We start from the raw sequence: 114,452 nt of genomic DNA, 5'->3' as shown, positions 1-114,452 counted from the left end.
GCCCGTGCACGACCTGATCGACGCGGCCATCGACGGAGACCTGGACGCTCTGGCGTTCACGAGTGCACCGGCGGCGGCGAACTTCTTGACGCTGGCCCGGGACTACGGCCGGTACGACTCGGTGATCGCGGCGCTGCGCGGGCCGCTGGTGGTCGCGTGTGTCGGCCCGGTGACGGCGGCGCCGCTGGAAGAAGCGGGCGTCGAGACGCTGCAGCCGGAGCGGCAGCGCCTCGGCGCCCTGGTGAAACTGCTGGTCACGACCCTCAGTGGCACCGGTGGGTCGCCGGGGAGCCGGTCGTAGCGCCGAGGTCGTCGTCGCGGCCGGCGGCCAGCCGGGGCCACTGGGCGATCGGACGCCCGCCCTCGCCGGCCAGCGGAGTCCAGTCGGGTGCCCCCGCGTCGGTCCGGACGTTGGTGCACTCCTGCGGCCAACCGTCCGGTGAGTCCTCCCAAGCCTCCTGGCGGCCGAACACCGTCAGGTCCATCAGCGCGTAGCTGTAGTCCATCGCCTCCACGCCACGGCGTTTCGTCCAGTACGTCTCGAAGACGCGGTCGCCGTCCCGCAGGTAGCAGATCAGGTGGAACAGCCCGATCTCGCGCCCGGCCAGGAGCGTCTCGAGCGACGGCTGGGCCGAGTACCAGGGCATCCGCCAGTCCATGAAAGCCCGGTAGCGCAGGCTTTCCGCGTACGACGTCCGCGCGTCGGCCGGCTCGGTCGCGACGTTGCGGCCCTGCGAGAACACCGCGTACGTGATGTCCCGGGAGTGCAGGTTGGCGAGCTCCGCGACCTGGTTGGTGTAGAACGTGCAGCCCTCGCACTGCTCGGCCGCGGGGCGCCCCGGGTTCCACATGAAGTAGTACGCGATGAGCTGGCGGCGGCCTTCGAACGCGTCGAGTAGCGTGACCGGCCCGTCCGGGCCGAGCAGCTCGAGCGTCGCGTCCACCTCGACCGCAGGCAGGCGCCGCCGGGCCGCGGCGATCGCGTCGCCTTCGCGCGTGTGGGCCTTTTCCCTGGTGCGCAAGCGATCCAGCTCGTTCTGGAAGGTGCTTCGGTCGACGATCTCCGGTGTGGTCATCAGGACTCCTCGGCGATGCGCTTGATCTTCGCCAGCCGGCGGTCCCAGTCGGCGGCGAGCGCGGCCATCCAGCGGGCCGTCTCGTCGAGCGCCTCGGGACGGACGCCGTAGCGGACTTCGCGGCCGATCTTCACGCTGCTCACCAGTCCGGCCGCGTCGAGGACGGTGAGGTGCTTGACGATCGCCTGGCGCGACACGGGCAGCCCGCCCGCCAGCGTCGTCGCGGTGGCCTGGCCGTGGGCGGCGAGCAGGTCCAGCAGCTGCCGACGCGTCGGATCGGCCAGGGCGGCCAGGACGCCGTCGACGACGTCGCTCATCCGACGCGGCCGGCCAGCGCGGGGAGGCACTGTTCCCAGCCCACGGTGTGGTCCTTGACGACGTTGGCGCGGTTCGCCTCCGACGTCGGCAGGGCGGCGAACCCGCTCTCGACCACGCGCAGCCGGGTGCCGTCGCCGTCGGGGGTCAGGGTGAACTCGACCAGCGTCGAGTTGTCCTCACGCAGCTCCTCGCCCGGGAACGCGCTCACCCAGCGGTACGCCAGGTAGTGCGGCGGGTCGACCTTCACCACGCGCAGCGGGAACTCGCCGTGTTCCGAGTGCCGGACGACCAGGGTCTGCCCCTCTTCGGCCAGCGTGCCGCGGACGGTTTCGTCGTCGGTCGCCCAGAACCCGGGCTCGGCCACCAGCGGCCAGACCTTCTCCGGTGCGGCGGCGATCAGGATCTCGCGTTCGATCATGAGACTCTCCTCTCGCGTGCAACTCCAGGGTTGCGCAAGAGAGGCAGTGGTGCAACCTCAGGGTTGCACTTCAGTCATCCTCGGCCGGGACCTCGCCCGCGTCGGCCGCGCGGACCGCTTCGCGGCTCGCGGCTTCCTCGCTGACTCCCGTGCGCCAGTAGCCGGTGAAGCAGATCCGCCGCTTGTCGACTTCGCGCTCCCGCACCAGGTGCCGCCGGACCAGCTTCACGACGCCCGCTTCGCCCGACACCCACGCGTACGGCGCTCCGCCGGGGAAAGTCGCCGTGCGCACCGCGTCCAGCAATGCCTCGCCCAGCGGACGTGACCCGCGAAGCAGCCAGTGGACTTCGACCGCTCCGCGCGTCTCGAACGTCTGACGCTCTTCGCGCTCCGAGACCTCGATGTACGCCGAAACGCGCGTGCCCGCCGGAAGCTGCTCGATGATCGAACCGATCGCGGGCAACGCCGTTTCGTCGCCCACCAGCAGCTGCCAGTCGGCCTCGGCGGGCAGGTCGTACAAGCCGTACGGGCCGGTGAACGCGACGCGGTCGCCCGGCGTCACGCGGGACGCCCACGCCGAGGCCGGGCCGCTGTCGCCGTGCAGCACGAAGTCGACGTCGATCTCCGCCGACGCCGGCCGGTGCGCCCGGACCGTGTACGTGCGCATCGGCGGGCGGACGTCGTCGGGCATCGCCAGGTACGTGCGGTACCACGACATGACGTCGGAGGCGGCCTCCGGCAGCTCGGGCTCGTCCTGGCCCGGCTGGGGGAAGAAGACCTTGACGTACTGGTCGGGCGACCCGGCCGGGACTTCGCGGAAGGTGGCCGCTTCGAACGTCACGCGCACCATGTGCGGCGTCAGCGGCCGGACCACAGTCACCTGGGCCCGGTGGTACGTCAGAGCCGGTCGCTCCACCTGCGTCGTCATTAGGCGAGGCTAACCTAAGAATCAGGGGTCAGAACAGTCCCTCCTCGCCGGGATCTTCGTCACCATCAGGCCTCCAGCGGTACTTCCGCAGGTCGACGCGCTGGCCGTCGGCCAGCACGCCCTCCGCGCGCAGCCGTTCGAGCTGGTCGTGGACCAGGTGCGGCGCCGGTGTCCCGTTCGCGCGCAGGATCCGGTGCCACGGCAGGTCGTGCCCGTCCTCGGCCAGGATGGCGCCGACCATCCGCGGCGAGGGCGCGCCGGAGAGCGCCGCGATGTCGCCGTACGTCGCGACCGTGCCGGCCGGCACCGACTCGATGATTTCCCGCACGCGCTCGTGCAGAACGTCGTCCATGCCCCCACTCTGCCGGAGGGGTACGACACTTTCGGTGGCCACCCGGCGCACGCTCCGGCACCTTCATCGCACGCAGCCCCGTTAAGGCGTGCCGGTGCCGCACCCACTACTCCGGTCGTGGTTCCATCGCTGGGTGAACGCGAGGCGAACGGCGCAGGCGGACGCGCGGCTGGTGCGCACGCCGATCACCGCCACACCCTCGTTCACCTGGGACGAAGGCGCCCGGCGGATGCTCTCCGCACCCAGGGGTTTCCGGCGCGTGCTCGGCGGTCCCGGCACCGGCAAGACGGCGCTGCTTGCGTCGGCCGCCACCCGCCGCATCGCCGAGGGCGCCGACCCCGAGAGCGTGCTGGTGCTCACGACGTCGCGCAAGTCCGCCGACGCGCTGCGCGCCGACATCACCCGCCGGCTCACCGCCGACCCCGACCAGGCCCGGCCGCTGCCCCGGACCGTCCGCGAGCCCCTCGTCCGCACGGTCCACTCGTACGCCTACTCGCTGCTGCGGCTCGAAGCGATGGCCGAGGAGCTCCCGCCGCCGCGCCTGCTCGCCGGGGCCGAGCAGGACGTCGTCGTCCGCGAACTGCTCGCCGGTGACCTCGACGAAGAAGCCGGGTACTGGCCCGAGCAGCTGCGGCCGGCGCTGATGGTCCCCGGCTTCGCCGAAGAGCTGCGCGACCTGCTGATGCGGGCCGCGGAACGCGGGCTCGGCCCGGAGGACCTCGCCGAGCTGGGGCGCCGCCGCGGCCGCGACGAGTGGATCGCCGCCGGGCAGTTCTGGGCGCAGTACGAAGAAGTCACGCAGCTGCAGGGCGCGGGCGGCAACGCCCTCGGCGTGGCGAGCGCGCCCGCGCTGGACGCCGCCGAGCTGGTCACCTCCGCGCTGCTCGCCCTGGAGGACGACGACGAGCTGCGCGAACGCGAGCGGACCCGGGTGCGGCACCTCTTCGTCGACGACGCCCACCACCTCGACCCGCTGCAGACCAGCCTGGTCCGGATGATCGGGCACACCGCGACCGAGTTCGTCGTCGCCGGCGACCCCGACCAGAACGTGTTCTCCTTCCGCGGCGCCGACGCGAGCCTGTTCGCCGACGCCGACCCGGACGGCAGCCGGACCGTCACGCTCACGACGTCGCACCGGCTGGCCCCGGCCGTCCGCCTGGCGGTGGCGAAGATCGGCGCGACGCTGCCCGGGCTGTCCCAGCACCGCAAGATCCTCCCGCCCGCCGGGGCGACCGGCGGGAACGTCCGTGTGCGCGTAATGCCGACGCCGGCCGCCGAGGCGAGCTGGATCGCCGACCAGCTGCGGCGCGCGCACCTCGTCGACGGCGTGCCGTGGTCGGAGATCGCGGTGCTCGTCCGGTCGCCGGCCCGGACTTTCCTGGTGCTGCAACGCGCTTTGCGCGCGGCCGGCGTCCCGATCGGCTCGGCGACCGAGGAGCTGCCGCTCGCCCGCCAGCCCGCGGTACGGCCGTTGCTGGCCGTGCTGAAGCTCGCGCCCGCGCCCGAGCTGCTCGACATCGACCTCGCCGAGATGCTGCTGTCGTCGTCGCTCGGCGGCGCGGATCCCTTGGCGCTGCGGCGGTTGCGCCGCGGTCTGCGCCGGCTCGAACTGGCCGGCGGCGGGCAGCGCTCGAGTGACGAGCTGCTCGTGGAAGCGTTGCGCGGCGGGGACATCCTCGTCGGGCTGGCCGACGCCGAGGCCGAACCGGTGCGGCGCGTCGGCGGGCTGCTGCGCGTCACGCACCAGGCCGTGGCCCGCGGTGACGGCGTCGAGCAGGTCGTGTGGCAGCTGTGGAAGGAAAGCGGCTTGCAGGAGAAGCTGCTGAAGCAGGTCGAGCGCGGCGGGTCGCTGGGCGCGCAGGCCGACCGCGACCTCGACGCCGTCGTGGCGCTCTTCGACGCGGCCGGCCGGTACGTCGACCGGCTGCCCCGCGCGAGCGTCGCGTCCTTCGCGGATTACCTGGGGGCGCAACAGATCGCGGGGGACACCCTCGCTCCGGCGGCGGTCCCGTCCGACGGTGTCTCGCTGCTCACCGCGCACGCCGCCGCCGGTCGCGAATGGACGGTCGTCGCCGTCGCCGGCGTCCAGGAGGGCGCGTGGCCGGACCTGCGGCTGCGCGGATCCGTGCTGGGCGTGGAACGGCTGAAGGACCTGATGTCCGGTGTGGACGATGACGCCGTCTCCGCGACCGCGCCGATCCTCGCCGAGGAGCGGCGCCTGTTCTACCTCGCGATGAGCCGGGCGAAGCAGACGCTGCTGGTCACCGCGGTGTCCGGAGAGGACGAACAGCCGTCGCGGTTCCTCGACGACCTCGAGGAGAACGGCGCCGACGACGGCGGCCTCGACTCGCGGATGAAGCCCCCGGGCCGGTCGCTGGTGCTGGCCGAGCTGGTGGGGGAGCTGCGCGAGGTCGTCTGCGACGACAAGGCCGATCCCGCGCGCCGGCGCCGTGCCGCGAAGCAGCTCGCCCGGCTCGCCGACGCGAAGGTGCCCGGCGCGCACCCGTCGACCTGGTACGGCCTGCTCCCGGCGTCGACCGACGAGCCGGTGCACCGGGCCGGCGACCTGATCCGGATCTCACCGTCCACAGTGGAAATCCTGACGAAGTGCCCGCTGCGCTGGATGATCGAGCGCCACGGCGGTAGCGACCCGGCGCAGCTGGCCGCGGTGACCGGGACGCTCGTGCACGGGCTGGCGGAGTCCGTCGCGTCCGGCAAGACCGACGCGGAGCTGCAGGCCGCGCTGGACGACGCGTGGGTGCGCGTCGACGCGGGTGCGCCGTGGTTCTCCCGGCGGGAGCGGCGGCGGGTCGAGCAGATGCTGCAGAACTTCGTCACGTGGCTGGAGCGCAGCCGCGCCGAGCTCAAGGCGGCGGGCGTCGAGCAGGACATCGAGGTCGAGCTGCCGGCCGGGGGCGAGGACGAGGTCCGGGTGCTGCTGCGCGGCCGCGTCGACCGCGTCGAGCTGGACGCCGAGGGGCGCCCGGTGATCGTCGACATCAAGACCGGCAAGGTCCCGGTGTCCGGAAAGGACGCTGAAGAACACCCGCAGCTGGCGGCGTACCAGCTGGCGGTGCTGCTGGGCGCGATCAAGGGCAGCAACGAGCCCGGCGGCGCGCGGCTGGTGTACGTGGCGAAGGCCAACAACAAGACGGGCGCGACCGAGCGGTCCCAGCCCCCGCTCGACGAGGTGGGCGGCAAGCAGTGGCTGGAGCTGGTCCGCGACGCGGCGGCGTCGGCGGCGGGGCCGGACTACCAGGCCCAGGAGAACCCGGACTGCGACCGCTGCCCGGCCCGCGGGTGCTGCCCGCTGCGGCCCGAAGGCAGGCAGGTGCCGGGCCCGTGACCCGTCGCGAAGACGTCGTGAGTGGGAAACAGTGTTCTAACCCTGTTTCCCACTCACGACCGGCCGGGAGGCGTGCGTGAGCCCGGTCGTCATCGCCAACCCCGTCGAGCCCGCCGAACTCGCCGACGCGCTCGGCCTGCACCGGCCGACTCCCGAGCAGGCCACCGTCATCGCCGCGCCGGTCGAGCCGTCGCTCGTGGTGGCGGGCGCGGGCGCCGGCAAGACCGAAACCATGGCCGCGCGGGTCGTCTGGCTGGTCGCCAACGGGATCGTCAGCCCCGACCGCGTCCTGGGCCTCACCTTCACCCGCAAGGCCGCGCGCCAGCTCGGCGAACGCGTGCGCGCGCGGTTGCGGCGGCTCGCCGGGTCCGGGCTGCTCGACCGGCTCGATCCCTCCGGCGGCCTGCGGTCCACTGTGGTCGCCGGCGAGCCGACCGTCCTCACCTACCACGCCTACGCCGGGCGCCTGCTGTCCGAACACGGCCTGCGGCTGCCGGTCCAGCCCGGCGTCCGGCTGCTGTCCGAGACGTCGTCGTGGCAGATCGCGCACCGCGTCGTGTCCACTTGGGACAACGAGCTCGACACCGACCGCGTCCCGCCGACCGTCACCGCGGACGTCCTGCAGCTGGCCGGTGAGCTCGGTGAACACCTCATCTCGGTCGACCAGCTCGCCGAGTACACGACGTGGATGTGCCGCGTCATCGAGAACGCGCCGCGCGCCAAGGGACAGCGGGCCGCGCTGCCGCAGAAGCTCACGGAAATCATGGCGGCGCAACACTTCCGGCTCGCGCTGCTGCCGCTGGTCGAGGAGTACCACCGCCGCAAGCGCAACGAAGGCGCGCTCGACTTCGCCGACCAGATGTCGCTGGCCGCGCAGCTGGCGAGCGACTACCCGTCGGTCGTGCGCGGCGAGCGTGAACGCTTCGGCGCGGTGCTGCTCGACGAGTACCAGGACACCGGGCACGCTCAGCGCGTCCTGCTGCGGGCGCTGTTCGGTGGCGTCGAGAACCAGCCGATGCCGGTCACCGCGGTCGGCGACCCGGCCCAGGCGATCTACGGCTGGCGCGGGGCGAGCGCGGCCAACCTGCCCCGCTTCACGACGGACTTCCCGCGTCACGACGGGGAAAACCTGGTCCCCGCGAGCGATTTCGGCCTGCTGACGAGCTTCCGCAACCCGCCGGAGATCCTCGACCTCGCCAACGCCATCGCCGAACCGCTGCGGGCGCGCGGACTCGGCGTCGAACGGCTGCGGGCGCGCGAAGGCGCCGGGCCCGCGGACATCGCGTGCGCGCTGCTGCCGGACATCCGCGCCGAACGCGACTGGGTGGCCGACGCCCTCGCCCGGCGCTGGCACGCCGTCCAGGAGCGGACCGGCAAGCCGCCGACCGCCGCAGTGCTCGTGCGGCGCCGCGCCGACATGGCCCCGATCGCCGCCGAACTGCGGGCGCGCGGCCTGCCGGTCGAGGTCGTCGGGCTCGGCGGGCTGCTGGACGAACCCGAGGTCGCGGACCTCGTCTCGACGCTCAAGGTGCTCGCCGATCCGCTGTCGGGCAGCGCCGCGGCCCGGATGCTGACCGGCGCGCGCTGGCGGCTCGCGGCCGCCGACGTCGCCGCGTTGTGGCGGCGCGCGGGTGAGCTTTCCAGCCCGGAGAAGCCGGACGGGCCGGAGCTGGTCGTGGAGCGCGTCGAGCAGGCCGGGCTGATCGACGCCATCGATGAGCCGGGCGCGCCGGACCGGTATTCCGAGGAGGGTTACAAGCGCATCCGCCGGGTCGGCTGGGAGCTGTCGGCGTTGCGGCGGCGGCTCGACCAGTCGCTGCCGGAGCTCGTCGCCGACGTCGAACGCACGATGCTCCTCGACGTGGAGTCGTTGGCGCGTCCCGGATCCGCCGGGCGCGCGCACCTGGACGCGTTCGCCGAAGTCGTCACCGACTATGCCGAGACCGCGCCGACGGCGACTCTACTGTCCTTTGTGGACTATCTGAACACTGCCGCGCACGCGGAAGACGGGCTCACCCCCGGCGAGGTCGAGGTCGTGCCGGACCGCGTGCAGGTGCTCACCGTGCACTCGGCGAAGGGTCTCGAATGGGAGGTCGTCGCCGTCCCGCACCTCGTGCAGGACGTCTTCCCCGGCCGCCGCCGGTCGTCGTCGTGGCTGCGGACCGCGACGGCGCTGCCCGCGGCGTTGCGCGGTGACGCGCAGGACCTGCCGGAGCTGCGGATCGCCGAGGGCTACGACCGCAAGGAAGTCCAAGAAGGACTGGAGCTGCACGAAGCCGGGTTCGTCGAGCGGGAGCAGTCGGAGGAACGGCGGCTCTGCTACGTCGCGCTGACGCGGTCCGAGCACGCGCTGATCGTGTCCGGGCACTGGTGGAACGAGAGCAGCAGCCGGTCCAAGGGGCCGTCGGAGTTTCTGACGGAGATCGGCGACGTCCTGCGCGAGACCGGCGTCGGGCAGCTCGCCGAGTGGGCGCCGGAGCCGTCTGTCGACGACGAGAACCCGCTGGTGTCGGACTCGCGGACGGCGCGCTGGCCCGTCGATCCGCTGGCCGACCGCCGCACCGGCGTGCAGACCGGGGTGGAGCTGGTGTCCGAGGCACTGTCCGCTGTGGACTTGCCGGAGGAGTCCGAAGAGGACGATCCCGACGGCTGGCTGACCGACACCGACGTCCTGCTCGAGGAGTGGGCGCGCAAGGACGACCAGGTCAAGCGCGTCCCGCTGCCGTCGCGGCTTTCGGTGAGCCAGCTGGTCGCGCTGGCCGACGACGCCGGCAAGCTGGCGGCGGACCTGCGCCGTCCGCTCCCGGTGGAGCCCAACAGCTTCGCCCGTCGCGGCACGGAGTTCCACGGCTGGCTGGAGCGCCGCTTCGGAGGCGACCAGCTCATCGAGATCGACGACCTCCCGGGCGCGGCCGACTTCGACGAAGCGCCCGACGCGGACTTCGAAGAGCTGCAGACGGAGTTCGAGAAGAGCGAATGGGCCTCCCGCGTGCCCCACGCGGTGGAGATCTCGTTCTCGGCCGACGTCGAGGGCATCACCCTGCGCGGCCGCATGGACGCGGTCTTCCGCCACCCCGACGGGTACTGGGAGGTCGTGGACTGGAAGACGGGCGCGGTCCCGCCGGAGTCCCGGCTGCCGGCGCTGGCGGTCCAGCTGGCGGCGTACCGGATGGCCTGGGCGGCGCTGAAGAACGTCCCGGTGGAGGAGGTCCGCGCGGCATTCCACTACGTCCGCGCGAACCGCACGATCCGCCCGGCCGACCTCCTGGACCCCGAAGGCCTCCGTCAAATCCTCCGCGACATCCCCGAAGCGTGATCCGAGAGGCATCACGCGTACTCAGCTGGACGACACGCGTACGCGGATGGACGACACGGCGATGGCGACCCGGCTTCCGACGTGTCGTCCAGCCAGGTACGCGTGTCGTCCGCGTGGGTACGCGTGTCGTCCGGTTAGGCGTGGTCGCGGACTCGAAGGGCCCATGCGATCAGGGGCCACTGCAGGGGGAGGCGGGCCCAGGCCATCGCGCGTTGCGGGGCCGGCGCGGCGGACGCGTCGACGGCCATCTTCACGTTGCCCGGGAAGACGCCCAGGAACAGCAGTGCCGCCGCCAGGCCGCCCAGGCGGCGGGTGCGGGGGACCGCCACCGCGGCACCGATCGCCAGCTCCGCGACGCCCGAACCGTACGTCCACGCCCGCCGGGAGCCCGGGAGGGAAGCGGGGATCAGGCCGTCGAACGGCTTCGGCACGGCGAAGTGCAGGACGCCCATCGTGCCCAGCACGCCGGCCAGGAAATGCGCGGGCCGTTGTGAAGTTGCCATGAGCTGATCGTTCCACGCGGCGGCCGGGTACTCCGTTCGGCTATCCTCCGGGCGTGAGTGACGCTCGACACCTGCCGCGGGGAGCCGGTGCATGAAGGCACTGAGGCGGTTGCCGCTGGGCAGTCTCACCGATCGGCCGGACCACGAGCTCGTCGGCGTCCTGCGGATGCCCGAGCTGACGGTCAGCCCGCTGCGTTCGATCATGAAGCGGGTCATCGGCGCGACGCTCGCGCTGCTGCTGACGGTGATCATCGTCTACGTCGACCGCGACGGCTACCGCGACGCCAACGGTGACGGCCTGTCCCTGCTCGACAGCCTGTACTACGCCACCGTTTCCCTCTCGACGACCGGCTACGGCGACATCGCCCCGGCCACCTCGTCCGCCCGCCTGGTGAACGTTCTGGTGATCACCCCGCTGCGGGTGCTCTTCCTGATCGTCCTGGTCGGGACCACGCTGGAGGTGCTCACCGAGCGCTCCCGGCAGGCGTTCAAGATCCAGAAGTGGAGGACGAAGGTGCGCGACCACACGGTCGTCGTCGGGTTCGGCACCAAGGGCCGGTCCGCCGTCAACGCGCTGCTCGGTGACGAGAACATCGCCCCGGGGCAGATCGTCGTCGTCGACACCGACCAGCAGGCCCTCGACGCGGCGAGCGCGCTCGGCCTCGTCGCCGTGCACGGCTCGGCCACCCGCTCCGACGTCCTGCGCGTCGCCGCCGTGCAGCACGCGCGCGCGGTCGTCGTCGCCCCGAACCGCGACGACACGGCGGTGCTCGTCACGCTCACCGCCCGCGAGCTGGCGCCCAAGGCGCACATCGTCGCGTCGGTGCGGGAGGCGGAGAACGTCCACCTGCTGAAGCAGTCCGGCGCCGACCAGGTCGTCGTCTCCAGCGAGACGGCCGGGCGGCTGCTCGGCATGGCGACGTCGACGCCGCTGGTCGTGGACATCATGGAGGACCTGCTCACGCCCGAGTCCGGGCTGGCCATCGCCGAACGCGCGGTGGAGCCGGCCGAGGAGGGCGGGTCGCCGCGGCACCTGTCCGACCTCGTCCTCGGCCTGGTCCGCGACGGCGTCCTGTACCGCGTGGACTCCCCGCAGGCCGACGCCATCGAGCCGGGCGACAAGCTGCTCTACGTCAAGAAGGTGACGCAGACGGAGAAGATCGAGCGGTAGGTCCGGTTCGCCCGGCGAGACCCGGCGAGACCCGGCGGGGACCTGGTGGCCGGGACCGGGGCGCCTGGGTTTTGCCCGCGGGATCTGGAACCATGGCGAAGTGCCCCCGCGATCACTCGATCTCAAGTGGCCCACGGTGGCGATTCCCGCCGCGGCGGGCTTGCTCGTCGTGCTGCTGTGCTGGCTCGCCGGGCCGGGGCTGCTGGGCATCACCAACGACGACCTGGGCGCACCGGTGACGGCCGAGGTCACCAAGCCCGCGCCGTGCGACCGGCCGGACGCGGTCGAGACCGTGAAGTTCACCGTCGCGGGCAAGACCCACGAGGGCACTCTCAACGGCTGCGGCCACGGCCAGGGTGAGCGCGTCGACGTCGGCGTCCCGGAGGTGCTGCCGGACCAGGGCACGGTCACGGTCCGCGTCGCCGACACGTCCGCCGGCGCTTCGGACGCGCGCCGTCCGATCGGCCTGTTCCTGCTGGTGTTCGCGTGCTTCTCGGGCGGGATGTTCGTCTACCTGTGGCTGAGCATCCCGCTGCGGCCGAAGCCGGCCCCGAAGGTCAGCTGACCTCGGACGACGGCGCCGCGAAGGTGTTGCAGTCGGAGATCCGGTTGCTCGTCGCGCCCGCCCGCCACCAGGACGCGTAGTGCGCGTTCGTCCCGTGGTCGTGGCTGCGGGACGTGTTGTCGCCGCGGGTTTCCTGGTCGTTCCAGGCCTTGTTGTACATGTCGCGGCTGATCGTGCCGCCCTGGTCGACGTGCGCGCCGAGGAACATGCCCGAGAAGCACTGGGCCTGCAGTTCCTTGCGCCGCGACATCTCCAGCCCGGCGGGGCTGTTCTGGCCGGCTTCGTAGATCTTCTGCCAGGCCGCGTCCATCAGGCCGGCGACCTCCTGCACGTGGTGGCCGTACTCGTGGGCGAAGAGGGCCAGGTAGACGCCGGGGTTGTTGCCGTACTGGTCGGTCTGCAGCCCGCGGAACGGGACGTACAGGTTGTTTTCGCAGTAGTACGCGGCGGTCGCGATGCCGACCTGGATGGTGCCGCACTCGGTCTCGAAGCTCGCGCCCGTCGGGAAGTGCAGCGCCGGCGAGGTGAACGGCAGGCCGTAGGCGCTGAGGAACGGGCCCCACGCGGCGTCCAGGCACTTGCTGGCCGCGGTGAAGAACGCTTCCGCGCCCGCCTGCGTGCTCTGCCAGGCCGGCAGCGTGCAGACGCGGTTCTGGAGGCCGGCGTTCGGGTCCTGCAGGATCGGGTGGTCGGCGAGCTTGAGGATCTTCTGCGGACCGGTCGCGCTGGGTGCGGAGGTCTCGGACGGCGGGCTCGACGCCGAGGCCGGGGCGCCCGCGCCGCCGGGCAGCTGCGAGGGGACGTCCTGCGACGACGGGGTGTCACGGAAGTTCGCGTTGGCGAGCGGCGTCTCGCTGCGGTTGAGCGCGACGATCGCGACCAGCCCGAGCACCAGCACGGCCACCGCCCCGAGGCACACCCCGATCACTGCGGCCGGAGACCGGCGGCGCGGCGCGGACACGGTGTGCGGGCGGCCCAGCCAGGGAAGATCCGGTTGCGCATCCGGCACCGGCGGCGGCTGGACGGTTCCGCGAGGCGGTACCTGGCCGTGGGGCGGTTGCGTCACTAGGCAGTCCCGAAAGGTCTCGGTACGGACCGGGGGTACCCGATCCCGCCATTCAGCATATCGGGGGAATGGGGGCTCTCGCACCCGTCCGTGCGCATGCGGTCACCACGGACCGACGTCACCCCAGGTCTGGCCGGGTGCGACCGGCTCTGAAAGAGTGTTGCCAACCAGGTACCGCAGGCGAGGGGCTTCGATGACAGACACCGGTGGCGCGCCCGGCGACAAGGGCGACGACACGCCGACACCCAGCCAGGGCGTCCCGCGGATTCCCGCCCCCGGATCGGGTGATTCGAAGCCGGCCGAAGACCACTCCGCGTCACCGGCGACGCCGCCGCGCGGGTGGCAGCCGCCGGACGCCCAGGCGACCCCGGGACCGGCGACCCCGCCGGGCTGGGAGCGGCCGCCGACACCGCCGACACCACTGCCGCCGTACGGCGGGCAGCAGCAGTACCAGCAGCAGTACCAGCAGCAGCGGCCCTGGAGCCCGCACGGGCTCGGCAAGCCCGGCGTGATCGCGCTGCGGCCGCTCAACATCGGCGACATCCTCGACGGCTCGATCACGGCGATCCGCCGGCACCCGGCGCTGATCCTCGGCATCGGCGCGGTGATGGCGGTGCTCACCTCCGGGATCACGTTCCTCGTGCAGAAGTACGTGCTCGCCGACTTCGAGAACCTCGCCACGACGGCGACCCTCGGCCCGGGCGCGACCGACGAAGAAGTGCGCAACCTCGTCTTCGGCACCTTCGGCGACCTCTTCCTCGTGCTGATCCCGACGCTGCTGATCTCGACCCTGCTGCTGGCGGTCACCACCGGCCTGATGGCCACGGTGATGGGCCGGGCCGCGCTGGGCCGCGAGGTCACCTTCGGCATCGCGTGGCGCGAGCTGCAGCCGCGGCTGCTGCCGCTGCTCGGCGTGGCGTTCGTGTACGGCCTGGTCACGACGGTCGGCCTGATGCTCTGCATCATCCCGGGCGTGCTGGCCTGGGTGTTCTGGGCGCTGGCCGTACCGGCGCTCGTGCTCGAGCGCGGCACGTTCCGGGAGGCGTTCGCCCGGTCGATCAAGCTGGTCAGCGGCGCGTTCTGGCGGGTGCTGGGCATCCTGCTGCTGGCGCGGGTCATCCAGTCGCTCTTCGAGAACATCATCCAGCTGCCGTTCGCCCTCGGCACCGGCGTCTTCGACCAGGTGCTCAACCCGGGCAAGGTGTCGCTGCCCAGCACCGGTGACCTGCTGCTGCAGTCGGCCGGGCAGATCATCTCCGGCACGATCGCGATCCCGTTCGTCACGCTGGTCACCGTGATCGTCTACCTCGACCAGCGGATGCGCCGCGAAGGCATGGACATCGAGCTGGCCCGCGCGGCCGGCGTGCAGCCGCCGCAGGCGTGGTGACGCTGCTGCTCACCGACGTCCCGGTCGACATCGACCGGGACGATGCCCGCCGCGCGGCGGCGGGGGAGCTGAGCGACCCGAAGTACCGGGACGCGCGGCCGAGCTTCCTGCAGGAAGTCGGGCAGTGGCTCGGCGAGCAGCTCGAAAAGCTGCTGAACGGCATGTCTTCGGTGGTGCCGGGCGGGATCTGGGGCGTCCTGCTCGTCCTCGTGCTGCTGATCGTGCTCGTCGTCGTGGTCCGGCTGCGCACCGGCAAGATCGCCCGCGCGTCCCGGGCCGACCGGACGGTTTTCGGCGGGAAGCGTCAAAGCGCCGACGACTACCGCCGCTCGGCCGCCGAAGCCGCCGCGGCCGGGCGGTACGACGACGCCGTCCGCGACCGTTTCCGCGCCGTAGTGCGGGCACTGGAGGAACGCGCGCTGCTCGACGCCCGCTCCGGCCGGACGGCGGACGAGGCCGCCGCCGAGGCCGGGGTGCTGCTGCCGAACGTCGCCGCGGAACTGCGGGAGGGCGCGCGGCTCTTCGACGACGTCCACTACGGCGGCCGCGAAGGCACCGAAACGGCCTACCGCACCCTGACCGAGCTGGACGAACGCTGCCGCCGTGAACGGCCGGTCGCCATGGCGGGCTCGTGAGCACCTCGGTGTCGCCGGACGTGCGCCGGATCTGGCGCGGTGTGCGGATCCCGCTCGCCCTGGTCGCGCTGATCTTCGCCGCCGGCGCCCTGCTGCTGCTCGGCCGCGGCGAGCAGACCCACGGCGCGCTCGAACCCGGCTCGTACGAACCCGGTGGCGCGCACGCGCTCGCGCAGCTCCTGCAGGACCAGGGTGTCGACGTCCAAGCGGCGCACACCGCTGACGAAGCGGACGACGCGATCAGCGAAGACGCGACGCTGCTGGTCACCCAGCCCGACCTCGTCCCGGCGAAGCGCCTCGACGCGCTGCGGGAGCACGCCGCGGACGTCGTCATCGTGACGCCGGGAGCCCCGACGCTGCACGACTCGCTGCCGCTCGTGCGCCCGGTCGGCCAGAGCGACGTCGGCACCCTGAGTCCGCAGTGCACGGTCGCCGCGGCGGTCGCGGCCGGCGACGTCACCCTCGGCGGCATCGGCTACGCCTCGCCCGGCGCGCGCTCGTGCTACCCCGGTGAGGACGGCGGCGGCACGCTGCTGCAGCTCGCCGACGCGGGCGGCACGACGACGCTGCTCGGCTCGTCGGCGCCGCTGACCAACGCGCGGCTCGCCGACGACGGCAACGCCGCGCTGGGGCTGCACCTGCTCGGGCAGCACCCGAAGCTCGTCTGGTACCTGCCGTCCACGGCGGACCCGGCGCTGGACGACACCCGCAAGTCGATCTTCGAGCTGATCCCGGACGGCTTCTACTACGGTGCCGCGCAGGCGTTCATCGCCGTGGCGCTGCTGGCGCTGTGGCGGGCGCGCCGGCTCGGCCCGGTGGTCACCGAGCCGCTGCCGATCGTCGTGCGCGCGGCCGAAACCGCCGAAGGACGCGCTCGGCTGTACCGGCGGGCGAAGGCCGCGGGACACGCGGGCGAGACGCTGCGGGAGGCGTCGCGGGCCCGGTTGCGGACCGCGCTGGGCCTGCCGCGCGATGCCGACGCGGCGGCATTGGTGACCGCGGTGAGCACGCGCACCGGACGGCCGGCCAACGACGTCGGCGCGGTGCTCCACGGCCCGCCGGTGCCGGACGATCCCGCGCTGGTCCGGCTGGCCGGCGAACTGGACCAGGTGGAACGAGAGGTGGGGCGATCTTGACCAGCGAGAACGCGACGGGGGCCCGGGACGCGCTGATCGCGTTGCGGGCCGAGGTGGCCAAGGCCGTCGTCGGCAACGACGCCGCGGTGACCGGGCTGATCCTGGCGCTGCTGTGCCGGGGGCACGTGCTGCTCGAAGGCGTCCCGGGCGTGGCGAAGACGCTGCTGGTGCGGGCGCTGGCCGCGTCGCTGAACCTGGAGACCACGCGGGTGCAGTTCACGCCGGACCTGATGCCTGGCGACGTCACCGGCTCGATCGTCTACGACGCGCACAGCGGCGAGTTCTCCTTCCGCGAGGGGCCGGTGTTCACGAACCTGCTGCTCGCCGACGAGATCAACCGGACGCCGCCGAAGACGCAGTCGTCGCTGCTGGAGGCCATGGAGGAGCGGCAGGTCTCGCTCGACGGCAAGTCGCGGCCGCTGCCCGACCCGTTCATCGTGATCGCCACGCAGAACCCGGTGGAGTACGAGGGCACCTACCCGCTGCCGGAGGCGCAGCTGGACCGGTTCCTGCTGAAGCTGACCATGCCCGCGCCGTCGCGCGAGGACGAGATCGGCATCCTCTGGCGGCACGCGCAGGGCTTCGACCCACGCAACCTCGCGGCGGCGGGCCTCAAGGCCGTCGCGGGTGCTCCGGAGCTGGCGGCCGCGCGGGAAGCCGTCGCGAAGGTGACGATCGGGCCCGAGGTGATCGGGTACGTCGTCGACCTGTGCCGGGCGACGCGGCAGCTGCCGTCGGTGCGCATCGGCGTCTCGCCGCGTGGCGCCACGGCGTTGCTCGCGGTCACCCGGGCCTGGGCGTGGCTGGCCGGGCGCGACTACGCGACCCCCGACGACGTCAAGGCCCTGGCGCGGCCCGCGCTGCGGCACCGCCTGGACGTGCGGCCGGAGGCCGAGCTGGAGGGCGTCACCGCGGACGGCGTGCTCGACCGCGTGCTCGCGTCCGTGCCCGTGCCGCGCTGACATGGCCGTCACCGGAAGGCTCGGGCTGCTGGCGCTGTTCGGTGCGCTGGTGGTCGGGCTGCTCGTGCCGTCGACGACCGGGATCCTCGCCGTCGGCGGGGTGCTCCTGCTGCTCGTGGTCGTCGACCTCCTGCTGGCCGGAAGCGTGCGGCCGCTGGCTTTCCGGCGCTCGGGCGACACGTCCGTCCGGCTCGGCGAGCCGTGCGAGGTGACGCTGGTCGTCGCGAACCCCGGTGGCCGTGCGGTCCGCGGGCAGCTGCGTGACGCGTGGCCGCCTTCGGCCGGCGCTGCCGATCGGCACGCTTTGCGTGTACCGGCGGGAGAACGGCAGGCTTTGGTGACGTCTTTGCGGCCGTCGCGGCGCGGCGACCGCACGGCGGCGCGGGTGACGGTCCGGTCGGTGGGGCCGCTGGGTTTGGCCGCGCGGCAGGGTTCGCACGAGGTGCCGTGGACGGTCCGCGTGCTGCCGCCGTTCCACAGCCGCAAGCACCTGCCGTCGCGGCTGGCGCGGCTGCAGCAGCTCGACGGCCGCAGTGCGGTGCTGATCCGCGGTCAGGGCACGGAGTTCGACTCGCTGCGCGAGTACGTGATCGGCGACGACGTCCGCTCGATCGACTGGCGCGCGACGGCGCGCGCGGCGGACGTGATGGTCCGGACGTGGCGCCCGGAGCGCGACCGGCACGTGGTGCTGGTGCTGGACACGGGCCGCGTGTCGGCGGGCCGGGTCGGTGACGCCCCGCGCCTCGACGCGGCGATGGACGCGGCGTTGTTGCTGGCGGTGCTGGCTTCCCGGGCCGGCGACCGCGTCGACCTGCTGGCGTACGACCGTCGCCTGCGGGCCGCGGTGCACGGTTCGTCGGGGGCCGCGCTGCTGACGTCGCTGGTGAACGCGATGGCGCCGATCGAGCCTTCGCTCGTCGAGACGGACGCGCGGGGGATGGTCGCGGAGGTGCTGCAGCGCACCCGGCGCCGTTCGCTGGTGGTGCTGCTGACCGGCCTCGACGCGGCGCCGCTGGAGGAGGGGCTGTTCCCGGTGCTGAGCTCGCTGACCGCCCGGCACGAGCTGATCGTCGCGTCGGTGGCGGACCCGCGGGTCGCGGAGATGCTGGCCGGCCGGGGTGACGCGGAGGCCGTGTACGACGCGGCGTCGGCGTCGCGGACGACGGCGGAACGGCAGCGGGTGACCGAACGCCTGGCCCGGCACGGTGTCAGTGTCGTGGACGCGGTGCCGGAGGAGCTGCCGCCGGCGCTGGCGGACCGGTACCTGGCGCTGAAGGCGGCCGGGCGGCTCTAACGGGTGGCTGCGGTGGTGCGCCGCCGGTGGTCCTGTTAAGCCCGAAGCATGTTCAAGCTCATGGCCGTGGCCCTGGCGATCGTTTCGGCTCCCGCGTCCGACGGTGCTCCCGTCTACCTGGCCGACGGCGGCGGCAAGCTGTCGCTGGCGGTGGTTTCCGGTCAGCCGGTGCTGGCGGACGCGGCGGACCCGGGTGCCAAGTGGACGTACGCCGGGCAGCACTTCACGAATGTCGCAAGTGGACAGTGTCTGACGGCGGCGAGCCCGGTCGACGGGGTGGCGGTGAAAACGGCTGCTTGCTCCGATGCGGACAAGCACCAGGCGTGGCGGCGCGTGGCCGGGCTGCCGGGGCTGGTCGAGATCGCGAACGTCGCCACGGCCCGGTGCTTGACGGCGGAAGGCGCGGTCGCGGGCGCCCGGCTGTACCAGGAAGTCTGTTCCCTGACGGGCATCGCGAACACGTGGGCGGCGGGCGGCCGCACGCTGGCGATCCTGTCGGGCAACGGCCAGCGCCTGGCGTCGAAGGACCCGGGAGCACCGTTCGTGGTCCGGGTGATCGGCGAAAACGGCCAGCCGGCGGCCGACGTACCGGTGACGTTCTTCGTCCGGGCGGCCCGTCCGAAGAACGCTTTGGCGTTCGAGGGCGGAGGTGAGACGGTGACGGTCAAGACGGGCGCGGACGGTTCGGCTTCGAGCCCGAAGCTGGTGCTGACCGAGGTGGGGGAGTTCGAGGCGCGGTTCGTCGGGACGGCCGGTTTGGAGGACGGATCGTCGATCGCCTTCGAGGGCTCGTGCCTATGCTGACTCGGGCAAGGCGTCCCCGGTGTCGCGCGCGTCCAGGTCGCCCACTTCGCCCTCTTTCGCCGCACGCCTTCCGAGCGTGAAGACGTACACCAGGAACAACACCTCGACGAGCACGCCGATGCCCACCCGGACCCACGTCGGCCAGCCCGACGGCGTCACGAACGCCTCGATCAGCCCCGACACGAACAGCACGCACGCCAGCCCGAGCGCCATCACCACCACCGACCGGCCCTGTTCGGCCAGTGCGGCGGTCCGGGAGCGGCGGCCCGGGTCGACCACCGTCCAGCCGAGTTTCAGTCCCGTGCCCGCCGCGATGAACACCGCCGTCAGCTCCAGGAGGCCGTGGGGGAGCAGGAGGCCGATCATCACGTCGCCGCGGCCGGCCGCGGTCATCGCGCCGATGATCAGGCCCGCGTTGAGCGAGTTCATCCACAGTGCGCCGATCACCGGCAGGCCCAGCGCGATGCCGAGGAACAGGCACGTCGCCGCCACCCACGCGTTGTTCGTCCACACGCGCGCCGCGAACGACGTCGCCGGGCCCGTCGAGTAGTAGCTCTCCGCCTCGCCGCCGGGCTTGGTCAGCTGGTTCAGCTCGTCCGCGCTCCCGATCGACGCGCGGACGCCGGGGTCGCGCGCCACCCACACGGCGATCACCGCCATCACCGCGATCGACACCAGCGCGGCCGGGATCCACCAGCGCCGCGAGAGGTACACGGCGGCGGGGAAGCGGCGCGTGAAGAACAAGGCGACTTCGCGCCACGCGGGGTTGTGCGACCCCGAGATCGCGCTCCGGCCGCGGGCGACCAGCCCGGACAGCCTGCTCAGCAGGGCCGGGTCGGGCGCGACCGAGCGGGCGATCGACAGGTGCGTCGCGGTCCGCTGGTAGAGCGTCACCAGCTCGTCGGCCTCCGCCCCCGTCAGCTTGCCGCCGCGGTGGGTCAGCTCGCCGAGCCGGCTCCACTCCGCCGAGTGCGTCGCGACGAAGACGTCCACATCCACGGGGCCAGCCTATCCGTCGCTACGCTGGGCCGTGTGCGCGAGGAATCCGAGCTGGTCACCGGCGAAGCCGTCGTCCTGGACCTGCACGTCGCCAAGCTCGCCAGCCGCGCGCTGGCGATGGTGCTCGACGTCCTCGTGCAGTTCGCGCTCCTGCTGGGCGCCCTCTTCGTGCTCACGCTCACCGTGGCGGGCGAGGACGAGTCGCTCGCGCTGACCCTCGCGCTGGTGTTCCTGGTGCTGATCATGGTCGGCTACCCGGTGCTGTTCGAGACGCTGTCCCGCGGTCGCTCGCTGGGCAAGATGGCGGTGGGGCTGCGCGTGGTGCGCGTCGACGGCGGCCCGATCCGCTTCCGCCACGCCCTGACCCGCGGGCTGGCCGGGTTCGTCATCGACTTCTGGGCGCTCGGCGTGTTCGGGGCGGTGGCGGTGATCGTGTCGCTGTGCTCGTCGGACGGCCGCCGCGTCGGCGACTTCCTCGCCGGGACGCTGGTGGTCCGCGATCGCGCCCCGGAAAGCGTGGCCTACCCGGCGATCGGCATGCCCCCGGGCCTCGAGGGCTGGGCGGCCCAGCTCGACCTGACACGGCTCCCCGACGACCTCGCGCTGGCGAGCCGTCAGTTCCTGGCGCGGTTCGGCCAGCTGGCGCCGGAAGCGTCGCACGCGCTCGGCTGGAAGCTGGCCCAGCAGGTGGGCAACGCGCTGGGCACGCCGGTGCCGCCCGGGGTGCCGCCGTGGGCGTTCCTGGCGGCGGTGCTGGCGGAGCGGCGCAACCGGGACCACTCACGGGCGGTGCGGGCTTACGCGGCGCAGGTCGCGGTGGCGCGGGGGCACATCCCCAGCGCGCCCGCCCCGGGGCCGGACCAGCCGGGGTTCCTGCGGGCCGGGTACGCGGCTGGGCAAGCGACGTCCGCTCCCTGGCCGGCCGCCGAGGTGGATCCGCCGACTCCGCCGTCCGGAACCCCGGTGGCCCCCGCCGAGAACCCGTTCACGCCGCCGGGCTAGGAGACGTCTCCCGACGCCGAGAGCCACGTGTTGCACTGCTGGTTGCGGTTCTTGGTCGCGCCGTGCTGCCACCAGGAGATGTTGTGCCTGGCGCTGCCGTGGTCGCGCTTGCCGTTGCGGGCGTAGTCGTCGCCGCGGTCCTGGGCGTTCCAGGCCTCGTTGTAGATGTTCTTGTCGACCGACCCGCCGGAGACGGACGCGGAGCCGAGGAACATGCCCGAGAAGCACTGCGCCTCGAGCTCCATCCGCCGTGACAGCTCCAGGCCGACCGCCGAGTCGGCGCCCGCGTCGTAGCGCTGGTCGCCGTAGGCCTCGGAGATGCCGGCCAGGTTCTGCACGTGGTGGCCGTATTCGTGGGCCAGGATCGACAGGTACGGGCCGGGGTGGTTGCCCCAGACGTCGATCTCGATGCGGTCCATCGGCATGTAGATGGTGTCGTTCGACGGGCAGTAGAACGGCGTGACACCGGTGGTCGTGCCTCCGCTGCCGCACGGCGTCGACGATTCCGACAGCGACCGCGGCACCGACAGGTTCGGCGACCGGAACGGCAGGTCCGCGGCGCCGAGCATGCGTGACCACATCGCGTCGAGGCAGGCGATCCCGGACTGGAAGAAGCGGGTGGCGCTGTTCTGGTCGGTCGCCCAGCGGCTCAGCGAGCACGGGACGTTCTGCAGGCCGTAGTCGGCGCTGGCGAAGAGCGGGTTGTTCCCGGTGGCGACGACCGAGCGGGGGCCGCGCGGGACCTCGGACGTGCGGGTCGTGCGCTCGGTGGTTTCGCTGCTGGTCGTCTCTTCGGTGGACGACGTGGTCGCGGTGGTCTCGACGGCGGAGGTGGTTTCGTAGGTGTCCGAGGGGTAGGTGCTGGAGTACCCGGCATCGGCGACGTGCCGGGTGTTGCCCCCGATCAGCGCGACGGCCGCGACGAGCCCCCCGACGACGGCGACGATCCCGATGATCGCGACGGCGACGATGACCCCGGTGTTCGACTTCTTCGCGACGTAGGGCCGGTAGCCGGGAGCGAACCGCGGTCCGAAGGGAGAGCCGGGCGGCGGGCCGGCGAAGGCTTGGGAGGCCGCCGCGGCCGGCGGCGGGAGGGGTGCGCCGGGGCGGGGGTAGGGACCGGACGGCGGGCCGTGGGCGGGGAAGCCCTGGGTGCCTTGCGGACCCCGGGGCGGCTGGCCGGGGAACTGCGGCCGGCCTGGGAACTGCGGGCCTTGAGACGGCCGCCCGGGTGCACCGGCGGGTCCTTGCGCTTGGGGCGGCTGCCCGGGCGGCTGGCCGCCAGGCCCGTGGGGCTGCCCGGGCACGCCACCGGTCTGCGGACCCTGGCCAGGCACGCCGCCGGGCGCGGGGAACGGCCCGGTTTGCGGTGCGCCGCCTCGCCCGGGGGCGCCATGCGGCGCTTGGCCGCCGGGGCCTTGCCCGGGCCTGCCGTGCGGTGCTTGGCCGCCGAGGCCTTGGCCGGATGTGCCGCCTTGGCCGGGCCCGCCGGCCGGGCCGTGTGGCGGCTGCCCCGGCTGGCCGCCGGAGGCTTGGCCGGGCGCGCCGCCGGGCCCTTGGGGCGATCCGGTCTGGAGTGTGCCGCCTTGCCCTGGCCCGCCAGCCGGGCCGTGCGGGGGCTGCCCCGGCTGCCCGCCGGGGAGCTGGCCGGGCGCTCCACCGGGCCCTGGACCGCCGGGCCCGCCGGCTGGGCCATGCCCCGGCTGCCCCGGCTGTCCACTTTGTCCCGGCCGCCCCTGCGGCAACGGCCGAACCCCAGGTGGCGGCAGCGGCCGGACTCCCGGCGGCGGCAGCGGGCCTCGCCCAGGCGGCGGCCGCCGTGGGTCGTGTGGGCCAGGACCGGAGCCAGGACCGGAGCCAGGACCCTGTGGGCCTTGCGTCATGAAAGCGGAACCCCCCGTGCGATTTCCCCGTCGGAAGCGGCGTACCTGCGGAGATCTCGCCGTTCCGGGCGTCAGCATAGAGCGGGTGCTCTAGGGTGTGGTGCTGTGTTGAGCAAATGGGGGACAGCCGCCGCGGTCGTCGTCGTGGCCTTGGTGAGCGCCGGGCCCGCCGCCGCGCAAACCGGGCCCTCCGCCGGGCCCGTCCTGCCGAACGCGCCCTCCGAACAGGTCAAGAAGCCCCAGCAGCTCAACGGCGAAAACGGCGAGAACGTCCAGCCGACCGAAGGGGCCACCGCCGATGTCGCCCTCAAGGTCCTGCGCGACGGCTCCCTCGAAGTCACCGAGAAGGTCACCGTCCCCGGTGGCAAGCAGCTGACCTCGCGCGTTCCCCTGAAGGTCTCGGCGGGCGACGACCAGGACCGCGTCTTCCAGGCCCGGAACATCAAGACCGACGGCGCCGCCACCAGCCAGCTCACCGGTGACCAGCTCGTCCTCACCTTCACCGGCGGCACGTCGACCGTGACGTTCACCGTCGACGGCGCCGTCGCCGACCAGAGCGGCCGGCAGCAAGCCCGCTGGCAGGTCGCGAGCGGCTTCGACGCTCCCGTCGCGAAACTCACCGCCTCCTTCCTCGCGCCGTCGCCGCGACTGTCCCCTGTGGACTGCTTCGCCGGCCCGATCGGCTCGAACCAGCGCTGCACCCTCGCCGAGCTCGACCACACCGGCGTCGTCCGCCTCGAACAGAACGACGTCCAGCCCGGCGACCGCGTCGACCTGCTCGTCGGCCTGCCCGCGAACACCGTCCCGGCCAACGCGAAGTTCGCCGACGTCGGCCTCTTCGCCACCGCTTTCGCCTTCACCCCGCTGACCGGCATCGTCTTCGCGCTCCTGCTTGTCTTCCTCATCGCCGGCGGGATCTTCGTCCAGCGCCGCCGCAAGGAGGACGCCGGCGCGCTCACCACCGCCACCGGGCCGGTCGAGGTCCTGCTCCGCGACGGCGACCGCGTCTTCTTCGCCAGCCCGGACGGCGTCCTGCCCGGCCAGGTCGGCACCGTCGTCGACGAGACCGTCGACGTCGTCGACATCAGCGCCACCGTCGTCGACCTCGCCGTCCGCAACTACCTGTGGCTGGCCGAGGTGCCCGGGCAGGACTGGCAGATCGCCCGCCGCAACCCGCCGGACGAGCACCTCCACGACTTCGAACGCGCCGTCTACGAGACGCTGCTGCCCGCCGGCACCGACGCGGTCCTCGTCTCGCAGCTGCGCGCCGGTGGCCGCCTCGACCTGCGCAAGATCAGCGACGCGATGTACGCCGACGTCGTCACCAAGCGCTGGTTCTCCCGCCGCCCGGACACCGCCCGCGGCCGGCTGACCTGGCTCGGCGCCGGCATCTTCGCGCTCGGCGCGGCCGCCACCGCGGTCCTCACCTTCACCGTCGGCGAAGCGCTGCTCGGCGTCGCGGTCGCGCTGGCCGGGCTGGCCGTCGCCGCGGCGGCCGCGTTGCTGCCCTCGCGCACCGCCCGCGGCCGGGTGCTCGTCGGCCAGGTCCGCGGCCTGCTCGACTACCTGCACACCGCCAAGGCCGAGGACATCCCGCCGGCCGACCGCGAGATGGTGTTCTCGCGCTCGCTGCCGTACGCGGTCGTCCTGGGCGACACCGAACGCTGGCTCGGCGCCTTCGCCACGCTCAACCCGGCGTCGGACGGCTCGGCCGGCCTCTACTGGTACGGCGGCATGGAGACCGAGCAGGACCTGCGCCGCTTCGGCACGCACTTCCCGTCGTTCCTGACGGCGCTCGACGGGCTGCTCACCGCGTCCGCCCGCGCGTCCCGCTGACCGTGCTCGCGGGAGCGGTGCTGGCGCTCTTCCTGGCCGCGGCGCCGGTGGGCGCGCAAGACCAGCCGCCGCTGCCGACCGTGCCGCAGAGCGCCGAGATCCAGCTGAAAGTCGAGCGGAACGGCGAACTCTCGGTCGCCGAAGCGATCTCCGTACCCAACGGCGTCACGATGGACCGCCGCGTCCCGCTGCGGGTCGCCGCGCCGCACCACCGCGATCGCGTCTACGGCGTCCGCGACGTCGTCCTCGAAGGCAGCGGCACGGCGAGCGTCGATCAGGACGCGTTCACCGTCCACCTCACCGCCGGCACCTCGATCGTCCGGTACACAGTGGACGGTGCGGTCGACGGGAACCGCGTCACCTGGGAGCTGGCCGGCGGCTGGAGCGCCGACCTGAAGTTCATCCGCGCCTCCTTCGCGGCGCCCAAGATCCCGACCGCCGTCGACTGCCTCGCCGGACCGCCGGACTCCGACTTCCAGTGCGGCGCGGCGCAGATCGACCACGCCGGTCTGACGCGGTTCAGCCAGCAGAACCTGGCCGCGGGACAGCGGATGACGACGACCGTCGAGCTGCCCGCGGGCACCGTCCCCGAGAACGCGGAGCTCGTCCCCGCCAAGACGATCGCCGGCGCGTTCGTGCTCACCGCCCCGGTCGGCTGGGCCTGGGCCGGTTTCGGCGCGCTGCTGCTGGTCGCGGCCGCGTTCGTGGCGTTCGCGCGTCGCCGTGACACCGGCGACCCGCCGAAGGCCGGCCTGATCGCGAAGAACGGCGAGTTCGCGTCCCCCGCCGGAGTGCTGCCCGGGCACACCGGGGCGCTGCTGCACGGTCGCGCCGGGCCCGCCGACCTGGCCGCGACCGTGCTCGACCTCGCCGTCCGCAACTACGTCTGGGTGAGCGACGGCTCCCGGCTGACCCGCCGCAACCCACCCGACGAGTACCTCACGGCGTTCGAGCGTGCCGTGTTCGAAGCCGTGCTCCCGGCGGAGACGGTGACTCTCGCCGAACTGCGGCAGCAGCACGTCGAAATCCCCCACGCGGAGCTGACGGCCGACCTCGCCGGCCGGGGATGGCTCGCGACCGGGCGGCTCCGGCGCACGGGGATCCGGGTCGTCTTCTACGGCGTCTTCCTGACCGTCCTGCTCGCGCTGACCGCCGGGTACGCCCAGCTCGGCGTCATCCTGATGCTGGCCGGGGCGGCCGCCGTCCTGACGTCGGCGGCGCTGCCGGCGCGACGTCGAGCGGGCGCCGAGGTCGCGCGCCGGCTCCGCGGTGTCGCCGAGGAGCTCGCCAAGACCCGGGCGAAGGACTTCGACAAGCAGCAACGGGAGCTGGTGTTCTCGCGCGGCCTGCCGTACGCGTCAGCTCTGGGCGAACTAGGCCCGTGGGTGGCCGCTTTCGCCGGCCTCGACCACCCGCCGCCGGTGTACTGGCACGACGGTGACATCGCCCCTGACCAGGCCGGATCCTTCGCGACGGCGCTCGCGGGCACGTTCGCCGCGGCCCGTCGTGGCCGCCTCCGGGACCTCGTGAGTGGGAAACCGGGTTAGAACACTGTTTCTCACTCACGAGGCGGGACGCGGGGAATGGGCCAGTCGTCGTAGGGTGGGGCCATGGCCGATCCCGAGCTCGTCCGATACACCCTAGACAACGGTCTGCGCGTGGTCCTCGCACCCGACGCGACCGCGCCGGTGGTCGGCGTCAGCGTGCACTACGACGTGGGTTTCCGCTCCGAGCCGGAGGGGCGCACCGGGTTCGCGCACCTCTTCGAGCACCTGATGTTCCAGGGCAGCGAGAGCTTGGAAAAACTCGCCCACTTCCGGCACGTGCAGTCCAGCGGTGGCACCTTCAACGGGTCCACCCACCCGGACTACACCGACTACTTCGAAGTGCTGCCGAGCGCCGCGCTCGAGCGCGCGCTGTTCCTCGAGGCCGATCGGATGCGGGCGCCGAAGCTGACCGCCGAGAACCTGGCGAACCAGATCGACGTCGTCAAGGAGGAGATCCGGCTCAACGTGCTGAACCGGCCGTACGGCGGGTTCCCGTGGATCACCCTGCCGCCGGTGCTGTACTCGACGTTCCCCAACGCGCACAACGGTTACGGCGGCTTCGAAGACCTCGAGAGCGCCACGGTCGAAGACTGCGCCGCGTTCTTCGACACCTTCTACGCGCCGGCGAACGCCGTGCTCACCGTGGCGGGCGACTTCGAGGTCGACAACGCCAAGAAGCTGATCGAGACGCACTTCGGCGACGTCCCGCACCGGCCCGCGCCGCAGCGCCCGTCCTTCGCCGAGCCGCTGCCGACCACCGAGCTGCGCGGCGAGGTCGAAGACCCGCACGCCCCGCTGCCCGCGCTCGGCATCGGCTACCGGATGCCGGACCCGATCAACGACATCGACGGCTACCTGGCCTACCTCGTGCTCGCCGGCGTCCTGACCGACGGCGACGGCTCCCGCCTGCAGCAGCGGCTGGTCCACAAGGAGCCGCTGGTCGTCGACATCGGCGCCGGCGCCGGGCTGTTCGGCCCGTTCGAGGCCCGCGACCCGGACACGTTCACCATCACCCTGATCCACCCGCACGAGGTGCCGCGCGAGCGCGTGCTCGCCGCGCTGGACGACGAGCTCGAGAAGATCGCCGGGAACCCGCCGGACGAGCAGGAGCTGCGCAAGGTCACCGCCCGCTGGACGGCGAGCCTGCACTCCGAGCACGACAGGCTGGTCTCCCGGACGCTCGCGCTCGGCTCGTTCGAGCTGCTCTACGGCGACGCGTCGCTGGTCTACCAGCTCGCGGACCGGATGTCCGCCGTCACCTCGGAAGCCGTTTCGGCGGCGGCGAAGGCGCTGCGCCCCGACGCGCGCGCCGTCCTGGTGGTCAAGCCCGCTTCGGAAGGGACCAACGAGCAGTGACTTCAGCAACGCACCGCAGCGCGGAGGAGATCGGCCGCACCGCGCGGGGGCCGCGCCCGCTGCCGCCGCTCGGCGAGCAGCGCGCCGCCGGCGATCTGTCCCATGTGGACACCGAGCTCTCGAACGGCCTGCGCGTGCTGGCCGTGCGCAAGGCGACCGTGCCGATGGTCGAGGCGCGGCTGTGGATCCCGTTCGCGGGTGACGACGCGCTGCACCCGGCGACGTCCGAGGTCCTCGCCGAGACGATCCTGACCGGCACCGCGCGCCGCAACCGCATCGAGATCGACGCCGAGCTGGCGCTGATCGGCGGCGACATCGGCGCCGGCGTCGACCCGGAACGCCTGGTGCTGACCGGATCCGCGCTCGCCGACAAGCTGCCGACGTTCCTCGACGTGCTCGGCGACGTCCTCACCGGAGCGACCTACGCCGACGACGAGATCGCGCGCGAGAAGGAGCGGCTGGTCGAGCGGATCGCCGTCTCGCGCACGCAGCCGCGCACGATCGCGCGGGAGGCGCTGCAGAAGCACCGCTACGGCGACCACCCCGCCACGCGCGAGGTGCCGAAGGCCGAAGACGTCGCCGTCGTGACGCCCGAGCAGGTCCGGGCGCTGCACCAGGCGTCGGTGCTGCCGCGCGGCGCGGTCATGGTGCTGGTCGGCGACATCGACCCGGCGGCGGTCATCGGCGAGCTGGAGAAGGTGCTCGGCGGCTGGGCGTCCGACCGTTCCGCGAACCGGCTGCCGCCGCTGCCGGAGCTGACCGGGCCGAGCGTCCTGCTGGTGCCGCGGGCCGGCGCCGTGCAGTCGCAGATCCGGCTTTCGGCGGAGACCGTGCCGCGCACCGACCCGGGTTACGCGGCGCTGCAGCTGGCGAACCTGGCCTACGGCGGGTACTTCTCGTCGCGGCTGGTGGAGAACATCCGCGAGAACAAGGGGTACACCTACTCGGCGCACTCCGGGTTCGAGTTCACCGACGGCACCGCGGTGGTCAACGTCGACGCGGACACCGCGACCGACGCGACCGCGCCGGCGCTGCTGGAGACCCGCTACGAGCTGGGCCGCCTCGGCCAGGTCCCGCCGGTCGGCGACGAGCTGGAGTCGGTGCGGCAGTACGCGATCGGGTCGCTGCTGACGTCGACGTCGTCGCAGTCCGGGCTGGCCGGCCAGGTGCTGGCGCTGGCGTCGACCGGGCTGGGCCTGGAGTGGCTCACCGAGCACCCGGCGCGGGTGGCGGCGGTGACGGCCGACGAGGTGGCCGAAGCGGCGCTGAAGTTCTTCGCCCCCAAGCGGTTCACCGGCGTGGTGGTCGGTGACGCGGCGGTGCTCGAGCGCAGGCTCCTGTCCCTCGGCGACGTCGTCGTGGGCGAGCCGGCCTGATGTCCGTCCCGTTCTCCCTCGGTGACCTGCCCACCCTGTCAAGGTCCACTGTGGACCGTCAGGAAGGCTTGCGCACCAACCCTTCGCGGCTGTTGTCGCGCTGGGCCGACGCCCGGGTCGTCCTCTTGGACGACACCGGGCGCACCCCGGTCGTCGAGGGCTCGTCGGTCTTGGCGTTCCGCAAGGCCGTCGACTTCGGCACGTCGCCGCCGGCGGACGCGGTGTTCCTGGGCGAGTGGCAGGACACGGACTACTGGTCGCTGCCGGGCGGCCCGTCGGGCGACGCCGGCACGGTGAAGATGGCGGGCAGCTGGGGCTTCGTCGAGGAGGTCCCGAGCGCGGACGGCGAGATCTGGGTCGAGCTGCGCGGGTACGGAGACCTGCTGGACGACACGTCGGCGGGCCTGTTCACGACGGCGCAGGCGCTGCGGAACTGGCGTCGTCAGGCGAAGTTCTGCACCCGCTGCGGCCACCCGACGGAGCTGATCCAGTTCGGCTGGGCGAGCAAGTGCACGAACGACGGGCGTGAGGAGTACCCGCGCACGGATCCGGCGGTGATCTGCCTGGTCCATTCTCTCGAGGGGACCAACGGATCCCACGTGCTGCTGGCCCGCCAGCCGATCTGGCCGGCCGGGCGGTATTCGGTGCTGGCGGGGTTCGTGGAGGCGGGGGAGTCGCTGGAGGCGTGCGTCCTGCGCGAGATCCGCGAAGAGGTGGGGGCGCGCGTGTCGGACGTCCGGTACCTCGGGAGCCAGCCGTGGCCGTTCCCGCGGTCGATCATGCTGGGGTTCACGGCCCGGGCGGATCGTGCTGCCTCCTTGGTGCCCGCCGACGGGGAGATCGAAGAGGCACTGTGGGTGTCGCGGGCCGAGGTGCGTGAGGCGTTCGCGAACAGCTCGCTGCGGAACGAAGGCGCTCGGCCGACACCGATCGCTGATGGGGCGGCGGAGATCATCTTGCCGGGGAACTCGTCGATCGCCCGCGTGATGCTCAAGGCCTGGGCGGACGCGGAGGAGTAACCACGCACGACCACGAACGGCCCCGGCGATCCGCCGGGGCCGTTCTGTTGCGTCCTGTGCACCGAAGGCACATTGGGGCGCATTGGCGGGCACGGTGAGCGCGGCGCAACTCGTTCACCGGTGTTTCCGCCACGTGGCCCAGTGCGACCCCAAGCGTTACCTGGCCGTTTCCGAAGCCCGTTGACGGCTGTGCCCCGGCTCACTACAGTCCTGCGAAACCGTCTGTAAAGTATCCTAATTAAGTCCGGAGGGACGAGTGCGAGCCGGTAGCCCGCGGATGCTGCGCGAGATCAACGATCGCGCCGCCATCGAGGTTCTCCTGCGTGAGGGCCCTTTGACGCGTGCTGAGCTCGAGCTCGCCATCGGGCTCTCCAAGCCCGCCACCGCGCAGCTCATCACCCGGCTCGAGCAGGACAACCTCGTCATCAAGGCCGGCGTCCGCGGTGGGGGACGCGGGCCGCGCGCCCAGCTCTGGGCCGCCAACGGCAGCCTCGCCTTCGTCGCCGCCGTGGACCTCACGCCGCACATCGCGGACTTCGTCGTCGCCGATGTCGCCGGGATCGTGCTCGCCGAGTACCGCACCCCGCTGCCCGTGCACGAAGGTGCCGATGTCGTCGGGACCTTCGGGGACGCCCTCCAGAAGGTCGCCGGGGAAGCCGGCCTGACCAGAACGCAGCTCGCCCACGTCGTCATCGGCGCTCAGGGGGCCTTCGACCCGCGGACCGGCCTGCTCTCCTCCGCCCCGCACATCCCCGGCTGGCTCGGCTTCGACGTCCCCCAGCGGCTCAGCGACGACCTCGGCGTCGACGTCCTCATCGAGAACGACGTCAACCTCGTCGCCGTCGAAGAGATGAGCGTCGGGCAGGCCCAGGACGTCGACGACTTCGTCATGGTGTGGCTGTCCGAAGGCGTCGGCGGCGCGGTCGTCATCGGGCGCCGGCTGCTGCGCGGTGCCACCGGCGGGGGCGGCGAGATCGACTGGATGCGCGTGCCCGACCCGGCCACCGTGGACACCGGTGACGTCTGGCCCGAGGCCGGCGCCCGGTTCGGCAACCTCGTCGACTCGCCCGCCGTCTGCCGGCTCGCCGCCGCGCACGGCGTCGAAGCCGAAACCGCCTGGGACGCCGTCGCGAAAACCGAGCCGGACCATCCCTTCCGGCACGACCTCGCGAGGCGCGTCGCCGGTGGTGTCGCGAACCTCGTCGCCGTCGCCGACCCGCAACTCGTGCTCCTCTGCGGTGACACCAGCCGCGCCGGCGGCGAGAGCTTCGCCGCGCTGGTGCAGGACAAGCTGCACGAACTCGTCCTGCCGCGCACGCCCGTCGGCTGCGCTTCGGTGCAGGGCAACGCCGTCCGCGCCGGCGCGCTGCAGTCCGCGCTGGCCACCGCCCGTGAGGACGTCTTCGGCGTCGTCACCCCCACACTCCTCGGGTCGCGCAGGCCCGCGGTCGGAGAGCCACTCGGCAAGACCCCGGAGGCCCTCCCGAACACCCGTTCCGCCCCGTCCCCAACCGAGTAGCCCCAACCGATGAGGAGGAGGGCCATGCCCCCTACCACCCGGACCCGCCGAGGCGCCCTGTTAGTGGTCGCCGCCGCGGCGTCCGTCCTGCTGACGAGCGCCTGCTCCGGCGCCGCCGCCCCGAGCGGCGGCGGTGACGCGGCCGCCGCGCCCGGCAAGGACGAAAAGCTCACGATCACCGTGTACTCCAAGTTCACCGACCGCGAGTACGGCGTGGTCACCGCGGGCCTCAACAAGCTCAAGGCGAAGTACCCGAACATCGAGATCAAGCACGAGGGCAACCAGGACGACGACAAGCTCACGCAGTCGATCCGCGGCGGCAACCCGCCCGACGTCGCGATCTCCTTCTACACCGACAACCTCGGTGCCTGGTGCTCCAACGGCAGCTTCCAGGACCTCAAGCCCTACATCGACCGCGACAAGATCGACCTCAACCAGATCCCCGAGGCGGTCCGCAACTACACCGAGTACCAGGGCAAGCGGTGCGCGATGCCGATGCTCGCCGACGTCTACGGCTTCTACTACAACAAGGACATGTTCGCGGCGAAGGGGGTCACCTCGCCGCCGAAGACCACGGACGAGCTGCTCGAGGACGCCAAGAAGCTGACCGAGTACAACGCGGACGGCTCGATCAAGGTCGCCGGCTTCCTGCCGTCGATGCCGTTCTACGCCAACCAGGCCCAGTACTGGGCGCCGAACTTCGGCGCGCCGTTCATCGGCCCGGACGGCAAGTCGGACCTCGCCACCAACCCCGGCTGGAAGGCGATGTTCGAGTTCCAGAAGAAGCTGATCGACGCGCTCGGCGGCCACGACAAGGTCGAGAAGTTCAAGGCCGGTCTCGGGGACGAGTACTCCGCCGACAACGGCTTCCAGAAGGGCAAGCTGGCGATGATCTACGACGGTGAGTTCCGCACCGCGTTCATCAAGGACCAGGCGCCGACCCTGAACTACGCCACCGCGCCCGCCCCGGTGCTCACCACCATGGCGGACAAGTACGGCAGTGCCTTCACCACCGGCACGATCATCGCGATCCCCAAGGGCGCCAAGAACCCCGGCGCGGCGTGGGAGCTGATCAAGCAGGTCACCCTGGACACCGACACCCTGGTGGACATGGCCAACGGCCTGAAGAACGTGCCCAGCACGAAGGCCTCGCTGACGTCGCCGCGCCTCGACCTGCAGCCGCAGTTCAAGACGTTCCTCGACATGTACGACAGCGGCAAGCTCGTGTCGAACCAGACCACGCCGATCGGTGACGCGCACCTCAAGGCGGTCAACGACTTCGCCGAGAAGTGGCAGGCCGGCTCGATCCCCGATCTGACCGAAGGCCTGAAGAAGGTGGATGCGCAGATCAACGACGAACTGAAGCAGAAGGGCGCGGGCGGATGACGTCCACGCTCGCGGAAAAAGCCCAGGGTTCCCCGGCCGCGCCTGCCAAGGCGCGGGCGGGGGCCCGCCGGGCCAAGCGCCGCCGGACCGTCTTCTTCTTCATGGCCCCGGCGCTCATCGGGTTCCTGGTCTTCTTCGGCTACCCGCTGATCGCCACGGTCTACTACTCCTTCACCAAGTACGACCTGATCAACCCGCCGCAGTTCATCGGGTTCGACAACTACGTCCGGATGTTCACCACCGAGCCGCTCGTCGGCGTCGCGGCGTACAACACGCTGTGGCTGGTGGTCATCCTGACGACGTGCCGGGTGGTGTTCTCGCTCGGCATCGCGTCGGTGATCTCCCGCCTCAAGTCGGGCGTGGGCCTGGTCCGGACGCTCTGCTACCTGCCGACCCTGGCCCCGCCCGCGGCGGCGACACTGGCGTTCGTCTTCGTGTTCAACCCCGAATTCGGGCCGGTGAACCGGTTCCTGCGGCTCATCGGCATCGACGGCGGGCTGTGGTTCAACAGCCCGGCCATGTCGAAGCCCGCGCTGACGCTGCTCGCGCTGTGGGGCTCCGGCGAGCTGATGATCATCATCCTGGCCGCGCTGCTCGACGTCCCGACCGAGCAGTACGAGGCCGCCGAGCTCGACGGCGCCGGCCCGGTCCGGCGGTTCTGGCACGTCACGCTGCCGTCGATCTCGCCGGTGCTGCTGTTCGGCGTGGTCAACTCGATCATCTACGCGCTGCAGTTCTTCACGCAGGCGATCGTGGCGGCCTCCGCGTCCGCGGGCACCGCCGACGTCGCCGGCAACTCGAAGCTCATCGGTGCGCCGCAGAACTCGACGCTGACGTACCCGATCTGGCTGTACGTCCAGGGCTTCCGCTATTTCAACATGGGTTACGCGGCGGCGATGGCGGTGCTGCTGTTCATCGTGAGCGCGGGCTTCACCTGGATTCTCGTCAGGCAGCTGCGCAAGTCCCAGCACCAGGAGGAGGGGGCATGACCGCACTGGCCGAAGCGCCGCAGAAACCGGCGGGCGTGCCGCCGCGGGTGCGGTTCAAGCGGACCTGGGACAAACGGCTGTCCTGGATCGCGCTGCACGCGACCGGGATCGCCCTCGGCGTGATCTTCATGCTGCCGCTGCTGTTCGTGTTCCTCACCGCGGTGATGAAGAGCGACCAGGCGATGACGGCGAGCCTGTGGCCGACCGAATGGCACTTCGAAAACTTCGTCACGGTGTTCAAGAAGGCGCCGCTGCTGGAGTACTTCGGCAACAGCCTGCTGTATTCGGCGCTGGCGACCATCGGCGCGCTGCTTTCGGCGATCCCGGCGGCGTACGCGCTGGCGAAACTGCGGTGGCGCGGGCAGAACCTGTTCTTCATGCTCACGGTCGCCGCGATGATGCTGCCGCCCCAGGTCACCATCGTGCCGCTGTACGACCTGTGGGTCCGGATGGGCCTCACCGGCACGCTGGTTCCGCTGATCGTGCCGTACTTCTTCTTCGACGCGTTCTCGATCTTCCTGCTCCGCCAGTTCTTCCTCACCATTCCGAAGGACTACCTCGAAGCGGCGAAGATCGACGGCTGCAACGAGTTCCAGGCGATGTACCGGGTGCTCATCCCGATGGCCAAGCCCGGGATCGCGGCCACCGCGATGTTCTGCTTCCTGTTCACCTGGAACGACTACTTCGGGCCGCTGCTCTACACGGGCGAAAACCAGGACCACTGGCCGCTTTCGCTGGCGATCGCGTCCTTCCGCGGCATGCACCACGTCGAGTGGAACATGACGATGGCGGCGACCGCGCTGATCATGGCGCCGGTGATCGTGCTGTTCATCTTCGCGCAGAAGTCGTTCGTCAAGGGCATCACATTCACGGGAGTCAAGGGATGAAGCTGGCAGTCGTCGGTGGCGGGTCCACCTACACGCCGGAGCTGATCGACGGGATCGCCGGCCGCCGCTCCACTTTGGACGTCGACGAGATCGTGCTGGTCGACCCGGACGCCTACCGCGTCGAAGCGGTCGGCGGGTTCAGCCAGCGCATCCTCGACCACGCCGGGCACCCGGCGCGGGTGCGGACCACGCAGTCGCTGGAAGAGGGCGTCGACGGCGCGTCGGCGGTGCTGATCCAGCTGCGCGTCGGCGGGCAGCGGGCGCGGCGCTCCGACGAGACGTTCCCGCACGCCTGCGGCTGCGTCGGCCAGGAGACGACCGGTGCGGGCGGGCTGGCGAAGGCGCTGCGCACGGTGCCGGTGGTGCTCGACATCGCCGACCGCGTCCGCAAGATCGCCGGTGACGACACGTGGATCGTCAACTTCACCAACCCGGTCGGCATCGTGACCCGCGCGCTGCTCAACGAGGGCCACCACGCGGTCGGGCTGTGCAACGTCGCGATCAACCTGCAGCGCCAGTTCGGGAAGCTGCTCGGCGTCGGCGCGGACGACGTCAAGCTCGTCCACACCGGACTGAACCACCTGAGTTGGGAACGCGGTGCGCTCGTCGACGGCGCCGACCGGCTGCCGGAGCTGCTGGACCAGCACCTCGACTACCTCTCCAACGAGGTCAGCGTGCCGGAGAAGTGGTTGCGGCGGATGAACGTCGTGCCGTCGTACTACCTGAAGTACTTCTACGCGCACGACGAGCAGGTCACCAAGCAGCGCACCGAACGGCCGCGCGCGGACGTCGTGTCCGACGTCGAGGAAGAGCTGCTGAAGATCTACCTCGACCCGGAGCAGAACACCAAGCCCGAGTCGCTGGAGAAGCGCGGCGGCGCGTACTACTCGGAAGCCGCGGTGCAGCTGGTGCACGCGCTGACCGCGGGCGGACCGGCCGAGGAGCACGTGGTGAACGTCCGCAACGACGGCACGTTCCCGTTCCTGCCGGACGACGCCGTCATCGAGGCACGGTCCACTGTGGACTCCAACGGTGCGACGCCGATCGCGCAGACGCCGGTGGAGCCGCAGTTCTCCGGCCTCATCGCGGCGACGACGGCGTACGAATTCCTCGCGCTGGAGGCGGCGGTCAAGGGCGGCCGCGACCGCGTCGCCGACGCACTCCTGGCGCACCCGCTGGTCGGCCAGTACACGAAGGCCGACACGCTCGCCGATTCGCTGGTGCAGATCAACCGCGAGTACTTGCCCTGGGCGCGCGGATGAGGCCTGCCATCATCGCTATCGACGGCGGCAACAGCAAGACCGAGGTCCTCGTGATCTCGGAAGACGGCGTGGTGCTGGGCAAGTCCCGCGGGCCCGGCGCGTCGCCGCAGAACATCGGCGTCGCGGCCTGCGTCACGGCGCTGGAAGGCTTGGTGCTGGAGGCTTTTCCCGAGTTCGGGGAGAAGCCGTGCGCGGTCCACACCTCGGCGTACCTGGCCGGGCTGGACTTCCCGCGTGAGGAGGAGGCGCTGCACGCGGCGCTCGCGGCGCGTGGCTGGAGCGACACCCTGACGGTCGGGAACGACACCCTCGCGCTGCTCCGGGCGGGCAGCGCGGGGGTGGGCGTCGCGGTGGTGTGCGGGGCCGGGATCAACGGCGCCGGCGTCGGCCCGGACGGCCGCGTGCACCGCTTTCCCGCGCTGGGCAAGATCTCCGGCGACTGGGGCGGCGGCTACCGGCTCGGCGAGGAGGCCCTGTGGTGGGCCGTGCGCGCCGAGGACGGCCGCGGCCCGCGGACCGCGCTCGAGGCGGCCGTGGCCGGGTTCTTCGAGAAGCAGACGCTGCTGGACGTCGTGCAGGGCCTGCACTTCGAGGAGATCGACGCGGCCTCGATCCACGGGCTGTGCCCGCTGCTGTTCGAGGTGGCGGCGGCGGGCGACGAGGTCGCGTCGGACATCGTCAGCCGGTTCGTCGAAGAGGTCAGCGTGTTCGCGGCGGTGATCCTGCGGAACCTGGACCTGACGGCGGACGCGCCGGAGATCGTCCTCGGCGGCGGGGTGCTGACCGGGGTCGGCGCGCCGGTGATCGCGGAGATCGAGCGGCGGTGCCTGAAGGTCGCGCCGCGTGCGGTGGTCCGCGTCGTCGACGTGAACCCCGTGGTGGGAGCGGCTTTGTTCGGACTGGACACGCTGGGCGCGTCGGACGCCGCGAAGGCGTCGCTGAAGGCAGCGACCCAGCGCGCATAGACCTGGTGGCCTGCCTCGAAGCGGCGCGAGGCAGGCCACCAGACCCTTTTCACGGCGCGGGGACCAGGATTTCCCCGGTCTCCAGCAGCGACTTGAGGTCCGACAGGATCCAGTCCCAGCCGCCACCGGCGTTCTCGCCCGGCCCGGCGTTGACGTCTTCGTGCACCCCGGCGACCATCTCGGCGGTCAGCGGCGCGCCGGTGAGGTCGTGCGTGACGGTCAGTCTGGTGCCGGCGGTCTTCGTCGCCTCGATGTCGTAGGTGAGCGTCGTGTAGGGCTCGGCGTCCATCCCTTCGGTGCCCATGAGCAGTTTCCAGGTGATGACGAGCTTGCGCGGCGGATCGACCTCGAGGACTTCGCCGTCGACGAGGTCACCGGTGATCCCGGCGTCGATGAACTCCTGCGTCGCGCGGGTGCGGTGCTTGCCGCCGACCTTGAGGTCGAAGTCGGCGAGGCCGGTGTAGCCGTACTTCTGCGTCCACTCGGGCTTGGTGATGGCTTCCCAGATGCGCTCCGGGGTGGCCTTGATGTAGACGCGGTGGACCTGCACGGTGGTCGTCATGGTTCTTCGCCTTCCAGTTCGTTCTTGAGGTCGAGCAACGCGGTGACGTGGCGTTCGGTGTACTTGTCGATCCACCGGTCGTGGATCTGCCGGATGGGCACGGGGTTCAGGAAGTGCAGCTTTTCCCGCCCTTCCTTCCGCGCGACGACGAGCCCGGCCTCTTCCAGGAGCTTCAGGTGCTTCATGACGCCGAAGCGGGTCATGTCGACCTGGGTTTCCAGCTCGGTGAGCGTGCGGCCGTCGCGCTCGAAGAGCAGGTCGAGCAGGAACCGGCGGGTCGGATCCGCCAGCGCCTTGAACACCAGGTCGTCGTCGGGCACGTCGACGAGAATAGGTGACCAAAAGGTCACATGTCAACGGACGAAGAAGGCCGCCACCCTCGCCAGGTGGCGGCCTTCTTCGGACCAAGCGCTAGACGATCAGCGACAGCGGCAGGATCAGCGCGATCGCCACCACCGAGATCAGCGTCTCCATCACCGACCAGCTCTTCAGCGTCTGCCCGACCGACAGCCCGAAGTACTCCTTCACCAGCCAGAACCCGGCATCGTTGACGTGCGAGAAGAACAGCGACCCCGCGCCGATCGCGAGGACCAGCAACGCGCTCTGCGACGGGTCCATCCCCGCCGCCAGCGGTGCGACGATGCCCGCCGCCGAGACCGTCGCCACCGTGGCCGAGCCCGTGGCCAGCCGGATCGCCACCGCCACCAGCCAGCCCAGCAGCAGCGGGGACAGGTTCGCGTCCTTGGCCAGGCCCGTGATGACGTCGCCGACGCCCGCGTCGACCAGGGTCTGCTTGAAGCCGCCGCCCGCGCCGACGATCAGCAGGATGCCCGCGATCGGGCCCAGCGAGTCACCGACCACAGTGGACAGCTTTTCGCGGCCGAGACCCGCCGGGCGGCCCAGCAGCACCATGCCCACCAGCACCGCCGCCAGCAGCGCGATCAGCGGGTCGCCGATGAAGTCCAGGACCTTCCGGGCGCCGTTGTCCTTGGCCAGCAGGATGTCCGAGAGCGCTTTCGCCAGCATGAGCACGACCGGCAGCAGCACCGTCGTCAACGTCGCCGCGAAGCTGGGACGCGGCTTGTCCGGGTCCGCCCGCTCGGGGATCAGCCGCTCGGGCGGGGCCGCGTCCGGGACGAGCCGGGCCGCCAGCTTGCCGAACAGCGGGCCCGCGATGACCAGCGTCGGGATGCCGACCAGCAGGCCGAACGCCAGCGTGACCCCGACGTTCGCGTTCAGCGCGCCCGCCGCGGCGAGCGGGCCCGGGTGCGGTGGGACCAGGCCGTGCAGCACCGACAGGCCGGCGACGGCCGGAATTCCCAGCAGCATCAACGGTTTCCCGGTGCGCTTGGCCGCGAGCAGCACCACCGGGATGAGCATGACGAGCCCGATCTCGAAGAACATCGGCAGCCCGATCAGCGCCGCGACCAGCGCCATCGCCCAGGGCAGCGCGGCGCCCTTGGCCTTGCCCAGCACGGTGTCGACGATCTGGTCCGCGCCACCGGAGTCGGCCAGCAGCTTGCCCAGCATCGCGCCCAGCGCGATCAGGATGCCGACGGACGCGACCGTGCTGCCGACGCCGGCGGAGAACTTCTTGATGACGTCGGCGATCGGCATCCCGGCGGTCAGGCCGAGCACGAGCGAACCGAGCACCAGCGACAGGAACGGGTGCAGCTTCACCTTCGTGATCAGCACGACGATGACGGCGATCGCGGCGACGGTCGCGGTGATCAGCCGGGTGTCGTGGCCGGTCCAGGCGGCCGCGAGGACGGTGGTCATGAACGCTCCCGGAAGGCGGTGAGGGCGGCCTCGGTGATCTCGGCCGGTGTTTCGCGGATGTCGAAGACGGCGCCGGGCTCGTCCGGCTCGAGGGGTTCGAGGTCGGCGAGCTGGGAGTCCAGCAGCGACACCGGCATGAAGTGGCCGGAGCGGGACTTCATTCGCTCGGCGAGGATCTCGCGATCACCCTTCAGGTGGGCGAACCAGACGTTCCCGCCGGTCCGCAGCACGTCGCGGTACCGGCGCTTGAGCGCGGACGACGTCACGACCCCGCCGGACGCCTGGTGCTCGCGGATCCAGCCGGCGATGGCCTCGAGCCAGGGCGCGCGGTCCTCGTCGGTCAGCGGGTGCCCCGCGGTCATCTTGTCGATGTTGGCCTGCGGGTGGAACGTGTCCGCCTCGGCGTACTCGACGTCCAGCGCGGTCGCGAGTCCCGTGCCGATCGTCGTCTTGCCGGAGCCTGACACCCCCATCACCACGATGACGGTCATCCGCACCTCCCACGTCGTTGTGCCCAGGTGAGTCAAACTAAAAAGTACTACTTATTCAAGATGAAGTACTACTTAATCGAATCAGACGACTAGGTTGGCCGAGTGGGACACGAGCAGGTATTGGACGCCCTCGGCGCGTCGATCGCCAACGGAGCGCTGCCACCAGGCACCGTCCTGCGCTCCGAAGAGCTTCAAGAGCGCTTCGGCGCTTCGCGGACGGTGGCGCGCGAAGTCGTCCGAGTGCTGGAGACGATGCGGCTGACCAGCAGCAAGCGCCGGGTCGGCGTGATCGTCCGGGAGCCGGCCGAGTGGAACCACTACGACCCGCGGCTGATCCGCTGGCAGCTCGACGGCCCGGCGCGCCCGGCGGCGCTGGCGACGCTGAACGAGCTGCGGTCGGCGATCGAGCCGTGCGCGGCGCGGTACGCGGCCCTGCGCGCGACGCCGGAGGAGCGCGGCCGCCTCGGCGCGCTGGGGGAGCGGCTGGCGCGGACGGCCCGGGCGCGCGACCTCACGACGTTCCTCGAGTTCGACATCGCGTTCCACGACCTGCTGCTCGGCGCGTCCCGGAACCCGATGTTCGCGCAGCTGTCCGAGGTCGTCGCGGAGGTGCTCACCGGGCGGACCGGGCACGGGCTGATGCCGCCGGAGCCGCAGCCCGATGCCGTGGCGCTGCACCTGGAGGTGGCCGCGGCGGTGGCGGCGGGCGACGCGGACCGGGCGGAGCGGGCGATGCGCGACATCGTCGTCCAGGCGCGCGAGGAGATCGCGGCGCTGGTCGAGTAAGGCGGTGTCCCGAGGGCGAGTAGCCTGCCTCGGGAACTGGACTTTCTTCTGCCGGGGGGCACGGGTGAGCGCGGCGCGCGCGATCGGACTGGTGTTGGGCGTGGCGGCCGACGGTGCCCTCGGCGACCCGCGCCGCCGGCCTCCGGTGACGGCGTTCCGGCGGCTCCCGCAGGGCCCGGCGATCGTGGTGGCCGGCGCCGTGGTGGCCGGCGGTCTCCTGCTCGAGCGCGCCGGCCGCGGCCGCCCGCTGGTGCAGGCGACGGCGACGGCGGTGTCGACGTGGGCGGTGCTCGGTGCCGCCGGGCTGGCCCTGCAGGGCACGGAGCTGGCGCGCGACCTCGAGGAGTCCCGCTTCGACCCGGCGCGCGCGACACTGTCCGAACTGGACCCCCGCGTGGCCGACGGCCTGGAGCTGGTGGGGCTGTCGCGGGCCTCGGTGGAGACGCTGGCGGAGAACACGTCGGACGCGGTCGTGGCGCCCCTGGTCTGGGGCGCGGTGGCGGGGGTCCCGGGCCTGCTCGGCGCGCGGGCGGTGAGCCTGCTCCGCGGGTCGCGCCTGGGACGTCAGGGCCACTGGGCGATCGACCGGCTCGACGAGCTGGTCCACCTGGTCCCGACCCGCGTGGCGGCCGGCTTGACGGTACTGGCGGCCCCGGTGGTCGGCGGTTCGGCGGGCGGAGCGTGGCGCGCTTGGCGCCGCGACACGATCGCCCACCCGAGCCCGAACGCGGGCCGCGTGGAGGCGGCCTTCGCGGGAGCACTGGAGGTCCGCGTCGGCGGGCGGACGGTCTACCCGCACGGAGTGGCGGAGCTGCCGGTGCTGGGCGTGGGGCGGAACCCGGACGCGGGGCATGTGACGCGGGCGGTGGAGCTGTCCCGGGTGGTCGGGTGGCTGGCCGGGGTGACGTCGGTGGTGCTCGCGGTGGTCGCCGGGCTCTGGCGCCGCTCGCGCTGATCGTCACCAGCCCCGGTGGTCGCGCGCTTCCGGGTGGAAGGACCAGCCACGCCGGTCGCGGCGCAGCGAGCCCCAGACCGCCGAGGTGCCGTCGGAGAGGCCGTCAGGCCCGTGGCCGGCCGGCACGACGCCGTCCGGACCGACGAGCCGGAGGTACGGGTCCTCGATCAGCGCGAAGCTCAAACCGCGGGTGGCGGCGTCGTAGATGGTCACGACGAACTCGATCTTCCGCACGTCGGCGTCCAGTTCGCGGAACGAGATCCGGATCAGGTCCTCGTTCGCGTCCTCGTCCCGCCGCGCCTGCCGGATACCGCCGCAGGGGCTGCGCACGTTGTTGAAGAAGACGTCGTAGCCGTCGAGCGCGGTGCCGTCGGCGCCGTACCCGATCGCGGCGGCGTCGAGGTCGATCTCCGCGAACAGGCTCTCGGCGAGCTGCCACCCGAACTCGACGTCCAGCGAGTCGAGCCGCGGCAGCCGGACCGGCGCCGGCTCGCCCGGAGCGCCCGGCTCGACGCGGAACACGCCCACGGCGATTTCGTGCGAGCGCGCGCGAACCCTGGGCGCCAGCCCCGGCGGCCAGATCGTCTTCGCCGTCCACACGATGCCCCGCAGCCGGCGCAGGTCACCGGTCCCCGGCTGGGAAAGCTCACGACTCGACAGGCCGAAGCCGGACAGATCGAGGTCCGACAGGTCGGCCGTGATCCCCGCGACCGCCGCGGCCAGCCGCGACCTGAGGTCCGCCACCACAGCCCGTTCGACCGCCTGACCCGAGTCGCGGGCCCGGACCAGGGTCGCGTACCGGTTGCCCAGCAGGGGCAAGCCGGCCGCGATGTCCAGCGCGCATCGGGCGGCCGGTTCGAGGTGCGGCCCCGCATCGTGACGGTGTGCGGTCGCGCGCAGCTCCGCGGCGAAAGCACGCGCTTGCGCCCGGATCTCCGCTCTGCGCCGGTCGATGACGACCTCACCCAGCGCGCGGTCGAGCACCCGGGCGGTGGCGCGGATCCGTTCGAGCTCGTGGAAGAGCGCGGCCGCTCCACGCGGCCCGGGCCGGATTCCCCAGTGCGTCATGCACCGGATCCTGCCCGGCTCCGGCGGGGTGGGGTCCCCGTCAGGCGCGCCGGCGCAGCTGCGTCAACGCCTCCGCGTCCAGCCGGCCACCGCGCTCGGCCAACCGGGAACCGATCCGCTCCCGGTCTTCGGCCGTCTTGTTGCCGCCGAACTTGAACTTCGCCCGCACGCCCGTGATCGTGAACTCGATCCCGCGGATCCCCGGCAGCAACCGCCGGTCCGAAGACTCCGGCGCGGCGCTGACCCGCGCTCGTGCGCCGTCGGTCTCGAAGTGGCGCAACTGCTTCTCCAGCAACGCGGCCTTCGCTTCCGGGTCGTCGACCAGCCGTACGTCCCCTTCGAGCTGCACCGTCGCGTAGTACGACGTCGGGACGCCGAAGGCCGGGTCCGCCGTCGTGTTCCAGTCCGCGCGGACGTACGTGTAGTCGTCGACCACCGTCAGCAGCGCTCGCGGGTGCTCCTCCAGGAGCGGCCAGATCGGGTTCGGCCGCGCCAGGTGCGTCAACACCGTGCGGTCGCCGTCGAACGCGAAGTGCGCCGGGGTCACCACCGGCAGGTCGCGGCCCGTGCCGCCGGCGATCAGCTGGCCGAAGTCGTGCGTGGACAGCCATTCGCGCCATTCGTCGTCCGAAGCGGCGTCCCACGGGTGGATCAGCATGATCCCAGTGTCACGCCGACAAGTGGCCCGGAAGAAGGGCCAATAACGAGCTACTTCTGATGGCCACTTTCGGCCAGCTCGTCTTCGGCGAGGATCTCCGCGACGGACTTCCGGCGCGTCGGCGCCTCCTCGGAGACGAGCGCGCCACCCGGCTTCAGCTCACGCACCGTGAAGTACAGCCAGCCCAGCAGCGCCATCGCGCCGAACGCGATCCACTGCAGCGCGTACGACAGGAACGGCCCCGAATCGGTCTGCGGCAGCGGCAGCGCGCCCAGCACGCCGGGCTGGTTCGTGTCGAGCTGGAAGTACCCCGGCCGGATGTCGAGCTTCCCCGCCCGCGCGACCACCCGCGAGTCGACGACGTAGCTCTGCAGCTGCCCGCCGGTCGAGGCGTCGGCGAACGCGTCCCGGTTCTTCGGGTCGGTCTCGTCGGCGCGCGCCCGGGCCGTCACGGAAACGGTCCCGGCCGGCGGCGGCGCGTACGGCAGCACGCCGGACTTGCTGTCGAGCCGGACGTACCCGCGGTCGACCAGGACGACCGTGCCGTCGGTGGTCCGCAGCGGCGTCAGCACCTCGAAGGCGCCCTCGCCCTGGACGGTCCGCAGCCGCGCGACGACTTCCTTGTCCGCGAGGTACTGGCCGGTGATCGAGACGAGGTGCCATTCCGTGTGCTGGTCGGGCGCGCTTCCCGGCGGCAGCAGCTGCGTCAGCGGCAGGGGCGGCGCGGTGAACGACGCCTCTAGCGCGGAGTTCTGCTCGAGGCGTTCGGTGTTGCGGCTGAACTGCCACGGTGAAAGCAGCGTGAAGCAGCAGATGGCGAAGGTGAACACCACCACCGTCAGCGCCAGCCACCCGGGCTTGAGCAGGAACCTCAACCGCACCCCACCACGGTAGGCCGTGCCCAGCCCCGGCCGCCCGCCGACCTCCGTCACCTGTGACTTCTACCCGCGCGAACGCACCCAATCCAGCAAACCGGGCACCGAGCGTTCGATCATGCCGAGGACGTCTTCGAAGCCGTCGTCACCGCCGTAGTAGGGGTCCGGGACTTCGGCGCCTTCGGGGGCCGACGGGTCGAACGACCGCAGCAGCCGCACCTTCGCGGGGTCGTCGACGCGGGACCGCAGGAACTCCGCGTGCCCTTCGTCGGCGGCCAGCAGCAAGTCGGCGCCGAGGTCTTCGTCCGAGACTTCGGAAGCGACGTGCGCGGTCGGGTAGCCGTGGGCTTTGAGCGTGGCCCGAGCGCGTTTGTCGGCGGGTTCCCCTTCGTGCCAGCCGCCGGTGCCGGCACTGGACACGCGGACGGCGTCGGCCAGGCCGGCGTCGTCGAGGTGGGCGCGGAACACGAGCTCGGCCATCGGGGAGCGGCAGATGTTGCCGGAGCAGACGAAGACGAGGTGCGTCACCTCGCGAGCGTAACCGGCCGGTTCACCCGGTCACCCGCTCGCTCGGCGGTACCCGCTCACCGCCGCGGCCACTTAGCGTCGTTTGCGCGAGGACGCGAACCGGAAGGAAAGCGATCATGCACGGATGCTGCTCGAAGTGCACGGGTCAGGGCTGCGGCTGCTGCGGCAACTGCAACTGACACTCCACCCGGCGCTCGCGGCGGCGGCGGTGGACCCGCCGCCGGGGCGCCCCTAACGGGTGATGCAGGTCGCCGACGTCGCCTCGTTCAACGCCCGCGCGTGCAGGACGTCGAAGCGGTGCACCACGTCCGCGACGCCCGCCGCCACCAGCTGACGTGCCGGGCACGAACGGGCCTTCCGCGCCGCGAGCGTGGCGCTCAGCTCCGTCAGCAGCCCCGTGTTCAGCCGGTCGATCACCGGGCGGATCTCGCCCAGGTCCGGCTTCGTCGTCGGCGCCTCCGACGGGTGCGCGTCCCAGCGCGCGTACAGCCCCCGCTGGACCACCTTGTTCGCCTCGATCTGGGCGTGGAAGAACCGCACCGCGTCCGCCGGGTCGAGGCCCAGCTCCGGGGCCCGCGCCGCCACCGAGTCGTAGATCTGCTGCTCGCGCACCGGGTCGTCGATCGGGGACGGCGTGCCGTACTTCGCCGCCGCCACCTTGTCGGCGATCGCGACGCGCTGGGCCGCCAGGTCCGTCAGCTGCCACAGCGAAGCGCTCGAAGCCGAGGCCGGGACCGAAGCCAGGACCAGGCCGGACACCACCGCGAAGAGCACAGCCAGTACTCGCATGGCTCGCGACCGTACATGCGAAGATCCCCCGGTGCCCGCGCTTTCCGAAATCATCACCGTCCTGGACCAGGCCTACCCGCCCGCGCTCGCCGAGTCGTGGGACGCCGTCGGCCTCGTCTGCGGCGACCCCGCCGAGCCCGTCACGCGCGTGCTGTTCTGCGTCGACCCGGTCGCCGAGACCGTCGACGAAGCCGCCGACCTCGGCGCGCAGCTGATCGTCGCGCACCACCCGCTGCTGCTGCGCGGCGTGCACGGCGTCCCCGCGGACACCGCCAAGGGCTCGCTGGTGCACCGGATGATCCGCGAAGGCATCGCCCTCCACTGCGCGCACACCAACGCCGACTCCGCCGACCCCGGTGTCTCCGACGCGCTCGCGCGGGCGATCGGGCTGCGCGTGACCGGTCCGCTGGCACCCAACGAAGACGGCGTCACCGGCATCGGCCGCCTCGGCGAACTGCCCGAAGCCGAGCCGTTCGCGATGTTCGTCCAGCGCGTCGCAGACGCCCTCCCCGCGACCGTGCCCGGGGTCCTCGGCGCCGGCGACGCCGACCGCCCGATCCGCACCGTCGCGGTGTCCGGCGGCGCCGGGGACTCCTACCTGAAGCAGGCCACCGCGGCCGGCGTCGACGCCTTCGTCACCGCCGACCTGCGGCATCACCCCGCCGGTGAGCACCTCGCGAACCCGGGCGCCGTGCCCGTGCTGGTCGGGCTGACCCACTGGGCCAGCGAATGGCCCTGGTGCGGGCAAGCCTCGGCGGTCGTGGCGGAGGCGTTTGCGGGTAACGTCGACACCTACGTCTCCACGCGGTGCACCGACCCGTGGAACGTCCGCGCCGAGCGCACATCGATCTAGAGGGAGCACCGTGAAGGCCGAACCCGCCGTGCAGCGTCAGTTGCTCGAGCTCGCCAAGGTGGACGCCGAGCTCTCGCGCACCGCGCACCGCCGTCGCACCCTGCCCGAGCTGGCCGAGATCGACGCGGGGGAGAAGACGGCCCGCGAGCGCCGCGACGCGCTCGTCTCCGTGGAGACCGCCGCCTCCGACCTCGACCGCGAGATCGCCCGGCAGGAGAAGGAGATCGAGTCGGTGCGCGCCCGCGAGGACCGCGACCGCAAGCTCCTGGCGGGCGGCTCGGTCAACGCGAAGCAGATGACCGACATCGAGCACGAGCTGCAGACCCTGCAGCGCCGGCAGAGCGCGCTGGAGGACGACCTGCTGGAGCTGATGGAGCAGCGCGAGGCCCTCGGCCTGGACGCGCAGCGCACCGGCGCCGAGGTCGACAAGGCCGAGGCCGAGGTCGCCGCCGCGGTCGCCCGCCGCGACGAGGCGTTCAAGGACCTCGACACCACCCGCGCCCGCCGCGACGAAGACCGCGCGAAGCTGCTGCCGCGCTTCCCGGAGCCGCTGCTCAAGCTGTACGAGCGCGTCCGCGAGCACAAGGGCATCGGCGCCGCGCTGCTGCGCGCCCGCCGCTGCGGCGCGTGCCAGCTGGAGATGGACCGCAACACGATCGCCGAGATCAAGGTCGCGCCGGAGGACGAGGTCATCCAGTGCGAGAACTGCGGTGCGGTGCTGGTCCGGACCATGGAGTCGGGTCTGTGACTTCGCACGTCGTCATCGAGGCGGACGGCGGTTCGCGGGGCAACCCCGGCCCGGCCGGCTACGGCGCGGTCGTCAAGGACGCCGCGACCGACGAGGTCCTCGCCGAGCGCAAGGAAAGTCTCGGCGTCGTCACCAACAACGTCGCCGAGTACAACGGCCTGATCGCCGGGCTGGCCGCCGCGGCCGAGCTCGGGGCGTCCATTGTGGACGTCCGGATGGACTCGAAGCTCGTCGTGGAGCAGATGTCCGGGCGCTGGAAGATCAAGCACCCGGACATGCAGCCGCTGGCCGAGCGGGCCAAGGAGCTGGCCGCCGGCTTCTCCCGCGTCAAGTACGAGTGGATCCCGCGGGCGCAGAACTCCCACGCCGACCGGCTGGCCAACGAAGCCATGGACGCGGCCACCGGAAAGCCCGCCGCCGGGAAGCCCGCGCCGAAGCTGCCGACCCGGAAGCCGGACCGCGCGACCGTGGCCTGGACCGGCGCGAAAGGCACGCCGACCCGGCTGCTCCTGCTGCGTCACGGCCAGACGGAGATGTCGGCGCTGCGCCGCTACTCCGGCCGCGGCGACGTCCCGCTGACCGAGCTGGGCCGGTCGCAGGCCGCCGCGGCGGCGAAGCGGCTGGCCGCGATGGACGGCCTGGTCGACGGCGGCGTCGGTGGCGAGGCCGTCCCGATCATCTCCTCGCCGCTGACCCGCACGAAGCAGACCGCGCAGGCCGTCGCCGACGCGCTCGGCGGCCGCGTCGAGACCCACCCCGGGCTCATCGAGACCGACTTCGGTGACTGGGAGGGCCTGACCTTCGCCGAAGCGGCCGACCGCGACCCCGAGCTCCACTCATCCTGGCTGGGCGACAGCTCGGTGCCGCCGCCCGCCGGGGAGAGCTTCGACGTCGTCCACCGGCGCGTCCGCAAGGCCCGCGACGAGCTCATCGCCGAGCACGGTGGCAAGACGCTGGTGCTGGTCAGCCACGTGACGCCGATCAAGACGCTGCTGCGGATGGGCCTCGACGCCGGCCCGCAGCTGCTGTTCCGGCTGCACCTGGACCTGGCGTCGCTGTCGATCGTCGAGTTCTACCCCGACGGGAACGCTTCGGTCCGGCTGGTCAACGACACGTCGCACCTGACCTGACCGGCCACCGAGCTGACGAGGGAAATGTGGGACGGATCACGCTCAATGCCGACGCGTGGCGGACCCCGGATGGGGTATTGGCTACAGTGTCTCGACCGCGACGCCGCGGCGGTGGACCCGGCCTCGGGTCCACTTCATGGGGCGCCAGCTCGTGCGCATCCCACCGGCAGAGGCCTGCGGGCGGAACAGTGACGAGGACATGACGGCTAGCGCACTCACCGAGACCTCCCCGAGCGACGTCCCCGAGGACCCGGCACCCGCGACGACCACGCGGAGCTGGGGCTCGCGGCTGGCGCCGGTGCTGGCCGTGCTCGCCGGCGTCGCGGCGGTGGCCGTCCACGCCGCCCGCTACGGCCACTGGATCGTCGACGACGCCGCCATCACGTTCTCCTACGCCCGCAGCTTCGCCGACGGCCTCGGCCCGGTGCTGCAGCCGGGCGCCCCGCCGGTCGAGGGCTTCTCCGACCCGACGTGGATGGTGCTGCTCGGCGTCGGCAAGCTCGTCGGCCTCTTCGACCACGGCATGCTGTTCGGCCTCCCGGACTACGTGCTGTTCCCCAAGGCACTGGGGCTGCTGTTCACGGGCGGCATCCTGACGGCGGGCTACATCGCCGCGAAGCAGATCTTCCCGCGCTTCGCCTGGCTGGCCACGCTGGTCGCCGGCCTGACGCTGGCGACGATCCCGTCGTTCGTCATCTGGGTCGTGTCGGGCCTGGAGAACTCGCTGTTCGCGTTCGTGGTCGTCACGCTGGCCGTGACGCTGTTCGTCGCGGTCCGCAACGACCGTCTCCTGACGCCGAAGGTCGCGATCTGGGCGGGCGTCATGGTCGCGTTCGCCGCGCTGACCCGGCCGGAAGGCCTGATCTACGCGGGCGCGTACCCGCTGGCGGCGCTGTTCCTGCTGCGCGGCGGCCTGTTCTGGAAGAGCTTCCGCCTGGCGCTGCTGTCGGTGGCGGCGTTCGCCGTCCCGTTCGGCGGGTACGTCGTCTGGCGGCACTCGGAGTTCGGGCGCCTGCTGGCCAACCCGTCGGTGGCCAAGCAGCAGGGCCTGCCCGGCTTCGACGCGCTGAAGCGGCCGTTCGAGCTGGCCGGCTACGCGGGCTGGGCGGGTGTCGTCCTGCTGCTGCTCGTGATCGTGTTCGCGCTGGTCAAGGCCCCGTGGCGGCGTCCGCTGATCGCGCTGCTGGTGCCGCTGGCGCTGGGGATCGTCGCGTACGGCGTGATGGTCGCCGACTGGATGTACCAGCACCGGTTCGCCAGCCCGATCTGGCCGCTGGCGGTCATCGCGGGCACGCTGTCGGCGGGCGAGCTGCTCAAGCACCGCCGGGCGCTGCTGCGGATCGGGATCGTCGTGGTGCTGGTGGGCGCGTTCGTCCCGTCGGCGATCGGGTTCGCGCAGGCCGCGGACAAGTTCGCGAAGAACCCGAACATCACGGCGTGCCTGGTGGCCGACCGCTTCGGCCGCGGGTTCAACACGTACGCGGACATCCTGGGCATCCAGAAGGCGTCCCTGCTGCTGCCGGACCTCGGCGGGTCGTCGATGACCAGCCGGCTCGAGCTGGTCGACATGGCGGGCCTGGTCAACAAGCCGATCGCCGACCTGGTCCACGACAACGACCTGGCCGGCCTGCGCGACTACGTGTTCGACACGGTGAAGCCGACGTTCATCCACTCGTGGGGCCCCTGGGCGGCGGGCAACGGAATCGCCCTGGACCCGCGCCTGGACCGCGACTACGTGCTGATCTACAGCTCCCCGATCGAGGGCCTCCGCAACGGCGACTGGGTCCGCAAGGACGCGGTGACCGACCCGGCGAAGCTGAAGGCGGCGCAGGACTACGCGGCGAAGACGATCCCGGAGGTGGCCGCGGACCGTTTCGGCGGCCCGCTGGACGACTGCGGCGCGACGATGAAGCCGGGCCAGACGATCACGATGCCCAGCTGAGACCGAGCCACAACGCCCCTGTCGCCGCGACCAGGCACAGGGGCGTTGTGATGAGCCCCAGCGCGTGGAACGTCTTCGCCGACGGGTGTTCCGGCAACGTCCGGCGCCACAGCAGCGTCGCCAGTGAGCCCAGGTACGTCGCGTTCGGGCCGATGTTGACGCCCAGCAGCACCGCCAGCAGCACTCCCGGCGCCGGGTGCGGGCCCAGCACCGACAGCAGGATCAGCGTCGCCGGGAGGTTGTTCACCAGGTTGGCCAGCAGGGCCGCCACCCCGGCCGCCAGCAGCAGGTCGACCAGGCCCGCCGACGTCGGCAGGACGTCGCGCAGGAGGCCGCCGAGCAGGTGCTCCGACACGGCCTCCACCACCACCGCCAGGCCCAGCACGAACAGGACCAGCTGCGGCGCCGCCTCGGTGACCAGCTGCCACGGCTTGATCTTGCCCAGCGCCAGCGCCCGGGTGCCGAGGATCAGCGCCGCCAGCGCCGCGATCCACACCGGCTCGACGTGGCCGAGCGGGCCCAGCGCGAAACCGGCCAGCGTCAGACCCAGGATGACCAGCGAGAACGTGGGGGTCTCCAGATGCCGCACCGGCTCCGCCGCCGGGCGCGGGCGCAGGTCGGCGGCGAAGAAGCGCAGGAACACCAGCAGCTCGATGCCGATCGTGACCAGCCACGGCATCGCCATCGCCGCCGTGAACCCGGCGAACGTCAGGCCGGACGCGCCGAACGCCAGCAGGTTCGTCAGGTTCGACACCGGCAGCAGCGTCGACGCCGAGTTCGCCAGGTGCGCGCACGCGTAAACGTGCGGCCGGGCCGGAAGGCGGAGGCTCGTCGCCGTCGCCAGGACGACCGGGGTGAGCAGGACGACCGTCGCGTCCAGGCTGAGGATCGCCGTCACCCCGGACGCCGCGGCGAAGGTGAGGACCAGCAGCCGCCGCGGCTTGCCGTGGCAGGCCTCGGCCAGGCGGTTGCCGAGCCAGGTGAACACGCCGTCCACACTGGCCAAAAAGGACAAAAGCAGGATCGCGGCCAGAAAGCCCAGCGTCGGGAGGATCTCGACGGCGCGCTGCCCGGCCGCCTCCGGGCGCACGAGCCCCAACAGCAGCGCGAGCCCGGCGGCCGGCACCGCGGCGACGGCTTCGGGCCAGCCGCGCGGCCGCACGATCGCGAAGACCAGGACGCCGGCCAGCAGTATCAGGCTTCCCGCGCCTGCCCAGAAGTTCACCGGCTCACGCTAGACGGGCCTTCAGACGCCCAGCGGCTCCGGGGTCGCGGCGCCGCGCGCGAGGTCCTGCTCCTTCGCCCGGATGACCGGCAGCACGTGCTTGCCGAAGTGCTCGACGTCCTCCAGGTAGTGCAGGAACCCGAGCAGCAGCAGGTTCGCCCCGCGCTTCTTGTACTCGATCGCCCGGTCGGCGATCTGCTCCGGCGTGCCGATCAGCTTCGTGCGGAAGCCGTCGTTGTACTGGACGAGGTCCTCGAACTCCGAGTCGGCCCACATGCCCTTGGCGTCCGAAGTGGACTTCCCGGCCTGCTTGACGGCCGACCGGAACCCCTCGACCGCCTCGACGTTGGCCTTCGCGACGATCTCCTTCAGAACCGCGCGAGCTTCGCTCTCCGACTCACGCGCGATCACGAACCCGTTCAGTCCGAAGCGGACAGTCCGCTCGTGGGACGCGGCGTACCCGCGCACCTCCGAGACCTGCTCGCTGAAGCCGTCGAAGTCCTTGCCGTTGCTGAAGTACCAGTCCGACACGCTGCCCGCGAGCTTGCGCGCCGCGGTCGAGTTGCCGCCCTGGAAGATCTCCGGGTGCGGTGCCGCGACCGGCTTCGGCTTGATGTCGAAGTCGTGGATCCGGTAGAAGTCGCCGCGGAACTCGGCGTGGTCGTTCGTCCAGAGCTCGCGCAGCACGCGGATGAACTCCTCGGACCGCCGGTAGCGCTCGTCGTGCTCCAGCCACGGCTCGCCGAGGCCGGTGAACTCGCCCTTGAACCACCCGCTCACGACGTTGACCGCCGCGCGGCCGCCGGAGATGACGTCGGCGCTGGCGATGAACTTCGCCAGCACGCCGGGGTGCCACAGTCCGGGGTGGACGGCCGCGATCACCTTGAGCCGCTGCGTCGCGAGCAGCAGCGCCAGGCTGAACCCGGTCGACTCGTGCTGGTAGGAGGCGCCGTAGCTGGCGGTGTACCGCACCTGCGAAAGCGCGTACTCGAACCCGCTGTTCTCGGCCAGCACAGCGAGATCGCGGTTGTACTCGTAGCCCCAGTCCGTCCGCTGTTCGATGTCGGACGTGACGAGGCCACCGCTCACGTTCGGGACCCAGTAGGCGAATTTCAACGGCTCTTCGAGCGACATGGCCCGAGTAGAGCAACGACGCACGAGACGGTCAACGCGCGTCCACGCGGTGGGAAGTCACCCGCCGCGCTGTGACTTCGCCAGTGCGCCACCGAGTTCCGCGCGGCCGGGGATGCCGAGCTTGCGGTACGCGCCGGACAGGTGCAGCTCCACCGTCCGCCGCGTGAGGTGCAGCGCGGTCGCGATCTCGCGGTTCGTCAGCCCCTGCGCGGCCATGACGGCGATGCGGTTCTCCTGCCGCGTCAGGCCGTGCTCGTTGTCCTTGGCCGGCGTCAGCGCCCGCCGTGCCGAACGCAGCTCCTCCGCCGCGCGCCGGGCGAGCGGACGCGCGCCGCAGTGCTCGCTCAGCTCGACGGCCTGCCGCAGCGTCTCGATGGCCTTTTCGGACTGACCGTGGCGCGCCTGCAGCGAGCCGAGCTCGGTCAGCGCCGTCGCCAGCTGGAGGCGGGCCGGGGACGAGCGAAGCGTCGTGATCGCCTTGTTCAGCGCCCGCTCGGCTTCGTCGTCCTCGCGGACGAGCCCGAGCGTCGTCAGCGCCGTGCCCAGCGGCCGCGCAGCGCCCCAGCGCGTCGAGGCGGTCATGTCCTCCTCCGCCAGCCGGGCCGCGTCGTCGGCCTGGCCCAGCGCCAGCGCCGCCCGCGCGGCGTGCGCGCGCCACGGCACGAAACCCGGGAACCGCATGCCGTGGTGGGCGAGCCGGCGTCCGCAGCTGAGCAGGTCCTCGAACCCGAAGCGCGTGTACCCGGTCGCGACGCGCAGGCGGCCGCGCGCGTACAGGAGGTAGGTGTGGGTGAACAGGCCCTGGCTCGCGACGAAGTCCATCCGGTCCAGCAGCGACGTCGCCGCCTCGAACCGGCCCAGGTCCACCCAGCACTCGACGAGCTTCGCCGCGCACAGCACGCCGACCGGGCACGTCGTCGTCCCGCCGCGCTCGTCGAAGCGGCGCAGCAGCGACTCGAAGTGCACGCTCGCCCGCTGCAGGTCGCCGCTGGCCTGCAGCGCGATCCCGCGGGCCAGGGTGGGCAGCGCGCCGTGCGGCACGTGCACGTCCCACGGCTCGCGCTCGACGTCCAGGACGCGGCACAGCCGGTCGACGTGCACCGGCTCGTCCGCGAGCACCGCGGTGGCGAGGGTGAAGAAGTAGTGCTGCTCGAACAGCTCGCCTTCGCCGGACGGGGGCGAAGCGGTGAGGCTCAAGGCGTCCGCGAAGTGCTTGACGGCCTCCGGCGCCGACTCGCCGTTGCGGACGGCGTCGAGCGCCAGCAGTGCCGACCGGCTGCGCTGCGCCGCCGGGTCGGTCGGCGGCGCCCACTGCTCTTCGAAGTCGCGGAACTCCGGCGGCGGGCCGAGCCGGCTGCCGGCCTCGGCGAGGTAGGTCATGCACAGCAGCGGCCACACGGCGTCCGGGCCACCGGCGTCGAGCCGGGCGGCGATCTGTCCGGCCGCGCTGATCGCGAGCCGCGCGTCCTGGCCGCCGCAGAGCGACAGCAGCATCGCCGAAGCGATGAACGCGGCCGTGTCGCGGTTGCCGATGGTGTCGACGGCCTCCCGCACCCGCTGCGCCGCGGCGGGCGGGTCGACCTGGAACTCCGCGTGGGCCAGCTGCAGCAGCACGGCCACCCGGCGCCCCGACGTCAGGCGCTCCTCCAGCGCGCGCCGCAGGTACCGCGCGCCCAGCTCGGGACGGCCGGAGAACACGGCGTTGCGCGCGCTCAGCCGCAGGACGTCCACGCCCCACGGGATCCGGATCGACGTCGCGTCGAGCAGGTGCGCGGCGACGCGCTCGGCCGGCGCGCCGGTCTCCGACAGCAGCTTCGCCGCCCGCGCGTGGTTGACCGCCCGCGTCGTCTTCGGCATGTCCCGCAGCACGGAGTTGCGGACGAACGGGTAGGTCAGCGTCGGTGCGTTGCTGTTGTTCAGCACGTGCAGCCGGACCATCGTGTCGATCGCCTGCAGCGCGTCGAGCTCGTCGACGCCGGCGAGCTGGGCCAGCAGGTCGAAGCCGGCGTCCTCGCCGAGGATCGCGGCCGCGTGCAGGATCGCCGGCGCGTCCGGGAACTCCTTCATCCGCGTGTGGAGCACCTGCCCGATCAGCGACGAGCCGAGCTCGTGCGGGTCCGCGCCGGGCAGCAGCCGCGGCCGCAGCGCCTGCAGCAGGTACGGGTTGCCGCCGGTCGCCTCGCGGCAGGCCGTGGCGAGCTCACCCGGGGCGAGCCCGAGGATCTCCGCCGCGCCCGCGTCGCCGAGGCCGTTCAGGGTGATCGTCGCGGGCGTGCAGCCCGCCATTTCCAGCAGCGCCACCTCGCGGTGCGGCGGGTGGCCGATCAGGGACGTGAGTATGATCAACACCGGCAGGTCGAGCACGCGGTGCCGGATGTAGGCGAGGCAGCGCATCGACCAGGCGTCGGCGAGGTGCACGTTGTCGATGCCGAGGAAGAGCGGGCCGCGCTCGGTCGCTTCCCGGATGATCCGGAAGAAGCGGTCCAGTGCTTCGCCCTCGCCGGCCGGGCCGCACTCGGCGGGCAGCTGCGCCGAGCCGGGGTCCAGCACGTCGGCCAGCTGGCGGGCGAGCCCGCCGGGCAGGTGGCTCTCCAGCCGCGACCCGGTGGCGACCGCGACGGTGAAGCCGGCGTCCGCGGCGAGCGCGGCGGTGGTGCGGAGCGTGGCGCTCTTGCCCATGCCGAACTCGCCGACGAGGACCGCACTCGCGGCCGTGCCCCCGAGCGCGACGGGGAACAGGCTGGTCAGGCGGCTGAGCTCGGGTTCGCGGCCGGGGAGCCGCGGGGCGGGGCGCTTCGGTACCGAAGCCCCGCTGGGGGGATGCTCGGAATTTACTTCGGTATCCACCGTAAGGACTTTCATGTTGGGTTGGGGCAGACTACTGGAAACCGGCTGACCACGGGAGATCCCGCAGGTCATGGCCGGTACCGGCCACAACCTGAGCAGGGGAGACGATGGACGCAGCGGATGCGAACCAGGTCCTCGCGGAGGTCGGCCGGGCCCAGACGACCAGCACGGCCACGCCCAGCAGGAGCGCGCCGGCGGCCATCCCCCGCCGGCGCGAGAACACGCGGGGCTTCCGGCGCCGGGCCGCGCCATCGCTCGGCGGCGGGTAGTTGACGTCGAGCCGGGCGGCGTCACCGGCCGCCGGGTCGCCGGCCGCGGGGGACACCTGATCGGTCGGGCTGCCGGAGCCCGGGGCGCCGGTGCCGGCCAAGCCACCGGGGTCCGGGAAGCCGGCGCCGGCCAAGCCACCGGAGCCCGGCGGCTCGCCGCGAGGGGGACCGCCGCCCGGCAGGTAGCCGAGCCGGGCCGCCTCGGCCAGCGCCGCGGACACCGGGTGGAACCCGGTGAGCAGCTCCCGGCACCGGGGACAGCCGTCCAGGTGCGTTTCGAACTCTTCCGGGTCGTCCAGGACACCGAGCTCGTAGGCCGCGGTGTCGCGGTGCTTCGCCCTCATCGCACCGCCATTTCCCCGAGCGCCTTACGCAATTGCCGCATCGCCGTGTACAACCGCGATTTGACGGTTCCCTCGGGAATTCCCAGATTTGTCGCCGCCTGCCGGACGGTGTTTCCGACGAGATATGTCTCGGTGATGACGGACTGATATTTCTCGTCCAGTTCCGACAATGCCCGGCTAATCGTTAGTGCGGCTAACGAACTGTCCGCGCGATCGGTGGACTCGGCGTTTTCCGGGATCTCCAGAGCGACCTCCTGCGGGCGAACCCGGCGATTTCGCCAGCCGTCGATGACGATCCGGCGCGCCACCGTGAGCAGCCAGCCGCGCAGCATTCCGGGCTCGCGTTCGAGCGTGCCGGCGTGCTGCCACGCGCGGATCATGGTCTCCTGCACGACGTCTTCGGTCCACTGCCGATCATGGTTGGTCAGGGCCAGTACCTGCGAAAACAGGGTGGCGCGGAAGTCCTTGTACAGCAGCGGGACGAGGTCGTCTCCCGTGTCGGGACGCGCTCGCACCGCGGTCGCGGACGAGGTGTGGCCGGCGTGGCCGAGACGTTCTCTGCCCGGTGCTTCCATAAAGCTCGCAACCTCACCTGACTGGCGGACCGTTGGGCCATCGGAGCGTAGCGCAAAAACACTTAATAGGCCATATGCATTAGTTTTCGTGCCCCATTAGGCGTGGCGCCGGCGGCGGAGGGTTCAAATTGTGTCTTGTGATGTACGTCACAGTCACTAAAAGGTGACGGCGAGAACCGGTGAACGCCGTTCTTCCGTAACCCCCGTTGAGACGTTCTTCGCGAAGGGACAACGGGGATGCCGTTCCGATTCGTGGCCTTGTTCGCCGCCACGACCGCGCTCGTGCTCGGCTGTGCTTTGCCCGCGTCCGCCGGCGAGCTGCAGCAGACCGACCGCACCCTGCTGGCGCGCCTGAAGCAGCACACGCTGTGGGCGACGCCGGCGAGCAGGCTCGCCGCCGACCGCGCCACCAACCGCCGCGTGCGCGCGGTCGCCGTCCGCATCGCCGACGACCAGGCCCGCCTCGACGTCGCCCTGCGCGCGGTCGCCGACCGGCTCGCCATCACCCTCCCCGCCGCGCCCACCGCACAGGAGCGCGGCTGGGCCGACGAGCTCTCCGGGGACTCCGGCGACGCGTTCGACCACGCCTACGTCAACCGCCTGCGCGCCGAGTACGGCTCCCTCTTCGGGCTCGCCTCCGACGTCCGCGCCGGCACCCGCGACGACGACGTCCGCGCGTTCGCCCAGACCGCCGTCGACACCGCGCTCGGCCACCTGACGCTCCTCGAGAGCACCGGGCTCGCCGAGACCACGTCCTTGCTCGTCTCCGCCACCGAGGACGACACCCTCGGCGGCGCGGACCTCGCTTTCGGAGCCGTTTTCGTGGCGTTCGCCGCCGTCGCCACGTTCGGCCTGCTCCGCCTGCTCGGAACCCCCGGCAGGACCCAGCCGCGCACCCGGAGGTAAGCCCGCCCATGTCCCCGTCCGCCGCGCTGCTCCCGGTGTCACCGCACGACACCGGGATCGCCGAGGCCGCCGCGCTGTCCGGCCGCCTCACCTACCTCTGCATGTGCCTGACGCTGTGCTGGGGCGTGCTGGCCGCCACCGGCTGGGTCCGCCGGTTCAGCGGCCAGGACGCGCTGCGCACCGGCCACGTGCTGCTCGCCGCGTTCACCCTCGCCACCGGCACCCTGCACGGGCTGACGTTCCTCTTCCTCGAGGACGACCCGTTCGGCGTCGCCGACCTGCTGCTCCCGTTCTACGACGGCACCCCGCGGCACGCGCTCGGCATCGCTGGCCTCGAGCTCGTCATCGCGGTGTCGATCACCGCGGGCCTGCGCCGCGGCGCGCGCGAAGGCCGCTGGCTCCGCTTCCACCAGGCCGGCTACCTCGCCATCGGGCTGCTCGCCGGGCACGCCTGGCTCGGCGCGATCTCGAGCGGGCACCTCTCGGTCGTCTGGCTCACCGGGATCACGCTGCTCGTGCCGCCGGTGATCCTGTCCGTCCTGCGGGTGCTGCCCGCGTCGGCGCTCGTCCGGGCCGGGCTGGTCGAACCCGTGCCCGACGAACCCGAGATCGCCTCGCTGCGGGTCGACGTCGACAGCCACCGCTGCCACTCCTACGGCGTCTGCCAGTCCGAGGCGCCCGGGGTCTTCCAGCTCGGCCACGACGGGCAGCTCGAGTACGAGAAACGGCCGGGAGCCGGGGAAACGCCGAACGTCCGCGCGGCCGCGCGCGCCTGTCCCATGCGAGCCATCCACCTGTTGGGAGCCACCTCGTGAGCGAACGCATCGTCATCGCCGGAGCCGGCCTCGCCGGCCTGCGCGCCGCCGAACGGCTCCGCGAGCTCGGGTTCGACGGCGAAGTCATCGTCCTCGGCGCCGAGCCCGACATCGCCTACCACCGCCCGGCGCTGTCCAAGAGCCTGCTCACGGGCGCGGTCAGCCGGGCCCAGACCCTGCTCGCCGACCCCCTGGAAGTCGACGCCGAGTGGTACTTCGACACGCCGGTCACCGCGCTGTCGCCGAACCGGCAGATCGTCCACCTCCGCGACGAGGAGCTCCGCTACGACGGCCTGATCATCGCGACCGGCGTCGAACCCCGCCGGATGCCCGGCGCGCCGCACGGCCACCCGCGGGTCGTCGTCGTCCGGACCCTGTCCGACACCACGGCCCTCCAGCGCGCGCTCGCCACCAGCTCCGGCCCGGTGGCCGTCATCGGCGACGGCTTCATCGGCTGCGAAGTCGCTTCGAGCCTGCGCGAGATGGACCGCGACGTCGTCCTCATCGGCCGGTCGCGGGGCCTGCTGGCCGACGTGCTCGGCCCCGACATCGGCGACTGGCTGACGGCGCTGCACACCGCCCGCGGCGTCCGGCTGGAGCTCGGGACCACCATCCGCCGGTGGCACCCGGGCACGACGTCGGTCGGCCTGGAGTTCGCCGACGGCCGCGCCATCGACGTCGCCTGCGTCGTGGTCGCCGTCGGGAGCGTGCCCGCGGTGTCCTGGCTGCGCGGCGCGAAGCTGCCCCTCGACGACGGCGTCGTCTGCGGACCCACCTGCCACGTCGTGGGCTCCGACACGATCGTCGCGGCGGGCGACGTCGCCCGCTGGCCCAACCTCCGCTACGACGCCACACCGAGGCGCGACGAACACTGGCTCAACGCGGTGGAGATGAGCCGCGCGGCGGCCGAGAACCTCCTGGCCGGGCCGTCGGGCTCGCCGGCGTACACCCCGGTGCCGCGCTACTGGTCCGAACAGCACGGCGTCCGCATCCAGGTAGCCGGCCGGCCGATGCTCGGGAGCGACACGGTGCTCCTGGAGTCCCCGGTGCCCGGCACCAGGCCGATCACGGGCTTCGTCTCGGGCGGCAGGCTGGTCGGGCTCATCGGCCTCGACAGCCCGGCCGCGGTACTGCACTGGACGGCCGAGCTGGCCCGCCAGCACCCGGCGCCGTCGATCGTCCCGCCGCAGCGGCCCCCGGAACCGGAGCGCCCTCGTCACCACAGCCGCGCGGCAGCCGGGTACTGAGGGTCGGCCGCGGCTTTTGCTGAGGTGCCCGGAGCCGTGGAGCGCCGCGGGTCGTGCGTTGGCGGGGTCGCCCGGCCGCCGGGTACCGAGGGGCCACTGGTGCGGCGCTTCGCTCCCGGCCGGGGTGCCCGGAGCCGCGGAGCGCCCGCCGCAGGTCGCGCCCCGGCGGGGTCGCCCGGCTGCGCGGCGGCCTGTCCTGAGGAGCCGCGGCCCGGCAGGCGGCGCCTCGCTCCCGGCCAAGGTGCCGGAAGCCGCGGAGCGCCGCAGCGCGCGCCGCAGCGGGGTCGCCCGGCCAGGCGGCCACCGGGCGCTGGGCTACCATCTTCTCCGCGGACGAGCTGGCAGGGCGGTCGCGGGCCGGGGTGACCCGGTCCGAGGAAAGTCCGGACTCCACAGGGCAGGGTGGTTGCTAACGGCAACCCGGGGTGACCCGCGGGAAAGTGCCACAGAAAACAGACCGCCACGGCCCGCGAGGGCCGGGGTAAGGGTGAAACGGTGGTGTAAGAGACCACCAGCGTCCCGGGTGACCGGGACGGCTGGGTAAACCCCACCCGGAGCAAGGCCAAGAGGGAGCGCGAGCTCCTGCGCAGGCGTTCGAGGACGGCCCGTCCGAGTCTGCGGGTAGGCCGCTGGAGCCTGCCGGCGACGGCAGGCCGAGATGGATGGCCGCCGCCCGGTGAGCCGCGAGGCGACCCGGGAACAGGATCCGGCTTACATGCCGGCTCGTCCGCCTCACTCCCCGAGGGCACCTTCCTCTCGACTCATGCGAGGAAGGTGCCTTTCAGCCTGTCCCGCGTGGTTACTCGGTAGTAGGGTGCCGCTATGGCGGGTGACGAGAAGCGGTTCAAGTCGGCCTTCGATTCCTTGCACGCTCTGGCGTACTTCGCGCCCGAAGTGGACGCGGCGCTCACCGGGATCGGGCTGCGACCGGGGCGGATGCCCTACTTCGCCGGCCGCTCGGCCGCGATGGGCGCGGTCGGGCCCGAGGTCGTCGCCGCCACCTTCTACAACTTCAACCCCGAGGTCGTCGCCCGCGTGATCCCGCGCGCCTGGACCCTCGCGACGCCGGAGCAGGTCCTCGAAGCCCGGCTCGAAGGCGTCGACCGGGCCCTGACCCGGCTCCTCGGCGATGGCGAGCTCAAGAGCGACCAGGTCGTCGAGGCCGCCGAGCTCGCCCGCGAAGCCACCGCGGGGTGCACCACCGAAGGACGTCCCCTCTACGCCGCGCACGCCGGGCTGGACTGGCCCGAGCCGCCGCACCTCGCCCTCTGGCACGCCATCACGCTGCTGCGCGAGCACCGCGGCGACGGCCACATCGCCGCCCTCCTCCTCAACGGCCTGAGCGGCGTGGAAGCGCTCGTCACCCACGTCGCCACCGGCGCCGGGTTCACCGTCGACGCGGCCAAGCTGACGCGCGGCTGGAGCGACGAGCAGTGGACCACCGCCGGCGAGCGGCTGCGCGACCGCGGGATCCTCGACGGCGAAGGCGCGCTCACCGACGAGGGCGTCGCGGTGCGTGACCGCGTCGAGGTCGCGACCGAGGCCGCCGCGAAGGCGCCGTGGGACCACCTCGGGGCGGCGAAGCTGGCCCGGCTGGAGGAGCTCGGCCGGGACCTCACCCGCCGCGTGGTTGCCGCCGGTGCGTTCCCGAAGGGCGTTTTCGCCCAGAGCCGTTCCTGAGGACCAAGATCACGCTATGTAGTGAAAATGGTGTGAGGTCCTGAGCGCCCTGTGACGGACGGCGGAAGACCGTCAAGATCGACATGGGTGCGGACCGGCGGAGGGTGGTCACACAGCGGACTCGCGCGACGGGGCCGTTCGGGTCATGTCACACTGTCCCAGGCCGCACAACGGCGACAGCACCAATACCCACAGTGAGCAAATCCCGAGCAATGGGGTGAGTTCGTCAGCACACTGAGAAGTATGGGTGCCCGGGCTTTAACCCGAGGGCCCTTGCCGCGATGATGGTGGCGTGGAGTTTTCGTGCGCCGTGCGCGCCACAGCGGTTGACAAGGCAGCCGTCCCCTACGCAGCGCGCTTTGACCACTACCCCTCGTAGCCCCCATGATGTTGTTCGAAGCACCGCCTGAGCCAGAGCCGCGCGGGCCCCACCGCGCACCGGGAGTAACGCGATGATGACCTTGACCACCCTCGACACGCTGGCCGCCGGCGAGCTGGGCACGGGAAACGTGCGCCAGTGGCTGCTCGACAACGTCATCCCCCTGGTGCTGCTGGCCGTTGCCCTACTGCTTCTCTGGCTGGGTGGCGGCAAGGGCGACAACGCCGGTGTCATGCGCCGGCTCGCCGGCGTGGTCATCGCGCTCGCCATCATCGGTCTCGCGGTCAGCGGCGCGGGCGTGAACGTGGGCCAGTGGATCGCCGGCCTGTTCACCGGCTGAGGCGGCGGCGTGCGGATCAGGACTGATGACGAGGTCTACCGGGTCGACGCCGTGTGGCTCGGCCCGCCGAAAGCGACTTTTCCCTGGAGAGCGCGCTACGTGGCGTGGCTCATCGGCATCCCGGCGTTCTTCGTCGTGCTCGGCGTCGAACGCTGGGCGGGGTGGAGCTTCGGGTTCTTCTCGACGGCGTGGGCGTTCATCGCGACCATCGTGATCACCCGGCTGCTGACGGCCAAGATCAGCCACGAGCGCCCGCTGGGCACCGTGGTCTCGATGGCCGGTCGCGAGCTCAACACCCCCCGTGAGGTGACCACGGGCACCGGTGGCGCGGTCAGCGCCAGCCGCGTCCGGGTACGGGCCGAGCGCCCGTTGCCGAAGCACCGCCGAAAACGGCAGTACCAGCACCACGGCGGGCCGCCGGGTGCTGTGGTCCAGGGATCACCACGAGCGCGCCGGAGCCGCGGCAACACGGCTCGGGCCGGGAGGTAGTCGTTGTTCGGTCGCGGCGGTAGCCGAGGAAAACGGGGTCGGGACGCACACTCGGGCGCGTGGCAACCGCCCGAGCAGGTCCGCGCGGCGCGGAACGGCTCGGGCGGCGGCAACGGCCGTCGCCTGACCGGCGAGCAGGCGATCCCCGCGTACACCCCCTCGATCGCGGTGCGCAGCATCGACGGGCACCTGGTCCGCACCGGCTACGAGGTCTACGCCTGGTACCGGCTGGCCCCGCAGCGCTGGTCGTTCCGCTCGGACTCGCAGCGGCGCGACCTCGTCGCGGCCATCGCCGGCCAGTACGCCGAGCTGCAGGGCCGCTGGCTGCACCTGCGCGTGACGAACCGGCCGTACCCGATCCGGATGTGGGCCGAGGCGCACGTCTACAACGCACACGGCCGCCCCGGCGACGTCCCGGGCGCGATGTCGTTCGACGACTACCTGATCGGCGAGCAGCAGCAGCTCATGGGCCGCTCGATGGCCGAAAAAGAGGTCTACATCGGCGTCCAGGTGCAGACCCGGCGGATGGTCGACCGCGCCGTCGAGCGCGCCGCGCCGGTGCTGCGCAAGATCCTCCCGGAGGCCGTCGACGCGGAGCTGAGCGCGCTCGACTCCGAGGTCGAGCACCTCGACCAGGTCATCGGCAGCGCGGGGCTGGAGGGCCGCCCGGTGCACGCCGAGGAGATGTCCTGGCTGATGCACCGCTCGTGCTCGCTGGGCCTGCCCGCGCCGCGGAACATGCCCGCCGTGCCCGGTGCGGCCTGGGAGCCCGAGGACCTGGCCAGCTTCACCGACGCCGCCGACTACTACGCCGACCCGTACGCGCCGACGGTGACCGTCCGCGGCCGCACCGGCTCCAACGCCGGCGTCTCGCGCCACCTGGCGATCCTCACCGTCGGGCAGATGCACGGCCTGCAGATTCCCGAGGTCGACGACCCGTGGATCCAGCACGCCGACCGGCTGCCGGCGGCGGTCGAGGTGTCGGCGCGGATCTACGTCCGTCGGCCCGAAGAGGTCGCCAGCGAGCTGCAGCGCCAGATGAACAAGGTGCGCTCCCAGGTCAAGCACTACACCGACGAGCACGAGCTGGAGCCGCCGCAGTCGCTCAACCGGCAGGCCGGGCGCGTGCTGGAGATCGACGACGAGATGACGTCGGGCTTCACCGCGCTCGCCACCCGCGTGCGCTCGTGGTGGCGGCTGGCGGTGTCCGGCCCGACCGAGCGCGACGCGCTGCGCTTGGCCCAGCAGCTGCTGGACCTCTACAAGCCGAAGATCGCGATCGAGCACCCCGAGGCCCAGTACGCGATGGCCAGGGAGTTCATCCCCGGCGAGCCGCTGGCTTCGGCCGCGTACATGCGGCGCGGGTCGGTGGTCTGGGCGTCCTCGGCGGTCCCGACGGCGACGGCGGAGGTCGGCGACCGCCGCGGCATCCTGCTCGGCGAGACGTGCACGGCGACCCGGCGCCCGGTGGCCTGGGACCCGTGGATGGCCCAGGAGATCCGCGACGGCTCGGGCCTGACCGCGATGGTCGCCGGCCTGGGTGCCGGCAAGTCGTTCCTCGGCGGCGGCATCGTCTACAAGACGCTGCGGGCCGGGGCGAGCTGGACGATCCTCGACCCGTCCGGTCCGCTGTCGCGGCTGTGCGACCTGCCGGAGCTGCGGCCGTACGCGCGGCCGATCAACCTGCTCAACGCCCAGCCCGGCATCCTGAACCCGTACCGGGTGGTCGCCGAGCCGCTGATCGAGCACTTCATGGACGAGGACGACCCCGAGCGCTCCTGGCGCCGGGAGAAGGCCCTCGCGGGCGCGACGCGACGGCGTCTCGTGCTGGACGTCCTGACCGGTGTCCTGCCGTACGAGGTCTCGCGGATGGCGCAGACCCGGATCGTGCTGCTGCGCGCGGTCCGCACGGTCGGCGGCCGGTTCGACGCCGACCCGGGCCAGGTAATCGATGCGCTCAGGCGGGATTCTTCGGAACACCACGAGCACGCGGGCGTCGTCGCGGACTTCCTCGACGAGATGCGCGAGCGGATGGCGCTGCTGATCCCGGAGACGGACGCGGACCCGTACGCCGAAACCCGCGACGACCGCCTGACGGTCTTGACGATGGCGGGCCTGACCCTGCCGAAGGACGGCGTCCCGCGCGAGTACTGGACGGACGCGGAGTCCCTCGGCGTCGAGATGCTGAACCTGGCGGCGTGGCTGACCCAGCGGTCGGTGTACGAGAAGCCCAAGGAGATGCGCAAGGGCGTCTGGATCGACGAGGCGTTCTTCCTGTCCGAGGTCCCGACCGGCCGCGTGCTGATGAACCGCTTCGCGCGTGACTCGCGCAAGTGGAACGTCCGGGTGCTGCTGTCGTCCCAGATCCCGGCGGACTTCCTGAAGATCCAGGGTTTCGTGACCCTGCTGGACTCGGTGTTCGTGGGTCGCCTGGACGACGACGACGCCCAGGCTGATGCCCTGCGGCTGTTGAAGGTCCCGGTGGGCGTGGGCTACGAGCAGGTGGTGGCAGCCCTGGGCCGCCGCCCAGGCGCGCAACAGCGAGGCCTGGAGCGCGACATCGAGCCCCGCCAGTTCATCTTCGGCGACGGAGCGGGCGGAGTGGAGCGCATCCGCGTCGACTTCTCGGGCCCGCACCTGGACCACCTGCGCGCGGTGATGGACACGACGCCGGGCTCGAAGGACGCGGCATCCCCGCCCCGCCGCCCGGGCAACGAGCTGGCCCTCCCGCACACGGAGGAGAAGAAGCCATTCGTGGCGTCCCCACCGGAGGACGACATCGAGCTGGAGCAGGACTTCGAGCTGGCGGCGGAGCTGGAGGTCGGGTTGGCCGACGAGAACCTGCTCGGCGCCCCGGACCCACTGGCGTCCGAAACGGGCGAGGTGGAGGGCGGCGTCCAGCAGCCGAACGGCACCAACGGTCACGCCGGGCAGCACGCCCGCACGGGTGGAAAGGGCGGCACCGGCCGGGACGCCGCATGAACACCGTGCTGACGCTGGCGGTCCTGCTGACGTTGGCCGCCGGGTGGCACGCGCTCAAGCGGCGGATCAAGGAAGGCCCGCGGTCGGACCGGCGCACGCCCTCGCGCAAGGCGACGATGTTCGCCGTCATGCTCGTGCTCGGCCTGCAGGCGATCGCGACCGCCCCGGCGGCGAGCGCGGCGGCCTGCGGCGAGGCGCCGAACCCCGAACGCCCCGGCGCCGGCATGGTCGGCGCGATCGACCCCGCCGAAGGGCACGGCGAGGCCGGCAGCGCGTACGTCGACTACAGCTACGCCGGGTTCGTCTGGAACACCTTCGAGACGAACTGCTCCGGGCTGAACCTCACCCCGGCCGGGTCCACTTTGGACACCTGGGGCGGCAACCAGCTGTTCAACCTGGGCAAGAACATCGTCGGCGCGACGAACTCGCTGCACTACACCGTGCTCGAGGGCGGGCTGCTCAACCCGCTGTACAGCGCGGTGAAGTCCGGCGCCGAGAAGGTCTACAACAACATCTACGCCCAGCTCTTCGGGCTGGTCGCGCTGATCCTCTCGATCATGATGTTCCGCAACATCTGGCGCGGTGACCTCGCCGCGGTCAGCAAACGGGCGCTGTACGCCATGGCCGGCATCTGGCTGGCGGCGTCGTCGCTGGCGATGCTGCGGTACTTCGATCCCATCGACAAGGCGATCGTCCAGACCACGACGAACATCCAGGCCGGGTTCGTCGACGACTCCGACGACCGCGTCATCCGGCACGTGCTGCCGACGAACCTGCACAACGAGATCGTCTACAAGAACTGGGTGCGGGGGGAGTTCGGTTCGCCGACCGCGCCCCAGGCCGAGCAGTTCGGCCGCCCGCTCCTGGACGCGCAGGCGTTCACGTGGGCGCAGCTGCGCAACGGCGACGACGGCAACCAGTCCGTCATCGACGGCAAGAAGAACGCCTACAAGGACATCTCCACCAAGCTCGGCCCCGCCACCGGCTACTTCACCGGCGAGGCCGGCGGCCGCACCGGTGCGGGCTTCCTCTCCCTCGGCCAGGCCCTCGTCTACTCGCTCTTCCAGCTCCTGGCCAAGGCGAGTGTCCTCCTGGCCCAGGTCCTGATCCGCCTCTTCGCGCTCACCGCGCCGCTGATCGGGCTCGTCGCCCTGCTGCACCCGGAGATCCTGCGCCGCGTGCTCAAGGTCGCCGGCGGCGTCGCGTTCAACCTCGTCGTGCTCTCCGTTCTCGCCGGGGTGCACGCGCTGCTGCTGCAGGCCATCTTCGACGCCGGGAACTCGCTGAACATGCTCACGCAGATGGTCCTCGCCGGGCTCATCACCGTGCTGCTGTTCATGGTCGGGCGGCCGGTGCGGCGCCTGTGGCAGATGGTCGAGATGTCGGTCAGCATGGTCGGCGCCGCCGTGCCGTCGCCCGGGGGCGGGATCTTCTCGCGCTTCAAACGCAACCGCAACGGCCCGACACCGCAGGACGAGTTCTGGCAGAACGTGCGCGACACCGACGACGTCGTCGACGGCGAGCAGCGCGGTCCGCTCGGCGCCACCGCCGGGGGTGGCCGGTTCCGGCCGGAGGCCACGATCTTCGCCAACTCCCAGCGGCTCGACAACGGCTCCGGCCGCCCGGCCGCGGCCTGGTCCGGGGCCTGGCCGGGGGCCATCAACGGCGGTCCTGCTGGCGCGCTGCCCGCGGGCGGCCGACCCGGTTCCCCCGTGTTCGGCCAGTACAACCCGGCCAACGGCGACCCCGGCGACTACGTCGTCGTCGGTGCCGGCGGCCGGCCGACGCTGCGGGGCGAGGAAAGCCGGCGCGTCGACACCTCGCCGGTGGCCGACCGCCGCTGGAACGACGAGCCCGAGCCCGTCGTCGTGCCGTCCGACCTGCGCGCGCCCGAGTCCGGCTTCAGCGACTACACACCGCAGGACGTCCCCCGGACGCCGGGCGTGCGGGCGCAACCCCGCCGCGTCGACCCCGAGGTCGTCGCCGGCAAGCCGGTCTTCGTGCTGTACCGGCCGTCCCGGGGCATCGAGGTCCGCGAAGAGCGGGACACCGACCAAGCCATGGGGCGGTGACCGATGCCGATCCGCACCAACCGCGGCCGCGCCGCGGTCTACCGTCGCCTGTGGGGCTGGCCGCTGCGCTCGCCCCGCCACCTGATGGGGGCGCTGATCTTCCTGGCGATCCTGGTCACCGCGCTCGGCATCGTGCTGCCGAAGGTGGTCGGCAAGCCGCAGGCCAAGGCGTCGCCCCCCACCGGGACGACCACCACGTCCGTCACCGCGACCCCGCCGGGTGTCGCGGCGCCGGTACCGACGTCGAACCTGCCGACCCGGCTGTCCGCGCCGCTGGCCACCCCGACGACGGCGGCGCCCAACGGGGACGCCGTGCGCGTCGCCAAGGAGTGGGCCGCGGCGTGGGTCGACCACCCGGCCGGGATCACCTCCGACCAGTGGCTGGCCAAGCTGAAACCCTTCACCACCGAGGAGTACCTGCCGGTGATGGCGTCGGTCGACCCGGCGAACATCCCGGCGACGAAGGTCACCGGTGAGCCGGTCGTCGGCACGTCGTACACGAGCTCGGTGCAGCTGACGATCCCGACCGACGGGCCGAAGCTGGCCATCACGGTCGTGAACACCAACGCCGGCTGGCGCGTCGCCGACTACGACCAGGCGAGCTGAGCGTGCGGCGGCTGGGGCTGTGGCTGGGACTGGTCGTGTTCGTCGCGATCGGTGCCCTGATCGTCACCGCCGTCGCCGCCAAAGTGGTCATGGACAACCAGCAGGCGCAGGCCCGGGGCGTGTCGCTGACCAGCTGCGACGCCTCGGTCGGGCCGACCCAGCCCGGCGAGGGCGAGCGCGGCACGGTCGACGCGTCGAAGCTGGACGACGAGCAGAAGGGGATCGTCGCGCTGATCATCACGATCGGCAAGCAGCGGTCGCTGGCGCCGCGCGCGTGGCAGGTCGCGATCCAGGCCGGCATGACCGAGTCCGGGCTGCACAACCTCACCTACGGCGACCGCGACTCCCTCGGCATCTTCCAGATGCGCCCGTCGATGGGCTGGGGCACGTACGCGCAGGTCACCGACCCGACGTACGAGGTCAACAAGTTCTACGACGTGCTGCTCGCGGTGCCGGACTGGGAGAACAAGCGCCCGGGCGACGCCGCGCAGGCCGTCGAGCGCTCGGGTTTCCCGGACCGCTACCACAAGTGGGAGCCGATGGCGGCGACGCTGGTGGAGAACGTCGGCCAGGTCGTCGACGTCGTCGCCTGCGGCACCGGGCTGGGCCAGCTGCTCCCGCCGAGCCAGGCCGCCGCGAAGGCGATCAGCTTCGCGCTGGGCGAACAGGGCAAGCCGTATGTGTGGGGCGCCACGGGCCCGAATTCGTACGACTGTTCGGGCCTGATGCTGCGGGCGTACGAGTCGGCGGGGATCATCCTGCCGCGCGTTTCGCGCGACCAGTACCACGCGGGCGCGCTGCTGCCGGTGCGCGAGGCGCAGCCCGGTGACCTGCTGTTCCTCGCCAACGACCCGTCGAACCCGAACACGATCCACCACGTGATGATGTACCTGGGCGACGGCAAGGTCGTCGAGGCGCAGCAGACCGGTGTTCCGGTGCACACACGGGCGTTCTCGTTCGACGAGGCCGAAGTGGTGCCGCAGGCCGTCCGTCCCGGCGTTTAGCATGGGTTGAGGCCCTTGACCCGAACGGGGCCGGCGGATTCGGCCGATTCACCCGACGTCGCGGCGCTTCCACGAGCAGGTGGCCGCGTACTGGCAGAGGATGAGCACGTGGGACGCAAATTCGGCAAGCGGGGCAAGCCCGGTTCGGGCGAGCCCCAAGACCCGGCATCGCTGTTCGGCGCGCCCCAGCCACCCCGGCAGTCGGCGCGCCCCGCGTCCAGCACGCCCCTGTCCGACCAGCTGAGCCAGGGCTACCCGGGCGTCGACGCGGGGTACGTGGTGCTGCCCAGGTCGCTGGCGGAGGGCATGTCGCTGCCGTGGCAGCAGCAGATGTCGGCATTGCTGGCCCAGTTCCACGCGGAGCACGCATCGCTGACCTGGCCGATTTATCGCGTGGTGCCGTCGCGCTACGAGAGGCTGGCGGACCTCGACGAGGAGCAGCTCGCGGAGGCGGGCTACCTGGTGGAGATGGACGTCGACGGCGACATGGTCTACCGCGAGCGCAGTGGACGGAAGGTCGACGACCCGGAGAACACGTCGGTTTTGGTGTCGTCCTTGGATCCGATCCCGAAGCCGGCGGCTCGTCCTTCGCCGCCACCTCCGGGTGCGCGGCCGGGTCAGGCCCCGGCGCCGGCTCCGGCTCCGGCTCCGATGAACATCGGGCCGGCGCCGGTGTGGCGGACGGTGCCGCAACCTCCGTCCGGGTGGGGGCCGGGGCAGTCCGGGGCGGGTCCGACGTGGGGCCAGGAGCCGGGACGCGGGCGTCCGCAGCCGGAGGAGCGCGAGTGGTCGGTGGCGTCGGAGTCCGAGTCCCCGGGCCCGGTGAGGGCGCCTCGCCATGCGGCTCCCGAGGTGCCAGTTGGGGCTGCTGGTCCTGCTCCGGCTTCGCGGGTGGGCGACGTGGAGCCGTCGATCGATGAGCTCGAGGCAGTGGCCGGGCATGCGCCGTCGCGGCCCGAAACCGCGTCTCGGCCCGCGCCGGAGCCGGTGATTTCTTCGCCGGAGCCAGCCGAGCCGGGGCGTGGGAACGCGGCCGGGCGGGTGGCGTCGCCCCCGGAGCCGGGTGAGGCCGAGACGGCTTCGGCCGAGTCCGCGCCGGAGCCAGTGGCGTCGTCGCCTGAGCCAGCCGGCCCGGGTTTTGGGAGCACGGCCGAGCCGGTGGCGTCGCCGCCGGAACGAGCCGAGCCGTCAGAGGCCGAGGCGGCTGCGGAGCCAAAGCCTTGGGAAGCGGTTCGGCCGGAGGCGGCTGAGCGCGCGACTGTCGAACACGAGCCGCGGGATGTGGTCGAGCCGGAATCTGCGCCTATCGGGCGTGAGCCGCACGGGACGGCCGAACCCGTGCCTGTCGAACACGAGCCGCGGGATGTGGTCGAGCCGGAATCTGCGCCAGCCGGGCGTGAGCCGCACGGGACGGCCGAACCTGTGCCCGCTGGGCGTGGACCGGAGGAAGCGGTTCAGTCGGAGGTGGCCGAACCCGGGCCTATCGGACGTGAGCCGCAGGAATCGGTTCAACCGGAGGCGGCCGAGCCCGTGCCCGCGGGGCGTGAGCCAGAGGAAGCGACTCGGGCGGAGGCGGCCGAACCCGCGCCTACCGAACGTGAGCCGCAGGATGTGGGTCGGCCCGGAGCGTCTGTGCCTCCGTCGGCTGAGCCCGAGTCGCGGGACGAGCCGCAGCTGGGCGGCCCCCAGCTCGAGGCGAGGCCCTGGGAAGCGGTTCAGCCGGAGGTGGCTGAATCCGCGCCGACCGAGCACGAGTCGCGGGACGCGGTTCAGCGCGAGGCGTCTGAGCCTTCGTCGACTGAGTCCGAGCCGCGGGATCTTGCGGAGTCCGAGGCGGCCGAACCCCAGTCGGCTGGCCTGCAGCCTGCTGGTTCGCACCAACAGCAGTCGGCTGCGCCGACCGCATCGCAGGTGCAGGAGCCGCCTGCCGTCGGGCAGTCGGAAACGTCTGCTGCGCCGGAGCCCGAGTCGTCAGCCGCGGCCCCGCAGCCTGCCGTGCCACAGCTGACGGACACCGGGGCTTCGCGACCTCCCATGTCACAGCCGCCGGCCGCCGGTGCACCGTCGCCTGATGTGCCGCAGTCGCCGAGCTGGCAACAGCCGCCGGTTATGCCGCAAGCGCCGGCTGCGGCTCCGCCGCAGCCGGCCGGACCGCCGTCGCAGCCGCCGGCCGCGGCTCAGCAGGACCCGGCTGCCGGTTCGCAGGGTTCCGGCCAGCAGCAGCCGCCTGCCGCGCAGCCGCCACCGCACTCGAGCCCGCAATCGCCGACTCAGCAGCAGTCCGCTGCCGGTTCGCGGCCGCTGGGCCAGCAAGAATCTGCTGTTTCGCAGCCGCTGGGCCAGCAAGAACCCGCTAGTTCGCAGCCGCCGACCGAGCAGCAACAGGTGTCGCCCGCCGCACAGCAACCTGCCGGTCCGCGATCGTCGGGGCCGCAGCAGTCGGCGGCCGAGCTGCAGTCGCCGGACCAGCGGCCAACGTCGGTCGTGCAGCCGCTGCCGCAGGTGCCGAACCAGGAACAGACCTCGGCCGTGCAGCAGCAGGCGCCGGATCAGCAGCAGTCGCCCGCCGTACAGCAGTCGCTGGAGCCGTCGAACCAGCAGCAATCGCCTGCCGCGCAGCAGCCGCTGGATCAGCGGCAGCCGCCCGCCGTGCCGCAGTCGCCGGTCCGGCACCAAACGCCCGCAGCCCCGGAGCCAGCGGCTCAACCGCAATTGCCCGCCGTGCCGCAGTCATCGGCCCAGCACCAAACGCCCGCGGCCTCGGAGCCGGCGGCTCAACAGCAACCGTCTGCGGCTCAGCAGCCAGCGGTCCAGCACCAGCCGCCCGCGGCCCCGGAGCCGGCGGCTCAACAGCAACCGTCTGCGGCTCAGCAGCCGGCGGCTCAGCACCAGCCGCCCGTGGCCCCGCGGTCACCGGTCCAACAGCAACCGTCTACGGCTCAGCACCAATCGCCCGCAGCCCAGCAGTCACCGGCCCAGCACCAACCGCCCGCAGCCCAGCAGTCACCGTCCCAGCACCAGCCGCCCGCAGCCCAGCAGCCAGCGGCCCAGCACCAACCGCCCGCAGCCCCCCAGCCACCACCAGCCAGCCACCAACCCACCCCGCCACAGCCCCCAGCCACGGCGACCCCTCCCTGGGCCCCAGCTCCCACCCCACCAACACGCTCCAAGCCAGTCTTCCCGGGCCCGGAATCAACCCCCCAGCCCTTCCCGGCCCGCCACGCCGCCCCGGCCCGCCCGGTCTTCCCGGGCCCCGGCACCATGCCGCCCGTCCCCCCGAACTCGGCGCCGCCCGTCTTCCCTGGCCGGGACACCGCCCTCCCGCAACCCTCCCGGCAAGAACCCGCCACCCCGCCGCGCGGGACTCCCCGCGGCTGGTTCGACGAACTGCCCGACCAGCCCGCCGAACCCGAAGACAACCAGGACTTCGGCCCCACGGGACAACCGACCGAGATCCCCTACCGGTACAAGCGCTGACAACCCGGCTCGCGGGTGCGAACCTAGGACCATGTCGAACGATCCGAACCCGGACAAGGGCTGGTACTACAACACCCGCACCCGCCAGGTCGAGCACCTCGAACGCAGCCGCGGCATCGACCTGCTCGGTCCGTACCCCGACGAGGCCACCGCCCGGCGGGCCCTCGACATCGCGCGGGAACGGACCCGGCAAGCCGATGCCGAGGATGCCGACGACTAGACCGGCAGCCGCGGGCCGAGCACGAACTCCGGATCCACCTGCGACGCCAGGCTCTCGCCCGCCCAGGCCCGTGCGTTGCGCAGGTGGAACTCGACGGCTTGACGCTGGTAGCGCGCCCAGTCGCGCTGCTCGGCGTCGACCGTCGCTCGCATCGAGGACAGCGTCTGGAGGTTGCGCGGCTCGAGCTCGGTGATCGGCCGGGTCGTGCCGCGCTCCGCCGCGCGTACGTGGCGGGATGCCGACATCCACCCCAGCAGCGCCTCGCCGATCTGCTCCTGCAGGAACTCGACGTCCTCGGCGTCGGTCACCTTGTTGCCCACCACCACGAGCCGCACGCCGAAGTCGCGCGCGTAGTCCGCGTACTGCCGGTACACGCCCACGCTGCGGACCGTCGGCTCGCACACCAGGAACGTCACGTCGAACCGCGTGAACAGCCCCGACGCGAACGCGTCCGCCCCCGCCGTCATGTCCATGACGACGTACTCGCCCTCGACGTCGACCATGTGGTTCAGGAGCAGCTCCGCCGCCCCCACCTTCGAGTGGTAGCACTTGACGCCGAGGTCGTCCTCGTCGAACTGCCCGGTGACGCCGAGGCGCACGCCGCCCAGCTGCCGGAAGCACGCCGCGAACACCGGGTTGTCCTCGAACGGCCGGACCAGCCGCGACCCGCGGCCCGGCGGTGTCGTCTTGATCATCGACGCCGCGTCCGCGATCCGCGGGTTGTCGCCGCGCAGGTAGTCCTTGATCAGGGCCATGTTGTCGCCGAGCGTCGGCCAGGCGAGCGCTTCCTCCTCGGGCGCGCCGAGCGCCACCGCGAGGTGCTGGTTGATGTCGGCGTCGATGGCCAGCACCGGCGCACCGGCGTCGGCGAGGTACGCGACGAACAGCGATGACAGCGTGGTCTTCCCGCTGCCGCCCTTGCCGACGAACGCGATCTTCACGGTCGGAGCCCCTTCTGGAAATGAAGACGGTTTTCATTATTGCGGAAGTCAACGTACACCCGACCGGCCCGCGCCCGATCGGGCGATCATCGGGCTCTTCGAGGGTTAGGGTTGGGGGGTGCCTCCCCTCGTGATCAGGACACACTCGGCGGGCGGGGACTTCGGCCCCCTGCGTGCCGAGTTTTCGCTGCCGGAGTCGTTCGGGCCCGAGGTGCTGGCCGAAGCGGAAGCCGCGGTGCTCGATCCCCTGGCGAGCGCCGGCCCGCGCGAGGACGCGACGGACCTGCCGTTCGTCACCATCGATCCGCCGGGCTCCAAGGACCTCGACCAGGCGATGGTCGTCGAACGGACCGCGCACGGCTTTCGCGTGCACTACGCCATCGCCGACCTGGCCGCGTTCGTCCCGCCCGGCGGCGCGCTCGACCGCGAGTCGCGCTCCCGCGGGCAGACGCTTTACCTGCCCGACGGCAACGTCCCACTGCACCCGCCGGTGCTCTCCGAAGGCGCGGCGAGCCTGCTGCCGGGCGAAATCCGGCCCGCGGTGCTCTGGACCATCGAGACCGACGAGGCGGGCGAGCTGACGACGACGCGGGTGCGTCGCGCGCTGGTTCGGTCCACCGAGCAGTTCGACTACGAGACGGTGCAGGCCGCGCTCGACGCCGGCAACCCGCACCCCTCGGTGGCTGCGTTGCCCGAGCTGGGACGGCGACGGCGCGAGCTGGCCGTCCGCCGTGGCGCCGTCGAGCTGCAGCTGCCGGAGCAGGAGATCAGCGGCGACCCGGACGGCGGCTGGGTGCTCGCCCGCCGGCCGCGCACCGCCGTCGACGCCTGGAACGCCGAGATCTCGCTGCTCACCGGGATGGCCGCGGCCCGGATCATGATCGACGCGCGGGTCGGCGTCCTGCGCACGCTGCCCGACCCGGAGCCCGAAGCCGTCGACTGGCTGCGTCGCTCGGCCGAAGCGCTGGGCATCACCTGGGCGCGGGAGACGACCGTTTCGGAGTTCCTGTCCCGGTTGGATCCCGGGCAGCCGGCGTCGATGGCGCTCTACGCCGACACGACGCGCCTGCTGCGGGGCGCGGGGTACACGGCGTTCGACGGCGAGCTGCCGGCGTTGACGACGCACGCGGGCATCGGCGGCGCGTACGCGCACGTGACGGCGCCGATCCGGCGGCTGGTCGACCGGTTCGCGACGGAGATCTGCCTCGCGGTCTCGGCCGGGCGCGAGGTGCCGGCCTGGGTGCGGGCGGCGCTCGCGGACGTCCCCGAGCGCATGACGGCGTCGGACACGCTCGCCGCGAAGGTCGAGCGGGCGTGCATCGACCAGGTCGAAGCGTGGGTGCTGGCCGAGCACATCGGCGGCGAGTTCAGCGCGGTGGTGCTGCGCGCGGACGAGAACAAGGCGGAGATCCTGGTCGAGGACCCGACGGTGATGGCGAAGTGCGCGGGGGAGAAGCTGACCGCGGGGGAGCGGATCGGGGTCCGGCTGACCGCGGTCGACGTCGAGAAGCGGAAAGTGTCGTTCGAACGCGCATGACCTGGGTCGACGATCTCGGCGAGCCGGTGCCGTTGAGCGGCCCGGCTTCCCGTGTGGTTTCCCTGGTGCCGTCGCTGACCGAAGCGGTCGAGGTCAGCGCGCCCGGCCGGCTCGCCGGGGCGACGGACTACTGCACGCACCCGGCCGCGCTGGACGTCCCGCGCGTGGGTGGCTCGAAGTACCCGAAGATCGACGACGTGCTGGACCTGGCGCCGGACCTCGTGCTGGCCAACTCGGAGGAGAACCGCCCGGAGGACGTGGAACGCCTGCGCGCCAACGGGATCCCGGTCTGGGTGATGGCCGCGGCGGCGACGGTCCCGGCCGCGCTGGGGTCGCTGCGGCGGATCCTGACCCAGGCGTACGAGCTCGAGGAGCCGGACTGGCTGGTCGAGGCCGAGGAGGTCTGGCGCGCGGTCCGGCCGGTGCGGTTCCACGCGGTGGTCCCGGTGTGGCGCAAGCCGTGGATCGTCCTGGGCCGCGAGACGTTCGGCGGCGACGTCCTGCGGCGCGTCGGCGTGGCGAACGTCTACGCGGGGTCGCCCGAGCGGTACCCGCGGCCGGACGTCGACGAGCTGCGCGCGCACTTCGCGGCGGACGCGGACCTGCTGGTGCTGCCGGATGAGCCGTACCTGTTCACGGAGGAGGACGGCCCGGACCACTTCCCGGACGCGCGGTACGTCCTGGTCTCGGGCCGCCACCTCACGTGGTACGGACCTTCGCTCGTCGAGGCGCACGCCGCGCTGACGGCGGCGCTTACCGGGCCGTGAAGTCGAACCCGCGGGCCAGTGCGGCGCGAACGCCGCGGGCGACCTCGGCCGGCCGGACCGGCTCGGTCGCCAGGTGCAGCCAGTTGTCCGGCCGCGGCCGTCCGGTGTCGACCACCAGGGTGGCGCCCGGCCGCTCGGCGAGTTCGACCGCGAAGGTCATCGTCGCGCCGAGCCCCTGCGAGTAGGTCGGCTTGGCGCGGACCGTCCAGCGGTAGTCCGTGCCCTCGACCGTGATGAGCCGTGAACCCTTGCGTGCCAGCGTCATGCGCCCTCCTCACCCGGCCCCGAACCTACGCCGGCGCCGGGCGGGGAGCGAACGATTACAGCGTCAATCCCGTCAGGACCGTGACCCGCTCCTCGGTGAAGTCCGCCATCGCCGACGCCGGGCCCTCGCGGCCCACGCCGGAGTCCTTGACCCCGCCGTAGGGCATCTGGTCCGCGCGGAAGCTCGGGACATCGCCCACCAGCACCCCGCCGACCTGGAGCTTGGCCGACACCTCGAACGCCGTCGGGAGGTCGCGCGTGAACACGCCCGCCTGCAGCCCGAAGCGCGACGCGTTGATCCGCTCGACGCCCTCGGCCACCGAGGCCACCCGGACCAGCGAAACCACCGGTCCGAACACCTCCTCGGCCATCACCGACGCGTCTTCGGGGACGTTCGCCAGCACCGTCGGCTCGACCGTGGCACCCGATCGGCCGCCGCCGGTCAGCAGCGTGCCGCCGGCCGAAACCGCGTCGGCGACCCACGACTCCACGCGCTCGGCCGCGGACGCGTTGATCAGCGGCCCGACGTCGACGCCGTCCGCGCGCGGGTCGCCCGTGCGCAAAGCCTGGACCTGCGCCAGAACCTTCTCGGCCAGAGCGTCGTAAACGTCCGAGTGGACGTACACCCGCTGCACCGAAATGCACGACTGGCCCGCCTGGTACATCGCGAACGTCGCGATCCGCTGCGCCGCGAAGTCGAGGTCCGTCCAATCCGGACAGACGAGCACCGCGCCGTTGCCGCCCAGCTCCAGCGCCACGTGCTTGCGCGGCACGCGGTCGCGGATGGCCCAGCCGACCGGGACCGAGCCGGTGAACGACACCACCGGCAGCCGCGGGTCCTCGACCAGCCGCGACGACGTCTCGTTGTCCACCGGCAGGATCGACCACGACCCCGCCGGGAGGTCGGTCTCAGCCAGGATCTCGCCGAGCAGCAACGCCGTCAGCGGCGTCGCCGGCGCGGGCTTGAGCACGATCGGCGCGCCGACCGCGATCGCCGGGGCGACCTTGTGCGCCACCAGGTTCAGCGGGAAGTTGAACGGCGTGATGCCCAGGACGGGCCCGCGCGGGACGCGCCGGACCAGCGCCAGCCGGCCGGTGCCGCCCGGGTCGGTGTCGAGCCGTTGCAGCTCGCCCGAGAAGCGCCGCGCCTCCTCGGCGGCCCAGCGGAACGTCGAGACCGCGCGCCCGACCTCGCCGCGCGCCCACTTCAGCGGCTTGCCGGACTCGGCCGTGATCAGCTGGGCGATCTCTTCGGACCGCTCGCCCAAGGCCCGGGACACGTGGTCCAACGCCCCGGCGCGGACGTGCGCGGGCAGCGTCGCGAACTCGTCGGCGACGTCGTGGGCGGCCTGCACCGCGGCTTCGACGTCCTCGGCCGAAGGCACGAAGTGCGACCCGGCCTCGGAACCGTCGTAGGAGTGGCGGACGACGGCCGTCGAGCCGCCGGTCACCGGCTTTCCGGCGACCCAGAAGGGGAAAGTCATGCGCGAGCCTCCGTGCGGACAGCGTGCTCGAGGACCGAGAGGCCCTCGTCGAGCAGGTCGTTGGACAGGGACAGCGGCGGCAGCAGCCGGACGACGTTGCCGTAGGTGCCGCAGGTCAGCACGATCACGCCGGCCTGGTGGCAGGCCGCGGCGACGCGCTTGGTGAGGCCGGCGTCGGGCTCGGTCGTGCCGGGCTTGACGAACTCCGCGGCCAGCATCGCGCCGCGCCCGCGGACGTCGCCGATGACGCCGGTTTCGGCAGCCAGCGCGCGCAACCGTGGCAGGACAGCACCTTCGATGCGCTTCGCCGACGCGGCCAGGTCTTCGGTCTTCATCGTCTCGATCGAGCCGAGCGCGGCGGCGCAGGCGATCGGGTTGCCGCCGTACGTGCCGCCGAGCCCGCCCGGGCCGACGGCGTCGAGGAGCTCGGCGCGGCCGGTGACCGCCGAGAGCGGGAGGCCGCCCGCGATGCCCTTGGCCGTCGCGATCAGGTCCGGGACGACGTCCTCGTCGGTGGAGGCGAACCAGGATCCGGTGCGGCAGAAGCCCGTCTGGACCTCGTCGGCGACGAACACGACGCCGTTTTCGCGGCACCACGCGGAAATCGCGGGCAGGAAGCCGCGGGCGGGCTCGATGAAGCCGCCCTCGCCCTGGATCGGCTCCAGGACGACGGCGGCCGTCTGGTCGCCGCCGATCTGCTTCTCGATGCGGTCGATGGCCAGCGCGGCCGCCTCGGGGCCGGACAGGCCGTCGCGGTACGGGTACGAACCCGGCACGCGGTAGACCTCGGGCGCGAACGGGCCGAAGCCGTGCTTGTAGGGCACCGACTTCGCGGTCATGCCCATGGTGAGGTTGGTGCGGCCGTGGTAGGCGTGGTCGAACACGACGACGGCCTGGCGCCTGGTCGCCGTGCGGGCGATCTTCACGGCGTTCTCGACGGCCTCGGCGCCGGAGTTGAACAGCACCGACTTCTTCGCGTGGTCGCCCGGCGTCAGCTCGGCCAGCGCCTCGCAGACCTCGACGTACCCCTCGTACGGCGTGACCATGAAACAGGTGTGGGTGAACCAGCACGCCTGCTTGCGGACGCGGTCGACGACGGCCGGCGCGGAGTGCCCGACGTTGGTCACGGCGATGCCGGAGCCGAAGTCGATCAGGACGTTGCCGTCGGCGTCGGTGAGCAGGCCGCCGCTGGCGGAGGTGACGTAGACCGGCAGCACCGAGCTGACCCCGGCGGCGACGGCGTTCGCGCGGCGCTCCTGCAGCTCGCGCGAGACGGGGCCGGGGATCTCGGTGCGCAGCCTGCGCTGCCGGGGTGCCGGCGCCTGCGGCTCGGCGGTGGTGCTTGCGGTCACGGCGTGCTCCTGCGGACGCGGGTCGGGTGGACGTCCTCAGGATGAGCTGCCGCCGGGCGGCCGTCAGCTGGCCTTTCCGTACAGGAAGGCGCGTAGAATTGGCCGTTATGGCACTCACGCTGTCCGGACTGGCCGCCGACCGCCCGCTCGGGCTGCGGGTGCTGACCGGCGGTGATCTCCTGGACCGCCCGATCGGGTGGGTGCACCCGACGGAGCTGACGGACCCGCAGGCGTTCCTCGAAGGCGGCGAGCTGCTGCTGACGACCGGGCTGGCGCTGGCCGAAGAGACGTCGCCGGCTTACGTGCGCCGCCTGGTCGAGGCGGGCGTGGCCGGGCTCGGCTTCGGCGTCGGGCTCAGCCACGACTTCGTTCCGCACGCGCTGGTGTCGACGGCGGCCGAGGTGGGGCTGCCGGTGCTGGAGGTGCCGCGCGAGACGCCGTTCATCGCGATCACGCGAGCTGTTTCGCGGGCGGTGGCGGCGGACGAGTACGCGACGACGGTCCGGATCGGCAAGGCCCAGCAGGAGCTGACCCGCACGGCGGTCGGCAAGGGCGGCCCGGCGGGGGTGCTGCGCAAGCTGGCGAAGCTCATCGACGGCTGGGTGCTGCTCTTCGACCGGACAACCGTCACCGAAGCGGCTCCGGCGAGCGCCCGTGCGTACGGCACTTCGCTGCGCGAAGAGCTGGAGCGCCTTCGCGTCGGTACGCGGGTGGTCGCACTCGACGGGCAGGAGGTCGTGCTGCAGACCCTCGACACGAGTGCGCGCCGGGTGCTCGCCGTCGGCGCGTCGCTCGACACCGCGGGGAGGCACATCGTCAACACCGCGGTCTCGGTGCTTTCCCTGGCGCTGGAACAGGATCGCGCGCAGGCGGCGGCGCGGCAGGCGCTGCGGTCGGGGTTGCTGGAGCTGCTGATCGGCGGCCAGGCCGAGCTGGCGCTGCGGGTGCTGGCCGAGACCGGCGGTGAGCCGCCGCGCGCACCGTGGTCGGTGCTGGTGTTCGCCGGGACGCCCGCCGCGCGGCGCAAGCTGCTCGCGGCGCTGGAGGGCGAGCCGGTGTTCGCCGCGCGGCGCGGCTCGGCGGTGGTCGCGATCGGCCCGGCCGACCCGGCGGCGGAGGCGGCGGTGCGGATCGGCGGCCTGCACGGCGGACTGGCGGGCCCGGTGTCCGCGACGGACTTCGCGGCCGGCTTGGAGCAGGCGGAGCTGGCCGCCCAAGCGGCACTGGCGGAGGACAAAACCCTGGTGTCGGCGGCGGAACACACGGGTCGCGGCCTGCTGTCGCTGATCGAACCCACGGTGGCGCAAGCGTTTGCGCGCGGCTTGCTCACCCCGCTTCGCACCCACGACACGACGGGCCGCGGCGACCTGGAGACGTCCCTGCGCTGCTGGCTGGAGCACCACGGTCACTGGGACGTCGCGGCCGCGCGGCTGGGAGTGCACCGGCACACGCTGCGGAACCGGATCCGCAAAGTGGCGGAACTGCTGGGCCGCGACCTCGACTCACCCGGCGTCCGCGCGGAGCTGTGGGTCGCGCTGCAGGCTCGTGAGTGAGAAACAGTGTTCTAACCCTGTTTCTCACTCACGAGCACGATCGGTGAGTCCCCGCAGCGGCGCAGGACCGGGCCCGGTGTCGCGCCCGCCGACCACCACGCCGGGACGTCGGCCTCCCGGACCAGCGATCCCGTCGGCTGCCGGACGCTGTTGGACACGATCACCCGCCCCTGCGCGTTCAGCAGCGCCGCCCCGCGGCCCAGTGACCGCAGCCGCGGCCGGACCGCTCGCTCGAACTCGCGCACGTACACGTCCGCGCCGACCACGCCCGCGAACGCACCGTCGCGGACCACCGGGATCGTGAACGTCAGCGTGTACTCGTCGGTGCACAGGTAGTCCACGTACGGGCCGTTGATGTGCCGGCGCCCGGTGTCGCGGGGGACCGTGAACCACGACTGGCGCGTGTAGTCCAGGAAGTTCTCCGCGGCCGGGTCCAGGCTGATGAACAGCTGCGACGGGTCCGCGGCCGAGCCCGTCCACCACTCGAAGCCGAACTCCGAGTCGGACAGCACGTGGGGTGCGCTGACGAACCCCGCGCCGACGATCAGGCCGCCGAGCGCCTCGGTGACCTGCGGCCGGATCCGGCGCAGTGCCTCTGTGACAGGAGCAGCGTCCGCCAGCACCGACTCGGCCGCCGCCAGCAGGGGCTTCAGCCGTTCGAAGACCCCTTCCACCAACGCCGAGACCTGCTCGACGACCTCGTCGCCGGTCAGCGTGCGGGTGTCGTTCACAGTGCTCACCTCGATGCGCGGGAGTACGGCGGCGTGACTAATCCGGCCAAAAGCAGGCCGCCCTCGCGCAATACGCGACTGTCGCCGCGAAGTCTTCGGCCGTGACTGTGGTCGGATCAGTCACCATCGGCAGAGTTTAGGGGGCCAGCAGGTCGAGGTGCACGTCCGCGAGCCGGTCGAGCGCTCCGAGGATGTGCTCTTCGGTGAGTTTGCGGGCCAGTTCGCCGTCCGCGGACGCGATCGCCGCGGTGATCGCCGCGTGCTCTTCGTGCGGGTGGGCCCCCAGCGGCAGCCACAGCAGCCCGCCGCGTTCGCTCTGCAGCTGCAGTTCCTCGTGTGTCAGCCGCGGTGACTGCGCGGCCGCCGCGACCTCCAGGTGGAACTGCCGCTCCGCCCGCGTGAAGTCGATGCCGTGCGCCGTGCGGAGGTCGTCGGTCGCCAGCCGCAGCCGGGCGACGTCCTCGGGTGAGCTGCGCTCGGCGGCGAGCTTCGCGGCGGCTCCGGCGATCGCCAGGTAGTGGTCGCCGACGTCGCGCAGATCCGACAGGGACACTTCGCGCAGCCGCGCGCGCCACTCGTCCGGGGGCGGGTTGGCCGGCGCCCGGACGAAGCTCCCGCCGCTGCGCCCGCGCCGCGTCTCGACCAGTCCCTGCTGCCGCACCGCCACGAGCGCTTCCCGGACTGTCACGGTCGAGACGCCGAACTGCGCGGCCAGGTCGGCTTCGCTGGGCAGCTGTTCCTCGTCGGCGAGCAGGCCGAGCGTGATGGCGTCGACCAGCCGCGCCGCCACCGCTTCCGCCCGGCCGACCTGGCCGAGCGGCGCGAACATGGCGGACCGCGCGCTGTGCGACATGCCCTTGCCCATCGTGCCCCTTCGCCCGCCGTACTCGTTCGCACCAATCTTGCCTGATCCTCTTGTCCTATTACATATGGACTTATATGTTTTAGCCTCGATCGGAGCTAGGAGTGACCGTGCAGGAGCTGAAGCACTACGTCGGCGGCGCGTACGTCGAGTCCAAGTCCGGCCGGACGGCGGAGATCGTCGACCCGGTCACCGGGCGCGCCTACTGCACCGCGCCGATCGCCGGGCCCGACGACGTCGACAACGCGCTCCAGGTCGCCGCGACCGCGTTCGAGACCTGGCGCGCGACGACGCCGGCCCAGCGCCAGCTCGCGCTGCTCAAGATCGCCGACGCGCTCGAAGCCCGTGCCGACGAGGTCGTCCGCGTCGAGTCCGCGAACACCGGCAAGCCGATCGCGCTCACCCTGGCCGAAGAGATGCCGATGGTCCTCGACCAGGTCCGCTTCTTCGCTGGGGCCGCGCGCGTGCTCGAAGGCCGGGCCGCGGGCGAGTACATGGAAGGCCACACGTCGTTCGTCCGCCGCGAGCCCGTCGGCGTCTGCGCGCAGGTCACGCCGTGGAACTACCCGCTGCTGATGGCCATCTGGAAGATCGCGCCCGCCCTCGCCGCGGGCAACACGATCGTGCTGAAGCCGTCCGACACGACACCCGCGTCGTCGCTGCTGCTGGCCGAGATCGCGGGGGAGTTCCTGCCGCCGGGCGTGTTCAACGTCGTCTGCGGCGACCGCGACACCGGCCGCGCGCTGGTCGAGCACGACATCCCGGCGATGGTGTCGATCACCGGCTCGGTCCGGGCCGGCATCGAGGTCGCGCGCAGTGCGGCGAACGACGTCAAGCGCGTGCACCTGGAGTTGGGCGGCAAGGCGCCGGTCATCGTCTTCGGCGACGCCGACCTCGAAGCCGCCGCCGAAGCGATCGCCGTCGCGGGGTACTTCAACGCGGGCCAGGACTGCACCGCCGCCACCCGCGTGCTGGTCGCCGACGAGGTCCACGACACCTTCGTCGCGGCGCTCGCCCGGCAGGCCGAAGGGACCAAGACCGGCAAGCCGGACGACGAAGACGTCGCGTACGGCCCGCTCAACAACGCGGCCCAGCTGGAGAAGGTCTCGGGCTTCATCGAGCGGCTGCCGGAGCACGCGACCGTCCACTGTGGAGGCCACCGCGCCGGCGACGAGGGCTACTTCTACGAGGCCACCGTCGTCTCCGGGCTCAAGCAGGACGACGAGATGAGCCAGAACGAGATCTTCGGACCGGTCATCACCGTGCAGCGGTTCTCCGACGAGGCCGAAGCCCTGAAGGCCGCGAACGGCGTCCAGTACGCCCTCGCGTCGTCGGTCTGGACGCGTGACCACCAACGCGCGATGCGCCTGGCCGCGAAGCTCGACTTCGGCTGCGTCTGGATCAACACCCACATCCCCCTGGTCGCCGAGATGCCCCACGGCGGCTTCAAGAAGTCCGGCTACGGCAAGGACCTCTCGCTGTACGGCCTGGAGGACTACACCCGCGTCAAGCACGTCATGAGCGCACTGTGAGGCTGGCGATGCCCAACCAAGCACCCACCGAGACGCGGGAGGACGCCGCGCCGCCGAACGAGACCGAGGGGCCCGCGATCCGGCTTTCCGGGCTGCGCAAGCACTTCGGTGACGTCCACGCGGTCGACGGCGTCGACCTCGACATCCCGCCCGGCGAGTTCTTCTCGATGCTCGGGCCGTCCGGCTCCGGCAAGACGACCGTGCTGCGCATGATCGCCGGCTTCGAGCTGCCCACCGAGGGCACGATCGAGCTCGACGGCCGCGACGTCAGCAACCTGGCGCCGTTCGAACGCGACGTCAACACGGTGTTCCAGGACTACGCGCTGTTCCCGCACATGTCCGTGCAGCAGAACGTCGAATACGGCCTGCGCGTCAAGCGCGTCCCGAAGCAGCAACGCCGGGAGCGGGCGCTCGAAGCGCTGAAGACCGTGCGGCTGGACGACTACGGCTCGCGCAAGCCCGCGCAGCTGTCCGGCGGGCAACGTCAGCGCGTCGCGCTCGCCCGCGCGCTGGTCAACCGGCCCAAGGTGCTGCTGCTCGACGAACCGCTCGGCGCGCTCGACCTCAAGCTGCGGCAGGCGATGCAGCTCGAGCTCAAGCAGATCCAGCGCGACGTCGGCATCACCTTCGTCTTCGTCACCCACGACCAGGACGAAGCGCTCACCATGAGCGACCGGATCGCGGTGTTCAACGACGGCAAGATCGAGCAGGTCGGCCCGCCCGAAGAGGTCTACGAACGCCCCGCCAGCGCGTTCGTCGCCGGGTTCGTCGGCACGTCGAACCTGCTGGGCGGGCGCGGCGCCGAGTCCGTGATCGGCCGGCCGGGGCTGTTCAGCATCCGGCCGGAGAAGATCCGCATCGACGGCGAGCTGTCCGAGCCCGCCGCCGCGGGGGACACCAGCGCGACCGGCACGGTCACCGACGTCGTCTACGCCGGCGCGACCGTGCGCTGCACCGTCGCGCTCGACGCCGGGGGACAGCTTTCGGTCGTGCGGCAGAACATCGACGGCGCCCTGGCGGAGGGCCGGGTCCGGCTCAGCTGGCGCCACGAACACAGTTTCCAGGTTCCCGGTCAGTGAAGGGTTTGCCATGAAGAACAGGAAGACGCGGCTGGCCGGGCTCCTCGGCGCAAGCCTGCTGTTGGCTGCATGTGGCACGTCGGGTTCGAACTCCGCCGCGCCGCCCGGCGCGCAGGGCTTCACCCCGCCGAAGCTGGAGGCGCTGAAGGCGCTCGGCCAGCCGGAGGGGCAGCTGAACGTGCTGGCCTGGCCCGGGTACGCCGAGAACGGCTCCAACGACCCGAAGGTCAACTGGGTCACACCGTTCGAGCAGCAGACCGGCTGCAAGGTGAACGTCAAGCCGTTCGGCACGTCCGACGAGGCCGTGACACTGATGAAGACCGGGCAGTACGACGTCGTGTCCGCCTCGGGCGACGCGTCGCTGCGGCTGGTCGCCTCCGGGGACGCCGAGCCGGTGAACACCGCGCTCGTGCCGAACTACGCCAACGTCCAGCCGTTCCTCAAGGACAAGTCGTGGAACAGCGTCGGCGGCGTCTCCTACGGAATCCCGCACGGCTGGGGCGCGAACCTGCTGACCTGGCGCACCGACAAGGTGACGCCCGCACCGACGTCGTGGTCGGTCATGTTCGACGCGAACTCGCCCTACAAGGGCAAGGTGATCGCGTACGACTCGCCGATCTACATCGCCGACGCCGCGCTGTACCTGATGACGCACCAGCCGGACCTGGGCATCAAGAACCCGTACGCCCTCGACGACAAGCAGTTCACCGCCGCGGTGAACCTGCTCAAGCAGCAGCGTCCGCTGGTGAGCGAGTACTGGTCGGACTACCTCAAGGAGTCGCAGGCGCTGAAGAACGCCGACGCCGTCGTCGGCACCGCCTGGCAGGTCACGGTCAACCTGACCAAGGGCGAGGGCGCGCCGCTGGAGGCGTCCGTGCCGAGCGAAGGCGCGACCGGGTGGTCGGACACCTGGATGGTCGCGGCGAAGTCGGCGCACAAGACGTGCGCGTACAAGTGGCTCGACTACATCATCAGCCCGAAGGTCAACGCCCAGGTCGCCGAGTACTTCGGCGAGGCGCCGGCGAACTCGAAGGCGTGCGCGGAGATGACGGACAAGACGCTCTGCGACACCTACCACGCCAACGACTCGGCGTACGCGTCGAAGATCGCCTACTGGACCACGCCGATCCCGCAGTGCCTCGACGGCCGCACGGACGTCAAGTGCAAGGACTACGGCGAGTGGACCAAGGCGTGGACCGAGATCAAGGGCTGACATGACCGCCTTGTCGGCCTTCTTCTACCGGAAGCCCAAGCTGCGCCTGGGTTTCCTGCTCTCGGCCCCGCTGCTCTGGCTCGGCCTGGCCTACCTGGGCGCGCTCGCGGCGCTGTTCGTCACGGCGTTCTGGCACACGGACGCGTTCACGGGCCAGGTCGTGATCGAGTGGTCGCTGGACAACTTCACGACGTTGTTCAGCGACGCGGTCTACCGCACGATCACCTTCCGCACGGTCGGGATCGCGGCGCTGGTGACGGTGATCGACGCCGTCATCGCGTTCCCGATGGCGTTCGCGATGGCCAAGCTGGCGTCGCCGCGCGCGCAGCGGATCCTGGTGATCGCGGTGATGACGCCGTTGTGGGCGAGCTACCTGGTGAAGGCGTACGCGTGGCGCACGATGCTGTCCGGGAACGGTGCCCTGAGCTGGCTTTCGCCGGGTTACGGCGTCACGGCGACGATCATCACGCTGTCGTACCTGTGGCTGCCGTACATGATCCTGCCGATCTACGCGGGTCTCGACCGGCTGCCGGACTCGCTGGTGGACGCCTCCGGTGACCTCGGGGCCCGCTCGCTGAGGACGTTCCGCTCGGTGATCCTGCCGCTGACGTTCCCGGCGATCGTGGCGGGCTCGATCTTCACGTTCTCGCTGTCGCTGGGCGACTACATCGCGGTGAAGATCGTCGGCGGCACGTCCCAGATGCTCGGCAACGTCGTCTACGACAACATCGGCGCGGCGAACAACCTGCCGTTCGCGGCGACGGTGGCGACGGTGCCGGTCGTGATCATGCTCGTGTACCTGGCCGCGGTGCGCCGCACCGGCGCGCTGGACAACCTCTAGGAGTCTCGGTGCGGACGTCTCGGGCGCTGTTGTGGACGGCGCTGGGCCTGGGCCTGGCGGTGATCTACTTCCCGTTGCTGGTGGTGCTGCTCAACTCGTTCAACGCGGACACGACGTTCGGCTGGCCGCCGTCCCGGTTCACGCTGGAGTGGTGGAGCCGGGCGGCGTCGAACGAAGGTGCGTTGGACGCGCTGTGGACGAGCGTCCAGGCGGGCCTGGCGGCGACGGCGATCGCGTTGCTGCTGGGCACGATGGCGGCGTTCGCGTTGCAGCGCTACCGGTTCTTCGGCCGGAACCCCGTGTCGCTGCTCATCATCCTGCCGATCGCGCTGCCGGGGATCGTGACGGGCATCGCGCTGAACAACGCGTTCCGGACGATCTTGGGCATCGACCTGGGCCTGCTGACGGCGATCATCGCGCACGCGACGTTCTGCATCGTGGTGGTGTTCAACAACGTCGTCGCGCGGTTGCGGCGGATGGGCGGAAACCTCGAGGAGGCGTCGATGGACCTCGGTGCGACGGGATTCACGACGTTCCGGCTGGTGACGTTCCCGATGCTGCGTTCGGCGCTGCTGGCGGGCGGGCTGCTGGCGTTCGCGCTGTCGTTCGACGAGATCATCGTGACGACGTTCACCCTGGGCACGGGCATGGAGACGCTGCCGATCTGGATCTACAACAACCTGTTCCGCCCGAACCAGGCCCCGATCGTCAACGTCGTCGCGGCAGTGCTGATCGTGGTGTCGACGGTCCCGGTGTACCTGGCCCAGAAGCTGTCCGGCGACACGGCGTCGGGCGGCCGGCTCTGAGTCACGGCAGGGTGCAGTAGCCGCCCGGGTAGTACTGGAACGATCTGATGCGGTCGTTGAAGTCGTGTCCGCCGACGTACTTGTTCGTCAGGCCGAGGCTCTTGGTTCCTCCCCGAAGCCGTGGAGGGCCGACCATAGCCGGAAAACGCCGGTCGTCCGCACCCGTCGGCCCGTACCGGCCAAGGTCAGTGCACTGACCGGATCGTGCCACCGTCGACCCGGATCGTCGCGCCGCTGACGTACGCCGCCGCCGGGCTCACCAGATACCCCACCGCCGCCGCGATCTCCTCCGGGCGGCCCAACCGGCCCACGTCGTTCGGGACCAGATCCCTGGCCGCCCCCGACTCGATCTCCTCCCACGAATCGCCCCATCCCTGCGACGGCGCGATCGACGTCAGCAACGATCGCACCGAATCCACCAGGATCGCCCCCGGGGACACCACGTTCGACGTCACGCCCGTCCCCGCCAGCTCCCGGGCCAGCGACACCGCCAGGTTGTGCCGCGCCGCCAGCGTTGCCGTGTAGTGCGGCTGCGTCGCCATCGGCTGGATCGCCAGGCCGCCGCCGAGCTGGATCACCCGGCCCCAGCCGCGCGAACGCATGCCCGGGACGAACCTATGGATCATCCGGACCGCCGACACGACGTTCGCCTCGTACGTCGACGCCCACACCTCCGGGGTCGCTTCGGTCCACGACAGGTGGTCGTACGAGCCGGCGTTGTTCACCAGGATGTCGACCTCGCCCGCCGCCGAAGCCACCGCGTCGGCGCCCGCGTCGGTCGACAAGTCGCCGATCGCGACGCCCGCCGCGCCGATCGACGCGGCGACCCGCGAAGCGCGGGACTCGTCCCGGCCGTGCACCACCACCGAAGCGCCTTCGGCGGCCAAGAGCCGGGCGATCGCGGAACCGAGGCCCGCGCTGGAGCCGGTGACAAGAGCCCGTTTACCAGCGATTTCGAGGTCCATGAAACACCTTCCCAAGAGGTATACACCTGTAGACTTACGATAAGTCTACACTCGTATACATGAGACCCCGCAACGCCGCCGCGACCAGGGAAGCGATCCTGACCTCGGCACTCGAAGCCTTCACCCGGGCCGGGTACGACGCCGTCGGCGTGCGCGAGATCGCCGAGTCCGCCGGCGTCACCGCGATGCTCGTCAACCGCTACTTCGGCTCGAAGGAAGGCCTCTTCGCCGAGGTCGTCGAGGCGGCGATGGCCGAGCGGACCGTGCTCACCGACGACCCCGCGACGCTCGCCGCGGACATCGCGGCCGCCCTGGTGCGCCGGACCGCCCCGGACGCCGGGCAGCTCGACCCGTTCCTGCTGATGCTGCGCTCGGCGCCCAACCCGCGTGCCGCGGAGATCCTGCGCGCGGGCATCGAGCGGCACGTCGAGAAGCACCTCACCGACGTCCTCCCGGCGACGGAGAACACCGAAGGGCCGGCGCTGGCACTCGCGGTGATCGCCGGTTTCTGGGTGATGCGCACGCTCATCGGCAGCACCGCGCTCGCCCGCGCCGACGAAACGGTCGTCGTGAAGAAGCTCGAGAAGGTGTTCGCGGTGCTACTGGCGGAATGAGTCCGTCGCCGCGCGCAGGGCGGCCAGCACGCCCGGGTCCGTCACCGCGTGCCCGGCGCCTTCCAGCAGCTTCAGCTCCGACCCCGGCCACGCCCGGTGCAGCTCGTACGCCGTGGTCGGCGGGCACACCGTGTCGAACCGGCCCTGCACGATCACGCCCGGGATGCCGGCGAGCTTGCCCGCGTCGCGGATCAGCTGCCCGTCCTCGAGCCACGCGCCGTGGCGGAAGTAGTGGACCGCGAGCCGCGCGAACGCCCATGCGAACGCCGGTTCCGCGTACTGGCGGAGGAAAGCCTCCTGCGGCTGCACGGAAACCGTCGCGCCCTCCCAGGTGCTCCACGCGACCGCGGCCCGGTGCCGGACCTCCTCGTCCGGGTCGGCCAGAAGCTCGCCGTACGCCGCCAGCGGGTCATCGCGCAGCGAAGCCGGGATCGGCGCCAGGAACGCCTCCCACTCGCGGGGGAACATGTTCGCGGCGCCGCCCCGGTAGATCCAGTCCAGTTCGCTCTGCCGCACGGTGAAGACGCCGCGCAGGATGATTTCGCTGACGCGGGAAGGGTGCGTCTGGGCGTAGGCGAGCGCGAGGGTCGCGCCCCAGGAACCGCCGAAGAGCTGCCAGCGTTCGATGCCGAGCCGCTCGCGCAGGGCCTCCATGTCCGAGACCAGGTGCCACAGGGTGTTGGCCGTGAGGTCGCCGGCGTCCGGGGTCGACTGCCCCGATCCGCGCTGGTCGAACAGGATGATCCGGTAGGCCGCGGGGTCGAAGTGCCGCCGCGCCATCGGCGCGATCCCGCTGCCGGGCCCGCCGTGCAGGACCACGACCGGCTTCCCGGCCGGGTTCCCCGCCTCCTGGCACCGGATCCGGTGCCCGTCGCCGGTGTCCAGGAACCCTTCGGCGCGTGGGGAAATCGGCGGGTAGAGCTCGTCCATGCCCGACACTCTGCCGGAGGGTCCTGGCCGTCGCCCCGACGCCCCGCCGCCGGGTGCCGGGACGACGGCCAAGAAGGTGGGAGCCCGCCCCCGCCGCCGGGCTGAGCGGGCTCCCGTCCGTGGGTCAGCCGCCTGCGCTGACGTCCGAGCGAGGAGGGACGACGCCGTCGGTGTGGTCACGTCGGCCGGTGGTCCGCACACGCATTCCCGTCCTCCTCGTCGAGGGTTCGAATCTTCGTCGTGGCGGCGACGGGCTAAACGCTAAGCCAAGGTCCGAACGTCAGTCAAGGACATGATTGAAGTTCATATACGTGAACACGCGCTGAGAGGACGCTGAGCGTGGCCGTGCCCCTTGCCCGTGGTTAACGAATGGGCCGGTACGTTCCGGTGTCGGAGCTTCGAAAAGTGGCACGGAAAGGCTCGGAATGTCCGCGGTGACCTATGTCGAGGCGATTGTCGTCGGCGCCTTGCAAGGGGTGTCGGAATTGTTTCCGGTGTCCAGTCTCGGCCACAGCATCCTGCTGCCCGCCTGGCTCGGCGGCCAATGGCAGCGGGACCTGAGCATCGGCAAGGATTCGCCGTACCTCGCGGTGCTCGTCGCGATGCACGTCGCCACCGCGCTGGCGCTCGTGCTGTTCTTCCGGAAGGACTGGGTGCGGATCATCGGCGGCCTGTGGACGTCGATCCGCCACCGCGAGGTCCGCACCCCGGACCAGCGGCTCGCGTGGCTGCTGGTGCTCGCCACGATCCCGGTCGGGCTGGCCGGCCTGCTGTTCGAAGGCCTGCTGCGCGACCACCTCGGCAAGCCGGTCCCGGCCGCGATCTTCCTCGCGCTCAACGGCGGGGTCCTCTACGCCGCCGAGAAGTTCTCCCGGAAGAAGCCCGTCGAAGAAGCGGACACAGTGGACTTCTCCGCCGAGGAAACCCTCGTGATGCGGGCCGTCTCGGTCGACGAGCGGACCGACGTCCGGCTGGCGAAGCTGGGCATCGGCGAGGCCGTCCTGATCGGCGCGGCGCAGATCTTCGCGCTGCTGCCGGGCATCAGCCGCTCGGGCATCACGATGGTCGCCGGCCTGCGCCGCGGGCTCGGTCACGAAGACGCCGCGCGCTTCGCGTTCCTGCTCGCCACCCCGGTCATCCTCGCCGCGGGCGTGCTGAAGATGCCGACGCTGTTCGCCCCGGAGAACCACGCCTCACTCGGGCCGGCGCTCGTCGGCAGCGTCGTCGCCGGGGTCGCTTCGTACATTTCTGTCCGGTTCCTCACCGGTTACTTCGAAACGCGTACTCTGACCCCCTTCGCCATTTACTGCGTGGTCGCCGGAATCGGCAGCCTGATTTTCTTCGCGGTCTGAGATGACACTCGACGCCCCGGCGATCCTGTGCGTGCTGGTTCTGGGCACGCTCTACGTCCGCGCGGCCCGCGGTCGCGGCTGGCCGCCGGGCCGCACCGCCGCGTTCCTCACCGGCCTGGCGACGATCCTGGCCGTCACGTGCTCACCGCTGGCGGTCTACGACACGACGTACTTCTGGGTCCGCGCGGTCCAGACCACGACGTTGCTGATGATCACGCCGCTGCTCCTCGCCCTGGGCGCCCCGATCCGGCTCCTGCTGGACGCGCGCCCGGCCGTCTGGCTGCGGCGGCACGGCCGCGGCGAGGTGGCCCGCGCGCTGACGTTCCCGCCGGTCGTCACGCTCACCCTGGTCGTACCGGTGCTGGTGCTCTACCTGACCCCGCTCTACGACCTCACGTTGCGCTCGCCGGTCGCCGACGGCCTGGTCCGGCTCGCACTCGTCCTGTCCGGCTTCACGTACTTCTGGACACGGCTCGGGCTCGACCCGACCCCGCGCCGCGACCCGCACCTGGTGTCGGTGTGGATCGCGTTCACCGAGGTGATCTTCGACGGCGCGCTCGGCCTGGTGCTGTGGCTCGGCCCGCTGCTCGCGCCCGCGCACTACGCGGCCGCGCACCCGGGGCACGGTCCCGACCCCCGCACCGACCAGATCATCGGCGCGGGCGTGCTGTGGATCGGCGGTGACGTCGCCGGCCTGCCGTTCGTGGTGGCGCTGTTCGTCCGCTGGGCCCGCGACGACGAGCGGCGCGCGAAGCAGATCGACGTCCAGTTGGACGAAGAAGCCGCTTCGGGCGCCGCATCGACGTCGGGGCTCTGGTGGGAGAACGACCCGGCACTCGCCGAGCGGTTCAGGGGGCGGGGTTAGTCGTGGAAAGCGTGTTCCGGCGCCGGGAACTCGCCGCGCCGGACGTCCTCCGCGAACGCCGTCGCCGCGTTCTGCAGCACCGTCGCGACGTCGGCGTAGCGCTTGACGAACCGCGGTGCCTTCCCGCGGCGCAGCCCGGCCATGTCCTGCCAGACGAGCACCTGCGCGTCGCAGTCCGGGCCCGCGCCGATGCCGACCGTCGGGATCTTCAGCTCCGCCGTGACGCGCTTCGCGGCCTCGGCGGGCACCATCTCCATCACCACCGCGAACGCCCCGGCCTCCTGCAGCGCCAGCGCGTCGGCGAGCAGCGCTTCCGCCGCTTCGCCGCGCCCCTGCACCCGGTAGCCGCCGAGGTTGTGTTCACTCTGCGGGGTGAACCCGATGTGACCCATCACCGGCACGCCCGCCGACGTCAGGGCCTCGACATGCGTGGCGAACCGCCGCCCGCCTTCGAGCTTCACGGCGTGCGCGCGGCCCTCCTTCATGAACCGGACCGACGTCGCCAGCGCTTGCTCCGGCGAAAGCTGGTACGAGCCGAACGGCAGGTCGGCGACCACGAGGGCCTTCTTGACCGCGCCGGTGACCGCCCGGACCAGCGGCAGCAGCTCGTCGACCGTCACCGGCAGCGACGTGTCGTAACCGAAGACGTTGTTGGCCGCGGAGTCGCCGACGAGCAGCACGGGGATCCCGGCCTCGTCGAACAGCGCGGCGGTGTACATGTCGTACGCGGTGAGCATGGGCCACGGCTCGCCGCGTTCCTTGAGCTCGCGCAGGTGGTGGACGCGGACCTTCCGGCCCGGAGCCGGTGCCGCGGGAGCGGCGGATCCGGTGCCGTAGGGGGCCGTTTCTTCCGGCCCGTTCGCGGTGGCAGCAGACATCGTCGTCGACCGTCCTTCCCTCGAGGCCTCGGTGAGGTCCCCGGGTCGTGGAGCAGGGGCGTCTCAAAGCGTGACACGCTCCCGGAGCCGTCCCAACCGCGTGCGACAAGCTTCACACCCTCGGGGACGAGGCGCCGTCAGCCTTCAGGTTGATGCCGGGGGACAACCAACCTGTGTTCACTTACGTCAAGAAGAGGGCATGACGACCGATCGGCCGCGAAAGGCGACGAAACCAACCATGGGAACCCTCGCGAGCACGCGCCCGCGCCTCCCCGCCTGGAAGGCGAGAGCGGGCGGCATCATCGCGACCGTGGTCCAGCTGGCCGCGGTCTTCTCGGTGCTCCTCCTGTTCACGAACGGCCCGCACGGGCACCTGCTCAACGGCATCGACATGGCGTTCTCGAGCCTGAGCGTGCCGACCAGCGCGAGCCTGGTGATGGTGCTGCTGCTGGTGGTGCTCGGTGGCGCGCTGCGCCGTCGCAAGAAGGCCGCGCTGTACACGCTCGTGCTGTTCCAGGTCGTCGGGCTGGTGCTCACCCTCGCCCTGCAGGCGACGCTGCTGTGGTCGCCCGAGCTGCTCTCGCTCGGGTCGAAGCAGGTCCGGCACATCCCGGTCCAGCTGTGGGCCCTCACCGCCGCCGACGTGCTGTCGGTCGCCCTGATCGTCTTCCTGCTCGCGCTGCGCAAGGCGTTCCCCGCCCGGCTCGCGCCGAGCGCCTGGCGCGACGGCCTGACCATGCTCTTCGGCGGGCTGGCGGCGGTCGTCCTGGTCGGCTGGGGGCTGGCGGAAGCGTTTCCCGGGCAGCTCGGCGACTCGTGGGAGCGCTTCGCCTGGGTCGTCAACCACGCCACCGGTGAGAACCTGCAGCTGCGCCGGATCGGCGTCGGCGAGGGGCCGGCCTGGCTGGACGTCTTCATCGACCTGAGCGCGACCGCCGTCGCCACCGCCGCGCTGTACATGCTCTTCCGCGGGGTGCGCAGCCGTCGCCTGCGTACGGACGAAGAAGAGCTCCGCGTGCGGCGGCTGCTCGCCGAACAGGGCGAGGACGACTCCCTCGGCTACTTCGCCACCCGGCGCGACAAGAGCGTCGTCTTCTCGCCGAACGGCCGTGCCGCGGTGACCTACCGCGTGCTCGGCGGCACCAGCGTCGCCAGCGCCGACCCGATCGGCGACCCCGAGGCGTGGCCGGACGCCGTCCGCGCGTGGCTCGACGAGACACGCACGTACGGCTGGACGCCGGGCGTGCTCGGGGCGAGCGAGCGCGGCGCGAAGGCGTACACCGACGCGGGCCTGCGCGCCCTGGAAATCGGCGACGAAGCGGTGCTCGACATCCGCGAGTTCAGCCTCGCCGGGCCCGAACGGCGCTCGGTGCGCCAGGCCGTCAAGCGCATCGAGCGAGCGGGCTACACCTCGCGCGTCCGCCGTCACGGCGAGATCCCCGGCGACGAGATGGCCGAGCTGCTCGCCCGCGCCCAGGCCTGGCGCGGCGCGGAGACCGAACGCGGCTTCTCGATGGCCCTCGGCCGGCTCGGTGACCCGAGCGACGGCCGCAGCGTCATGGTCGAGGCCTACGACGCCCGCGGCGACCTGCGCGGCCTGCTGTCGTTCGTCCCGTGGGGACGGCGGGGGCTCTCGCTGGACCTCATGCGCCGCGACCGCGACGCCGAGAACGGCCTCAACGAGTACATGATCGCCGAGGTCGTCGCGGCCGGGCAGCACCTGGGCGCGCAGCGGATCTCGCTCAACTTCGCGATGTTCCGCGCGGTCTTCTCCGAAGGCGAGCGGATCGGCGCCGGCCCGGTGCTGCGGGCCTGGAAGGGGATCCTCAGCCTCGCGTCGCGGTTCTTCCAGCTGGAGTCGCTGTACCGGTCCAACGCCAAGTACGGGCCGGACTGGGAACCGCGGTTCCTCTGCTACTCCTCGGCGCGGCGGCTCCCGCGCGTCGGCATCGTCGCGGGCGCGCTCGAAGGGTTCGTCCCGACCGGACGGTCGCGGGCACTGCGGCTGGAGACGGTCGGCGACGACTTCGTCGCACGCGTCCGGGAGATCGAGGAGTCCGCGGCGGTCCCGGCGGCCAAGCCGGCCCGGCGCCCGGAGCAGGTCCGCGTCCGGATGGCCAAGCTCGCCAAGCTGCGCGAGGCCGGGATCGACCCGTACCCGGTCGGCTTCCGCCGGGACGACCACATCGGCGACGTCGTGCAGAAGTTCGGCGACCTGCGACCGGACAGCGCGACCGGCCACCGCGTCCGGATCGCCGGGCGCGTGCTGGCGATGCGCACGCTCGGCGGGCTGTGCTTCGCGCGCGTCAAGGACTTCAGCGGCGAGATCCAGCTGATGCTGGAGGCCGGCGAGCTCGATCTCACGGGCTGGCGGACCGGCGTCGACCTCGGCGACCACGTCGGCGTCAGCGGCCAGGTCGTGACGTCGAAGCGGGGCGAGCTGTCGGTGCTCGTCGACGAGTGGACGGTCACCGCGAAGTGCCTGCACCCGTTGCCGGACAAGCGGAAGGGCCTCACCGACCCGGAGACGCGGGTGCGGCAGCGCTACCTCGACCTCGCGGTCAACCCGGACTCGACGAACATGCTGCGCCTGCGGTCCACGGTGGTCCGCGCGGTGCGCGAGCGCCTGCACCACGCCGACTACCTCGAGGTCGAGACGCCGATGCTGCAGACGGTCCACGGCGGCGCCAACGCCCGGCCGTTCGTCACGCACATCAACGCCTACGACATGCGGATGTACCTGCGGATCGCGCCGGAGCTGTACCTGAAGCGGCTGTGCGTCGCCGGCGTCGAGCGCGTCTTCGAGCTGAACCGCAACTTCCGCAACGAAGGCGTCGACGCGACGCACAACCCCGAGTTCACGATGCTCGAGGCGTACCAGGCGTACGCCGACTACGACACGATGCGGACGCTGACGCGCGAGCTCGTCCAGCACGCGGCCGAAGCGGCGTACGGCGCACAGGTCGTGCGCCGGCCCGACGCCGGCGGCAGGGTCGTCGAGCACGACATCTCCGGCGACTGGCCGGTGATCACGGTGCACGACGCCGTTTCGGCGGCCTTCGGGGAGCGGATCGACTCGGGGACGCCGGTGGCCGACCTGCGCCGGCTGTGCCTGGCCGCGGGCGTGCCGGTGGGGGAGGACCCGAGCCACGGCGACCTCGTGCTCAAGGCGTTCGAGCACCTCGTCGAGGGCGCGACCGTGCTGCCGACCTTCTACACGGACTACCCGACCGACGTCTCACCGCTCACCCGCCAGCACCGCGAGGACCCGCGACTGGCCGAGCGCTGGGACCTGATCGCGTTCGGTTCCGAGGTCGGCACCGCCTACACCGAGCTGACCGATCCGATCGAACAGCGGCGCCGGCTGGAGGCGCAGTCGCTGCGCGCGGCGAGCGGGGACGTCGAGGCGATGGAGCTGGACGAGGACTTTTTGCTGGCTTTGGAGCACGGCATGCCGCCCACCGGCGGGCTCGGCCTGGGCGTGGACCGGCTGCTCATGATGCTCACCGGAGCCTCGATCCGCCAGACGGTCCTGTTCCCCTTCGTCCGTCCGCAGGCGTAACGACTCGAACGATCTGATCACGGTGGTGCGGCCGAGACGCCAAGGGTCGCTTAATGTGTGCTTCGTGCGCACGGCTCGGATCGCCTCGGCTCTCCTCATGGGACTGGCCGTCCTCGCGTATTCGGGATGGCTCCTGGAGTTCTTCCTCCCGACGGGCGTCTCGCCGGTGCACGACCCGGTCGAGGCGCTGCTGACCGGTCCGCCGGTCTTCCGCGTCCTGCTGGCCGTCTCGGGGGTCGCGTTCCTGCTCGCCGGGCCGCCGCTGCACCGGCTCGGCCCGGTCCACTGGACGGCGCGGCTCAGCTCGATCTCGGTGAGCGTGTTCGGCTTGGTCGCGCTGCTGCAGGCCGCCTACCCGGAGCAGAGCGGCGTGCTCTCGTCGCTGGCGACCGTCGTGCTCATGGTCGGCGTGGTCAGCCTGATCCTGTGGTGGCCGCCGGGCTGGCGCGCGCTCGCCGTGGCCGGGCTAGTGGTCGTGGTGCTCACCTGGGCCGCCCTCGTGCTGGCGCGGCAGCTGGACAGCGCCGAAGGTGTGGTCAGCCGGATTCAGCAGGTGGTGCGCGCCGTCCTGTACGGCATGGGCGGGGCGTACGCCTTCATCAAGCCCGCGCCCCGACATGCGCCTCGAGGCGGCTGAGCAGCTCCAGCAACGTCTTGCGCTCGGCCGGTTCGAGCTGAACCTGGCTCAGATCGGCGGCGCGTCCCTCGGCGGGTGGGTGGTCGCGGCCACCGGGCCCGGCTGGACCCTGCTGGCGGACGCGCTGACGTTCGCCGTCGCGATCGTCCTCGGCCTGGCGATCCGGATCGAGGGCACCTTCAGCGCCCGGACCGGCGTCGTGCGGTGCGCTCACAGCCGCGCCCCTGGTCGCGACGACCGCCGCCGCCCCGGTGTTCGCGGTGTGTCTCGCCGCGGCGCTGGCCGGGTTCGGGCTGACCCCGGCGGGCATGGCACTGGCCGGCCCGCTGGCGGCGTGGTCGGGCAACCGCGGCGCGCTCGCGATCGCGGCGGGCCCGGTGCTGGCCGTTTGTGCCGGAAATGTCGGTGGTCGATGGCACGATTCCGGGGACGAACGCGAAGGAGCTGATCTCGATGGCGGGAAACGTGCCCCCGGTGGCCGACGAGCGTGACGGGCTGCTGCGGTACCTGGAGCAGCAGCGGCACGTGCTGAAGGTGGCGGCCCACGGGCTGACGGACGAGCAGGCCCGGCTCACGCCGACGAAGAGCTCGCTGTCGGTGGGCGGCCTGGTCAAGCACGTGGCGTCGACGGAGGACGGCTGGATCGACATCCTGCTGCAGCTGCCGCAGAAGCCGTTCGACGAGGCGATGGCGGACTACCAGGCGGCGTACACCCTGGGGCCGTCGGAGACGCTGGCGAGCGTGCTGGCCCGCTACGACGAGGTGGCCGCGCGCACGGCGGAGGTGATCGCCGGGATCGAGGACCTCGGCCAGGCGGTCCCGGTGCCGAAGGGCGTGCCGTGGTACCCGCAGGACGTCGAGGCGTGGTCGGTCCGCTGGGTGCTGCTGCACCTGATCGAGGAGACGGCCCGCCACGCGGGCCACGCGGACATCATCCGCGAGCACGTCGACGGCGCCACGGCAATCCCCCTGATGGCCGCGGCGGAGAACTGGCCGGAAACCCCCTGGATGAAACCCTGGACCCCAACCCCCGCCTGACCCAGCCCCGCCCACCGGCCCGTGTCGACCCCCAATCACGCGTGTCGTCCATCCAGGCACGCGAGTCGTCCGCCTGGGTACGCGTGTCGTCCATCTGCGACCCTGCTCACCCTCCCCAGCAAGGGCGAGCAGGGCTCCGAACGCGACACGACCGTCAGAACAGCGTCGGCTCGTCGGCCAGCGCCCCCTCGATCACCAGCATCCGCCGCTTGGTCTCGACGCCGCCCCGAGCCGAAAACCCGCCGTCCTTCCCGCCCGCGGCCAAAACCCGGTGGCACGGCACGATCGGCGGAAACGGGTTGTGCCCCATCGCCTGCCCGACGGCCTGCGCCGAGCCCGGCATCCCCAGCCGGTGCGCGATGTCGCCGTACGTCAGCGTCTTCCCCGGCGGGATCGTCCGCGCCACCTCGTACGCGCGCCGGTTGAACGACGGCACCCCCGAGAAGTCCAGCGGAACCGAAGCCAGATCCACCCGCGACCCGCTCAGCAGCGCCACGATCCCGTCGACGGCGGCCCGCACCCGCGGACCCGGCGTCCCGGGAACCGCCTCCGGGTACTGCCGCGCGAACCACGCGGGCAAAGCGGGCGAAGGCAGCGACGCCCCGACCACGACGTCCTCGCGCCACGCGAGCCCGCACGCGCCGATCGCCGTGTCGAACACCGTGAACCCCATCGTCATCTTGCCAGCCTACGGCCGGGGTACGACAAAATAGGCCCGTGCTCGATCACCTCGTCTACGCCGGCCCGGACCTCGCCGAGGCCGTCGCCCGCGTCACCGCGCTCACCGGTGTCACGCCCGCTCCCGGCGGCAGCCACGTCGGCCTCGGCACCGCCAACCACCTCGCTGACCTCGGCGCCGGCATGTACCTGGAGGTCGTCGGGCCCGACCCGGCGCAGCCGGAACCCGAAAATCCGCGGCCCTTCGGCATCGACGACCTGACCGAGCCCGCGCTCGTCGCCTGGGCGGTCCGCACCACCGACCTCGACGCGACCATCGCCCAGGCGAGAGCCCACGGCTTCGACCCCGGCGACGCGCTCGAGATGTCCCGCGAGACCCAGGACGGCGAACTCCTCCGCTGGCGCCTGACCCCGCCGAGCGCCCCGGGCACGCTCCGCCCGTTCCTCATCGACTGGGACACCACGCCGCACCCGACCACGCGCGGCCTGCCGTCGATCCCGCTCCTGATGGTCACCGGCACCCACCCGGACCCGGCATCGGTCCGGACGGCCACCGACGCGCTCGGCCTGGAGTTCCTGGTCCGCCGCACCGCAAAAGCCAGCCTGACGGCGGCCCTCAGCTCGAGCGAAGGCCGTCAGGTCGCTCTGACTTAGGCCTTGCCCTCTCGCCACGGGTACGACTTATCGGATGTTCTTCGTCCGCCGGGTCGCTGAAATCAAATATCACTAAATTCAATAAGCCGCCAAGTTGACTACTCCTAGTAGTCAACTTGGCGGCTCAAGTTGTCTGAGTGCTGTTTAGCTACTCACAGTGCATAATCCGCGAAGAGTGTGCGCGGTGCGGATGAGGTGCAATCTTTAAGTATTTTTTTTGATTTGGGGGCGTCGAGTTGTCTGGACGTTACTCATCCAGATGCTCATTCCCGCGGTCACTGTTGTGAGTATGAGAAATATGAGTGCCCACACCGAGCCGACGAGCCCGGCCGCGACTTGCGCGGATGCCGAGCACGCCGCGAACACTGCAGCGGCGATGGTCGGCAAGCGCGGGGACACAACCTGATCCTCTCATATCTCGACGCTCAGTTGGGCAAGGTCGCTCTGACTTAGGCCTTGCCCTCGCGCCACAGGTTGGTCATCGGCAGCCGGCGGTCGCGGCCGAACGCCTTGAACGTGATCTTCGTGCCCGGCGGGTACTGGCGCCGCTTGTACTCGGCCTTGTCGACCATGCGCACCACGCGGTCGATCGTCTCCGGCTCGAACCCGGCGGACACCAGGTCCGCGTACCCGCGGTCGCCCTCGACGTAGTCGTCGAGGATGTCGTCGAGCAGCGCGTAGTCGGGCAGCGAGTCGGAATCCATCTGGCCCGGCCGCAGCTCGGCCGACGGCGGCTTCGAGATCGAGTTCTCCGGGATCGGCGGCGTCTCGCCACGCTTCAACGCCTCGGCGTTGCGCCACCGCGCCAGCTGCCACACGTGCGTCTTGAAGACGTCCTTGATCGGGGCGAACGCGCCGACCGCGTCACCGTAGATCGTGGAGTACCCGACGGCCAGCTCGGTCTTGTTGCCCGTGGCCAGCACCAGGTGACCGTCCAGGTTGGACAGTGCCATCAGGAGCATGCCCCGCGTCCGCGCCTGGATGTTCTCCTCGGCCAGGCCCGTCAGATGCAGCTGGTCGACGTAGACGCGGACCATGTCCTCGACCGGCTCGACGCGGTAGTGCGCCCCGATCCGCCGCGCGAGGTCTTCGGCGTCGTCCTTCGAGTGCCCCGACGAGTACTTCGACGGCATCGAGACGCCGTAGACGTTGTCGCCGCCCAGCGCGTCCGCGGCCAGCGACGCGCAGACGGCCGAGTCGATGCCGCCGGAGAACCCGAACGTCACCGACGAGAAGCCGTTCTTGTGCACGTAGTCCCGCAGCCCGACGACCAGCGCCGACCACACCTCGGCCTCGTCCGACAGCGGCTCGCTGATCACCGGCTCGGCGGTCGGCTCGTAGGCGGGCACCGGCTCTTCGCTCAGCACCCGCCGCCGGACGTGCAGGCCTTCGAGCTTGCCGTCCCCGGCGTGCCCGCCCGCAGTGAGGTCCATGTCCAGCAGGAGCAGGTGCTCGACGAACTGCGGCGCGCGCGCCAGCACCGCGCCGTCCGCGCCGACGACGAGCGAGTCGCCGTCGAAGACGAGGTCGTCCTGGCCGCCGATCTGGTTGGTGTAGACCAGCGGCGCGCCCGCTTCGGCGGCGCGGCGCGCGATGAGCGGCAGCCGCTGCTCGTCCTTCGACCGTTCGTACGGCGACGCGTTCGGCGCCACCACGAGGTCGACGCCGGCGCGACCCAGCGCCGAGATCGGCCCGCCGTCCTGCCAGATGTCCTCGCAGACGACCATGCCGATGTCGAGCCCGTGGAACCGGACGACGTCGAGCTCGGTGCCCGGCTTGAACCAGCGGTGCTCGTCGAACACGCCGTAGTTCGGGAGGTGGTGCTTGAACTGCCGCGCGACGACCTCGCTGCGGTAGAGCGCCGCCGCCGCGTCGCGCGGGCCGACCTCGTCGAGGTCGAGGTACCCGACGTAGGTCAGCACCTCGCCGCAGCCGGCTTCGTCCAGCCGCCGCGCCAGCGACTCGACGCCCTGCCGGGAAGCGGCGGCGAAGGTCTTGCGCAGCGCAAGGTCCTCGACCGGGTAACCGGTCAAGGACATCTCGGGGAAGACGACGACGTGGGCGCCGGCCTCGGCGGCCCGGCGGGTCCAGGCGACGTGCAGGTCGGCGTTGCCGTCGAGGTCACCGACGGTGGGGTTGACCTGGGCGAGCGCGATGCGCAGTTGCGGCATGCCGTCATTCTGTCCCACGGCCGTCCGCCGAGCCGAGCGAATGTGGGCGAAATGCCACCTAGGCCGACGCGACCGCGTCCCGGTGCTTGAGCTTCGCCATCCGCCCGTCCCGGTGGTGCCAGACGACGCCCTCGAACTCCGGGTGCGCGAGCAGCCACGCCATCAGCCCGTCGTAGTCGCGCGGGACGCCGGCGAACTCCTGCGCGGTCGCGTGCGGGACCAGCCGGTGGGTGCCGAGCTTCTCCGGATCGCCGTTGACCTTCGGCCCGCACAGCTCGTAGGTGCCGGGCGCCGCACCGAAGAGCCGCTCCTGCGCCTCCTCGAAGAACGCCGCGAACGACGACTGCCCGACCGGCTCCCAGCCGACCGTCTTGCCCGTTTCCGGGTCGGTCTGCACGGCTTCGAACCCGTCCGGGGCGGTCTTGCCCGGCTTCACCTCGCGCCGCGCCCACCAGTCGCCGGACTCGTCGAGGCGGACGCAGGTGCCGTCGTACTTGCGGGTGGCCACGCCTTGGCCGTCGAGCACCCACTGGCACTCGGGGTGCACTTCGCGGGTCACACGCCGGAGGTCTTCGGGGTCGCGACGGAACAGCGTCGGGATCTTGCGCATGCCCCGATTCTCTCGCTCCGGGCAAACGAGAAAACCCCCGCCCGGACGAATCCGGACGGGGGTTTTCGGAGAACGGAGCTACTTCCGCTTGATCATGCTCCGGACCTTCTTGATGGTCTGCTCGAAGTCCGAGTCGAACGGGTTATCGTGCACCAGGTAGGTCCACGTCGTGTTCGCGCGCCGGACGCCCGCCTCGCCGAGATCGATGCCTTCGTCGGTCAGCTCGGCCTCTTCGAGCGTCTTCGCCGCCCGGGAGTCGGCCTCGGCGATGATCTTGTGGAACTCCGGGATCGCCGCGCGGTGGAACTCGTCCAGCGGCGTCTCCCGCGCCAGCGCCCGGAGGTGGATGCTCTCGCGGACGTCGGTCAGGAACGCCAGGTGGTCGGACCAGAGCTGGTCGACGTGGAACAGCAGCACCTCGCGGCACAGCTGCTCCAGCTTGTCCTGGTCGTCCAGCTTCTCCTTCAGCTCGCCGAACTTCTCCGGGTGCGCCTTCTCAAGGTGCTCCGCCGCGTACGCGGTGCGAAGCACCTTGTCGCGGTGCACCAGCAGGTCACGGCGCTGCCGCTCGATCAGCCGCGTGTAGCGCCAGGTGTTGCGGTGGATCTCCAGGTCGACGCCCTCGGCGACGCGCTGGGCGTGGTTGAGCTGCCGCAGCGCCGCGTTGTCGACGATCTCGCCGGTCTCTTCGTCGTCGGTGATGCCCTCGGGCACGTCCGGCGCGTTCGACAGCACGAGCTCGTCGTTCAGGCTCGCGAAGAAGATCGCGCTGCCCGGGTCGCCCTGGCGGCCGGAGCGGCCGCGCAGCTGGCCGTCGAGCCGGCTCGACGGATACCGCGCGGTGCCGATGACGTGCAGCCCGCCCAGCTCGACGACCTCTTCGCGGGTCGCGCCGTCGGTGCCGCCCAGCCGGATGTCGGTACCGCGGCCGGCCATCTGCGTGGACACGGTGACCGCGCCCTTCTTGCCGGCCTCGGCGATGATCGCGGCCTCTTCGGCGTCGTTGCGCGCGTTGAGCACGACGCACTCGAGGTCGACCTTCGCCAGCTTCTCGGCCAGCTCTTCGGACTCGGCGACGTCCTGGGTGCCGACGAGGATCGGCCGCCCGGTCTCGTGGACCGTGCGGATCTCCTCCTCGATCGCCCGCAGCTTCTGCGACGGCGACGCGAAGACGCGGTCTTCCTGGTCTTCGCGGACGTTCGGGGTGTTCGGCGGGATGACCGCGACCTCGAGCTCGTAGAACTCCCGCAGCTGCTCGGCGACGGCCACCGCGGTACCGGTCATGCCGGCGACCTCGGGGTAGCGCGCGAGCAGCGCCTGCACGGTGATCGAGTCGAGGATCTCGCCGCGGTCGGTCGCGGTGACCTGCTCCTTCGCCTCGACGGCCGCCTGCAGGCCGTCCGGCCAGCGCTGCAGCTCGGCGACGCGGCCGCGGGCGGCGTTGATGAGCTGCACCTTGCCGTCGCGGACGAGGTAGTCGACGTCGCGGGTGAGCAGCGCGTGCGCGTGCAGCGCGACGTTCACCGCGGGCAGCCGGTCCGAAGCCGTCTCGTCGTAGAGGTCGTCGACCTCCAGGCCGAGCGACTTCGCGACGACGGACGCGCCGGCGTCGGTCAGCCAGGCGTTGCGGCCCTCGCTGTCCGTTTCGTAGTGCAGGTTGAGCCGCAGCCGCCGGACGACCTTCGCGACCTCTTCGTCGGCGTCGGTGTGGTCGATCGAGCCGGCCATCACCAGCGGGACGCGGGCCTCGTCGACCAGCACGGAGTCCGCCTCGTCGACGATCGCGACCTCGGGGTCGGGCTGGACCAGGTCGTCGACCGAGCTGACCAGCCGGTCGCGCAGCACGTCGAAGCCGATCTCGGCGACGGCGCCGTACGTGACGTCCTTGGCGTAGGCCTCCTTGCGCTCCTCCTGCGAGTGCGCCGGCTCGACCCAGCCGACCGACACGCCGAGCAGGGCGTACACCGGGCCCATCCACTCCGCGTCGCGTCGCGCCAGGTAGTCGTTGACCGTGACGACGTGCGCGCGCTTGCCGCGCAGCGCGTACCCGGCCGCGGCCAGCGCCCCGGCGAGCGTCTTGCCCTCACCGGTCTCCATCTGCACGACGTGCTTGCTGAGCAGGCCCATGGTGCCGAGGATCTGGACGTCGAACGCGCGCTCGCCGAGCGCCCGCCGCGCGGCCTCACGGCCGAGCGCACACACCTCGATCAGGTGATTGTCGCCGAAGGCGGTGTCCTTGAGCTTCTCGCGGAGTTCGCCCGCCCGCTCGGTCAGCTCTTCGTCGGAGAGCTTCTCGAGCTCGGGTTCGAGCTTCTCGACCGCGGGCAGCAGTGCTTCGTAGCGGGTCAGCTCGACGCTGCCCGGCCGCTGGATGATCCGGCGGAGCTTCTTGCCCACCCGGCTGATCAGTGCTGCCACCCCTGGTCTCCCGTTCTCTCTCGCTCGACCGGCCTGCCCCACCCAACGTGGCGGTGGTGCGTTCGAGTTCCGCGGCCGGATGGGACGATCCAACCGTGTTCCCTCATCCCAGCGCCAGGTCCGGTCGTATCCGACGCCGCCGGATCACCGCAATTGCGACATCCGTGCTGATCGCGGCCTCGCTGGCCGCCTGCACGTCCACCGGCAAGCCGGCACCGGTCGCGCCGACGACCGAGTCGCACCCGCCGTCCGGGCCGGTCCCCGCCGGATTGGAGCGGTTCTACGGCCAGAGCCTGAGCTGGGGCGACTGCGCACCTTACGCGACGTCGGAAGACGCCCGGTCGGCGTTCCAGGCGAACGACCTCCAGTGCGCCCGGCTGACCGTGCCGCTGGACTACGCGAAGGCGGCCGGCGACACCATCACGCTGGGCCTGCTCCGCCACAAGGCGACCGACGAGGGCTCCCGGATCGGGTCGCTGGTGGTCAACCCCGGCGGCCCGGGCGCCTCGGGCATGGTCGCGGCCGCCGGGCTGGTCAAGCCGGGCACGAGCACCGGTCTCGCCAAGCGCTTCGACCTGGTCGGCTTCGACCCGCGGGGGATCGGCGCCAGCCAGCCGGCCATCCACTGCCTCACCGACCAGGAGCGCGACGCCGACCGCGCCGACGACAGCGAGACCGACGGGTCGCCGGCCGGGGTGCTCAAGCAGGAGTCGCAGGAGAAGGACTTCGCCGCGAAGTGCGCCCAGCGCACCGACGACGGCACCGGGATGCTGGCCAACGTCGGCACGCGCGACGTCGTGAAGGACCTGGACGTCCTCCGCTCGGTCCTCGGCGACGAAAAGCTCACCTACCTGGGCTACTCCTACGGCACCCGGATCGGGTCGGCCTACGCCGAGGCGTTCCCGAAGAACGTCCGCGCGATGATCCTCGACGGCGCGGTCGACCCGGAGCAGGACGCGGTCGAGTCGCTGGTCGCCCAGGGCCAGGGCTTCGGGACGGCGTTCACGGAGTTCGCCAAGTCGTGCACCACCCAGCAGGACTGCGCGCTCGGCCAGGACCCGGCCGCCGCGGTGAAGGCGTTCCAGGACCTCGTCCGGCCGCTGATCGACTTCCCGGTCCCGGTCGGCGACGGCCGCAAGCTCTCCTACGAGGACGCGACCACCGGCGTCATCCAGGCGCTCTACCAGCAGAGTCTCTGGGACGCGCTGAACACCGGTCTCAACGAGCTGAAGCAGCAGCGCGGCGCGACGCTGGAGAAGCTCGCGGACATCTACAACGAGCGCGACTCCACCGGCAAGTACGGCACCACGCAGGACGCCTTCACCGCGATCCGCTGCGTCGACGACCCGCGCGTCACCGACCCGGCCGTCATCCTCAAGGCGCAGGAGGAGTACGTGAAGGTGGCGCCGTTCCTCGACGACGGCCGCCCGGCTTCGGCGGCTCGCGACGCGTGCGCGTTCTGGCCGGTGCCGAACACGTCCGAGCCGCACGTGCCGAACGTCGAAGGCCTGGCGAAGACGCTGGTCATCTCGACGACCAACGACCCGGCGACGCCGTACCAGGCGGGCGTCAACCTCGCGAAGGGCCTGAAGGGCGCGCTCCTCACCTTCGAGGGCACCCAGCACACGGTGTTCCTGCAGGGCGTGAAGTGCGTGGATCAGGCGGGTTCGGACTACCTCGTCGACGGCACGGTGCCGCCGGAGGGGACCCGGTGCACCGGGCAGTAGGCCTCGCCGCGTGCGCGGTGCTGCTGGCGGCGTGCACGAGTGCCCCGGCGCCCGTGCCGCCGCCCGCCCCGTCGTCGTCCCGGCCTCCTGACCTGGGGAAGTTCACCCAGCAGAAGCTTGCGTGGGCTCCGTGCGGAGACGCGCTGGACTGCGCGCACCTGAGCGTGCCACTGGACTACGCGGCGCCGGACGGGCCGGCGATCACCGTCGGCCTGCTGCGGCACAAGGCCACGAAGCAGCGGATCGGGTCGCTGGTCGTCAACCCCGGCGGGCCGGGCGGCTGGGGCACGTCGACGGCGGCGGCGCTGGCCAAGACGCCGGCCGCCGCGCCGCTGCTCGACCGCTTCGACCTGGTCGGCTTCGACCCGCGCGGCGTCGGCACGAGCGAACCGCGGATCACCTGCCGCACCGGCGCCGAGCAGGACGCCGACCGCGCGTCCGACGTCGAAAGCGACATGTCGCCCGACGGAGTGAAAAAGCAGCTCGCCGAGACGACCGCGTACGGCGCGAAGTGCGCCGAAGCGTCGAAGTACGGCAAGACGCTTCTTTCGAACGTCGGCACGCGAGACGTCGTACGCGATCTCGACGTCCTTCGCGCCGCGCTCGGCGACGAGAAGCTGACCTACCTCGGCTACTCGTACGGGACGCAGATCGGTGCGGCCTACGCCGAGGCGTACCCGCGCAACGTCCGCGCGCTGCTGCTCGACGGCGCCATCGACCCCGCGCAGGGCCTGGTCGATTCGCTGGTCACGCAGGCCGCGGGCTTCCAGGACGCGCTGAACGAGTTCGGCAAGTGGTGCGCGTGCGCGGCCGCCGGCACCACCGAAGCGTTCCAGCGGCTCGTGCGCCCGCTGATCACCAAGCCCCTTCCGGCCGGGACGCGGAAGCTGTCGTTCGAGGACGCGATCACGGGCACGTTCGCGGGGCTCTACTCACGCGGCGACTGGCCCGCCCTGAAAGCCGCGCTCGCGCAGGTGGCCCAGGGCAACGGCCGGACCCTGCTGGCCTTCGCCGACGGCTACTACCAGCGCGACCGCGACGGGAAGTACAGCGGCGCGATCGACGCGTACTTCGCGGTCCGCTGCGTCGACCACACCCGCGTCACCGACCGGGCCGCGATCGACCGCGCGCACGAGAAGATGCTGGCCGGCGCGCCCTTCCTGGCCGGCGGCACGCCAGACACGAGCGAGCTGGACATCTGCTCGACGTGGCCGGTCGCGCCGACGTCGGCCGAGCACGCGTCGCACCCGGCCGGGCTGTCGAAGACCCTGGTCGTGTCGACGACGCACGACCCGGCGACGCCGTACCAGCAGGGCGTCGACCTCGCGAAGGACCTCAAGAGCGCGTTGCTGACCTACGAGGGCGTGCAGCACACGGTGTTCCTGCAGGGAAACGCCTGCGTGGACCGCGCTGGCATCGCGTACCTGATCGACGGGACGGCCGCCGACGGCCGCTGCTAGTCGAGGTTGACCGGCTCGTTCTGCCGGGTCAGCGAGAGCTCGAACATCACCGGGCTGAGGTGGTCGCCGGCCGGCGGCACCTGCACCCAGAGCCGGGCGAACCGCCGGGGCCCGTCCGCGGAGACCCACACCTTGACGATGATGTCGGCGGTGACCTGCGGCAGCACGCCGTGCGCGACGGCCGCCGGCACCCGGCCGCCGACCCGCAGGGCCGCGGCGCCGTCGACGTTCTCCTTGCCCTCGGTCTTCGCGTCGGTGACGCCGTCGAGCAGCCGCTTCAGCCCGGCGGACGGGCCGAGGAACGCCCCCACCGCGTACATCTCGGGCAGCGGCCCGTGCCCGTCCTCCGTGGTGACCTGGCCGCCGCGGACGGTGAAGCGGTACTTGGTGTGCCCTTCGCCTTCCTGGACGTCGGCCGTGCCGGTCGCGGACCCGCCGTCGTCGAGGGAGGCGTCGCCTTCGATCTGCCGCAGCGGGAAGTCCGGCAGCACGCCGTTGACCCCGGCCGCGAAGTGCACGCTCCGCACCGACGCGAACGACGTCGCCGCGTCGCGGACCAGCTCGGCACCCGCGGGGAACGGCCCGCGCGTGTCCGGCGAACCGGCGCACCCGGCCGTCAGGAGGACCACGAGCAGCAGGGCGATGCGGGACATGCCCGAAGCCTAGCCGTGGCCCGATCCTTGCGGATGATGTCCTTCAAGCCACTTTCGTGTCATCGCGCGCGCGATGACACTGCACTGGTGACTGTCGAGACCCGTCCTGCCCCGAAGCTGCACCGAGCCTGGCTGATCGCCGGTGCCGCCTTCGTCGCGCTGCTCGCCTCCGCCGGCTTCCGGTCCGCACCGGGTGTCCTCATCGACCCGCTGCACCAGGAGTTCGGCTGGTCCACGGCCACGATCAGTTCGGCCGTCTCGGTCAACCTCGTGCTCTACGGCCTCTTCGCGCCCTTCGCGGCCGCGTTGATGGAGCGGTTCGGCATCCGCCGCGTCTCGGCGACGGCGTTGTTCGTCATCGCCATCGGCGCGGCCGGCACGGTGTTCATGAGCGCGAGCTGGCAGCTGGTCCTCTGCTGGGGCGTGCTGATCGGCGCGGGCACGGGCTCGATGGCGATGAGCTTCGCCGCGACCGTCGCGACCCGGTGGTTCGTCCGCAGCCGCGGCGTCGTCACGGGCGTCCTGACTGCGGCGGGCGCCACCGGCCAGCTGATCTTCCTGCCGCTGATCGCGAACCTGGCGGTCGGCTCGGGCTGGCGGACGGCGTCGCTGGTGATCGCGATCGCGGCGCTGGCGGTCGTCCCGGTGGTCCTGCTGGTCATCCGCGACCACCCCGCCGACGTCGGCACCACGGCGTACGGCACTCCGGCGGACGCGGAGGTCGCGCGCCCGGCGCCGAAGACCGGCTCGGCCCGCCGCGCTCTCTCAGTGCTGGGCCAGGCCGCGAAGACCCGCACGTTCTGGCTGCTGGCGGTCGGCTTCGCGATCTGCGGCGCGACGACGAACGGCCTGGTCGGCACCCACTTCGTCCCGGCCGCCCACGACCACGGCATGCCCCAGACCACGGCCGCGGGACTCCTTGCGCTGGTCGGCGTCTTCGACGTGGTCGGCACGATCTTTTCCGGCTGGCTCACCGACCGCGTGGACCCGCGGATCCTCCTGGGCGTGTATTACGCGCTTCGCGGGCTCTCGCTGGCCCTGCTGCCGCAGCTGTTCACGGACTCGGTGCAGCCGAGCATGTGGGCGTTCATCCTGTTCTACGGCCTCGACTGGGTGGCCACGGTCCCGCCGACGGTCGCCCTCTGCGTCCGCGCATTCGGCGAAGCAGGCCCGATCGTGTTCGGCTGGGTCTTCGCCTGCCACCAGCTGGGCGCCGCGTTCGCGGCATCGGCCGCCGGCCTGGTCCGCGACCAGCTGGGCAACTACAACCTGGCCTGGTACGCGGCCGCGGTCCTGGCGGTGCTGGCGTCGGTCGCGTCGCTGGCGATCACGCGGGCGAAGAAGCCCGTCCCGGTGCTCGCGCCCTGATCTTCGGCGCGCCCGGAACCCGTGGCCTGCGCGACCGCCCGTGCAGGCCACGGACCGCTCCGAGCACCGGGCGCCGTCGCGCGCACTGGCCGAGCGGCCCGGTCGAGCCCCGCGCGAAGAATCCCGTCCCGGTGCTCACGACGTGACTTCGTCACCCTCGGCGCGTCGTGAAACATGCCGTTAACACGCTGTCGTTAGGGTGCGGCCATGGATCGCCAGCAGGAATTCGTGCTCCGCACGCTCGAGGAGCGCGACATCCGTTTCGTCCGTCTCTGGTTCACCGATGTGCTGGGGTTCCTCAAGTCCGTCGCGGTCGCCCCGGCCGAGCTCGAGGGCGCTTTCACCGAGGGAATCGGCTTCGACGGCTCCGCCATCGAGGGCTTCGCGCGCGTCTACGAATCGGACATGGTCGCCAAGCCCGACCCGTCCACGTTCCAGGTGCTGCCGTGGGAGACCCCGGACGGCGGCCCGTACTCGGCGCGCATGTTCTGCGACATCGCGATGCCGGACGGCTCGCCGTCGTGGGCCGACCCGCGGCACGTCCTGCGCCGCCAGCTGTCGAAGGCGGCCGAAGCGGGCTTCACCTGCTACGTGCACCCAGAGATCGAGTTCTTCCTGCTCTCGACCCTGCCCGACGACGGCAGCGAGCCGGAGCCCGCGGACAACGGCGGCTACTTCGACCAGGCCAGCCACGCCACGGCGACGCACTTCCGCCGGCACGCCATCGAGACGCTCGAAGCGATGGGCATCTCGGTCGAGTTCAGCCACCACGAAGGGGCACCGGGCCAGCAGGAGATCGACCTCCGTTACGCCGATGCGCTGACGATGGCCGACAACGTGATGACGTTCCGTTACGTCGTCAAGGAGGTCGCGCTGACCCAGGGCGTGCGCGCGACGTTCATGCCGAAGCCGTTCACGGACCAGCCCGGCTCGGGCATGCACACCCACATCAGCCTGTTCGAAGGCGACCGCAACGCCTTCTACGACGCCGAGGACCCGCACGAGCTGTCGGAGACCGGCAAGGCGTTCGTCGCCGGCCTGCTGCACCACGCCAAGGAGATCTCCGCGGTCACCAACCAGTGGGTGAACTCCTACAAACGCCTGATCAGCGGCAGTGAAGCGCCGACGACGGTCTCGTGGGGCCGGGCGAACCGCTCCGCGCTCGTCCGCGTCCCGATGTATTCACCCGGAAAGGCGTCATCCCGACGGGTGGAGATCCGTACCCTGGACTCGGCGTGCAACCCGTACCTGGCGTACTCGGTCATTCTGGCCGCCGGGCTGAAGGGGATCGAGAAGGGCTACGAGCTGCCGCCACCCGCCGAGGACAACATCTGGCAGCTGAGCGACTCCGAACGGCGCGCCGCCGGGTACGCGCAGCTGCCCCAGAACCTGGGAGAGGCGCTGGCCGAGATGGAGAAGTCGGAGCTCCTGCCGGAAGCGCTCGGCGAGCACGTCTACGACTTCTTCCTCCGGAACAAACGCGTCGAGTGGGACAACTACCGGAGCGCGGTCACCCCGTACGAGCTCCGAACCCTGCTTCCGGTGCTCTGATGGGGCGGCGGCCGGTGTTCCTCGCGATCCTGGCCGCCGCACTCGTGCTCGTCCCCGCGGCACCCGCCGCAGCCTCCCCGGCGAAGTTCGACCTCGACACCGCCGACATCCCGTCGCTGCAGGCGCGGATGGCGGCCGGCCGGCTCACCGCGGTCGGCCTGACCAGCACGTACCTCGAGCGGATCCACCGGCTCGACGGCAAGGTCAACGCGGTCCTGGCGCTCAACCCGGCCGCGTTGGGGCAGGCCCGCGAGAGTGACGCCCGGCGTCGCGCGCACCACCTGCGCGGCCCGCTCGACGGCATCCCGGTGCTGGTCAAGGACAACGTCGACACGCGTGACCAGCACACGACCGCCGGCTCGCGGGCCCTGCGCAGCTACCCGGCGAAGGACGCGACGCTGATCACGCGGCTTCGCGACGCCGGAGCCGTCATCCTCGGCAAGGCCAACCTGTCGGAGTGGGCGAACTTCCGCGCCGCGAAGCCGACGTCCGGCTGGTCGGGCGTCGGGGGACAGACGAACAACCCGTACGTGCTGGACCGCAACCCGTGCGGGTCGTCCGCCGGGTCCGCGGCCGGCGTCGCCGCGTCGCTGGCCCAGGTGGCGATCGGCAGCGAAACCGACGGCTCGATCGTGTGCCCCGCGGGGATGACGGCGACGGTCGGGCACAAACCGAGCCTCGGCCTGGTCAGCCGCACCGGAGTGGTGCCGATCTCCGCCGAGCAGGACACCGCCGGGCCGATCGCGCGCAACGTCGTCGACGTCGCCTTGACGCTCTCGGTCCTGCAGGGGCGGGACCCGTCGGATCCCGCGACGCTCCAGTACCCGAAGTCCCAGCCGACGGACTACGCGAAGCTGCTCAAACCGGGCGTCCTGCGCGGCGCGCGGATCGGCTTGTGGCGCCTGCCGGTGCTCGGCCCTTCGACGGACGCGGTCATGACGTCCGCGAAGAACTCCCTGGTCAAAGCCGGTGCGACGGTCGTCGAAGTGACGCCGCCGTACCAGGCGCGCCTCGGCGAGCTGGAGTTCCCGGCGCTGCTCACGGAGTTCCACCGCGACATCGACGCCTACCTGGCGACCCGCCCCCGCGGCCCGCGGAACCTGGCGGAGCTGATCGCCTACAACCGGGCTGACCCGCTCGAGCAGACGTGCTTCGCCGGCCAGGAGCTGTTCGAACAGGCACTGGCCGCGCCGCCGCCGACCGACCCGGGCTACCTCGCCGGCCGCGCCGAGCTGTCGGACCTTGCTCGCCGCTCCCTCGACGAGACGCTGGCGAAGTACCACCTGGACGCGATCGCGTCGCCGACGAACCCGCCCGCGTGGAAGACCGACTGCGCGGTGGGGGACAACGACGTGATCCCGTCGTCGACCCCGGCCGCCGTCGCCGGCTACCCGGACGTGACCGTGCCGGCGGGGTTTGCCGGACCGCTCCCCGTGGGTATCTCGTTCATGGGTGCCCGGTGGTCGGACGCCCGCATGCTCGCGCTCGCGGCGGACTTCTCGCGAGTGGCTCCGGCGAGGGTCCCGCCCCGGTACTTGGCGACCTTGCCGTCGTAGGGGCGTCGGACACGCTCTGACCTGCGGCAATGGCGTTAAGTGACCCCCCTGTTCGGGACCGGTTTCAGGGCATGTAATCTTCTCTTCGTCGCCAGGAACACCGGGTCGCCCCGGGGCCGCAAGCCCCGAAGATCCGGCCGGGCCGAGCGGGTTGACACCGCGGATCGGACCGGGTAATGTTCAGCGTCGGCCCACGAGCGGCCGCCGAATCCCTACGACTAACACCGTAGGCTGAGGCATGCTCGACCAAAAGCTTTGAATATCGCTTGGAACAACTGCCGAGGATATAGCCGCTGATAAGGCGGCGATTCCGGAGTGTGTTGCTTGAGAACTCAACAGTGTGCTAGTGAACTAAGCCAGTAGAGCTTATATAGAACCTCGTATGAGGTTCCTTTGAGAATGATTGAGTACATAGTCTCGATCAAACTATTCATTGTTGGAGAGTTTGATCCTGGCTCAGGACGAACGCTGGCGGCGTGCTTAACACATGCAAGTCGAACGCTGAACCACTTTCGGGTGGGGATGAGTGGCGAACGGGTGAGTAACACGTGGGTAATCTGCCCTGCACTCTGGGATAAGCCTTGGAAACGGGGTCTAATACCGGATATCACAACTCTTCGCATGGGGGGTTGTTGAAAGTTCTGGCGGTGCAGGATGAACCCGCGGCCTATCAGCTTGTTGGTGGGGTAATGGCCTACCAAGGCGACGACGGGTAGCCGGCCTGA

99 protein-coding genes, 1 rRNA gene and 1 other RNA gene (1 of these 101 running past the window's edge) are annotated in these 114,452 nt (G+C 71.7%); 62 read left to right on the top strand and 39 right to left on the bottom strand.

Annotated features, from left to right (window positions below; genetic code table 11):
- Positions 1-301: the final stretch of a uroporphyrinogen-III synthase gene (locus tag ACZ7PG_RS12035; protein WP_470239136.1), read on the top strand. It extends 527 nt beyond the left edge of the window; only the last 301 of its 828 coding nucleotides appear in the window; its start codon lies beyond the left edge, outside the window; the stop codon is at positions 299-301.
- Here ACZ7PG_RS12035 and ACZ7PG_RS12030 read toward each other — a convergent pair.
- From ACZ7PG_RS12030 to ACZ7PG_RS12010, 5 genes are all read right to left on the bottom strand, one after another.
- Complete coding sequence (locus ACZ7PG_RS12030; protein WP_470239135.1) at positions 264-1,076, bottom strand: DUF899 family protein; 813 nt, start codon at positions 1,074-1,076, stop codon at positions 264-266. The two genes, ACZ7PG_RS12035 and ACZ7PG_RS12030, sit on opposite strands and share 38 nt — an antisense overlap.
- Positions 1,076-1,393, bottom strand: coding sequence for an ArsR/SmtB family transcription factor (locus tag ACZ7PG_RS12025; RefSeq protein ID WP_470239134.1), 318 nt, complete (start codon positions 1,391-1,393; stop codon positions 1,076-1,078). Before ACZ7PG_RS12025 ends, ACZ7PG_RS12030 begins: the two co-directional genes overlap by 1 nt.
- Positions 1,390-1,812 (bottom strand): SRPBCC domain-containing protein, encoded by a 423-nt coding sequence (locus ACZ7PG_RS12020; protein ID WP_470239133.1) that lies wholly within the window; start codon positions 1,810-1,812, stop codon positions 1,390-1,392. The genes ACZ7PG_RS12025 and ACZ7PG_RS12020 overlap by 4 nt, the downstream gene beginning before the upstream one ends.
- Before the next feature lie 70 nt (positions 1,813-1,882).
- Positions 1,883-2,740: a siderophore-interacting protein gene (locus ACZ7PG_RS12015; protein WP_470239132.1), complete on the bottom strand. Its 858-nt coding sequence runs from the start codon at positions 2,738-2,740 to the stop codon at positions 1,883-1,885.
- 28 nt (positions 2,741-2,768) lie between these two features.
- Entirely contained in the window at positions 2,769-3,092 is a 324-nt protein-coding gene (locus ACZ7PG_RS12010; RefSeq protein WP_470239131.1) for an MGMT family protein, read from the bottom strand.
- Positions 3,093-3,264: 172 nt separating this feature from the next.
- Between ACZ7PG_RS12010 and ACZ7PG_RS12005 the strand changes: the two genes are divergently transcribed.
- Positions 3,265-6,438, top strand: a complete 3,174-nt coding sequence (locus ACZ7PG_RS12005; protein ID WP_470240736.1) for an ATP-dependent helicase — start codon at positions 3,265-3,267, stop codon at positions 6,436-6,438.
- A gap of 76 nt (positions 6,439-6,514) precedes the next feature.
- Positions 6,515-9,754 carry an ATP-dependent helicase gene (locus tag ACZ7PG_RS12000; RefSeq protein ID WP_470239130.1) on the top strand — a complete coding sequence of 1,080 codons (3,240 nt, stop codon included), beginning with the start codon at positions 6,515-6,517 and terminating at the stop codon, positions 9,752-9,754.
- 134 nt (positions 9,755-9,888) lie between these two features.
- Here the strand turns inward: ACZ7PG_RS12000 and ACZ7PG_RS11995 are convergent, their stop codons facing one another.
- Complete coding sequence (locus ACZ7PG_RS11995; protein ID WP_470239129.1) at positions 9,889-10,257, bottom strand: DoxX family protein; 369 nt, start codon at positions 10,255-10,257, stop codon at positions 9,889-9,891.
- A gap of 91 nt (positions 10,258-10,348) precedes the next feature.
- On the opposite strand from ACZ7PG_RS11995, the gene ACZ7PG_RS11990 reads away from it, so the two are divergent.
- Both ACZ7PG_RS11990 and ACZ7PG_RS11985 read left to right on the top strand, forming a co-directional pair.
- A complete protein-coding gene (locus ACZ7PG_RS11990; RefSeq protein WP_470239128.1) occupies positions 10,349-11,428 on the top strand; it encodes a potassium channel family protein in 1,080 nt (359 codons plus the stop codon).
- Between the two features lie 136 nt (positions 11,429-11,564).
- Positions 11,565-11,993 carry a P-loop NTPase family protein gene (locus ACZ7PG_RS11985; protein ID WP_470240735.1) on the top strand — a complete coding sequence of 143 codons (429 nt, stop codon included), beginning with the start codon at positions 11,565-11,567 and terminating at the stop codon, positions 11,991-11,993.
- Here the strand turns inward: ACZ7PG_RS11985 and ACZ7PG_RS11980 are convergent.
- The gene (locus ACZ7PG_RS11980; protein ID WP_470239127.1) at positions 11,986-13,002 is read right to left on the bottom strand and encodes a neutral zinc metallopeptidase; all 1,017 of its coding nucleotides are present in this window, start codon (positions 13,000-13,002) and stop codon (positions 11,986-11,988) included. The two genes, ACZ7PG_RS11985 and ACZ7PG_RS11980, sit on opposite strands and share 8 nt — an antisense overlap.
- Positions 13,003-13,252: 250 nt before the next feature.
- Between ACZ7PG_RS11980 and ACZ7PG_RS11975 the strand changes: the two genes are divergently transcribed.
- The 6 genes from ACZ7PG_RS11975 to ACZ7PG_RS11950 are packed head-to-tail and all read left to right on the top strand — an operon-like array spanning position 13,253 to position 19,277.
- Positions 13,253-14,446, top strand: a complete 1,194-nt coding sequence (locus tag ACZ7PG_RS11975) for a glycerophosphoryl diester phosphodiesterase membrane domain-containing protein (protein ID WP_470239126.1) — start codon at positions 13,253-13,255, stop codon at positions 14,444-14,446.
- Entirely contained in the window at positions 14,440-15,081 is a 642-nt protein-coding gene (locus tag ACZ7PG_RS11970) for a DUF4129 domain-containing protein (protein ID WP_470239125.1), read from the top strand. The genes ACZ7PG_RS11975 and ACZ7PG_RS11970 overlap by 7 nt, the downstream gene beginning before the upstream one ends.
- Positions 15,078-16,217: a DUF4350 domain-containing protein gene (locus ACZ7PG_RS11965; RefSeq protein ID WP_470239124.1), complete on the top strand. Its 1,140-nt coding sequence runs from the start codon at positions 15,078-15,080 to the stop codon at positions 16,215-16,217. Before ACZ7PG_RS11970 ends, ACZ7PG_RS11965 begins: the two co-directional genes overlap by 4 nt.
- Entirely contained in the window at positions 16,214-17,179 is a 966-nt protein-coding gene (locus ACZ7PG_RS11960) for an AAA family ATPase (protein ID WP_470239123.1), read from the top strand. Before ACZ7PG_RS11965 ends, ACZ7PG_RS11960 begins: the two co-directional genes overlap by 4 nt.
- Position 17,180: 1 nt before the next feature.
- Positions 17,181-18,473, top strand: coding sequence for a DUF58 domain-containing protein (locus ACZ7PG_RS11955; RefSeq protein ID WP_470239122.1), 1,293 nt, complete (start codon positions 17,181-17,183; stop codon positions 18,471-18,473).
- A gap of 48 nt (positions 18,474-18,521) precedes the next feature.
- On the top strand, positions 18,522-19,277 hold the full coding sequence (locus tag ACZ7PG_RS11950) for an RICIN domain-containing protein (RefSeq protein ID WP_470239121.1): 756 nt from the start codon (positions 18,522-18,524) through the stop codon (positions 19,275-19,277).
- Here ACZ7PG_RS11950 and ACZ7PG_RS11945 read toward each other — a convergent pair.
- Positions 19,269-20,276, bottom strand: coding sequence for a stage II sporulation protein M (locus ACZ7PG_RS11945; RefSeq protein ID WP_470239120.1), 1,008 nt, complete (start codon positions 20,274-20,276; stop codon positions 19,269-19,271). The two genes, ACZ7PG_RS11950 and ACZ7PG_RS11945, sit on opposite strands and share 9 nt — an antisense overlap.
- Positions 20,277-20,309: 33 nt before the next feature.
- Here ACZ7PG_RS11945 and ACZ7PG_RS11940 point away from each other — a divergent pair, with 33 nt between their 5' ends.
- Positions 20,310-21,278: an RDD family protein gene (locus ACZ7PG_RS11940; protein WP_470239119.1), complete on the top strand. Its 969-nt coding sequence runs from the start codon at positions 20,310-20,312 to the stop codon at positions 21,276-21,278.
- Here ACZ7PG_RS11940 and ACZ7PG_RS11935 read toward each other — a convergent pair.
- The gene (locus ACZ7PG_RS11935) at positions 21,275-22,585 is read right to left on the bottom strand and encodes a neutral zinc metallopeptidase (protein WP_470239118.1); all 1,311 of its coding nucleotides are present in this window, start codon (positions 22,583-22,585) and stop codon (positions 21,275-21,277) included. The genes ACZ7PG_RS11940 and ACZ7PG_RS11935 overlap by 4 nt on opposite strands.
- A gap of 681 nt (positions 22,586-23,266) precedes the next feature.
- On the opposite strand from ACZ7PG_RS11935, the gene ACZ7PG_RS11930 reads away from it, so the two are divergent.
- The 11 genes from ACZ7PG_RS11930 to ACZ7PG_RS11880 all read left to right on the top strand — a co-directional run bounded on the left by ACZ7PG_RS11930 (position 23,267) and on the right by ACZ7PG_RS11880 (position 37,303).
- Complete coding sequence (locus ACZ7PG_RS11930; protein ID WP_470239117.1) at positions 23,267-24,997, top strand: DUF2207 domain-containing protein; 1,731 nt, start codon at positions 23,267-23,269, stop codon at positions 24,995-24,997.
- Between the two features lie 17 nt (positions 24,998-25,014).
- Positions 25,015-26,544: a DUF2207 domain-containing protein gene (locus tag ACZ7PG_RS11925; protein WP_470239116.1), complete on the top strand. Its 1,530-nt coding sequence runs from the start codon at positions 25,015-25,017 to the stop codon at positions 26,542-26,544.
- Positions 26,545-26,607: 63 nt separating this feature from the next.
- The gene (locus ACZ7PG_RS11920) at positions 26,608-27,900 is read left to right on the top strand and encodes a M16 family metallopeptidase (protein WP_470239115.1); all 1,293 of its coding nucleotides are present in this window, start codon (positions 26,608-26,610) and stop codon (positions 27,898-27,900) included.
- Positions 27,897-29,276: a M16 family metallopeptidase gene (locus tag ACZ7PG_RS11915; protein WP_470239114.1), complete on the top strand. Its 1,380-nt coding sequence runs from the start codon at positions 27,897-27,899 to the stop codon at positions 29,274-29,276. The genes ACZ7PG_RS11920 and ACZ7PG_RS11915 overlap by 4 nt, the downstream gene beginning before the upstream one ends.
- Positions 29,276-30,295 (top strand): NAD(+) diphosphatase, encoded by a 1,020-nt coding sequence (nudC, locus tag ACZ7PG_RS11910; protein WP_470239113.1) that lies wholly within the window; start codon positions 29,276-29,278, stop codon positions 30,293-30,295. Before ACZ7PG_RS11915 ends, nudC begins: the two co-directional genes overlap by 1 nt.
- A gap of 277 nt (positions 30,296-30,572) precedes the next feature.
- Complete coding sequence (locus ACZ7PG_RS11905) at positions 30,573-31,814, top strand: ROK family transcriptional regulator (protein ID WP_470240734.1); 1,242 nt, start codon at positions 30,573-30,575, stop codon at positions 31,812-31,814.
- Between the two features lie 24 nt (positions 31,815-31,838).
- Positions 31,839-33,200: an extracellular solute-binding protein gene (locus tag ACZ7PG_RS11900; RefSeq protein WP_470239112.1), complete on the top strand. Its 1,362-nt coding sequence runs from the start codon at positions 31,839-31,841 to the stop codon at positions 33,198-33,200.
- Positions 33,197-34,189, top strand: a complete 993-nt coding sequence (locus tag ACZ7PG_RS11895; protein WP_470239111.1) for a carbohydrate ABC transporter permease — start codon at positions 33,197-33,199, stop codon at positions 34,187-34,189. Before ACZ7PG_RS11900 ends, ACZ7PG_RS11895 begins: the two co-directional genes overlap by 4 nt.
- On the top strand, positions 34,186-35,076 hold the full coding sequence (locus ACZ7PG_RS11890; protein ID WP_364617005.1) for a carbohydrate ABC transporter permease: 891 nt from the start codon (positions 34,186-34,188) through the stop codon (positions 35,074-35,076). Before ACZ7PG_RS11895 ends, ACZ7PG_RS11890 begins: the two co-directional genes overlap by 4 nt.
- Positions 35,073-36,338 carry a 6-phospho-beta-glucosidase gene (locus ACZ7PG_RS11885; protein ID WP_470239110.1) on the top strand — a complete coding sequence of 422 codons (1,266 nt, stop codon included), beginning with the start codon at positions 35,073-35,075 and terminating at the stop codon, positions 36,336-36,338. Before ACZ7PG_RS11890 ends, ACZ7PG_RS11885 begins: the two co-directional genes overlap by 4 nt.
- Positions 36,335-37,303 (top strand): N-acetylglucosamine kinase, encoded by a 969-nt coding sequence (locus ACZ7PG_RS11880; protein ID WP_470239109.1) that lies wholly within the window; start codon positions 36,335-36,337, stop codon positions 37,301-37,303. The genes ACZ7PG_RS11885 and ACZ7PG_RS11880 overlap by 4 nt, the downstream gene beginning before the upstream one ends.
- A gap of 49 nt (positions 37,304-37,352) precedes the next feature.
- On the opposite strand, the gene ACZ7PG_RS11875 is transcribed toward ACZ7PG_RS11880, so the two are convergent.
- The 4 genes from ACZ7PG_RS11875 to ACZ7PG_RS11860 form a co-directional block, all read right to left on the bottom strand.
- Positions 37,353-37,865 carry an SRPBCC domain-containing protein gene (locus tag ACZ7PG_RS11875; RefSeq protein WP_470239108.1) on the bottom strand — a complete coding sequence of 171 codons (513 nt, stop codon included), beginning with the start codon at positions 37,863-37,865 and terminating at the stop codon, positions 37,353-37,355.
- Entirely contained in the window at positions 37,862-38,185 is a 324-nt protein-coding gene (locus ACZ7PG_RS11870) for an ArsR/SmtB family transcription factor (RefSeq protein WP_372672176.1), read from the bottom strand. The genes ACZ7PG_RS11875 and ACZ7PG_RS11870 overlap by 4 nt, the downstream gene beginning before the upstream one ends.
- Positions 38,186-38,276: 91 nt before the next feature.
- Positions 38,277-39,644, bottom strand: a complete 1,368-nt coding sequence (locus ACZ7PG_RS11865) for a GntT/GntP/DsdX family permease (RefSeq protein ID WP_470239107.1) — start codon at positions 39,642-39,644, stop codon at positions 38,277-38,279.
- Entirely contained in the window at positions 39,641-40,135 is a 495-nt protein-coding gene (locus ACZ7PG_RS11860) for a gluconokinase (protein ID WP_470239106.1), read from the bottom strand. Before ACZ7PG_RS11860 ends, ACZ7PG_RS11865 begins: the two co-directional genes overlap by 4 nt.
- Positions 40,136-40,237: 102 nt before the next feature.
- On the opposite strand from ACZ7PG_RS11860, the gene ACZ7PG_RS11855 reads away from it, so the two are divergent.
- Both ACZ7PG_RS11855 and ACZ7PG_RS11850 read left to right on the top strand, forming a co-directional pair.
- Positions 40,238-40,921 carry a FadR/GntR family transcriptional regulator gene (locus ACZ7PG_RS11855; RefSeq protein WP_470239105.1) on the top strand — a complete coding sequence of 228 codons (684 nt, stop codon included), beginning with the start codon at positions 40,238-40,240 and terminating at the stop codon, positions 40,919-40,921.
- 64 nt (positions 40,922-40,985) lie between these two features.
- A complete protein-coding gene (locus tag ACZ7PG_RS11850) occupies positions 40,986-41,876 on the top strand; it encodes a cobalamin biosynthesis protein CobD/CbiB (protein ID WP_470239104.1) in 891 nt (296 codons plus the stop codon).
- Positions 41,877-41,879: 3 nt separating this feature from the next.
- Here ACZ7PG_RS11850 and ACZ7PG_RS11845 read toward each other — a convergent pair whose 3' ends face one another.
- The 5 genes from ACZ7PG_RS11845 to ACZ7PG_RS11825 all read right to left on the bottom strand — a co-directional run bounded on the left by ACZ7PG_RS11845 (position 41,880) and on the right by ACZ7PG_RS11825 (position 45,794).
- Positions 41,880-42,944, bottom strand: coding sequence for a TerD family protein (locus ACZ7PG_RS11845; RefSeq protein ID WP_470239103.1), 1,065 nt, complete (start codon positions 42,942-42,944; stop codon positions 41,880-41,882).
- Positions 42,945-42,984: 40 nt separating this feature from the next.
- Positions 42,985-43,602 (bottom strand): FMN-binding negative transcriptional regulator, encoded by a 618-nt coding sequence (locus ACZ7PG_RS11840; protein WP_470239102.1) that lies wholly within the window; start codon positions 43,600-43,602, stop codon positions 42,985-42,987.
- Positions 43,603-43,652: 50 nt separating this feature from the next.
- Positions 43,653-44,483, bottom strand: a complete 831-nt coding sequence (locus ACZ7PG_RS11835; RefSeq protein ID WP_470239101.1) for an SURF1 family cytochrome oxidase biogenesis protein — start codon at positions 44,481-44,483, stop codon at positions 43,653-43,655.
- Between the two features lie 60 nt (positions 44,484-44,543).
- Positions 44,544-45,005 carry a low molecular weight protein-tyrosine-phosphatase gene (locus ACZ7PG_RS11830; RefSeq protein ID WP_470239100.1) on the bottom strand — a complete coding sequence of 154 codons (462 nt, stop codon included), beginning with the start codon at positions 45,003-45,005 and terminating at the stop codon, positions 44,544-44,546.
- 231 nt (positions 45,006-45,236) lie between these two features.
- Positions 45,237-45,794 carry a chorismate mutase gene (locus ACZ7PG_RS11825; RefSeq protein WP_470239099.1) on the bottom strand — a complete coding sequence of 186 codons (558 nt, stop codon included), beginning with the start codon at positions 45,792-45,794 and terminating at the stop codon, positions 45,237-45,239.
- A 31-nt stretch (positions 45,795-45,825) separates the two neighbouring features.
- Between ACZ7PG_RS11825 and ACZ7PG_RS11820 the strand changes: the two genes are divergently transcribed.
- From ACZ7PG_RS11820 to ACZ7PG_RS11805, 4 genes are all read left to right on the top strand, one after another.
- The gene (locus ACZ7PG_RS11820) at positions 45,826-46,647 is read left to right on the top strand and encodes a Nif3-like dinuclear metal center hexameric protein (protein ID WP_470239098.1); all 822 of its coding nucleotides are present in this window, start codon (positions 45,826-45,828) and stop codon (positions 46,645-46,647) included.
- A gap of 10 nt (positions 46,648-46,657) precedes the next feature.
- On the top strand, positions 46,658-47,395 hold the full coding sequence (locus ACZ7PG_RS11815) for a zinc ribbon domain-containing protein (protein ID WP_470239097.1): 738 nt from the start codon (positions 46,658-46,660) through the stop codon (positions 47,393-47,395).
- Entirely contained in the window at positions 47,392-48,525 is a 1,134-nt protein-coding gene (locus ACZ7PG_RS11810; RefSeq protein ID WP_470239096.1) for a bifunctional RNase H/acid phosphatase, read from the top strand. Before ACZ7PG_RS11815 ends, ACZ7PG_RS11810 begins: the two co-directional genes overlap by 4 nt.
- Before the next feature lie 199 nt (positions 48,526-48,724).
- The gene (locus ACZ7PG_RS11805; protein ID WP_470239095.1) at positions 48,725-50,467 is read left to right on the top strand and encodes a hypothetical protein; all 1,743 of its coding nucleotides are present in this window, start codon (positions 48,725-48,727) and stop codon (positions 50,465-50,467) included.
- On the opposite strand, the gene ACZ7PG_RS11800 is transcribed toward ACZ7PG_RS11805, so the two are convergent.
- Genes ACZ7PG_RS11800 through ACZ7PG_RS11780 form a run of 5 tightly spaced genes read right to left on the bottom strand, consistent with a single transcriptional unit; the run spans position 50,451 to position 56,861 of the window.
- On the bottom strand, positions 50,451-51,692 hold the full coding sequence (locus ACZ7PG_RS11800) for an SLC13 family permease (RefSeq protein ID WP_470239094.1): 1,242 nt from the start codon (positions 51,690-51,692) through the stop codon (positions 50,451-50,453). The genes ACZ7PG_RS11805 and ACZ7PG_RS11800 overlap by 17 nt on opposite strands.
- A 21-nt stretch (positions 51,693-51,713) precedes the next feature.
- Complete coding sequence (gene sfnG / locus ACZ7PG_RS11795) at positions 51,714-52,826, bottom strand: dimethylsulfone monooxygenase SfnG (RefSeq protein WP_470239093.1); 1,113 nt, start codon at positions 52,824-52,826, stop codon at positions 51,714-51,716.
- 57 nt (positions 52,827-52,883) lie between these two features.
- Positions 52,884-55,673 carry an AAA family ATPase gene (locus ACZ7PG_RS11790; RefSeq protein ID WP_470239092.1) on the bottom strand — a complete coding sequence of 930 codons (2,790 nt, stop codon included), beginning with the start codon at positions 55,671-55,673 and terminating at the stop codon, positions 52,884-52,886.
- A 31-nt stretch (positions 55,674-55,704) separates the two neighbouring features.
- Entirely contained in the window at positions 55,705-56,286 is a 582-nt protein-coding gene (locus tag ACZ7PG_RS11785; protein WP_470239091.1) for a zf-HC2 domain-containing protein, read from the bottom strand.
- Positions 56,283-56,861 (bottom strand): sigma-70 family RNA polymerase sigma factor, encoded by a 579-nt coding sequence (locus ACZ7PG_RS11780; protein ID WP_470239090.1) that lies wholly within the window; start codon positions 56,859-56,861, stop codon positions 56,283-56,285. Before ACZ7PG_RS11780 ends, ACZ7PG_RS11785 begins: the two co-directional genes overlap by 4 nt.
- Before the next feature lie 237 nt (positions 56,862-57,098).
- Between ACZ7PG_RS11780 and ACZ7PG_RS11775 the strand changes: the two genes are divergently transcribed.
- From ACZ7PG_RS11775 to ACZ7PG_RS11725, 11 genes are all read left to right on the top strand, one after another.
- A complete protein-coding gene (locus ACZ7PG_RS11775) occupies positions 57,099-57,767 on the top strand; it encodes a DUF4142 domain-containing protein (RefSeq protein WP_470239089.1) in 669 nt (222 codons plus the stop codon).
- An 8-nt stretch (positions 57,768-57,775) separates the two neighbouring features.
- Positions 57,776-58,582 (top strand): 4Fe-4S domain-containing protein, encoded by an 807-nt coding sequence (locus ACZ7PG_RS11770; protein WP_470239088.1) that lies wholly within the window; start codon positions 57,776-57,778, stop codon positions 58,580-58,582.
- Positions 58,579-59,829 (top strand): NAD(P)/FAD-dependent oxidoreductase, encoded by a 1,251-nt coding sequence (locus ACZ7PG_RS11765; RefSeq protein WP_470239087.1) that lies wholly within the window; start codon positions 58,579-58,581, stop codon positions 59,827-59,829. The genes ACZ7PG_RS11770 and ACZ7PG_RS11765 overlap by 4 nt, the downstream gene beginning before the upstream one ends.
- Before the next feature lie 334 nt (positions 59,830-60,163).
- Positions 60,164-60,559: RNase P RNA component class A (rnpB, locus tag ACZ7PG_RS11760), an RNA gene on the top strand.
- A gap of 92 nt (positions 60,560-60,651) precedes the next feature.
- Positions 60,652-61,509, top strand: a complete 858-nt coding sequence (locus ACZ7PG_RS11755; protein ID WP_470239086.1) for an SCO6745 family protein — start codon at positions 60,652-60,654, stop codon at positions 61,507-61,509.
- A gap of 452 nt (positions 61,510-61,961) precedes the next feature.
- The gene (locus tag ACZ7PG_RS11750; RefSeq protein WP_004562703.1) at positions 61,962-62,228 is read left to right on the top strand and encodes a hypothetical protein; all 267 of its coding nucleotides are present in this window, start codon (positions 61,962-61,964) and stop codon (positions 62,226-62,228) included.
- A gap of 9 nt (positions 62,229-62,237) precedes the next feature.
- Positions 62,238-62,717, top strand: a complete 480-nt coding sequence (locus tag ACZ7PG_RS11745) for a hypothetical protein (protein WP_470239085.1) — start codon at positions 62,238-62,240, stop codon at positions 62,715-62,717.
- Positions 62,718-62,720: 3 nt separating this feature from the next.
- Positions 62,721-65,699 carry an ATP-binding protein gene (locus ACZ7PG_RS11740; protein WP_470239084.1) on the top strand — a complete coding sequence of 993 codons (2,979 nt, stop codon included), beginning with the start codon at positions 62,721-62,723 and terminating at the stop codon, positions 65,697-65,699.
- Positions 65,696-67,771, top strand: coding sequence for a magnesium transporter (locus tag ACZ7PG_RS11735; RefSeq protein WP_470239083.1), 2,076 nt, complete (start codon positions 65,696-65,698; stop codon positions 67,769-67,771). Before ACZ7PG_RS11740 ends, ACZ7PG_RS11735 begins: the two co-directional genes overlap by 4 nt.
- A gap of 3 nt (positions 67,772-67,774) precedes the next feature.
- Positions 67,775-68,377 carry a hypothetical protein gene (locus ACZ7PG_RS11730; protein WP_470239082.1) on the top strand — a complete coding sequence of 201 codons (603 nt, stop codon included), beginning with the start codon at positions 67,775-67,777 and terminating at the stop codon, positions 68,375-68,377.
- Between the two features lie 2 nt (positions 68,378-68,379).
- Entirely contained in the window at positions 68,380-69,381 is a 1,002-nt protein-coding gene (locus ACZ7PG_RS11725; RefSeq protein ID WP_470239081.1) for a C40 family peptidase, read from the top strand.
- Positions 69,382-71,418: 2,037 nt separating this feature from the next.
- Here ACZ7PG_RS11725 and ACZ7PG_RS11720 read toward each other — a convergent pair.
- Positions 71,419-72,054: a hypothetical protein gene (locus ACZ7PG_RS11720; RefSeq protein WP_470239080.1), complete on the bottom strand. Its 636-nt coding sequence runs from the start codon at positions 72,052-72,054 to the stop codon at positions 71,419-71,421.
- A gap of 835 nt (positions 72,055-72,889) precedes the next feature.
- On the opposite strand from ACZ7PG_RS11720, the gene ACZ7PG_RS11715 reads away from it, so the two are divergent.
- Positions 72,890-73,078: a hypothetical protein gene (locus tag ACZ7PG_RS11715; RefSeq protein WP_470239079.1), complete on the top strand. Its 189-nt coding sequence runs from the start codon at positions 72,890-72,892 to the stop codon at positions 73,076-73,078.
- On the opposite strand, the gene ACZ7PG_RS11710 is transcribed toward ACZ7PG_RS11715, so the two are convergent.
- Entirely contained in the window at positions 73,075-74,019 is a 945-nt protein-coding gene (locus tag ACZ7PG_RS11710) for an ATP-binding protein (protein ID WP_470239078.1), read from the bottom strand. The two genes, ACZ7PG_RS11715 and ACZ7PG_RS11710, sit on opposite strands and share 4 nt — an antisense overlap.
- 130 nt (positions 74,020-74,149) lie before the next feature.
- On the opposite strand from ACZ7PG_RS11710, the gene ACZ7PG_RS11705 reads away from it, so the two are divergent.
- Both ACZ7PG_RS11705 and ACZ7PG_RS11700 read left to right on the top strand, forming a co-directional pair.
- Positions 74,150-75,556, top strand: coding sequence for an RNB domain-containing ribonuclease (locus ACZ7PG_RS11705; RefSeq protein WP_470239077.1), 1,407 nt, complete (start codon positions 74,150-74,152; stop codon positions 75,554-75,556).
- Positions 75,553-76,323, top strand: coding sequence for a helical backbone metal receptor (locus tag ACZ7PG_RS11700; RefSeq protein ID WP_470239076.1), 771 nt, complete (start codon positions 75,553-75,555; stop codon positions 76,321-76,323). Before ACZ7PG_RS11705 ends, ACZ7PG_RS11700 begins: the two co-directional genes overlap by 4 nt.
- Here the strand turns inward: ACZ7PG_RS11700 and ACZ7PG_RS11695 are convergent.
- Genes ACZ7PG_RS11695 through gabT form a run of 3 tightly spaced genes read right to left on the bottom strand, consistent with a single transcriptional unit; the run spans position 76,310 to position 79,423 of the window.
- On the bottom strand, positions 76,310-76,588 hold the full coding sequence (locus ACZ7PG_RS11695; RefSeq protein WP_470239075.1) for a hypothetical protein: 279 nt from the start codon (positions 76,586-76,588) through the stop codon (positions 76,310-76,312). The two genes, ACZ7PG_RS11700 and ACZ7PG_RS11695, sit on opposite strands and share 14 nt — an antisense overlap.
- A gap of 55 nt (positions 76,589-76,643) precedes the next feature.
- On the bottom strand, positions 76,644-78,071 hold the full coding sequence (locus ACZ7PG_RS11690) for an aldehyde dehydrogenase family protein (protein WP_470239074.1): 1,428 nt from the start codon (positions 78,069-78,071) through the stop codon (positions 76,644-76,646).
- Positions 78,068-79,423 (bottom strand): 4-aminobutyrate--2-oxoglutarate transaminase, encoded by a 1,356-nt coding sequence (gabT, locus tag ACZ7PG_RS11685; protein ID WP_470239073.1) that lies wholly within the window; start codon positions 79,421-79,423, stop codon positions 78,068-78,070. The genes ACZ7PG_RS11690 and gabT overlap by 4 nt, the downstream gene beginning before the upstream one ends.
- A 107-nt stretch (positions 79,424-79,530) precedes the next feature.
- On the opposite strand from gabT, the gene ACZ7PG_RS11680 reads away from it, so the two are divergent.
- The gene (locus ACZ7PG_RS11680) at positions 79,531-80,976 is read left to right on the top strand and encodes a PucR family transcriptional regulator (RefSeq protein ID WP_470239072.1); all 1,446 of its coding nucleotides are present in this window, start codon (positions 79,531-79,533) and stop codon (positions 80,974-80,976) included.
- An 11-nt stretch (positions 80,977-80,987) separates the two neighbouring features.
- On the opposite strand, the gene ACZ7PG_RS11675 is transcribed toward ACZ7PG_RS11680, so the two are convergent.
- On the bottom strand, positions 80,988-81,707 hold the full coding sequence (locus ACZ7PG_RS11675) for a cache domain-containing protein (RefSeq protein WP_470239071.1): 720 nt from the start codon (positions 81,705-81,707) through the stop codon (positions 80,988-80,990).
- Positions 81,708-81,843: 136 nt separating this feature from the next.
- On the bottom strand, positions 81,844-82,572 hold the full coding sequence (locus tag ACZ7PG_RS11670) for a FadR/GntR family transcriptional regulator (protein WP_470239070.1): 729 nt from the start codon (positions 82,570-82,572) through the stop codon (positions 81,844-81,846).
- A 107-nt stretch (positions 82,573-82,679) separates the two neighbouring features.
- On the opposite strand from ACZ7PG_RS11670, the gene ACZ7PG_RS11665 reads away from it, so the two are divergent.
- From ACZ7PG_RS11665 to ACZ7PG_RS11645, 5 genes are read left to right on the top strand one after another with little or no spacing between them, the layout of a single operon-like run.
- The gene (locus ACZ7PG_RS11665) at positions 82,680-84,101 is read left to right on the top strand and encodes a gamma-aminobutyraldehyde dehydrogenase (RefSeq protein WP_470239069.1); all 1,422 of its coding nucleotides are present in this window, start codon (positions 82,680-82,682) and stop codon (positions 84,099-84,101) included.
- Between the two features lie 8 nt (positions 84,102-84,109).
- Complete coding sequence (locus ACZ7PG_RS11660; protein ID WP_470239068.1) at positions 84,110-85,180, top strand: ABC transporter ATP-binding protein; 1,071 nt, start codon at positions 84,110-84,112, stop codon at positions 85,178-85,180.
- A 10-nt stretch (positions 85,181-85,190) separates the two neighbouring features.
- Positions 85,191-86,393, top strand: coding sequence for an ABC transporter substrate-binding protein (locus ACZ7PG_RS11655; protein ID WP_470239067.1), 1,203 nt, complete (start codon positions 85,191-85,193; stop codon positions 86,391-86,393).
- A gap of 1 nt (position 86,394) precedes the next feature.
- Positions 86,395-87,234 carry an ABC transporter permease gene (locus ACZ7PG_RS11650; protein ID WP_470239066.1) on the top strand — a complete coding sequence of 280 codons (840 nt, stop codon included), beginning with the start codon at positions 86,395-86,397 and terminating at the stop codon, positions 87,232-87,234.
- A gap of 8 nt (positions 87,235-87,242) precedes the next feature.
- Positions 87,243-88,040, top strand: coding sequence for an ABC transporter permease (locus ACZ7PG_RS11645; RefSeq protein ID WP_470239065.1), 798 nt, complete (start codon positions 87,243-87,245; stop codon positions 88,038-88,040).
- 185 nt (positions 88,041-88,225) lie between these two features.
- On the opposite strand, the gene ACZ7PG_RS11640 is transcribed toward ACZ7PG_RS11645, so the two are convergent.
- Positions 88,226-89,005: an SDR family NAD(P)-dependent oxidoreductase gene (locus tag ACZ7PG_RS11640; protein WP_470239064.1), complete on the bottom strand. Its 780-nt coding sequence runs from the start codon at positions 89,003-89,005 to the stop codon at positions 88,226-88,228.
- Positions 89,006-89,064: 59 nt separating this feature from the next.
- Between ACZ7PG_RS11640 and ACZ7PG_RS11635 the strand changes: the two genes are divergently transcribed.
- On the top strand, positions 89,065-89,619 hold the full coding sequence (locus ACZ7PG_RS11635; protein WP_470239063.1) for a TetR/AcrR family transcriptional regulator: 555 nt from the start codon (positions 89,065-89,067) through the stop codon (positions 89,617-89,619).
- Here the strand turns inward: ACZ7PG_RS11635 and pip are convergent.
- Positions 89,605-90,549: a prolyl aminopeptidase gene (pip, locus tag ACZ7PG_RS11630; RefSeq protein ID WP_470239062.1), complete on the bottom strand. Its 945-nt coding sequence runs from the start codon at positions 90,547-90,549 to the stop codon at positions 89,605-89,607. The two genes, ACZ7PG_RS11635 and pip, sit on opposite strands and share 15 nt — an antisense overlap.
- 425 nt (positions 90,550-90,974) lie before the next feature.
- On the opposite strand from pip, the gene ACZ7PG_RS11625 reads away from it, so the two are divergent.
- Positions 90,975-91,901 carry an undecaprenyl-diphosphate phosphatase gene (locus tag ACZ7PG_RS11625; RefSeq protein WP_470239061.1) on the top strand — a complete coding sequence of 309 codons (927 nt, stop codon included), beginning with the start codon at positions 90,975-90,977 and terminating at the stop codon, positions 91,899-91,901.
- Position 91,902: 1 nt separating this feature from the next.
- Positions 91,903-92,766, top strand: a complete 864-nt coding sequence (locus ACZ7PG_RS11620) for a cytochrome c oxidase assembly protein (protein ID WP_470239060.1) — start codon at positions 91,903-91,905, stop codon at positions 92,764-92,766.
- On the opposite strand, the gene panB is transcribed toward ACZ7PG_RS11620, so the two are convergent.
- Positions 92,763-93,644, bottom strand: a complete 882-nt coding sequence (gene panB, locus ACZ7PG_RS11615) for a 3-methyl-2-oxobutanoate hydroxymethyltransferase (protein ID WP_470239059.1) — start codon at positions 93,642-93,644, stop codon at positions 92,763-92,765. The two genes, ACZ7PG_RS11620 and panB, sit on opposite strands and share 4 nt — an antisense overlap.
- Positions 93,645-93,882: 238 nt before the next feature.
- Between panB and lysX the strand changes: the two genes are divergently transcribed.
- Positions 93,883-97,206 carry a bifunctional lysylphosphatidylglycerol synthetase/lysine--tRNA ligase LysX gene (lysX, locus tag ACZ7PG_RS11610; protein ID WP_470239058.1) on the top strand — a complete coding sequence of 1,108 codons (3,324 nt, stop codon included), beginning with the start codon at positions 93,883-93,885 and terminating at the stop codon, positions 97,204-97,206.
- 64 nt (positions 97,207-97,270) lie between these two features.
- Complete coding sequence (locus ACZ7PG_RS11605) at positions 97,271-97,843, top strand: hypothetical protein (RefSeq protein WP_470239057.1); 573 nt, start codon at positions 97,271-97,273, stop codon at positions 97,841-97,843.
- On the opposite strand, the gene ACZ7PG_RS11600 is transcribed toward ACZ7PG_RS11605, so the two are convergent.
- The gene (locus tag ACZ7PG_RS11600; protein ID WP_470239056.1) at positions 97,806-98,057 is read right to left on the bottom strand and encodes a hypothetical protein; all 252 of its coding nucleotides are present in this window, start codon (positions 98,055-98,057) and stop codon (positions 97,806-97,808) included. The two genes, ACZ7PG_RS11605 and ACZ7PG_RS11600, sit on opposite strands and share 38 nt — an antisense overlap.
- Before the next feature lie 239 nt (positions 98,058-98,296).
- Here ACZ7PG_RS11600 and ACZ7PG_RS11595 point away from each other — a divergent pair, with 239 nt between their 5' ends.
- Positions 98,297-98,881: a DinB family protein gene (locus ACZ7PG_RS11595; protein ID WP_470240733.1), complete on the top strand. Its 585-nt coding sequence runs from the start codon at positions 98,297-98,299 to the stop codon at positions 98,879-98,881.
- A gap of 154 nt (positions 98,882-99,035) precedes the next feature.
- Here the strand turns inward: ACZ7PG_RS11595 and ACZ7PG_RS11590 are convergent, their stop codons facing one another.
- Entirely contained in the window at positions 99,036-99,554 is a 519-nt protein-coding gene (locus ACZ7PG_RS11590) for a methylated-DNA--[protein]-cysteine S-methyltransferase (protein WP_470240732.1), read from the bottom strand.
- Between the two features lie 44 nt (positions 99,555-99,598).
- Between ACZ7PG_RS11590 and ACZ7PG_RS11585 the strand changes: the two genes are divergently transcribed.
- The gene (locus ACZ7PG_RS11585; protein ID WP_470239055.1) at positions 99,599-100,213 is read left to right on the top strand and encodes a VOC family protein; all 615 of its coding nucleotides are present in this window, start codon (positions 99,599-99,601) and stop codon (positions 100,211-100,213) included.
- A gap of 449 nt (positions 100,214-100,662) precedes the next feature.
- Here ACZ7PG_RS11585 and ACZ7PG_RS11580 read toward each other — a convergent pair whose 3' ends face one another.
- The 3 genes from ACZ7PG_RS11580 to secA2 form a co-directional block, all read right to left on the bottom strand.
- Positions 100,663-102,384: an NAD+ synthase gene (locus tag ACZ7PG_RS11580; protein WP_470239054.1), complete on the bottom strand. Its 1,722-nt coding sequence runs from the start codon at positions 102,382-102,384 to the stop codon at positions 100,663-100,665.
- Between the two features lie 58 nt (positions 102,385-102,442).
- Positions 102,443-102,994, bottom strand: coding sequence for an RNA ligase 1 family protein (locus tag ACZ7PG_RS11575; protein WP_155549956.1), 552 nt, complete (start codon positions 102,992-102,994; stop codon positions 102,443-102,445).
- Positions 102,995-103,072: 78 nt separating this feature from the next.
- On the bottom strand, positions 103,073-105,412 hold the full coding sequence (secA2, locus tag ACZ7PG_RS11570) for an accessory Sec system translocase SecA2 (protein ID WP_470239053.1): 2,340 nt from the start codon (positions 105,410-105,412) through the stop codon (positions 103,073-103,075).
- A 164-nt stretch (positions 105,413-105,576) separates the two neighbouring features.
- On the opposite strand from secA2, the gene ACZ7PG_RS11565 reads away from it, so the two are divergent.
- The gene (locus tag ACZ7PG_RS11565) at positions 105,577-107,139 is read left to right on the top strand and encodes an alpha/beta hydrolase (protein WP_470239052.1); all 1,563 of its coding nucleotides are present in this window, start codon (positions 105,577-105,579) and stop codon (positions 107,137-107,139) included.
- A complete protein-coding gene (locus ACZ7PG_RS11560) occupies positions 107,124-108,599 on the top strand; it encodes an alpha/beta hydrolase (protein WP_470239051.1) in 1,476 nt (491 codons plus the stop codon). Before ACZ7PG_RS11565 ends, ACZ7PG_RS11560 begins: the two co-directional genes overlap by 16 nt.
- On the opposite strand, the gene ACZ7PG_RS11555 is transcribed toward ACZ7PG_RS11560, so the two are convergent.
- A complete protein-coding gene (locus ACZ7PG_RS11555) occupies positions 108,596-109,252 on the bottom strand; it encodes an LppX_LprAFG lipoprotein (protein WP_470239050.1) in 657 nt (218 codons plus the stop codon). The two genes, ACZ7PG_RS11560 and ACZ7PG_RS11555, sit on opposite strands and share 4 nt — an antisense overlap.
- 87 nt (positions 109,253-109,339) lie before the next feature.
- On the opposite strand from ACZ7PG_RS11555, the gene ACZ7PG_RS11550 reads away from it, so the two are divergent.
- The 4 genes from ACZ7PG_RS11550 to ACZ7PG_RS11535 all read left to right on the top strand — a co-directional run.
- On the top strand, positions 109,340-110,620 hold the full coding sequence (locus ACZ7PG_RS11550) for an MFS transporter (RefSeq protein ID WP_470239049.1): 1,281 nt from the start codon (positions 109,340-109,342) through the stop codon (positions 110,618-110,620).
- 207 nt (positions 110,621-110,827) lie between these two features.
- Positions 110,828-112,171: a type I glutamate--ammonia ligase gene (glnA, locus tag ACZ7PG_RS11545; RefSeq protein ID WP_470239048.1), complete on the top strand. Its 1,344-nt coding sequence runs from the start codon at positions 110,828-110,830 to the stop codon at positions 112,169-112,171.
- On the top strand, positions 112,171-113,727 hold the full coding sequence (locus ACZ7PG_RS11540; protein ID WP_470239047.1) for an amidase: 1,557 nt from the start codon (positions 112,171-112,173) through the stop codon (positions 113,725-113,727). The genes glnA and ACZ7PG_RS11540 overlap by 1 nt, the downstream gene beginning before the upstream one ends.
- 433 nt (positions 113,728-114,160) lie before the next feature.
- Positions 114,161-114,452, top strand: a 16S ribosomal RNA gene (locus ACZ7PG_RS11535); the annotation flags it as partial.

The organism is Amycolatopsis sp. NPDC114504, assembly GCF_055633595.1.
This window is presented reverse-complemented; position numbering and strand designations above follow the sequence as displayed.

Excerpts from the sequence above, each read along its gene's own strand:
- ACZ7PG_RS12030 (WP_470239135.1), bottom strand. The coding sequence starts at position 1,076 with ATGACCACACCGGAGATCGTCGACCGAAGCACCTTCCAGAACGAGCTG.
- ACZ7PG_RS12025 (WP_470239134.1), bottom strand. The coding sequence starts at position 1,393 with ATGAGCGACGTCGTCGACGGCGTCCTGGCCGCCCTGGCCGATCCGACG.
- ACZ7PG_RS12020 (WP_470239133.1), bottom strand. The coding sequence starts at position 1,812 with ATGATCGAACGCGAGATCCTGATCGCCGCCGCACCGGAGAAGGTCTGG.
- ACZ7PG_RS12015 (WP_470239132.1), bottom strand. The coding sequence starts at position 2,740 with ATGACGACGCAGGTGGAGCGACCGGCTCTGACGTACCACCGGGCCCAG.
- ACZ7PG_RS12010 (WP_470239131.1), bottom strand. The coding sequence starts at position 3,092 with ATGGACGACGTTCTGCACGAGCGCGTGCGGGAAATCATCGAGTCGGTG.
- ACZ7PG_RS11995 (WP_470239129.1), bottom strand. The coding sequence starts at position 10,257 with ATGGCAACTTCACAACGGCCCGCGCATTTCCTGGCCGGCGTGCTGGGC.
- ACZ7PG_RS11990 (WP_470239128.1), top strand. The coding sequence starts at position 10,349 with ATGAAGGCACTGAGGCGGTTGCCGCTGGGCAGTCTCACCGATCGGCCG.
- ACZ7PG_RS11975 (WP_470239126.1), top strand. The coding sequence starts at position 13,253 with ATGACAGACACCGGTGGCGCGCCCGGCGACAAGGGCGACGACACGCCG.
- ACZ7PG_RS11955 (WP_470239122.1), top strand. The coding sequence starts at position 17,181 with ATGGCCGTCACCGGAAGGCTCGGGCTGCTGGCGCTGTTCGGTGCGCTG.
- ACZ7PG_RS11950 (WP_470239121.1), top strand. The coding sequence starts at position 18,522 with ATGTTCAAGCTCATGGCCGTGGCCCTGGCGATCGTTTCGGCTCCCGCG.
- ACZ7PG_RS11920 (WP_470239115.1), top strand. The coding sequence starts at position 26,608 with ATGGCCGATCCCGAGCTCGTCCGATACACCCTAGACAACGGTCTGCGC.
- nudC (WP_470239113.1), top strand. The coding sequence starts at position 29,276 with ATGTCCGTCCCGTTCTCCCTCGGTGACCTGCCCACCCTGTCAAGGTCC.
- ACZ7PG_RS11905 (WP_470240734.1), top strand. The coding sequence starts at position 30,573 with ATGCTGCGCGAGATCAACGATCGCGCCGCCATCGAGGTTCTCCTGCGT.
- ACZ7PG_RS11900 (WP_470239112.1), top strand. The coding sequence starts at position 31,839 with ATGCCCCCTACCACCCGGACCCGCCGAGGCGCCCTGTTAGTGGTCGCC.
- ACZ7PG_RS11895 (WP_470239111.1), top strand. The coding sequence starts at position 33,197 with ATGACGTCCACGCTCGCGGAAAAAGCCCAGGGTTCCCCGGCCGCGCCT.
- ACZ7PG_RS11890 (WP_364617005.1), top strand. The coding sequence starts at position 34,186 with ATGACCGCACTGGCCGAAGCGCCGCAGAAACCGGCGGGCGTGCCGCCG.
- ACZ7PG_RS11885 (WP_470239110.1), top strand. The coding sequence starts at position 35,073 with ATGAAGCTGGCAGTCGTCGGTGGCGGGTCCACCTACACGCCGGAGCTG.
- ACZ7PG_RS11880 (WP_470239109.1), top strand. The coding sequence starts at position 36,335 with ATGAGGCCTGCCATCATCGCTATCGACGGCGGCAACAGCAAGACCGAG.
- ACZ7PG_RS11875 (WP_470239108.1), bottom strand. The coding sequence starts at position 37,865 with ATGACGACCACCGTGCAGGTCCACCGCGTCTACATCAAGGCCACCCCG.
- ACZ7PG_RS11865 (WP_470239107.1), bottom strand. The coding sequence starts at position 39,644 with ATGACCACCGTCCTCGCGGCCGCCTGGACCGGCCACGACACCCGGCTG.
- ACZ7PG_RS11860 (WP_470239106.1), bottom strand. The coding sequence starts at position 40,135 with ATGACCGTCATCGTGGTGATGGGGGTGTCAGGCTCCGGCAAGACGACG.
- ACZ7PG_RS11845 (WP_470239103.1), bottom strand. The coding sequence starts at position 42,944 with ATGACGCACTGGGGAATCCGGCCCGGGCCGCGTGGAGCGGCCGCGCTC.
- ACZ7PG_RS11840 (WP_470239102.1), bottom strand. The coding sequence starts at position 43,602 with ATGCTGATCCACCCGTGGGACGCCGCTTCGGACGACGAATGGCGCGAA.
- ACZ7PG_RS11825 (WP_470239099.1), bottom strand. The coding sequence starts at position 45,794 with ATGCGAGTACTGGCTGTGCTCTTCGCGGTGGTGTCCGGCCTGGTCCTG.
- ACZ7PG_RS11805 (WP_470239095.1), top strand. The coding sequence starts at position 48,725 with ATGACGGCTAGCGCACTCACCGAGACCTCCCCGAGCGACGTCCCCGAG.
- sfnG (WP_470239093.1), bottom strand. The coding sequence starts at position 52,826 with ATGTCGCTCGAAGAGCCGTTGAAATTCGCCTACTGGGTCCCGAACGTG.
- ACZ7PG_RS11785 (WP_470239091.1), bottom strand. The coding sequence starts at position 56,286 with ATGAGGGCGAAGCACCGCGACACCGCGGCCTACGAGCTCGGTGTCCTG.
- ACZ7PG_RS11780 (WP_470239090.1), bottom strand. The coding sequence starts at position 56,861 with ATGGAAGCACCGGGCAGAGAACGTCTCGGCCACGCCGGCCACACCTCG.
- ACZ7PG_RS11775 (WP_470239089.1), top strand. The coding sequence starts at position 57,099 with ATGCCGTTCCGATTCGTGGCCTTGTTCGCCGCCACGACCGCGCTCGTG.
- ACZ7PG_RS11770 (WP_470239088.1), top strand. The coding sequence starts at position 57,776 with ATGTCCCCGTCCGCCGCGCTGCTCCCGGTGTCACCGCACGACACCGGG.
- ACZ7PG_RS11755 (WP_470239086.1), top strand. The coding sequence starts at position 60,652 with ATGGCGGGTGACGAGAAGCGGTTCAAGTCGGCCTTCGATTCCTTGCAC.
- ACZ7PG_RS11750 (WP_004562703.1), top strand. The coding sequence starts at position 61,962 with ATGATGACCTTGACCACCCTCGACACGCTGGCCGCCGGCGAGCTGGGC.
- ACZ7PG_RS11735 (WP_470239083.1), top strand. The coding sequence starts at position 65,696 with ATGAACACCGTGCTGACGCTGGCGGTCCTGCTGACGTTGGCCGCCGGG.
- ACZ7PG_RS11730 (WP_470239082.1), top strand. The coding sequence starts at position 67,775 with ATGCCGATCCGCACCAACCGCGGCCGCGCCGCGGTCTACCGTCGCCTG.
- ACZ7PG_RS11715 (WP_470239079.1), top strand. The coding sequence starts at position 72,890 with ATGTCGAACGATCCGAACCCGGACAAGGGCTGGTACTACAACACCCGC.
- ACZ7PG_RS11700 (WP_470239076.1), top strand. The coding sequence starts at position 75,553 with ATGACCTGGGTCGACGATCTCGGCGAGCCGGTGCCGTTGAGCGGCCCG.
- ACZ7PG_RS11695 (WP_470239075.1), bottom strand. The coding sequence starts at position 76,588 with ATGACGCTGGCACGCAAGGGTTCACGGCTCATCACGGTCGAGGGCACG.
- ACZ7PG_RS11690 (WP_470239074.1), bottom strand. The coding sequence starts at position 78,071 with ATGACTTTCCCCTTCTGGGTCGCCGGAAAGCCGGTGACCGGCGGCTCG.
- ACZ7PG_RS11680 (WP_470239072.1), top strand. The coding sequence starts at position 79,531 with ATGGCACTCACGCTGTCCGGACTGGCCGCCGACCGCCCGCTCGGGCTG.
- ACZ7PG_RS11670 (WP_470239070.1), bottom strand. The coding sequence starts at position 82,572 with ATGGGCAAGGGCATGTCGCACAGCGCGCGGTCCGCCATGTTCGCGCCG.
- ACZ7PG_RS11660 (WP_470239068.1), top strand. The coding sequence starts at position 84,110 with ATGCCCAACCAAGCACCCACCGAGACGCGGGAGGACGCCGCGCCGCCG.
- ACZ7PG_RS11655 (WP_470239067.1), top strand. The coding sequence starts at position 85,191 with ATGAAGAACAGGAAGACGCGGCTGGCCGGGCTCCTCGGCGCAAGCCTG.
- ACZ7PG_RS11650 (WP_470239066.1), top strand. The coding sequence starts at position 86,395 with ATGACCGCCTTGTCGGCCTTCTTCTACCGGAAGCCCAAGCTGCGCCTG.
- ACZ7PG_RS11640 (WP_470239064.1), bottom strand. The coding sequence starts at position 89,005 with ATGGACCTCGAAATCGCTGGTAAACGGGCTCTTGTCACCGGCTCCAGC.
- ACZ7PG_RS11635 (WP_470239063.1), top strand. The coding sequence starts at position 89,065 with ATGAGACCCCGCAACGCCGCCGCGACCAGGGAAGCGATCCTGACCTCG.
- pip (WP_470239062.1), bottom strand. The coding sequence starts at position 90,549 with ATGGACGAGCTCTACCCGCCGATTTCCCCACGCGCCGAAGGGTTCCTG.
- ACZ7PG_RS11625 (WP_470239061.1), top strand. The coding sequence starts at position 90,975 with ATGTCCGCGGTGACCTATGTCGAGGCGATTGTCGTCGGCGCCTTGCAA.
- ACZ7PG_RS11620 (WP_470239060.1), top strand. The coding sequence starts at position 91,903 with ATGACACTCGACGCCCCGGCGATCCTGTGCGTGCTGGTTCTGGGCACG.
- panB (WP_470239059.1), bottom strand. The coding sequence starts at position 93,644 with ATGTCTGCTGCCACCGCGAACGGGCCGGAAGAAACGGCCCCCTACGGC.
- lysX (WP_470239058.1), top strand. The coding sequence starts at position 93,883 with ATGGGAACCCTCGCGAGCACGCGCCCGCGCCTCCCCGCCTGGAAGGCG.
- ACZ7PG_RS11595 (WP_470240733.1), top strand. The coding sequence starts at position 98,297 with ATGGCGGGAAACGTGCCCCCGGTGGCCGACGAGCGTGACGGGCTGCTG.
- ACZ7PG_RS11590 (WP_470240732.1), bottom strand. The coding sequence starts at position 99,554 with ATGGGGTTCACGGTGTTCGACACGGCGATCGGCGCGTGCGGGCTCGCG.
- ACZ7PG_RS11580 (WP_470239054.1), bottom strand. The coding sequence starts at position 102,384 with ATGCCGCAACTGCGCATCGCGCTCGCCCAGGTCAACCCCACCGTCGGT.
- ACZ7PG_RS11575 (WP_155549956.1), bottom strand. The coding sequence starts at position 102,994 with ATGCGCAAGATCCCGACGCTGTTCCGTCGCGACCCCGAAGACCTCCGG.
- ACZ7PG_RS11555 (WP_470239050.1), bottom strand. The coding sequence starts at position 109,252 with ATGTCCCGCATCGCCCTGCTGCTCGTGGTCCTCCTGACGGCCGGGTGC.
- glnA (WP_470239048.1), top strand. The coding sequence starts at position 110,828 with ATGGATCGCCAGCAGGAATTCGTGCTCCGCACGCTCGAGGAGCGCGAC.
- ACZ7PG_RS11540 (WP_470239047.1), top strand. The coding sequence starts at position 112,171 with ATGGGGCGGCGGCCGGTGTTCCTCGCGATCCTGGCCGCCGCACTCGTG.